We start from the raw sequence: 115,343 nt of genomic DNA, 5'->3' as shown, positions 1-115,343 counted from the left end.
GCCTGTGCAAACACCAGCACCAGTTCGTCCCGATCCTGGCTGAAACATTCCATGAATTTCAGGCCGGCGAGCTGGGGCTGGAGCGTTGGGGCTAGTTGGCGGAGAAAATAATAGTTGGTGTGCATCGTCTACAAAAGTATGGCTCCAAACAATTTTCCTCACTACCTGTTGAATTCTTATACCAAATAACTGACGTTATGGCACACAACAAAACCACGAACCAACCCGGTTCGAATGATAAACAGCCTGGTTCGGACAACAACCGGAACCACGATGCCCGCGATACGTCCGGGCAAAAGCCGAACATGGAGCAGACCCGTTCCAATCAGAACAAATCGAAACAGGGTCCGGAGGAAGACCACAGCCAGAAATCCAAAGCCGAACTGGTGGACGAACGGGGAGGACACGGCCGGAGCAGTCACAGCAGTTCACGAAGCGGCAGCGATTCGGGGAATTGATGGGCGGAAAAGTAGAAAGTGAGAAACAAGAAATAGCGAATGTTGACTAACGAAGGACGAATGTTGGGGAGATAATGAGAATTATTGACTTCATTGTTCGATATTCGTTATTCAATATTCGCTATTCCTTTTTTACACTTTCCTAAGCCGTTATGTTCGATCTGCGAACAACCCGACAAGAACTCAACCAGGAGTTAAAAGACATTCTGGCGTATTGGCAGAAATACGGCCCCGATCCGGTGGGGGGCGGTTATTACGGTCAGGTCAACTACGAGAATGTACCCAAAACCGATGCCGCCAAAGGCATTGTGGTCAATAGCCGCATCGTCTGGACGTTTGCGGCAGCCGCCCGGCACATGCAGCACGACGAGTACCTTCCTTACGCCGAGCGGGCTTATACGTACATTAACAAGTACTTCCGGGATAAAGAACACGGCGGAGTCTACTGGGCGGTCGATTACAAAGGCGAACCGCTGCAAACCTTCAAGCAGCAGTATGGGCAGGCGTTTGCGATCTACGGCCTGAGCGAGTATTACCGCGCCACCAAACACCAGCCCGCGCTGGATTTTGCCAAAGAAATTTACGGCCTGATGGTCAAACACGCCTACGATCCGAAGCGGGGCGGTTTTTACGAGTGCCTGACCCGCGACTGGTCCGGCATGGCGGATGAGTACGTCATCAGCAAGAAAGACAATCAGGAAAGTAAAACCATGAACACGCACCTCCATATTCTGGAGGCATTCACGAATTTATACCGCGCCTGGCCGGACAAAGGACTCAACGGGCAAATCCACGGGTTAATCACGATGTTCGAGAAGCACATTGTCGATCCGAAAACCTACCGGATGAACCTGTTCATGGACGACGACTGGAAGGTCCGAAAAACCGCCATTTCCTACGGCCACGACATCGAAGCCTCCTGGCTGCTGGTCGAATCGGCCGAAGCTCTGCACGACGAAGCGCTGGTGAAGCGAATCAAGGCGCTTTCCGTTAAGATGGCGCGGGCCGCTGCGACGGGTCTGGAGTCCGACGGGGGGATGAATTACGAGTACGACCCGAAAGAAAAACACGTCAACCGCGAACGCTCGTGGTGGGTGATGGCCGAAGCGATGGTCGGTTTTATGAACGCGTACCAGCTCACGAAGGAAAAACAGTTTCTGGATAAGTCGCTGAAAACCTGGGAATTTGTCAAGAGTTACATGCTGGATAAAAAGAACGGAGAATGGTACAGCGGCATTGACGAAAACCACAAAATTCTCGGAAATACCAAAATAAGCATGTGGAAATGCCCGTACCACAACGGCCGGGCCTGCATCGAAATGATTGACAGGATAGGATAGGAGGGAAAACGGGAGGAAAGGACGAGGCAGGAAGGTGAATGGCTTCACCTCCAACTTTTCCTTTCTTCCCCTTCTTCTTTTCTCTCCTTTTTTCCCTAGCTGTTAATTTTCAGGCCGTCGTAGCCGAGCCGGATGGCGGGCGGCAAGCGTTTCTCGACCTCGCGGTGCAGCCCGATTTTGTGGCTCATGTGAACGAAGTAGGTTTGCTCCGGCTGAATGCGTTCCACCAGCGCCACTGCCTGATCGAGCGTGAAGTGGGAGAGGTGCGGTTCGATTTGCAGCGCATCCAGCACCAGAATCTGGGTTCCGTAGACTTTCTCCAATTCCTCGTCGGAAATATAATTCAGGTCGGTCAGGTACGTGAAGTTAAAGATGCGGTACCCAAAAACCGGTAGCCGGTGGTGCAGTACATCAATGGGCGTAAATGGAATGCCCTCAATATCAAACGATTCGTTGCTGATCTCGTGGAGCCGGATGCGGGGAATCCCGGGGTATTTTTTGTCGGCGAAAATGTAGGCGTATTCCGTCTGAAGCTGACTCAGAACCCGTTTGTGGCCGTAAACCGGAACATCTTTCCCTTGGAGGAAATTGTACGCCCGGACTTCGTCGAGACCGGCCGTGTGATCTTTGTGTTCGTGGGTAAACAAAACCGCATCCAGCCGCTGGATGCCGGTGCGCAGCATCTGCTGCCGGAAGTCGGGTCCGGTATCGACCACGAAGCTTTTGCCGTCGATGTCGAGGTGGATCGAGGTTCGTAACCGCTTGTCCCGGAAGTCGATCGAGCGGCACACCTCGCACGCACAACCGATCAGCGGCACACCGGACGATGTTCCTGTTCCGAGTAGGGTAACAATCATAAGGAGGAACGTAGCAAGCAGAAAAGGAGGAAAGACGAAACTTTCTTGCTTTCCTCCTTCCTCCTTTTCTCCTTATTTATCCGTGAGTTGATTCACAACTTCCACCAGCCGGTCGAAGTTCAGCGGTTTAACCAGAACGTCGTTAAAACCCGCAGTTTTGAATTCTTCTTCTGTGTAGTTTTTGGCATTACCGGTAATCGCAACGACGGGCATGGCCGCTTTTTCTTTGTCGGGAAGTGCCCGCACCCGGCGTACACATTCCATGCCATCCATCACCGGCATATTGATATCCAGCAGAATGATGCTGAAATCTTCCTTTTCCAGAATTTGCAGAACCTGCTCTCCATTTTTGACGGAGGTAATGTCGTAATTCTGAAACTCAAGAATTTTGCGGGCTAGGTTCTGGATAACGGAGCTATCTTCGGCAATCAGGACTCGTTTGGTAGACATAAAGTCAATGGATTGTGGTGAACGGTATCTTCACAAAAAGTTTGGACAGGTGAAATTAACGACTATTCCAATAACACAAAAAAAATGTTCGTATACTGGCCCTACTAAATTCAATTTCTCAGACAGTAAGTGGATGAGGATGAATTATTTCTCCGGGCACGAAATTTTTTAAGCGGAAATTAATATAAAATCCAGTCGGTTTTGTATTTTTACTACATCATAATGGTAGAAGTTGATTGGCTATCGAATCAGGATGTTGACCATCAGTGTTTCCCGCTGCCTCAGTTTTCCCCTCATAGCTGCCTCGTGCTGAATTGCGCTGCGAACGTGTAAGAAATGATCCCCTGATCTGCCGAAAGCGGATCGATAGCTCCTCTAACCCATGAAATTAACTGGCCCCGATTCGTCATTCGAATTAGATATTCTGGACTATGAATACAGCGACTCGCAGTATTTCATGGATCGTAACTGGCTGCTGATCAGCCTGAAAACCCGCTACCAAAATAAAGAATACACCACCACGGCCCCTTTGCTGTCGACCTGGGAAATTGAGTTGCTGATCAAGTGGATGCGCTCGGTGGCTACCCAACGCCAGCTTTCGCCCCGGCTTTCCTTCGTGGAACCCTGCCTGGGCTTTAGCAATGCATCGACGGACGTGAGCAAATACGCCTTCGGCATCAAGCTGGATCAGGAAGCGGCCCCGGATTGGTATACCGACGGTACGAAGCCCTTCTGGCTGTCGGTGAGCCCGAATGATGACGAACTGCAACACGCCATCACGGATCTGGAAGGGCAGTTGGGGCGTTTTCCGGTGCGGGAGTGAAGTCTGCTTACTTCTTCATTAGTTTCTGTAACGTGTTCAGGCTGACTGTTTTATCGAAAATGGCCCAAACCGGAATCCGAAAACCGGGTACGGTCAGACTTTCCAGTGTGTCATCGGTATACAAAACCGCATGGTCCTCAAAACCGCTTTCCCGCTACGCTTCACCCAGCTCCGGCATCAGCTCTTTCAGGATTTTCTGGGCGGCAACCGAAATAACCGTGCCGGGTCCAAAAACGCCTTTCACCCCCGCTTCGTACAGAAATTGATAATCCTGCGCGGGAATAACGCCCCCGGCAATCACCAGAATGTCGTGACGGTCAATCTTTTTCAGTTCATCGATCAGCTGCGGTACCAGCGTTTTGTGACCGGCGGCCAGACTCGACACGCCCACAATGTGCACATCATTTTCGGCCGCCTGCCGGGCCACCTCCTCCGGCGTTTGAAACAACGGCCCCATGTCGACATCGAAACCCAGATCGGCAAAGCTGGTGGCGATGACCTTGGCGCCCCGGTCGTGGCCGTCCTGGCCCATTTTGGCGACCAGAATCCGGGGTCGGCGGCCTTCCCGTTCGGCAAATTGGTCGGTGAGGTGGCGGGCCAGCCGGAAGTTCTCGTCGTCGGAAACTTCCGCCGAGTAAACGCCCGAAACGGCGCGGATGGTGGCTTTATGGCGGCCAAATGCTTTTTCCATAGCGTACGAAATTTCTCCCAACGTGGCCCGCTGCCGGGCGGCTTCGATGGCAAGGACCAGGAGGTTGGAGGGGGCCAATGCGGTTTCGGATTGCAACTCGGAACGAACACTGGCAATGCCTGAACGGGCAGCTTCAGACAGCGCATCCAGCGCGGCTTCTACCGTTTCCGTATTCCTCTTTTCCTTGACTTCATTAAGCCTCCGGATCTGCGCTTCCCGCACGGCCTGGTTGTCAACTTCCAGCAATTCCAGTTCTTTTTCGGATTCCGGGCGGTATTTATTGACCCCCACAATCACGTCCTTTCCGGCATCGATCCGGGCCTGTTTGCGGGCGGCCGCTTCTTCAATGCGGAGTTTTGGCAAACCGGTTTCAATGGCTTTGGTCATTCCGCCCAGCGTTTCCACTTCCTGAATCAGCGCCCAGGCTTTCTGAATCAACTGATCGGTCAATGATTCGACATAATATGAACCGCCCCACGGATCGACAACGGCCGTCACATCGGTTTCGTGTTGCAGGTAAAGCTGCGTATTGCGGGCAATGCGGGCCGAAAAATCGGTGGGCAGGGCAATGGCCTCGTCGAGCGAGTTGGTGTGCAACGACTGGGTGTGGCCCAGCACAGCGGCCAGCGCTTCCACGCAGGTCCGGGCAACGTTGTTGAACGGGTCCTGCTCGGTCAGGCTGTAGCCGCTGGTCTGGCAGTGGGTTCGTAGCGCCAGCGATTTCGGGTTTTTGGGCGTAAAGGAGCTGACCAGCCGGGCCCACAACACCCGCCCCGCCCGCATCTTGGCAATTTCCATGAAATGGTTCATGCCGATTCCCCAGAAAAACGATAACCGGGGCGCAAAATCGTCAATGTTCATCCCGGCTTTCAGGCCCGTTCGGATGTACTCCAGGCCATCGGCCAGCGTATAGGCCAGTTCCAGATGCGCCGGAGCCCCCGCTTCGTGCATGTGGTAGCCGCTGATGCTGATGGAGTTGAATTTCGGCATGAAGCGGCTCGTGTAGGCAAAAATGTCGCCGATAATCCGCATCGACGGTTCGGGCGGATAGATATACGTATTCCGCACCATAAACTCTTTCAGAATGTCGTTCTGGATCGTTCCCGACAAGTGTTCCGGCCGAACGCCCTGTTCTTCGGCGGCTACAATGTAAAAGGCCAGAATTGGAATTACGGCCCCATTCATGGTCATCGAAACCGACATCTGATCGAGCGGAATCTGGTCGAACAGAATCTTCATATCCTCCACCGTGTCAATCGCAACCCCGGCTTTCCCCACGTCCCCAACCACCCGTGGATGATCGGAATCGTAGCCCCGGTGGGTTGCCAGATCGAACGCAACGGAAAGTCCTTTTTGCCCGGCGGCCAGATTCCGGCGGTAAAAGGCGTTGGATTCTTCGGCGGTCGAAAAACCGGCATACTGGCGGATGGTCCACGGCTGCGTTACGTACATGCTGCTGTAGGGCCCCCGCAGGAAGGGCGGAATACCGGCCACGGAGCCCAGGTGTTGGGCGTCGGCCAGATCGGCGGGTTCGTACTGCGGTTTTAGTTTGATGCCTTCGGCGGTGGGAAACGGACGTGCCGCCTGGTGCGCCGACGGTTGCTGGTCGGCGGTGGTTGATTCGGGCGGGGCAGTGAAGTTGGGGCGCATGAGGGTTTCGGGTGTGGCGTTATTCAAATTCTTCGGCCAGTCGCCGGTTTGGCAAAACCGGTAAAACCTGCAAGGTCTCAAAAGACCTTGCAGGTTTCGTAGCCGACTCGGCATCCGACCGAAATTTCGTTACGCCGACCAGAATCCGCCCGGTTTTTACCGCTTCGATTTTGGCCTGATACGCTTGCTCAATTGCGTCCTGGATGAAACCTTGTTCAAAGGCTTTTCGCAAACCGCCTTTCTCTTCCACGGTCAGAAACAGCGCCCAGGCCGATTCGGCCAGTTGCGCCGTCAGCGTTTCAAGGTAATACGATCCGGCGGCCGGATCGAGCGTTTTGTCCAGGTGCGCTTCTTCCCGAAGCAGCACCGAAACGTTGCGGGCAATCCGGCTGGAAAATTCGTCATTGGTGGCCCCCAAAACCGCATCGTACGGCCGAACGGTCAGGACATCGCAGCCTCCCAGCACGGCGGCCATCGCTTCCGTGGTAGCCCGGAGCAGGTTGGTGTAGGGCGACGTTCCGGCGTCGTAGAACGCGGACGTCTGGGCGTGGAGGTAGAGCGAATCGTGACGGTTGCCTATTGAGTAATATTGTAAAAGGCGCCCCCAGAGAATGCGAAGGGCGCGGAGTTTGGCAATTTCGGTACAATAACTCGTGCCAACGGAAACCGATAAGGCGGTTTTGGCAACGAGCTGCTCCATTGGCAGGCCGGTTTCCGTCAGGTGATCGTACAGCTCGACCAGGGTGTTGAGCGAAAACGCCAGTTCCTGCGTGGCCGTGGCGCCCGCGTTGTGAAAAACGTGACTGCTCACGGTGAGCGTCCGGAACTGGGGGGAGTCGGAGGTCAGGCGGGTGGCCTGCGCCAACTGCGTCAGCGCCGGGTCGGGATTGGTTCCGGACTGGAGGTAACGCGCAATCGGCTCATCGATAAGTCCGCCTTTCAGTTGATAGGGAAGCAGGGGCTTCAGGACCGTCATCAGGGCGTCCGACTGGTGGTCTACCCGGAACCAGAGCGGTGTTTCGCTGAGTTTCAGTCCTTTCAGAATCGGGCTCCATTCCAGCTTCGCGATGTCAAAACCGCTCAGGTCGAGCAGCATTCCGTCGGCTCCTTTCGCTAGTCCATCGCGCAAAACCGGGTTGGTCGCGCCTGCCGACTGGAAAGGCACGGCCGGCACGTTCAGCCAGCCCGGCGACCGCTGCTGGACGCGCTGGTTTTCGGCCAGTGGAAGGTTCGTCAGATCGTCAGGCGTGTAAAAAGGCTCCGTTACAAAACCGTCCGGCGTCGGTTGTTTCAGGGCTTCATACGGTTTTCCTTTCAGGTCGGCGATTACCTGCTGAATCCACGCGGCTTTCGAAACGGGCGGAAACCCGGCTGTCAGATCAAGGTCGGTCATAGCACTGAACGGGTGAATGGAATTGGATGGCTAAAATGGCTAAAAAGGACCGGATGGCCTACACGCCTGGGCTCATCAGCGCCCAGAATTTTAACCGGCCAACCTCCCCACCTTTGTAACCATTTTTCAAAGTTAGGTCTTTTCGGAGTAAAGCCACAGCGGGGAGCGTGCTTGTCGGTTGTCGCGTTGCATTATTTTTATAATCTGTTTTGCCGTATTGACCGACAAAAAAAATGCCCTTAATTTTATCCTCTCAGAGTTTGGCAATCCACCTTGTCGGCTCTGATTTTTTTTCTACTTTTGTCTCCCTTTTTTTCCACCCACCGGGCTGATTGTTGATTGACAATTGGCTTTTGAATTGGCAAAATGTAACAGTGAGTGTACCCGTGCCCGGCATACAGCGCGAAGCAGTGACGGTTTGGAACCGTTGCCTGCAGGTGATTCAGGAGAACGTCCCCGACCAGAGTTTTCGGACCTGGTTTGAGCCGATTGTTCCCCTGCGCCTGAATGGCAGCGAACTTACCATCCAGGTACCCAGTCAGTTCTTCTACGAATGGCTGGAGGAAAACTACATCCACCTGCTCCGGAAAGCGCTTGATTTTGCCATCGGTCACCACGGCCAGCTGCAGTATTCCATTATCATCGACAAAGGCGACGAAGGGAGTAAACCGTTGACGGTCAACGTTCCGACGACGAAATCACCGCAGAGCGCCAAACCCGATAACGTCGGCGCCGACATCCTGGATAGTCCTTTCAAAATGAAGGACCTGGATTCGCTGCAACTCGACTCCTACCTGAATCCGGCTTATACCTTCGACAATTTCATTGAGGGCGACTGCAACCGGCTAGGTCGCTCGGCGGGCTTTGCCATCGCCCAGAATCCGGGAACGACGGCCTTCAATCCGCTGATGATTTACGGCGGAGTCGGTTTGGGCAAGACGCACCTGGTGCAGGCCGTGGGCAATTACATCAAGAATAACAACCAGGATAAATTTGTTCTGTACGTTTCGTCCGAGAAGTTTACGAACCAGTTTATCAACGCCATCCGGACCGATTCGCTGCGGGATTTCATGAGTTTTTACATGCAGGTCGACGTGCTGATCATCGACGATGTGCAGTTCTGGGCCAATAAAGAAAAAACGCAGGAAACGTTCTTTCATATTTTCAATCACCTGCACGGCGCCAAGAAACAGATCATTATGACCTCCGACCGGGCTCCCCGTGATTTGCAGGGCATGCAGGACCGGCTTCAGTCGCGTTTCAAACAGGGCCTGACGGCCGATTTGCAACAGCCGGACCTGGAAACCCGGACGGCCATCATCCAGAAGAAACTGCTGGCCGACGGCATTTTTATTGAGAACAACGTCATTGAGTACCTGGCTCATAGCATCAATACGAATGTCCGGGAACTCGAAGGCGTCATTGTGTCGCTGATGGCGCAGGCATCGCTCAATCGCCGGGAAATTGACCTCGATCTGGCCCGCAATACGCTCCGCAACATCGTGATCGATTCGGAGAAGGAAGTCACCATTGATACGGTTCAGGATGTGGTGGCCGATCATTTCAAGGTGACGGTGGCCGATCTGAAGAGCAAAAGCCGGAAAAAAGAAGATGTTTTTCCGCGCCAGATTGCAATGTTTCTGGCGAAAGACCAGACGGAACTATCGCTAAAATCCATCGGCTATCACTTCGGCGGCCGCGACCACAGCACGGTAATTCACGCCATCCAGTTGATCAGCGATCAGATGAGCAATAACCCGCAAATCCGCGAAACCGTCGAAAAACTGAAAGCTGCGTTGAAGTAAAGTGTACGGTTTTTGGTATACGGTTTTCGGTGGGCCGTCGCTAGGGGGCGGTTTTCTGCCGGGACTGGCACCTTTTTTGTCAAATAGCGACTAGTGAACGCTGAGGGTGTCAGCAACCTTAGCGACGGCCCGGCACCGAAAACCGTATACCAAAAACCGTAAACCAATACGCCGTTGGTTCGCTATTTATCCCGACGCCAGATCGATACCAGTGCCTACGACCGCTGCCTTGCGCGTTCTCCGCAGCGGCTGCTTTACGCGTTTTCCTGGTATCTGGATGCGGTTTCGCCCGGTTGGGAGCTGCTGGTCGAGGGCGATTACGAGCGGGTTATGCCCCTGCCGGTGCGACGGCGCTACGGAGTCAAAGCCGTTGTTCAACCCCTTTTTTGCCACCAGCTGGGCGTATTTGCCGCCCATGAAACCCCCGATGCTGCGGTTTTAGGGCGGTTTCTGCAAGCGCTCCGGACCCGTTTCCACTACGTTCCGGCGTATCAGTTTCAGGCCGCTAACACCCCTGCTTTGATGGCCGACTCGGGGCACCTGCTGCCGATGACCAACCACGTTCTGAATTTGCAAAAACCGTATGAAGCGCTGGCTGCGGGCTATTCGAAAGACCGCAAAACGAACCTGAAACGGGGACTCCTGCAAAACTGGGAATTTGCCGAAACCGATGCCATCGGGCCGCTCATCGCGCTGTTCCGGGACCACAACACCACCGGCATCGGGCGGGTGGCTCCCGATGCCTACGACAAACTTCAGCGGCTGGTCCGGGTGTTGCAGGAGCGGCAGCAGGTCCGGATTCGGGTGGCCCGGCGCAACGACCGCATCGAAGCGGGTTGCTTGCTGATCACCGACGTAAACCGGATCATTCACCTGTTCTGTTCGGCCAGCCCGGAAGGCCGGACGGGAAACGCCCGGACGGTTATTCTGGACCAGTTCATCCGGGAGTACGCCGGTCAGCCGCTGCTGTTCGATTTTGAAAGTCCGGAAGTGGAAAATCTGGCGGCTTTCAACCGCAGTTTCGGGGCCGAATCAGAAGCGTACGTCCGGCTGGTGAGCAATCAGTTGCCGGGACCGGTGCGGTTTTTGCACCAGCTCAAGAAATGGCTGCACCAAACCGTTCTGCTCCGATGACCATTCGGTACCTCGACCGTCCCGATCTCGATCCGGCTCGCTGGGATGCTTGCGTTACGGCCTCAACGCAGCGATTACTCTACGCCTTTTCGTGGTACCTCGACGCCCTGACGACGGGCGCCGGCGCCCCCCGTTGGGGCGGAATTGTGGCCGAAAATGAGGGCCACTACGTGGCCGTGATGCCCGTCGTTTACAAAAAAAAAGGGGGAATCCGGTACGTTTATCAACCGGATTACTGCCAGCAGCTGGGGGTTTTTAGCCGGGAAGAAACGGATTTGAAAACCGTCTGGCCCGGTTTTTTAGCGGAGCTGACCCGGTTTTTTAAATGGGTGGTTGCGTACCGGTTTAACGAGAAAAACGAGCAGGAGCTCCAGTTTCCGACGGATTTTTCGGTGATCAGGCGCACCAACCACGTCTTGCCGCTGGAAAAACCGTACGGGGAGCTGTTCAGCCAGTACGCGACGGACCGGAAAATAAACCTGAACCGGGCGCGTAATTCAGGCTGGATTGTGGATGAAAAACCGGATGTCCGACCGTTGATTCACCTGCACCGGCAGCACAACGAGGAGAAAGCCGTGGGCGGAATCACGCTGGATTTGACGATTTACGACCGCTTCGCCAAAGCCGTCGATCAGGTGCAGCAGCGCGGATTGGCGCGGATCTGGCTGGCGCGGAAACCGGATGGCGAGGCCGAAGCAGGGGGGCTGTTTGTGATCGACAAAAACCGCATTATTTACCTCTTCAACGGGGCGTCGGTGCTGGGGCGGAAGCAGCAGGCCCGGCTCTGGATGATCAACCGGCTGATCGAAGAATTTGCCGGAAAACCGGTGGCGTTTGATTTCGAAAGCCCGGCGATTGGGGCTGAGTCGGTGAAGGCGTACTACCAGAGTTTCGGAGCCGAAAGCCGCCCGTACACGGAAATTTCGTACGACCGGCTGCCCGGGTGGATCCCGTACGCCCGGGCTTTAGTCCGCGGCATTTTATACGTTGTCAGATTGCCTGGTAGGCTACGGGCTAAACGGAGTGGTCCGTAGGGTTGATTACCGTTTGAAAAACCGCAGTTCATTGCGTAAACCGGAATGGTTTTTCAGGTCCATTTCCATCGAACCCACCCACAGTTCCACCTGTACTTTGACGGGAATTTTATTGGCGTCGTCCGACACCCAGATTTTGATCGCGTCTTCGCCTTTAAACAGCTTGTTTTCCGGCAAAACCGGGTTGAGTTTGATGGCGTTGATGTGGCCAAATTTGGTTTTCACCACCTCACGACCCCGGTACCGGACTCTCATGTTGTAGACCTGATCGTCGAAAAAAGCCGGAACTTCAATGGTTTGCCCACTATTAACGCGGCTGAAGTCGATGGTACGGAGGTAGTAATAACCGCTGATCACGTCGTGCACGTTGTCGGGGACTTTGAAGACGTCTTTTTCCGTTTTTTCTTCCGACCGAACCGTGTTCGTAAAGTGGTTGAAGGTGACATTTTCCTCCTTGCGGTGGTTGCCCTCTTCGATATGGATAAAGAATTTCTGGGGTAAGATCGCCGTCGTATCGATGTACGACCGCCAGGTGTTCCGGATCCGGGTGATGAGGTCGAAAGCGCCCACGGTGCGACCGTAAATATTGACCCGGTAACAAGGACGTTCGTTGACCTTGTAGACCGTCGGTGCTACATCGACCGTAGCTTCTGCCGCGTTGAAAATACCGTAATGAACTTTGTATTCAAGGTGTTCACCTGCTCCAAAACTGGTGTTGGCTACCCGTCGATAGGCATTATCCGGTTTTAGGGCCACCTGCGACAAGGCCGCGGTGGTGATGATGGACAGAATGAGAATGACTTTTTTCATAATCGCTTGACCCCTGGCCCCGCAAATTTCAGATTAGAGATAGGTATTTAAAAGCATAAACGGATGAACCGACAGAAAAGATGATTCAACCGGCTAGAATTATAGCGATGGGTACGTTTTTTTCAGATACGTCAGGTACTGGTTAAAGTTGCTGTTAAACTTTTCTTCAAATTCGCGCCGGAAGCGGTTTTGCTGCTGCCGGTAGGTTTTATAGGCTACGAAGTACGCGTTATTGGGTAAATTCTGTTTGTTAAACCGGCGTTTTTTCGGAACCGCTTGCCCCGCCGACGGGCTGATTTCCAGCGTATCGACGGTTTGGACAATCTGATCGATCAATCGCCACTTGGCTTCTTCTTTGACCCGTTCGGGTGTTTGAGGGTTGTAAGTAGCGTATAAACTGTCCAGCTTCCGGGTGCCGCGCAAAACGTGTTCGTCGTATTTTTCGCCGTACTGCTTCGCATCCAGATACGTGCGGGCCGCCGGTGAGTCCGCGCCGTATTTCTGGGTCAGAAACTTCAGCGCCCCGTATTCACCGACAAAATCGGCCAGGTTTTCGTTGTATTCCAGGTTATCTTTCACAAACAGCGTGCCGTGGGTCAGTTCGTGAATAATTAATTCCGCCAACTGGCCTTCCGACCGTTTCAGCATCGACGACAGAATTGGATCACGGAAAAATCCTAAGGTCGACCAGGCCGATACTTCGTTTAAACGGGTATCGAAGCCCTGTTGTTTCAAGGCATCCTGTTCCTGATTGGCCCGTTCTTTCTCAAAGAACCCTTTGTAGGCAAACGTGCCAATGACTGGAAACTGCCATTCCTTCGCTACAAGCCGGTAGCGTTCCGACGCGACGACCACCCACAAAATCGGCTGACCGTGCTGGTCGTAAAACGTCGTGTAGTTTTTGGATGGGTTAATGCCCAGTGAATCAACGGAGTAACGCTTGATTTCCTGAATAAGTTCAATTTTCCGTTTCAGCGAATCCGGAAACGCCCCATCCGCCAGAACTTCTTCCACCGGGCGTGTATTCCACAAAATCCGGAACTGCCCCTTTCCCTGCATCCAGCCGTAGCCAATCAGATCGCGGAACCAGATTCCCAGCACAATACATACGCCCAGCAGCGCCAGCAGGATTTTTTTGGTCATGGACAAAGGTAACAGACTTTAGTACGTGTACTGAATATAAACGCCTTCCGAATGCTCAAAATTACCCTCCCTGAGGTCGAAAAGTGGCTCAAACCGGACCAGCACCGCCAGGCCGCCGGCAATCGAAATGTCTTTGAGTAGACGCAGGATCAGCAGTTGTCGTTGCGGTTCCTGATAGGCGCTGTTGTAACGACGCGAATCACTCTGGTACAGATCACCGCCCATTTTGGCGCGATACCGGTTTCCCTGCCAGTAATTGACCAAAACCGTGACGGGTTTGAGATGAAGCGTCAGGTTGGGATAAAAAGCCCCGCCCGTCGAGGCTTTCTCTGCATTCTCGGAATAACCGAGCGCGTAGGTATCCAGCCGCGCCGACCGGAGAAAACCGGCTGAGACCGGCTGCCAGAGCAGGCTCAGGCTGGCGGTTGCGTTCAGCGCCGTTCGGACCGGCAACGGGCTGTTGATGTTCTGGCCGCCCGCGTGAAAAACCGTAAGCTGAACCGGAATCGATAACGACCAGCCTTTTGCTCTTCGCACCAGCTGCCTTTCCAACGAAAAACCGCCCCAGAAATGCTCCTGACGGGTGTAACCAGGCCGCGTATTCTGCAAATAGCTCACCCAGAAATCGAAAAAGGTGCGCTCGGACTGGTGGTTTATTTGCAGACCGTTCTCCAGGCGGTTTTGCAGCAGCCGCTCGAAATTGTACAGCGGTTCGATCAGGTGGTGACCGACAGCGCCTTCCAGCGTCCCAAAGAGGTAATTCCAGTTTTTGTGCCGGAATTTAACGGTAAACGTCGGTGCGATTTGGGCGATTCGTTCCTGTCCGAAGTCTGATTTGAAAAATACGCCGGCTTCCAGAACCAGATCTGGCGCAGGCTGGTACGAAAGGCGCGGGTGAAGCTGGTAGCCGAAAAGGGTGTAGCCGTCGGCGATGGGACCGAAGTACTCATTGTTTTTGACAAAGCCCAGGGTGCTCAAACGAAAACGCAGTTTTTGCGTACTGTCCAGCCGGAACCGCTGTTCCAGCTTTCGGTTGTCAGGCTGGGCGCGGGTTGTGTGCGAATTGAAATATAAATAACATATATATATCATAGTTTTGGTAGAAAACAAGCCAGCTTTTTTGGCAAACTGTTTTATATATGTTATCTTTGGGGTGAGCAAAAGGTGAAGGATACGCTTCATATATTATTGATTATTTTACAAGCTCTCCTTGCGAATCTGGCCGAAAAATGCTAATTTTATAAGGTTAAACATACTAAAAATCATTTTTTGCGTAAACACATCACATGGCACAAGCACCTGCTAGTACGGCTAATGACAGCAAACTGAAAGCCCTGCAAACCACCATCGAAAAACTAGATAAAGCCTACGGGAAAGGAACCGTTATGCGCCTGAGCGAAAGCAAAGTCGTTGACGTTCCGGTGATTTCGACCGGTTCGCTGGGGTTGGATCTGGCGTTGGGAATCGGGGGTGTTCCGCGGGGCCGGGTCGTTGAAATCTACGGACCGGAATCGTCGGGTAAAACTACGCTGACGATGCACTGCATCGCCGAAGCGCAGAAAAACGGCGGTCTGGCCGCCTTTATCGACGCTGAGCACGCTTTCGACCGCGTCTATGCCGAAAAACTGGGAATCGATACCAAAAACTTATTAATCTCACAACCCGATAACGGGGAGCAGGCCCTCGAAATCGCCGAACACCTGATCAGCTCGGGTGCCATCGACATTATCGTCATCGACTCCGTAGCCGCGCTGGTTCCGAAAGCCGAGCTGGAAGGCGACATGGGCGAAAGCAAAATGGGTCTTCAGGCTCGTTTGATGTCGCAGGCGCTGCGGAAACTGACGGGGGTAATCAACAAAACCGGTTGCTGCTGTATTTTCATCAACCAGTTGCGCGAAAAAATCGGGGTGATGTTCGGAAACCCCGAAACCACGACGGGGGGGAATGCCCTGAAATTCTATTCGTCGGTTCGGCTCGATATTCGCCGGATCGGTCAGATCAAGGAAGGTGACGATATTCTTGGAAACCGCACCAAAGTAAAAGTGGTCAAGAACAAACTGGCGGCTCCTTTCAAAGTGATCGAGTTCGATATCATGTATGGACAGGGAATCTCGAAAGTTGGTGAAATCCTGGACCTGGCGGTGGAACTGGAAATTGTGAAGAAATCGGGTTCCTGGTTCTCCTACGACGGAAACCGCCTTTCGCAGGGCCGTGACGCCGTGAAAAACCTGCTGCTCGATAATCCGGAACTGATGGCCGAACTGGAAGCCAAAATCCGGGCGCAGGTCAACAGCAACGAAGATGCGCTGGTCGATCCGACCGGTGGTTCGGAAGACGGTGAAGATGCGCTCAATTAAACCGGCGCGTATTTGAAGAAAATCGAGCGGAGTGTTTAATAATTGTTTGACAAATGAAGAGGTGGTTGGCTGTTGCTGACCACCTCTTTTTTGTTCCGGTACCCGGGTAAAACACAAAAACCGGCAGAGCCGGTTTTTGTGTTTACTCCTTCAAATCCATAAGCCGAAGAACAATTCAAAATCACACGGACTTGAAGCCGTAGGTACCTTAACGATCTCCAATTGCTTTGAACTCTCGCAGCGTGGCACCTGTATAAATCTGGCGCGGACGACCAATCGGCTCTTTCTGTTCGCGCATTTCCTTCCACTGGGCAATCCAGCCCGGCAAGCGGCCAATGGCAAACATCACCGTAAACATGTTGGTCGGGATGCCGAGTGCGCGGTAGATAATTCCCGAATAAAAATCGACGTTCGGGTACAGCTTCCGTGATACGAAATATTCGTCGTTCAGGGCGGCTTCTTCCAGTCCTTTGGCAATCTCCAGAACCGGGTCGTTTACCCCAAGTTTGCTCAGCACATCGTCGGCGGCTTTCTTGATAATCTTGGCGCGCGGGTCGAAATTCTTGTAAACTCGGTGGCCGAAACCAAACAGGCGGAAGCCGGTTGTCTTGGCGTTTTTCGCCATGTCGACGTATTTGGCGACATCGCCCCCGTTTGCTTTGATCTCTTCCAGCATCTCGATCACCTCCTGATTGGCCCCCCCGTGGAGCGGTCCCCAGAGGGCGTTGATACCGGCCGAAATCGACGAATAAATATTGGCCCGCGACGAACCCACCAGGCGCACCGTCGAGGTCGAGCAGTTTTGCTCGTGGTCGGCGTGCAGAATCAGGAGTTTGTTCAGCGCACTCGAAACCATCGGATCGACCTGGTATTCTTCCACCGGCAGGGCAAACATCATCTGCAGGAAGTTGGAGCAATAGTCGAGCTTGTTTTGCGGATAATTGACCGGATGCCCCTGCGATTTTTTGTACGACCAGGTGGCAATCGTCGGCAATTTGGCCAGCAACCGGACAATGTGCAGTTCGGTCTGATCCGGCGCTTTTTCGTCGTACGAATCCGGATAAAAAGCACTCAAAGCACTGACCAGCGACGACAGCACGCCCATCGGGTGCGCGTTGTTGGGGAATCCTTCAAAAATCTTACGCATGTCCTCGTTGACCATGGTATGACGCCGGATCCGATCTTCAAATTCGCCGTACTGCTGCTGCGTTGGCAGGTCGCCGTAAATCAGCAGGTAAGCCACCTCCAGAAAACTGGCTTTATCGGCAAGGTCTTCAATGGAGTAACCCCGGTACCGCAGAATGCCTTCTTCGCCATCCAAAAAGGTGATCGCGCTCTGGGTTGCACCGGTATTTTTGTATCCTTTATCTAACGTGACGTAGCCCGTCTGGTCGCGGAGGTTGGAAATGTCAATGGCTTTTTCCTGTTCGCTACCAACTACGGTTGGAAATTGGTAGGTTTTGCCATCGACAGACAGTTCGGCAGTGTTTGACATACGTATGGGGTAGAGTGAATCAATTAATAATGAACTGGGTTGGGGGTTATTGCATCCGGCCAATCACGGTAATGGGTGAGCCCACGTCCAGCGCAAAGTTACCGGGCGAAATTAGGCAAAAACCAGTAACGACAATGGTTTGCTACGGTAAAAACACAGTATTTATGCAAAATCTACTTGGTTAACCCCAAATGAATGGCTTTAGTTTGCCATTACTATTTTCTTAATGAACAGCGGGCGAGCCGTCACCATCGGGCTGTGCAGGCCGATTACCGGCGGTTTTTCGATTTTGCCGTCAAAACATCGTAGGACGTTTTTCCAAAAACAATCGCCAGGATAACGGGCAGCAGAATTGCCCCGGTTTTGAAGCCCGAGCCCGTGAACTGATAGGCGCCGGAGGAAAACCGGACGTAGGTCTGAAAAACCACGATCAGGCAGGCTACGAACAACGCCAGCGCCAGCAAAACCGCCAGCGGACCGCTCAGGGCGCGCCTGATCAGACCGCCGATCAACAGCGCCACCACCACGGTGATGGCCACCGTCGCCATCGCTTTGGGCAGGGTTTCCAGGTAATCATAATCGTACCAGAAAATGCTGATTTGTCCGATCAGATTCGGGTGGGCCAGCAGCCAGGCATCGACCACGGTCAGCACCAGCAGGACAAGGTAATAAAACAGGTTGTTACGCATTGGAAAAATAAAGTTGAATAAAAGGCAATCTTCGGCAGATTCTGGAAATAAAAAAAGCCTCAAAAGAGGCTTCCGGGCAAAATCGGCCCACAACCATGTCAGAATAACGTCAGCGCACACTCATTTTGTGTGCGGCTGGCTGCTTCCCGGGGCTCATTCGTCGTAAATCCGGCAGCGGGGTCCGGTAGGTGAAGCCGACTGGGCGATTCCGGCGCGTACTCATCCAGTGAAGCAGCGGTTTTTCCAGGCGGTGGTGGAGGTGCCAGCTCCCCCAGATCAGCCCGCCCAGCAGCACAAAATTAGCTGCCAGAATGTATTGGGATAGGTTTAACATCAGCAGGGCGTGCGTAACGACCATGATGGCGGGCATGTGGATAAGGTACAGAATAAACGACGCGTTGCCCAGTTTAAGCAGCCAGTCCGGGTACCGAAAACCGCCGATGAGTTCGGTCTTCACCAGAGCCAGCACAAAAACGGTAGCCGATAGACCAAAACCACCAATGCGCAGCCAGATTTCGGACGGATCAACGCATTCGCCTGTCAGCAGAAAAAGGACAAAAGCTAGTATGAGGACCGGCACCGGAACGCTGAAGGTATACCGGCGGACCAGAATGTAGGCGACAATACCAAAACAAAACTCCAGATTGAACGGATTGAACAAAAAGTCGCGGTACTGAAAATCAGGGAAATACGGTTGTCCCAGCCAGCTTGCCAGACCCGATAACAGGGTGGCCGCCAGAATGAAGAAGGGAATGATGAGCAAAAACCGGGACGCAATGACCAACCCGAATAAAACGTAAAAATAAACTTCGTGGCTGAGCGTCCAGGTAACGGGCAGGGTGCTCTGGTGGGTAGGAACCAGCGCTAAGGCTTTTATCATCTCAAGGGGTTTAAACGAATACGGAAGCCATTGCAGCGAAGGAGCAAACACCTGTAACCCGAGCAGAAAAGTGCCCGCCAGCAAAGCAACGGGCCAGTAAATGGCGTAAATCCGTCCAAGGCGCTTGCCTAGATACGGCAATACCTGATTCGGGCGGTTTATTTTCGACCAGTTCGTGTGGGTGATGATAAAACCACTGATGATGAAAAACAGATCGACACCGCCAAAACCGGCTTTAAAAAACCGCAATACGGGCGAATGGATGCCCACATTGTCCATTTTCATGAGCAGATGGAAAAGGGTGACGGAGAGCGCTGCCAGTGCGCGCAGGACTTGAATGGATTCGATGGTTCGGGGTAGACAGGGATCTGGACGAAGCAGCATGACTCGGATTGGTTTGCATACACGTTTTTGAAAACCACACCATTTCCAGTCATTGCTACGGGCAACCTGCGGAAATGGACCTGCCAGATACCGGAATGAGTGCCAGAGGATAAACGGTGTGGACAGAAATTGTAAGAATATTAATTGGTGTACAAGCAAATAATAAGCCAGCTTTTTCAGGCCGGGGATGAAAACCGGGGCCGGAAAATGGAAAAAAGTTCGTAGAAGTCAGGCGCTCACGGGTGATAATACCGCCGGGCGAAGGTCATAAAACCGGCGGCCAGGCCCTCCGGCAATCCCTGCATATGGACAAAACTAAAGGTGCGGGGCAGGCGGAAATCCTTGATCGAAACGACTTTCAACTCACCGCTCCGAACTTCTTTTTCGATGGCCCGCGACGACAGGATGGAAAGGCAGTTGGCGTGTTCCAGAAACGATTTGATGCTTTCGGAACTCCCCAGATGCATCACCACCGTTAAGCTGGAAGGTCGGATGCCCCGGGCCTGGAGGGCGGTTTCCAGCACTTCGAGGGTGCCCGAACCGCGTTCCCGCAACACCATCGGAATCGCACTGAGTTCGTCGAGCGTAATTTCTTTCAGGCGGCTGTAGCGGCTTTTGCTGTGCACCACCGCCACCAGTTCATCCTCCAGAAAATCGTGGTATTTCAAACCGGCATGGTGTTTTTTGCCCTCCACAATTCCCAGATCAATTTCTTTCGCCGAAACCGCCTGTTCAATCATCTCCGTGTTGCCGGTTTGCAGACTGAGCTGAATGGTCGGGTAGCGCTCGTAGTAGGAAGCCAGCAGGGGCGAAATCAGATACTGCGCAATGGTGGTGCTGGCACCCAGCCGCAAGCTCCCTTTCAACTGGCTTTTAAAGGAGTTGAGCTCAAACAACGCTTCCTGATAGAGGTTGAAAATCTGGCCGGCATACCGAAACAGCACCTCGCCGGGGGGCGTCAGCGTGATCGTATTGCCTTTCCGGTCGAACAGCCGCAGTCCGAGCAGGTCTTCCAGGGCTTTAATGTGTTTGGTGACGGCGGGCTGGGTAATAAACAATTCCGCCGACGCCTTCGTAAAACTGTGATGACGGGCCACACTGTAAAAAACCCGCAACCGAAAATCTTCCATTGGTAAAGCTATAGATAGAACCAAAGGTAATGGAGCGAATGACAAAATCACACAGCGTATTCCAAAAAGCCCAACGGGCGCAACGTGTATGTATAACCCCGGATTCAATCCGGGGCATGACATAGGCCTCCAGACTCACTCACCAGCCAGCCGCAGCTATCCCTATCCTGCACCACCCCGGATTGCATCCGGGGTGGTGCAGGTGACACCCAACGGGCTTTTTAGTGAAAATAACTTCAGGACTCTGCGTACCTTTACGGTTCTCCGCGGCACGCTGCGAAATAATGGACCCGATTATGCAACGAAACCACCATCTCGAACAAGCCGAAAATCAGGAATTTGATCTTTGCATCATTGGCGGAGGAGCCACCGGCGCCGGGTGTCTGCTCGATGCGCAAAGCCGGGGCTTGAAGGCCATTCTGATTGAAAAACACGACTTTGCGTCGGAAACCTCCAGCAAATCGACCAAACTGATCCACGGTGGCGTGCGGTATCTGGAACAGGCCGTCAAACAGGCCGATCTGAACCAGTACCACATGGTGAAAAAGGCCCTGCGCGAACGACTCACCCTCATTCGTAACGCCCCGCACCTGGCGCATCCGCTGGCCCTGCTGACGCCCTGCATGAGCTGGATGGAAGGCATTTATTACACCGCCGGGCTGAAAATGTACGATACGCTGTCCGGTGATCTGAGCATTGGCAAAAGCGAGTGGCTCAACAAGGAAGAAGCGCTGAAGCGAAATCCGGCGCTCACCCATAAAATTCACAGTGCGGTTTTGTACTACGACGGCCAGTTGAACGACGCGCGGTACAACATGTCGCTGGTCAAAACCGCCCTGCAATACGGCGCGGTGGCCCTGAACCACGCCGAAGCCCGCTCGTTCGAGCGAGATGCCAGCGGCCGGTTGGCGGTTTTGCACGTTCGGGATTCGCTGACCGGCAGCCTGCTGCGGATTCGGGCGCGCCGGTTTATCAACGCAACCGGCCCGTTTTCGGATCGCATCCGGCTGCTGGCAAATCCCAAAATGGGCCAGCGCATGCGGGTCAGCAAGGGCGTTCACATCATTGTGCCGGGCGAACTGATGCCCTCGGACACGGCCATTCTGGTGCCGAAAACCGACGACGGGCGCGTGGTGTTCATCATTCCCTACAACGGCAAACTGATGATCGGCACCACCGAAACCGAGTCGGAACTGGGCGAAACCGAACCGGTGGTGGAGCGGGCGGAAGTCGATTATCTGATCAATTACGTTAACCGGTATTTCGAAAAACCGATCACCGCCGATCAGGTGATAGCCGGTTTTGCCGGTTTGCGGCCCTTATTGCAGGCCGACCCGAACGCCGACACCAAACAGCTGGTGCGGGATCACGAGGTGGAGGTGGACCCGGTTTCGGGCCTGATCAGCATTCTGGGTGGCAAATGGACCACCTACCGGCTTATGGCCCAGGACACCATCGACACGTTCTATAAAGTAGAGCAACTGACCGAAAAAACCTGCATTACCGACCACATCAAGCTCGTTGGGGCCGAAGGCTATGCGGATGATTTCTGGAAGGTGCTGGTCAACAAATACGGCCTGCCGGAACCCGTTGCCAAACACCTGAACCGCCAGTACGGTACCGAAAGTCTGGAGATTGCCCAGCTCATGCGCGAACAACCGGACTGGAACGAGCGGCTCTACGATCAATTGCCCCACACGAAGGCCGAAGTGGTATTTGTGGTTCGGGCCGAGATGGCCCAAACGCTGAAAGATGTGCTGGCCCGGCGGTTTGGCCTCGAATTGACCGACTGGCAATCGACCGACCAGATGACCGAAACCGTGGCCGACCTGATGGGAGCCGAACTCGGCTGGACCGACGATGAACGCCGAAAAGCCGTGTTCGATTACCACGCCGAACTCGACTGGTTCCGCAAATCGGCCGGATTGATTGAAAATTGAATTGGAACACGGCTGGAACGGATTCGCACCGAGTATACTCCGCTCTGGTCCGTTTCATCCGCGTTCCGATCAAAAACGCTTACTTCCCCAACCGCATTATTCCTTTTACGATTTGCACCAGCACCACCGGCGCAAAACCGGCAACGCCAATCAGCCAAAGTTCGGTGCTCGGGATGGTGTCAATGTTGAGCACCTGCGCCAGAAACGGCACGTAATACGTCAGTACCAGAATCAGCAGGCAGAGCAGCAGGGCGTACCAGATATACCGGTTTCGCGTGATCTCGTTGACAAAAAACGAACGGCCCGACCGCAGGTTGAAAACGTGCAGCAACTGGGCAAATGCCAGGGCATAGAACGTCAGGTTGTTGCCTTCTTTTTGCGTTAAGCCCAATTTCTGGGTGCCCACCCAGTAGACACCCAGCACCGAAGCCGTCAGCGCCAGGGCGTAAAAAACCACCAGCCGCCAGTCGCGGCCGTCCATAATCGGCGTTTTCGGATCGCGGGGCGGCTGGTGCATCAGGCTCGAATTCTCGCGGCCCACGCCCAGCGCCAGCGCCGGAAACACGTCCGTTACGATGTTGATGAACAAAATCTGCAGGGGCAGCAGCGGATTGCCGACGTTTAGAAAACCGGCAAACGTCACCACAAAAATTTCGCTCAGGTTACACGACAGCAGAAAAAGCACAAACTTACGGATGTTTTCAAAAATCACCCGGCCCTGCGCAATGGCGGCCACGATGGACGTAAACGAATCATCCTTCAACACCATATCGGCGGTTTCGGCGGCCACCTGCGTTCCGCGCAAACCCATCGCAATGCCGATGTCCGACTTTTTCAGCGCGGGCGCATCGTTTACGCCGTCGCCGGTCATCCCGACAATATCGCCTTCCTGCTGGTACAAATCAATCATGTCCAGCTTCTGCGCCGGACTCACCCGCGCAAACACCCGGCAATCGAGCAGTTTCTTTTTATCCTCCGCCTGAAGGTCGTTCAGCGGTTTTAAGTCTTTGCCGGTCAGCACGATTCCTTCGCCCGCTTCGATCAGTTTTACTTTGGAGGCAATCGTCAGCGCCGTGGCCGGGTGGTCGCCCGTCACCATTATGACCTTGATGCCGGCTTCGCGGCAGGCTTGCAGCGCGGGCGTGACATCGGTGCGGGGCGGGTCCAGAAAACCGATCAGGCCCACGTACGTCAGGTCGCCGTCGGCAAAGTCGTCACCCGGTTTGGCGTCGGTTTCGCGGTAGGCAAAGGCCAGCGTTCGCAAGCCCTCCGTCGCCATTTTCTCCGAAAGGTCATAATACGCTTTCCGGTCTTTTTCATCCAGCGACTGGCACCGGTCCAGCACCTCCTCGGCGGCTCCTTTAACGGCCACCAGAAAACCGCCCTGGTGTTCGTGGAGGGTGCCCATGATCCGGGTGTCGGAACTAAACGCTTTTTCGGCTTTGCGCGGAAACTCCTGGTGAATCTGGTCGGGGTTCTGACCGGCGGCAATGGCGAATTTCAGCAGCGACACTTCCACCGGATCACCCACTTCCTTCGGTTTTCCGTCCACCAGGTCATAATCCGCGTTGTTGCACAGCACGCCAACCCGAATGAGTCGCTGGTAGGCTTCCGCTTCCGTGATGGCCTGGTCGCCGTTGATAACGTCCAGCTTTTGCGCTTCGGCATCCGCCCGGATTTCGGCCTGTTGCCCCGGCAGTTGCAGCGTGTTGACTTCGATCCGGTTTTGGGTCAGCGTACCGGTTTTGTCCGTAAAAATAACGTTGGTGCCGCCCAGCGTTTCGACCGCCGACAGGCGTTTGACAATCACTTTTTTCTCGGCCAGCCGCAGCATTCCGTAGGCCAGCGCAATGGTGGCCACCACCGACATGCCTTCCGGAATGGCCGCAATCGCCAGCGCCAGGGCGGTTTCGATCAGCCGCAGCGGTTCTTCCTTCCGAATTAAACCGACCGCCAGAAACAGGGTTGCCAGCCCGACCGTCACCCAGATCAGGATCTTCGCCAGCGAATCCAGCTTGGCTTCCAGGGGCGTTGCCGAGCGTTTGGCTTCTTCGACCATCGTGGCAATTTTGCCCAGTTCGGTTTGCTGCCCAATGCCCGTCACCACCGCCCGTCCGGTTCCGGCGGTGACGGGCGTTCCTTTCAAAAGCCGGTTGTGCTGGTCGCCCAGCGGGGATTCGTCCGGCGGCAGGTCCGTGTTTTTGTCCACCGGCAGCGATTCGCCGGTCAATGCCGATTCGTCGGCCTGCAATTGACTGACTTCGAACAGGTTGGCGTCGGCGGCTACCAGATCGCCCGCTTCCACCACTAGGATGTCGCCGATGGTGACTTCTTCCGACGAAATCTCCCGAACCCGGCCGTCGCGCAACACCCGCGCGGGCGTGGTATCCATTTTCCGCAGGGCATCCATCGACTGGCGGGCGTTCCATTCCAGAACAAAACCGGTGATGGCGTTGATGAGCAGCACGGCAATGATGGCGAATCCTTCGACGGTTTCGCCCAGAAAAAACGAAATTCCGGCGGCTGCCGCCAGAATGTAGACGATAACGCCGACGAACTGTCGCAGCAGAATCGTGAGGGCACTTTCGCGTTTGGCTTCCTGGAGGGCATTGGGGCCCAGATCGTCGTAGCGGTTTTGGGCTTCGCGGGCGCTCAGGCCGGTTTTGGGGTCGACGTTCAGATCACTCAGCAGTTGATCAATCGGAATCCGATGCGGTTTTTCAGGGGTTGAAACAGTTGGCATACCGTGGATAGGGAAGGAGGCTGAAGTAATAACTGACTTTCTGGCGAAACGGCCAAGCTCCGTTGGAGGAAAGAAGTAGAATTTTACGCAATCGCCTTCTATAAGTTGTTTCTCCGCTTAACCGCCGGGCGGCCCCGTCCGCGAAACACCTTATCCTGATCATCCCATGAAATCTCTAGTTCTGATCCTTTTAACGACCTGCGCCTTTGCCCAGCAAAAACCGTATTCGCAGCGCATGGCTGATTCGTTCATGGTCTGGCACAAAGATTCGATTCTGATCGGCAATCAGAAAACCGCCCGCTGGGATTACGAGCAGGGCCTGGTGTTAAAAGCGTTCGAGCGGGTCTGGTACCGCACCGGCGACGCCCGATATTTCAACTACATCCTGAACGATCTGAACCAGTTTGTAGGCGAAGACGGCAGCATCCGGACGTACAAACCGGCGGAATTTAACATCGACAACATCACGACCGGGCGGGTGCTGCTGACGCTGGCGCAACAGTCGCTGCCGGGCCGGGAGAAGTTTCAGAAGGCGGCTTTTGTACTGCGCAACCAACTGGCGAAGCAGCCGCGCACGAAAGAAGGCGGTTTCTGGCACAAAGGCCGCTACCCGAACCAGATGTGGCTCGACGGTCTGTTCATGGCCGAGCCGTTTTATGCCGAATTCAGCCGGGTGTTTCAGCAGCCGGAAAACTTCGACGACATTGCCAGCCAGTTTGCCCTGATTGAGAAAAACCTGATCGATGCCAAAACCGGCTTGTTGTACCACGGCTATGATGAAAGTCGGCAGCAGAAATGGGCGAATCCGAAAACCGGGCAGTCGCCCAACTTCTGGGGCCGCTCGATTGGCTGGTACGCAATGGCGCTGGTCGAGGTGCTCGATTATTTTCCGGCTGACCACCCGCAGCGCGCCAGTCTGGTGAAATACCTGCAACGGCTGGCCCCGCCCATCGTAAAATACCAGGATGTCAAAACCGGCTGCTGGTACCAGATGACCACGCAGGGCGCCCGGAAAGGCAATTACATCGAAGCCTCGGCCTCGTGCATGTTCGTGTACGCGCTGGCGAAAGGGGTTCGGATGGGCTACCTGGATAAAGCGTTCCTGGCATCGGCGCAAAAAGGCTATCAGGGCATTCTGAAAAACTTCATTGAAACCGACGCGAACGGGCAGACCCATCTTAACGGAACGGTGAGCGTGGGCGGTCTGGGCGGCACGCCCTACCGCGACGGCAGCTACGAATACTACCTGAGCGAACCCCTTCGGAAAAACGATTTGAAAGGCGTGGGGCCGTTCATCATGGCGAGTCTGGAACTGGAAATCGCGCCCGAACTGGCCATTGGAGCCGGAAAAACCGTGGGCATCGACTACCACTTCAACCACGAATTCCGGAAGGATCTGCTCGGCAAAACCGAACCGTTTCACTACACCCTGGAAGACCGCATGCACTCGGGCTTCTGGCACTGGGGAAACATCTTCCGCGAACTGGGGGCCAAAACCGTTGCCGTGCCGACCGCGCCAACCGCCGAATCGCTGAAAGGCATTGATGTGTACATCATTGTGGATCCCGATTCGCCGAAGGAAACCGCCCGACCGAATTACATTCAGGCGGCTGATATTCAAGCCCTTGGCGAGTGGGTAAAAGCCGGTGGGGTTCTGGTCATGATGGCGAATGACACGGCCAACTGCGAAACGAAGCATTTCAACGAACTGGCGCAAACGTTCGGCATTCGGTTTACCACCAAAAACCGCAACATGGTGAAAGGCAAAAACTGGGAACAGGGCAAAGTGACCATTCCGGCGGGCAACCCGGTTTTTAAAGAAACCAAAGCGGTTTACATCAAGGAACTGGCGACGCTTGATCTGCGGGCCCCGGCCCGGGCGCTGGTTTCGGAAGGGGGCGACGTAATCATGGCAATTGCAAACGTTGGAAAAGGGGCGGTTTTTGCCGTCGGCGACCCCTGGCTCTACAACGAATACACCGACGGGCGGATTATTCCGCTGGTTTACGAAAACTACAAAGCCGGTAAGGAATTAGGCGCCTGGCTGCTGAAACAGGCCCGCTAAAAGGTTGTTTCCCGCTCACCTCCGCGAAATAAATTTATTAAAAATAATTATTAAAAAGCTTTTTAATAAGCAGACTCCTCGTTTACCTTTGTTTCAATGAAACCGAAACACACCGAACAGAATACCGAAGGGAAGATTAAGGATGCCGCCAAGAAAGTATTTCTGGAACGCGGATTTGACGGGGCCAAGCTGCGGCACATTGCCGAAGAAGCCGGGACCACGATGGCGATGGTCAATTATTACTTCCGGAGTAAGGAGCAGCTTTTTCAAAGTATTTTCCTGGAAACGATGGGTTCGTTCTTCGGCAGGATCGTATCCATTCTGAATGAGGAAGTCCCGCTGGAAATTAAAATCTGGAAAGTAGTCGATAACTATACTGATTTTCTGTACGATAATCCGCACGTTCCGGTTTTTGTTCTGGCGGAACTACAGAAAAACAGCAGTGCCGTGTTCGAAAAACTGAACGTAAAACACGTCGTAGAAACCGCCTATTTTGTTAAACAGTTACAACTTGAAGGCGAGAAAGGGACGATTCGGAAAGTCAAACCGCTGCACATGATCGTCACCATGCTGGGCAGCCTGATCTTTCCTTTCATGGCCAAACCCATTGTGAGCTACATTGGCGGCATGGACGAAACCGCCTACCGGACTTTTCTGGAAGAGCGGAAAGTCATCGTTTTTGAAACCATCATGGCGTATCTGAAACCAACGTGATTTTTTTTATTACTTGATTAAAAGAATTTTTAGAAATACTGTTTAAAATAGATTTTTAGACTGATTCCTATGAAAGTGCTCTCCACTTTTTTTCTTGGGTTGCTCCTGGTGCCGCCGGCTCGGGCGCAGTCGGTGATGACGCTGGAACAATGCTATTCGGCCGTCATCGCCAACGACCCGCTGTCCCGGCAGCGGGAGCTGGTTCAGCAAACCGGCGCGTTGACCCTGGCCAGTCTGGACAAAAACCGGCGGCTGCCGCAGCTGGGCGTCAATGGGCAGGCGAGCTGGCAATCGGAGGTGACAAAACTGCCCATCGAACTGCCGGGTGTGCCGATTCCGCAATTGAGCAAAGACCAGTACAAGCTGACGGCGGATCTGAGTTATACGCTGTTCGATGGCAACCAGACGGCGCTCCAGAAACAGGTGCAGCGGGCCAGCACGGCAGTGAGCCTGCAACAGGTTGCGGTTGAGCAAAACCGCCTGAAGGACCAGGTGAATGCGTATTTTCTGAACATCCTGCTGACCGACGAAAATACCCGCCTGGCCCGCATCCGGCTCGACGAACTGCAAAACCGCCTGACCAAAGCCGAAGCCGGGGTAAAGTTCGGGACGGTCGCCACCGTGGGCGTGGACGTCTTACGCGCCGAAGTGCTGAATACGGAGCAGCAGCTGGGCCAGTTGGCAGTTACCCGCCGGGGCCTGCGCGACCAACTCGCCATTCTGACGGGGCTGACGGTCACCGACAGCACGCGGCTGGCCGTTGACGAAAGCCCGGCCGTTGTGGCGAACCTGCCGCTTAACCGCCCGGAGCAAAAGCTGTTTGAAACCCAGCGTACCCTGCTGGATGAGCAACTGAAGCTTACAAACAACCGCCTGCAACCCCGGCTGAGCGCGTTCGCGCAGGGGGGCGCGGGCCGACCGGCGCTCAACTTTCTGAACAACGACTTTCGCGGTTTTTTCATCGGCGGGCTTCGCCTGAGCTGGATCCTGTCGGCGGCTTACACCCTGCGCAACGATCGCACGATTCTGGCGCTCAACCGGGAGCAGGTGGTGGTTCAGCAGAAAGTGTTCGACCGGAATCTGTCGTTGCAGCTTCGGCAGCAGCAGACGGAAATCGATCGCATCAGCGCCCTGCTGGAAAAAGACCGGGAAATCAGCGGTTTACGTTCCAAAATCCGGCAAACCGCCGGTGTGCAGCTCGACAACGGCACCCTGGCCGCCCGCGATTACACCACCGAACTCAACGCCGAGAGCCAGGCGCTGCTGAACCAGAAAACCCACGAGCTGCAACTCCTGCTGGCGAAGGTCCAATACCGCACCCTGACCGGCAACTAACCAAGATCATCCATAGCCATGAAATACGTCCTGATTAGCAGTATTCTATCGTTCAGCCTGCTGGCTTGCCAAACCGAGCCGCAGTCGGATGCGTACGGCAATTTTGAAGCCGTGGAAACCATTGTGTCGGCCGAGGCAACCGGCGCGTTGCAAACGTTGGCCATTGAGGAAGGGCAGACGCTGAAAGCCGGGCAAACCGTCGGGCAAATTGATCCGCTGCAACTCCAGTTGCGCAAATTCCAGTTGCTGGCCAGCCAGCGGGCGGTTTCCAGCCGCTCGCCGAATGTGCAGGCGCAACTGTCGCCCTACGAGCAGCAGCTGGCGGTGCAGGAGCAGCAACTCAAAACGCTGCAACGCGAGAAAACCCGTACCCAGAACCTGATTGCCGCCGGGGCCGCGCCGACCAAGCAACTGGACGATTTGGTGGCCCAGATCGACGTGACCGAACGCCAGATGGCCCTGATTCGCCAGCAGCGGGCGGCCCAGCAATCGGCCCTGAGCACGCAGCGCAGCGGGACGCTGTCGGAAGAAGCCCCGTTGCAGGAGCAAATCCGGCAGATCGACGACCAGATCAAAAAGGCAACGATTGTCAACCCGGCCGCCGGAACCGTCACCATCAAGTTTGCCGAACCCGGCGAGGTGGTGAGCTACGGAAAACCGCTGTACAAAGTGGCCGATCTCGGTCAGATAACGCTCCGGGCGTACATCAGCGGGGATCAACTGGTGCGCGTCAAAACCGGGCAGCCCGTAAAAGTGCTGGTTGATGCGCCCAACGGTCAGTTCAGGGAATACGCCGGTACGGTGAGCTGGGTGTCGAGCAAAGCCGAGTTTACGCCCAAAGTTATCCAGACGAAAGATGAGCGGGTCAATCTGGTGTACGCGCTGAAAATCAAGGTGAAAAACGACGGAGGATTGAAGATCGGGATGCCGGGGGAAGTTCGATTATGAAGTCGGTTTTCGGTATCCGGTTTTCGGTGGCTGACGCAGGAAGTCCAACGCGTCAGCAAGAATGCGTCAGCCCACCGTAAACTGAAAACCGTAAACTGAAAACCGGATACCGAAAACCGTAAACCGTAAAAAAACATGGATGCGATCATCATTGAAAACGTCTCGAAGTCGTACGGCGGAGTTCCGGCGGTTTCGGACGTGTCGCTGTCGATTCGGCCCGGCGAGCTGTTTGGGCTGATCGGGCCGGACGGGGCCGGCAAAACCACGCTCTTCAAAATCCTGGTGACGCTGCTGCTGCCCGATCAGGGCCGGGCGACGGTGGCGGGGCGCGATGTGATCCGGGATTACCAGGCGCTGCGGCAGTTGGTGGGCTACATGCCCGGCCGATTTTCGCTGTATCCGGACCTCAGTGTGCAGGAAAATCTGGCGTTTTTTGCCACGGTTTTCGGAACCACGATCAAGGAGAATTATCACCTGATTCAGGAGATTTATGCGCAACTGGAACCCTTCAAAAACCGGCGGGCGGGGCAGCTTTCGGGCGGAATGAAGCAAAAACTGGCCCTGTGCTGCGCCCTGATTCACAAGCCCGAAGTCCTGTTTCTGGACGAACCAACCACGGGCGTCGATGCGGTTTCGCGCAAAGAATTCTGGGATATGCTCCGCCAGCTGAACGAGCGCGGACTGACAACGCTGGTTTCGACGCCCTACATGGATGAAGCGGGCCGCTGCGACCGGATCGCGTTCCTGCAAAAGGGCACCGTGCTGGCGGTCGATACGCCCGCAGCCATTACCAACCGGTTTCAGAAACCGCTGTTTGCCGTTCGGGCGGCCGATACCTACCGGTTGATTCAGGATCTGCGGCTGGCGCCGTTCACCGAATCCTGCTACGCCTTCGGGGAGTTTCTGCACCTGACCGTTCGTTCCGCCCAGGTGACTGACGAGCAGATCGGGCGGTTTTTGCTGGAGAATAACCACCGGACTATCGAAATCCAATCCATCCAGCCCGGCATCGAAGACACCTTCATGGCGTTGATGACGCGGTCGGAACTGACGGCCTGACCCCTATGGAAAAAGCAGTTGTTACCCAAAAGTTGACCAAAAAGTTCGGCGACTTTATTGCGACCGACGCCATCACGTTCGAGGTGGCGCAGGGCGAAATTTTCGGTTTTCTGGGGGCCAACGGCGCCGGAAAAACCACGGCCATGCGGATGTTGTGCGGTTTGTTGAAACCGAGCTCGGGTGAAGCCAGCGTGGCGGGATTTGATGTGTACCGCCAGTCCGAAAAAATCAAGCAGAACATCGGCTACATGAGCCAGCGGTTTTCGCTGTACGAAGACTTGACGGTGCGCGAAAACATCCGGTTTTACGGGGGCATCTACGGCCTGCGCCGGGCCGACATTCCGGCCAAAACCAGTCAGATTCTGGCCAAACTCGGCATTGAGTCCGTGGGCGATTCGCTGGTGGCGTCGCTGCCGCTGGGCTGGAAACAGAAACTGGCGTTTTCGGTGGCGCTGCTGCACGAACCCAAAATTGTGTTTCTGGACGAACCGACGGGCGGGGTGGACCCCATCACGCGCCGGCAATTCTGGGACCTGATTTACGAAGCCGCCCACCACGGCACGACGGTTTTTGTGACGACGCACTACATGGACGAAGCCGAATACTGCAACCGGGTCTCGATTATGGTGGACGGCAAAATGAAGGCGCTCGACACCCCGGCGGGTCTGAAAACCGCCTACGGCGTGGATTCGATGGATGCGGTTTTCCAGATTCTGGCGCGGGGCACCTCGACGAAATGAGAGTTTCGGTTTTCGGTATACGGTTTTCGCCGGGCCGTCGCTTTGGCATTCAACATTCGCTATTCAATATTCAATATTCGCCATTCAGGAATGCGGGCGTCAGCCCACCGTAAACTGAAAACCGTAAACTGAAAACCGTAAACCGTATACCGAAGAAACTATGAACCGCTTCGTCGCTTTTGTTAAAAAAGAATTCTTCCACATCCTGCGCGACCGCCGGACGTTGCTGATTCTGTTCGGATTACCGCTGGTGCAGGTGCTGTTGTTCGGCTTTGCGCTGACGAACGAGATCAAAAACGCCCGGATTGCCATTCTCGACAACGACAAAAGCCCGCATTCGCAGCAGATTACCAATAAGTTGCTGGCGTCCGGGTATTTCCAGTTGCGAGAAAACCTGCGCTCGAATGCCGGCATTGAACGGGCGTTTCGGCGGGGCGACATCAAACTGGCGGTGGTGTTTCCGGCCGGTTTTACAAACGACTTCGAACACGGCCGCAACGCCCGGATCCAGTTGCTGGCCGACGCCACCGAACAGAATACCGCCATCAGCCTGACCAATTATGCCTCGGCCATCATCCGCGAGTACACCGCCGAACTGAACCCGAACGCCCGTCCGCCGATGATTATCGACGTGCGGAGCCGCATGGTGTTCAATCCCGAACTCAAGGGCGCGTTTGTGTTCGTGCCGGGTGTGATGGCGATGGTGTTGCTGCTGGTGTCGGCCCTGATGACTTCCGTAACGATTGCCCGCGAACGCGAAACCGGCACGCTGGAAGTCCTGATGGTGTCACCGCTGAGTCAGGGCCAGATTCTGCTCGGAAAAGTGGTGCCGTACCTGCTGTTGTCGTTTGTGAACGGCTGCATCATCATCGCGCTCGGCGTTTACGTCCTGCACGTACCGCTGAACGGGAGTCTGGCGCTGCTGCTGGCCGAAACGCTGCTGTTTATTTTTCTGGCCCTGTCGATCGGTATTTTTATTTCGTCGCTCGTGGAAACCCAGCTCGTTGCCATGTTCGCGTCGCTGATGGCGATGCTGCTGCCGACCATTTTTCTGTCCGGTTTTATCTTCCCGATCGAGAGCATGCCCAAACCGCTGCAAATCGTGTCCAACCTCATTCCGGCGAAATACTTCATTGCCATCGTGAAAGGCATCATGATCAAGGGCGCGGGGCTGCGGTACCTCTGGCAGCCGACGCTGGTGCTGGTCGGGATGTCGCTGTTTTTCATGGGATTAAGCCTTCGTAATTTAAAACCCCGCTTATCATGAACCGGATTCGCTACATGGTGGAAAAGGAAGTCCGGCAACTTCGCCGAAACCCGGTTTTGCTCCGGATTATGGTTGCCGCCCCGATCATGCAGTTGATTCTGCTGTCGTACGCGGCCAATTACGAGGTGAAAAACCTGAACATCGCCGTGGTCGATGGCGACCACACGACCTATTCGCAGCGGCTGGTGAGCAAGTTTCGGCACCTGACCAATTTCAACCTGAGCGGTTATTTACCCAACGATAAACAGGCCCGGCAAACGCTGCTGGCGGGCGATGCTGACCTGGTGCTGGTGATTCCGCCCCATTTTGAACGCGATCTGGAAAAGGAGGGAAGCGCGGCTGTGCAGTTGCTGCTCAACGCCATCGACGGTTCCAAAGCCGGGATTGCCAACGGGTACGCCACGGCCATCATCCGGGATTTTAACGCCGATATGGTGGCCGAAACCCGGGCCGTCGCGCCGGGAACGATGCAAACGCTGGACGTTGAGAATCAGTACTGGTACAACCCCCGGCTGGAATACAAGACCTTCATGGTGCCGGGCGTTTTGTTCGAGCTGCTGTTGCTGGTGGGTGGGCTGGTGTCGGCGCTGAACATCGTGCGCGAAAAAGAAATCGGAACGATGGAGCAGCTGAACGTGACGCCCATCCGCAAGCACGAATTTATTCTGGGCAAATCGATTCCGTTCGTGCTTATCGGGCTGGGGCTGTTCACGGTCGGGCTGCTGCTGGGGCGGTTTTTGTTCCAGATCCGGATGGAGGGCAGCGTGGCGCTGATGTACGTGTTTGCGCTCCTGTTTCTGGTGCTGTGCGTCGGACTGGGCCTGCTGATTTCGACGCTGGCCGAAAACCAGCAACAGGCGTTGTTTGTCGCTTTCTTTCTGCTCGTTCTGTTTATTCTCCTGAGCGGTTTGTTTGCCTCCACCGAAAACATGCCGACCTGGGCGCAGTGGCTCAACGCCATCAACCCGCTGAAATACATCATCGAAGTGGGCCGGAACGTGATGCTGAAGGGCAGCACCTTCGCGGACGTGAGCCGGCAGTTTGCCGTGCTGGCGGGCATGGCCGTCGGGCTGTTGCTGCTGGCGTCGTGGCGGTACCGGAAGACGGTTTGAGAGCGGGAAAAAAAGCTGTTTCGCGGAGTTGCGCAGAGAAAAGGAGCGGTAAGCGGAGGAAATAAAATCGCTGCGTAACGCCCTTCTCCTCCGCTCGACTCCGCGAAACAACTTTTTAAACTAAGGTAGATAACTTCCACCCCCTGCTTTCTATAGCTGAATTCTCTATTTCTCCGTACTTATGAATAAAGCCATTGGAAGATACCGCTGGACGATTTGTGCTCTGGTGTTTTTTGCCACGACGATCAATTACCTCGACCGGGTGGTTATCAGTCTGCTGAAAGGCGATCTGGAAAAAGATTTTAACTGGACCGAAACCGACTACGCCAATCTGGTGGTGGTTTTTCAGTTGGCGTATGCGCTGGGGATGCTGGGCGTGGGGCAACTGGTCGATAAATTCGGGACAAAAATCGGGTACACCATTTCGCTGACGGCCTGGAGTATCGTCGGGATTCTGACGGCTTTTGCCAAAACCACCTTCGGGTTTGGACTGGCCCGGGCGGGGCTGGGACTGAGTGAAGCCGGGAACTTTCCGTCGGCCATCAAAACCATTGCCGAGTGGTTCCCGAAAAAAGAACGGGCGCTGGCGACTGGTATTTTTAACTCCGGCACCAACGTCGGGGCGATTCTGGCGCCCTTGACGGTGCCGTTCATCGCCGAATTCTGGGGCTGGCAGTGGGCGTTCATTCTGACCGGCGCCACCGGTTTTATCTGGCTGGTGTTGTGGCTGACGATGTACGACACGCCCGCCAATCACAAAAAAGTAACCAAAGAAGAACTGGCGTATATCAACAGCGATCAGGACGAACAAACGGAAGACCAGACGTCGACCGAAAAAGTGTCGTGGTTTAAACTGCTGACGTTTCGCCAAACCTGGGCGTTTGTGCTCGGCAAAATGCTGACCGACCCCATCTGGTGGTTTTACCTGTTCTGGCTCCCGGCCTTCCTGAAAGCACAATACGGTTTGACGGGCATGGATGCGGCTTTTCCGGTGGCGGTCGTTTACACCATTGCGAGCATCGGCAGTATTTTTGGAGGCTGGCTGCCGCTGAATTTCATCAAGAGCGGGATGCCGGTTTTTAAAGCCCGGAAAACGTCCATGCTGATTTACGCCGTCGGGGCGGTTCCGGTAATTTTTGCGCAGTACCTCGGCAGCATGGGCCTTTGGCTGGCGGTTTTGAGCATCGGGCTGGCTACTTCGGCCCACCAGGCCTGGAGCGCCAACATCTTCACGACGGTTTCCGACATGTTTCCGAAAAAAGCCGTGGGCTCCGTCACCGGCATCGGCGGTATGGCGGGCGGTTTGGGCGGTATGGCCATTTCGTCCCTGGCGGGCAAGCTCTTCGATCACTACAAGGCGCTGGGCCACATCGAAACGGGCTATTACATCATGTTCATGATCTGCGGTTTTGGGTATCTGCTGGCCTGGCTGGTGATGCACCTGCTGGTTCCGAAGTACAAACTGATTGAGCTTTCCAGCTCGAAAGAACCGGCTAAAGGCTCGCCGGTGGCATAAAACGGTTTACGGTATTCGGTTTTCGGTATACGGTTTTCAGTATCCGGTTTTCGGTGGCTGACGCCTTCAGCGTTCAACATTCGCTATTCATTATTCGCTATTCAGGAATGAATGCGCCAGCCCACCGTAAACTGAAAACCGAAAACCGTAAACTCTTCTCCATTTTCCGAATGAAACGAAGCGTTGTCGTTGGTTTTCTGTTGATCGCCAGTTTAGGGTCGGGCGCTATCGCGCAGGTTGTCCGGAAGCCGATTCCCGACAAACTCGTTGTGCTGACGTTCGACGATGCGCCGGTGACGCAGGCGACGGTGGTGGCGCCCATCCTGAAGAAATACGGTTTTGGGGCCACATTTTACGTCTGTGAATTTCCGCCCGATTTTGCCGACAAGAAGAAATACATGAGCTGGGAGCAAATCCGGGAACTGGACCGGATGGGCTTTGAAGTGGCGAATCACACGCTCACGCACAGCAACGTCGCCAAACTGTCGCCACCCCAGTTTACGGCCCAGCTGGATTCGCTCGAAGCCCGCTGCAAAACCTACGGCATCAACCGCCCGCTGACGACCTTTGCCTACCCCGGCTACGGCACCAATCCGGATGCCTTCGCGGTGCTGGAAAAAAAGAACTACCAGTTCGCGCGCGTGGGCGGAGCGCGGCCCTACAATCCGAAAACCGATCACCCGTACCTGATTCCGAGTTACAGCACGACCGAACCCAATAACCACGACAAGGAGCGGATTTTCAAGGCGTTTCAGGAAGCGAAAAACGGCAAAATTGTCGTCCTGACGCTGCACGGGGTGCCCGACTACGCGCACGATTGGGTGACGACGCCCCCGGCCATTTTCGAAGCGTACATGAAATACCTGCACGACAATCAATATACGGTCATTGCCCTGCGGGATCTGGAACAGTACGTCGATTACAAAGAAGCCCTGCGCACCATTCCGGCCCCGCTGCCGCCGGTTTCCATTCAGGTCGATCTGAACAAGCCAAAAGGCCGCATGGACCCGATCTGGGCGTGGTTTGGCTACGACGAACCGAATTACACCTACATGAAAGACGGCAAAAAGCTGCTGTCCGAACTAGCCGCGCTGAGTCCGGTGCCGGTGTACGTGCGGGCGCACAGCCTGCTGGTGACCGGCGACGGAAAACCGGCCCTCAAGTGGGGCTCGACCAACGTGTATACCGAAGATGCGAAAGGCAAACCGGTGTATAACTGGACGGTTGTTGACAAAATTTTCGATACCTACATCGAGCGGAAAATGAAGCCGCTGGCGCAGATCGGTTTTATGCCCGAAGCGCTGTCGTCCAAACCGCAACCCTACCGGCACGACTGGCAACCCGGCCAGCCCTACGACAAGATTTACACCGGCTGGCGGTATCCGCCCAAAGATTACGAAAAGTGGGCCGAACTGATTTTTCAGTGGGTCACGCATTCGGTGAAACGCTACGGCAAAAAGGAAGTGGAAAGCTGGTACTGGGAGCTGTGGAACGAACCGGACAGCCCGTACTGGGGCGGTACGGTCGACGAGTACAACAAGCTCTACGACTATTCGGTGGATGCCGTCCGGCGGGCCCTGCCGACGGCCAGAGTGGGCGGTCCGCACGTCACCGGGCCGCAGGGCAAACGGGGCGCCACCTTCCTGAAAGCGTTTCTGGATCATTGCCAGAAGGGCAAAAATTACGTCACCGGCCAAACCGGCACCCCGCTCGATTTCGTGGCTTTTCACGCCAAGGGAGCGCCCCGGCTGGTCGATGGGCACGTCCGGATGAATCTGGGGACCCAGCTCCGCGACATTTCGAGCGGTTTTCAGATCGTGGCCTCGTACCCCGAGTTCAGCAAATTACCGATCATCCTTGGCGAGTCGGACCCCGAAGGCTGCGCGGCCTGTGGCATGAAAACCAATCCCGAGAATGCCTACCGCAACGGGACGTTGTATTCTAGCTATACGGCGGCCGCTTTTGCCCGCAAGTACGAGCTGGCCGACCACCACCGGGTCAACTTGAAAGGGGCGGTTTCGTGGTCGTTCGAGTTCGAAGATCAGCCCTGGTTTTACGGTTTTCGCGACCTGGCGACCAACGGGGTCGATAAGCCGGTTTTGAACGTGTTTCGGATGTACGGCATGATGCGCGGAAACCGGGTTGAGGTAACGGGCAATATGGCCTACCCAACCACCGCCGTTCGCGATTCGAGCGTGCGCCGGGCGGCCCCGGACGTGAACGCGCTGGCGGCCCGGGACACGACTTCCAACACCGCCACCGTGATGGTCTGGAATTACCACGACGACAACGTTTCCGCCCCGGTTTCGCCCGTCGATCTGGCAATCAAAGGTTTGCCGACGAAGCAGGTGCTGGTGACCCAATACCGGATCGACGAGGAACACAGCAATTCGTACGCGCTCTGGCAGAAAATGGGTTCACCGCAACAGCCCACGGCCGCTCAGATCAAAGAACTCGAAGAAACCGGGCAACTGGCGCAGTATGGCTACCCGGTCCGGACGGACGTGGCGGCTAACGGGGAAGTGAAGCTAACGACGGTTTTGCCCCGGCAGGCGGTGGCGTTGTTTACCCTGACGTGGTAGTAAAAGTTGTATTGCGGAGTTAAGCAGAGGAAATCAGCGGTTAGCAGAGGCTCCGCTCAACTCCGCAATACACCCTCCTTTTCTAAGAAACGTATGAAGAAAATAATATTCCTTCTCATTCTCAGTCATTCACTGCTTGCCCAACCCCGCTGGCCGGCCATCACGCAGCAGACCAAACCGTGGACCCGCTGGTGGTGGATGGGCAGCGCCGTCAACCAGAAAGACCTGACGAGCCTGCTGGATCAGTACAAAAAAGCCGGGCTGGGGGGCGTCGAAATCACGCCGATCTATGGCGTCAAAGGGGAAGAACGCCAGTTCATTAGCTTCCTGTCACCGACCTGGATGACGATGCTCGACCACACGCTGAAAGAAGCCAGCCGGCTTGGCATGGGCGTCGATCTGGCGCAGGCGTCGGGCTGGCCGTTCGGCGGACCGTGGGTTAGCTCGGCGGATGCCTGCAAGTACGTCGTCTACAAAACCTACAGCCTGAAAACCGGGGAGAAAGTGGCGGAACCCATTTCCTACACCCAGCAACCCATCAACCGGACGGTGGGCGAGAAGATCGATCTCAAAAATCTGGTGGAGCCGATTGCCAAAAATCCGAACCTGCAACGGCATGCCTTCGATCAGGTGCGGTTCGAAAAACCGTTGCCGCTGCAAACCCTGATGGCCTATTCCGACAAAGGACAAACCGTTGACCTGACGGCGAAAGTGGACAGCAAGGGCGCGCTGAACTGGACGGCACCGGACGGCAAATGGACCTTGTACGCGGTTTTTCAGGGCTGGCACGGCAAGATGGTGGAGCGGGCGGGACCGGGGGGCGAGGGCGACGTGATCGACCATTTTTCCAAAACCGCCACGCAGAATTACCTCCGCAAATTTGATGCAGCGTTCAAGGGCCACGACCTGAAAACGCTGCGGGCGTTTTTCAACGATTCGTACGAAGTGGACGACGCGCAGGGCGAAAGCAACTGGACGCCGGCCCTGTTCGACGAATTCAGGAAACGCCACGGTTATGACCTGCGCGACCACCTGGCGGCTTTGTTTGGGAAAGATTCGGACGAAAAAAACCGGCGGGTTTTAAGTGATTATCGATCCACCATTTCGGAGCTGTTGCTGGAAAACTACACGAAAACCTGGAGCGAGTGGGCCAAAACGAAGGGCAAGATCATCCGCAATCAGGCGCACGGTTCGCCCGCCAACATCCTGGATTTGTACGCCATCACCGACATTCCGGAAATCGAGGGCACGGAAATTCTGCGGATTAAATTTGCGTCGTCGGCGGCCAACGTAACCGGCAAGAAGCTCACGTCCTCCGAGTCGGCGACCTGGGATAACGAGCATTTTCTGTCGAAGCTGAGCGACATCAAGAAAGACATGGACCGGTTTCTGCTCGGCGGAGTGAACCACACGTTTTACCACGGCACCAACTATTCCCCGCAGAATGCCGCCTGGCCGGGCTGGCTGTTTTATGCCGCCGTGCATTTCAATCCGAACAATACGTTCTGGAATGATTTTGGAAAACTGAACCAGTACGTAGCGCGCTGTCAGTCGTTTCTGCAGGCCGGAAAACCGAACAACGACGTGCTGGTGTACCTGCCGATTTACGATTCATTCACGCGGCCCGGCAAGGTGCTGCTGCAACATTACGACGGCATCGAACACGGTTTTAAAGGGTTGCCGGTGGAAGAACACGCCGAAACGCTCTGGAAAAAAGGCTACGGTTTTGACTTTATTTCGGACAAACAACTGCTGAACGTCACGACGGCCAACGGCAAATTGCAAACCGGTGGGGTAGCCTACCAGACGGTTTTGGTGCCCGAAGCGAACTACATGCCGGGCGGCACGTTCCAGCAACTGTTCAAACTCGCGCAGAACGGGGCCACGGTGGTGTTTGTCGACGACTTGCCCGAAGATGTTCCCGGTTTTGGAAATCTGGAAACCCGGCGGGCGGCTTTTAAAAAGCTGGTGAGCCAGCTCAAATTCACCGAAAGTAAGGGCATCCGGAAGGCGGCAGTGGGCAAGGGTGCGTTTCTGGTGGCGAAAAATGCCGATGCGCTGCTGGCGGCTGCGGGGGTTAAACGGGAGCGAATGGTGGACAGCGGTTTACAACTGGTGCGCCGGAGCCACGCCGGCGGAAACTATTATTTCATTGCCAACTGGGGTGAAAAAGCCGTAGAGGGCTGGTTTCCGCTGAGCAGGGCGGCCCAATCGGTGGCGCTCTACAATCCAATGACCGAGCAGCTGGGCATGGCCAACGTCCGGACCTCGGCCGGGGGCGGCAGTGAGGTATACCTGCAACTGGCACCCGGCGAATCCTGCATCCTGGAAACGTCGCATACGGTGGTCAGCGGGCCGGCGTATGCGTACTGGCAACCGGCGGGTCCGGCGCAGGCCATCAAAGGCAAATGGACGATCAACTTTGTATCGGGCGGTCCGCAGTTGCCAGCCCGCAACGAAACCGAAGACCTCGGGTCGTGGACCGATCTGGAGGGGGATTACGTCAAAAGCTTTTCGGGCATGGCTTCCTACACGATTTCCTTTCCAAAACCGGAAGGAACCGGCGCCGGCTGGCTGCTGAATCTGGGCAAGGTGGCCGAAAGTGCCCACGTGCGGCTGAACGGCAAAGAGATCGGTACGTTGATTGGCCCGACCTACCAGCTTTATATTCCCAATGCTCAACTGAAAGCCACGAACGAACTGACGGTTTTTGTTTCCAACAGCATGGCCAACCGGATTGCGGAACTGGACCGGGAGCACATCAACTGGAAGAAATTTTACAACATCAACATGTCGGCCCGGCTGCGTGAAAACCGGGGTGCGGACGGCAATTTTACCGCCGAAAAGTGGAAACCGCGCGAATCGGGCCTGATCGGGCCGGTGACGTTAATGCCTGTGAAAGGAGGAAAGGGGGAAGGGGAGTAAGGGAGAAAAGCCTGTCGTTTTCCTGCCCGTTACCCTTCTCCTTTCCTCCGTTTCTCCTTTAATTCTTCTCTCCTTCTTTTATGCAAGAACTCGCTTTTACGATGCAACTGAAACCCGGCGTGGAGGCTGAATACCAGCGCCGTCACGACGAAATCTGGCCGGAACTGTCGCAGGCCCTGACCGAAGCGGGCATCCGCGATTATTCCATCTTTCTCGACCGGGCCAGCGGGACCCTGTTTGCCGTCCAGAAGCGGGAAGAGAACCACACCGCCGACCAGTTGCCGGGCCTGCCGATCATGAAAAAATGGTGGGCGTACATGGCCGACTTAATGGAAACCAACCCGGATCATTCGCCGGTCGTAAAACCGCTGGAGCGGGTCTTTCACCGGGCGTAAGCGACCGACCAATTATCGTACAAACAGGCAAAAGACCGGTCGGAAGGCCGGTCTTTTTTTGTGGCTTCGTCAATGGCTTTGGCGTGCTTGAAAACCGGTTGAGGGTCAGGACTTAAAAATAAAATATTGCGCCTGGGATTTTAAAAAAATTAAAAAACTATTTATACATTACCATGATGTCACAATACAGTTACCCGTTCCTGTTTTAACGCTATTTAGAAGCACTTTTACGTAAACCCTTGTATGAAAAAACCTTTCCAATTTCACCATTCCGTGGTGGGCCTGGCGATCCTGTGCGCCATTCTGGGCGCGGTGTCTCCGAGTCTGGCCCAAACCATCCGGGTCAGCGGCAAAGTCCAGTCCGCCACCGAAAAATCCGATCTGGTCGGAATCTCCATCGTCGTCAAAGGCACCAACAACGGCACCACCACCAACGCCACCGGCGAGTATACCATCAATGCGCCCGCCACTGGTACGCTGGTTTTTTCGTTTATCGGTTTTGCCAAGCAGGAAATCCCGATTAACAACCGCAGCACCATCGACGTCACGCTTCAGGAAGACAACCAGCAACTGAACGAAGTGGTGGTAACGGCGCTCGGCGTAAAGCGGGAAAAGAAGCAGTTGGGCTACTCGGTTTCGGAAATTTCCGGCACCAAGATGGCGACCACCAACGAGTTGAGCCCCATCAGCGCCCTGCAGGGCCGGATTCCCGGGGTGCAGATCGACCAGGGCGCGGGCGGTTTGATGGGCAATACCAAAATCCTGATCCGGGGCAACTCCACGCTGTCGACGAACAACCAGCCGATCTTCGTGGTCGATGGCGTGATTCTGGACAACGACATTTACGACGAGAGCGGGCGGGATTTTGGCAACAGCCTCAAAAACCTGAACATGGAGGATTTTGAAAGTGTGTCGGTGCTCAAAGGCTCAGCCGCGGCTGCATTGTACGGCACCCGGGCCATTAACGGGGTGATTCTGATCACGACCAAAAAAGGCGTTGCGCGCAAGGGCATCGGCGTCAGCGTTTCGCATACCGTTAATGTGCAGCAAGCCTACCGCGGACCGGATTTTCAGAATGAATACGGCGGGGGAACCGTCGGCGCTTTTTTCACCGACACGCGGGAGCCGAACTACAAACCCGACGAAAGCTGGACGACCAAGGTTTTTCCGACCAACAGCGAAGGGAAACCGTACATCGACCGGCAGATTGGCCGGGAACTCGAGAACTGGGGACCCCGGTTTGCGGGGCAGCAGGTGGTGGATTACGACGGCAAAATGACGACCTACCAGGCGTATCCCAACAATTACCTGGACGCCTTCCAGACCGGGCTCGGCAACCTGTCGAACATAGCCATCGACGGCGGGGGTGAGCGTTCGACGTTCCGGTTTTCGTACAACCGCGTGAAAAGCCGGGGGATCAATTACAAAAATGAACTCGAAAAAAATGCGTTCAACCTGCGCGTTACCCAGAATCTAAATAAATTTCTGGTGGCGGATGTGACGGCCGATTACACCACCAGCACCGGCAGCAACCCACCCAGCCTGGCGCTGAACAACTACATCTGGACCTTCCCGCGGAACTACGACACCAAATACTGGATGAAGCGGGAAAACTACCTCGGCTACAACGGCGGGCTGCGCAACCCCAGCGACCCGAACGAGCCCAACAAAGTGCCCGGGGCCGATTACTGGTTCAACATTTTTGAGAACGATTACCTGCAAACCGAGCAGATGGTGCGCGGCCGGGTGGCGCTGACCGGCACCGTAACCGACTGGCTGAAACTTCAGATCGAGGGCAATTTCAACAACCTGTACACCAAGAACGAAACCAAGGAGCTGGGTCAGGGAGCCAACTTTACGGGGGGTAAGTACGGGTTGGGGCACTCGACCAAACAGGCCACGTTTATGAAGTGGATGGCGATTTTTAATAAACCGATCACGAAAGACCTGGATTTTAACGGCTACCTCGGCGGGGAAGCGCAGAATTATAACCTGTCGTATAACTACTCGGAAACCAACGGCGGGTTGACCTATCCGGGCAACTTTTTCCTGGCCAACTCCATATTGTCCCAGATTTCGCGGGGCGGTATCCGGACCCGGCGGGCCTACCGTTCGCTGTATGCCAGCGCCGATTTTGGCTACAAGGACCAGCTGTTTTTGCAGGCCACGTTCCGCAACGACTGGTCGTCGGCGCTGACCTACAAAGACGGCAGCGGTAACAATTCCTACAGCTATCCGTCGGTCAGCCTGTCGTGGGTGTTCTCGCAGGCGTTTCATTCGACCCTGCCGTCCTGGATCAGTTACGGAAAACTGCGCGGCAACCTGGCCGTGCTGGGGGGCGACATCGATCCGTTTGTGCTCAACCCGGGTTTTGCGTTCCGGAATTACACGAACACCGGCGGTTTTGGCGACCAGCCGATGTCTACCTACAGTTCGGCGACGACCTTGCAGCAGAACATTAAACCGCTGCGGAAAATTGCCAAGGAAATCGGCCTGGAGCTGAAAGTGCTCAACAACCGGCTTGGCATCGACGTGTCGGTGTACCGCGACAACTCCCGCAACCAGCCCCTGCCCATTTCGTCGGCCATCGAAACCGGGGTGAGCAGCATCCTGATCAACGCCGGGAACATCCAGAATACCGGGATTGAGATTGCCCTCGATGCGACACCACTCAAAATTGGCGCTTTTAGCTGGAACACGCTGGTGTCGTTCTCCCACAACCGCAACAAGATTGTGGAGCTGTACGGCGACCGGGAATACTACGCGCTGGCCGACGAATCGGGCGGCAGCAACGACCTGATTCCGTACGCGAAGGTGGGCGGAACCTACGGGGTCGTCCGGACGAAGATTGCCGCCAGCCGGTTTCAGGGGGCCGACGCCAACGATCCCCGCAACGGCCTGCCCATTCTGACCTGGCGCGGGGATGCCCGGGCGGCTTTTCCGGCGCGCAGCAACGAGTGGAAAGACGTGGGCGACATCAACGCCAAATTCCGGGGCGGCTGGGACAACACCTTTACCTTTAAAAAGCTCTCGCTGAACGTGTTGTTCGATGCCAAAATCGGTGGGGACATGATCATCACCTCGCTGCGCTACGGCACGCATACCGGCGTGTTTACCAGTTCGTTGCAGGGCCGCGATGCCGAACACGGCGGTATTGTCTGGACCAGCAAATACGACAACAAAACCTACGACGACGGCATCATTCCCGAGGGCGTTTTTGCCGCCGGACAAACCGTTACGCAGGCCGATGGCTCGGTGGCGAATGTGGGCGGCATGACGTTCAAGGAAGCCTACGACAAGGGCCTGGTGGAACCCACGCACCGGCCGCAGTACAACTACCGCTACGGCTCGTTCTCAACCGCCGTGGGTGACTACTGGATCACCGAAAACTCCTGGATCGCGCTGCGGCAGATTTCGCTGAGCTTCCAGATTCCGCAGAACATTGTGCAGAAAGTAAAACTGAACGGCCTGTCGATCAGCCTCGTTGGGCGGGATTTACTGTATCTGTACAACACGCTTCCGCTGAATTTTAACCCGGCGTCCAACTATTCCAACAGCACCGCCGTGCAGAAGGAAATCGGTTTTATCCCGCCCATGACGCGCATGCTGGGCGTTACGCTGCGGGGTAATTTCTAGTCGTCCAATCCTTTACCGAACGTCTTAACGATCTCATTCATGAAAAATATTATTCGATGGAGTTTTGCGGTCATCCTGGGTTCCGGCCTGTTCGTGACCACCTCCTGCAAAGAAGATTTTGGGAACATTAACACTGACCCCAGTATTGTTACCGTCCCGGACCCCAAATACCTGTTTACCTACTCGCTGGATAACCTGGCGTCGTACAAAGGCAACGAGTGGGTCTGGGAAAGTCTGGAGCAGACCCTGCGGTTTTCGCAGCACCTGACCACCGACCCCTACGAATTGTCGACCAACATCAACGCCCGGTATTCGGCTTTTTTCGCCAATATTCTCCCCAATCTGGTGGAAATTCGCAAGCAGATCGACGCGAAAACCGACAAAGACCGGTTTCAGAAAATGCGGGCGGCTACCTACGTGGTGGCAGTTTACCAGGGCTTGCAGGTGACCGACCTGAACGGGTCCATTCCGTACACGGAGGCCATTCAGGGGCGGGTGGAGCAAAACTTTCGGCCGGTCTACGATTCGCAGAAAACCCTGTTCGACACCTGGCTGACGGAGCTGACCGAATCCGCCAAAACGCTCTCGTCGAATCTGGCCGATCAGGAAAACTACGGCAATTCGGATATTTTCTACCACGGCGACTGGACGAAATGGGCCAAACTCGCCAACACGCTGAAGCTCCGGATTGCGGTGCGCTACGAGGGGCAGGATAAAACCCGGACCCAGCAGATTTTTAAGGAAGTGATGGAGGATGCGACGGGGCCGATTGTCGAGGACGCCGACCAGTTTGCCTACCTTGACCCGGATAGCGACCCCATTGGCGGCAGCATCGACTACCGCAGCACGCGCTTCGCCACCAATTCGATCATGACCTTTCTGAAGTCGACCAACGACCCGCGGCTGAAAATTTACTTTACGCCCAACGATCTGATCCCCAGTGCGCTGGATACCATCAAAAAGTATAACCTGACGCTGCCGTCGTTCATCAAAACCGGTGATCCGCTGATCCGGTATCAGGGCGGCCCCGCCGACTGGACCACCAACCAGGCCGTGGCGCAGTACTATAAAAATCCGTTCAACGCCGGCGTCAACAAGTACGTTCTGATGTCGGCCATCAACCGGCCGTTTTTTGCACCCCGCCGGAACGGCGCGACCGGCACCTTCCACGATTACATGGTGACGAGCGCGGAAACCTGTTTCTACATCGCCGAAATGATTACGAAAGGCTACGGAACGGGCGTCAACACGAAGGGCACGGCGGAATTCTGGTACAACAAGGGCATCAGCGCGTCGATGAAAACCATGAACGCCATTGCCATTGCCGCCCAATCGACCACCGGCCTGACCAGTGCCGCCGATCAGGAAATTGCCGCGTACATTGCCCAGCCGAAGGTAAAACTGGACGGTACCAACAACCTCGAACGGATTTACATTCAGCAGTATCTGAGTTTCATGCGGCAACCAACGGAAGCCTTCACGTTTGTCCGGCGCACCGGTTACCCCAAAAACAACTCGACGTATTACCCCCGCGATCCGTTCAACGAGCTGATTCCGCGCCGGTTCTGGGTGGACGAACCGCCCCTGGGCACCAACAACGAAAACTGGCTGAAAGCGCAGCAGGAGCAAGGATTTACGCCCAACGACCGCACCCCGCAGACCCTGAGTACCCAGCGACTCTGGTTTGATAAAAACAGCCCGGCTTTCGGGCAGGGGAACTAATGCTCGGCCAACTCAAACCAGTAAGGTCTCCAAGACCTTACTGGTTTGATCTTCATTAATTGATCAACGACTAGCGGCAACGCGCCTAGATGAAAATTCCGGCGGGCCGGAATGTTGAAACGGCGGTGATTTCCACAAACATGAGGTGCCGCTGGCACTTGACGGATGAACAGTGATAATCTTCTGATGTACAGTAAAATAAAGGCTTGGCTGGGCAGTTGGTTCCTCGTTGGGATGGCGGTAACGGTTTGGGCGCAAACGAAGCCGTCCATCACACCGGTTTCGGACGCGAAAATGCGGGCGGTTTTCGACGAAGTTAAAACACCGTACAAATACGGAATCGTGGTGCCGCAACCCGATTCGGGGCGGCTGGTGGATAGTCCGACGGTTTTTCGGAAAGCCGGGCGCTGGTACATGACTTACATCCTTTTCGACGGGAAAGGCTACGAAACCTGGCTGGCGAAAAGCGCCGATCTGCTCCACTGGACGACCCTGGGCAAGCTCCTGTCGTTTACCGAAACCGGCTGGGATGCTACCCAGAAAGCGGGCTATGTGGCGCTGGTCGATACCGAATGGGGTGGCTCCTACGACGTTGAGAGGGTGCAAAACCGCTACTGGCTGTCGTACCTGGGCGGCTCCGAAAAAGGCTACGAAGCCGGTCGGCTGGGCGTCGGAATGGCCTCCACCAGCGACCTGACCCAGCCCGTGGAAGCCCGGCGACGGGCGCAGCCGGTGTTGTCGGCCATTGACCGGGACGCCCGCTGGTACGACAACAAGACCATTTACAAAAGTCTGGTCATTCGGGATAAAGCCCAAAAAACCGGCTACCCGTTTTTGATGTATTACAACGCCAAAGGCGAAAAACCGGATGCGGACGGCCGCGGTTTTGAAAGCATCGCGATGGCGGTTTCCAACGATCTGACGCGCTGGAAACGCTACGGACAGGAACCGCTCATTACCCGGAAAACCGGAATTTGCGGGGATGCACAGATCACCAAAATGGGCGATCTGTACGTTATGTTTTACTTCGGCGCGTTCTGGAAACCCGGCGCGTTCGAGCGGTTTGCCTGTTCCTACGACCTAGTGAACTGGACCGACTGGACGGGCGAGGACTTGATTGCGCCCTCCGAGCCCTCCGACAAAACCTATGCCCACAAGCCCTGGGTCATCAAGTGGAACGGCGTGGTGTATCATTTCTACAACGCCGTCGGCGAGCAGGGCCGGGTGATCGCCGTAGCCACGTCCAAAGACCTGGGAACGAGTTCGCTGGGCCGGTAGCGGTTTTCGGGTTTCAGGTGGCGCGGGTGTAGAACGCCTTCAGATTATCGCGGTAACTCCGGCTCCATTTCAACTGCTGTCCCGTTCGGAGCCGGACCCGGTATTCGCCGTTGAAATGCGTTTCAATTTCGGTGACGTAATCCAGGTTGATGATGTGCGAACGGTGAATCCGGACGAACGTGGCGGGGTCGAGTCGGGTTTCCAGGTTCGTCAGGCTTTCGTAGATCAGGTGATTTTTCTCCTCGGTATGCAGCGTGATGTAGTTGCCGTCGGCGTCGAAATACAGAATAGCGTCCGTATCGACCAGACTCATTTTCCCGGTTTCCTTCACCAGAATCCGGCGGAGGTAGGCCCCATCGGCTTGGCCGGTTTCGTCGCGCAGAAGCTGCCCCATCAACGCTTCGACCTGGGGCTGCGACCGCTGGGCCAGGCGTTCCTGCGCCCGGTTCAGGGCCTGATAAAACCGGATTTCGTTGAACGGTTTCAGCAGGTAGTCGATGGCGTTGACCTCAAACGCCCGCAGCGCATACTGGTCGTAGGCGGTCGTAAACACCACCATCGGCTGGTGGTACGCCCAGATTTCCTTCATCACCTCAAAACCGTCGCGTTCGGGCATCTGAATGTCCAGAAAAATCAGGTCGGGGCGGTGTTGCAGGACTTTCAGAACGGCTTCGGTGCCGTTGGTGGCTTCGTCGACGATGTCAAAGGCCGGAACGGGTTGCAGCAGGGTCCGAATGGCCTGCCGGGCCAGCCGTTCATCGTCAATAATGAGCGAGCGGTAGGGCGTCATGGTAGTGGGGAGTTGGAGCCGTGAGGCAGGGCAGGGTCAGAGCAACGGTGGTGCCGTTGCCGGGCGGTTGCACAAACGTCAGCCGGGCCTGTTCGCCGTACGCCTGTTGCAGGCGGTATTTCGTGTTGCTGAGTCCGAGTCCGTTGCCGTTCGAGCGTTTCTTCCGCGACTGGTTGCCCAGGCCGTTGTCGAACACTTCGAGCAGCAGGCAGTCGTCCACCCGGCGGGCCGCAATCCGGATTCGGGCGCCGTCGGTCAGGTCGGCGATGCCGTGGGTGACGGCATTTTCGACCAGCGGTTGCAGAATCAACTGTGGCACCAGGCTGTTTTCGGCCCCGGGGGCGATGTCGTATTCGATCTGCAACCGGTCCTGAAACCGGATCTGCTGAATGGTGAGGTATTGCTGCGTCAGCTTCAGTTCTTCCCGCAGGGTCAGAAAATTGTCGTGCTGGTGGGCCAGTACCCCGCGCAGCAGATCGCTCAGGGCCGTCACCATGTCGATGGCCTTGCGGTTGTCGTGTTGCAGCATCAGGCTCACAATGGCGTGGTGGGTGTTGAACAGAAAATGCGGATTCAGTTGCATCTTCAGCGCCTGAAGCTGGGCGTCGGTCAGTTGGGCCTTGAGCTGCGAATTGGTCAGCTCGGTCGCCAGGTGCTGTTTTTCAAGCCGCTGGTAGCGATTGTCGTACAGAAACACATTGTACAATACCAGCACCAGCAGATAAAGGGTGGTGCCCCAGCTGTATTCGGCCGCAAACCACTTCAGAATGTTGTCCCAGGGCAGTTCCTTGGCGGTTTCCCATTGATACAGCGGTTTTATGGCTACGTATTCGACCGTCCGCACCGTCAGGGTCAGGAAGGAAAACGCGAGCAAATGAACGAAAAACCGGCCCGCCAACCGCCCTTTGGGACCCCGGATGTTCAGCGGAAACCGCCGGGCCAGGTAGAGGAGCAGGGGCGTGCTGAACATCCACAAAAGCCAGTGAAGGCCCCACTGGGCCCAGCCCGCATACAGCATTTTGTAGGGGCTGATCCACTTGGTGAGGGAAAATTCAATGAGGGTAATTCCGGCCTGAACCATCCAGAATAAAACGATGTATTTCCAGATTCGCCGGGTGGAGCAGGGCAAACCCGTTTCCTGATCAAATAGGTTAATGGTAAATTTCGTCATCGTGCAAACCGGTTCCTGTGGTCACACTAAAAATACCGCCCCGCCCGAAACCGGCCCAACTCTTTTCTTTGAATCGCCCCAAAATCCGGGTGAAGCGTCGTATTGGCGGTTTGGCTTCGGTTTTCCGCAGGCCACCACTTCCGGGCGCCGGCGGACCAATTCTGAAAACCGGCCGTTCGATCTTTCAAACGCCATCGTTTGCCGGTTGAATAATCCGGCTGTCGGTTCGCATAATCGCGCTGTCGTTTCAGCGGTTCCGGTGGTAGTTTTGAAGCAGTCAAACAACAGCTAATGAATCTGAACGCATTTTTTCTCACGGCGGTACTGAGCGTCGTGCTGACGGCCTGCGGCAAGAGCGGCCGCGACAACGCCCCGGAACCGCAGCGGGGCTACGTGACCGGCACCGTATCCGACACCCGGGGCGAGCCCATCGAAGGGGCGCTGGTGTATATCGACAATACCGGACCGCTCATGTCCGGCGCTTCGGGACACACCGATTCGAAGGGAAAATACCGGATCAAAATGGCCGCAGGAACCTACCGGGTGTATGCGGTTTTTGAAAAGAAATACGCCGGAAAAACCTACACCATCCAGTTGAAGCCGAGCAACCCGGACAGCTTCTCGGACGACGACAGCCCGGTGGTCGATTTTCGCTGGGTGTTGTCGGGTCAGGAACCGCCCCCGCTGGTGGGGTATTTCGGCGGCTACATTGGCCTGTACCAGGGCGAAACCAACATCCCGAAAAACGAAGTGGAGTTTACGTTTTCGCCCCTCGAGCTGATCGACGGCAGCGCCGGAAAGCCCGTGGTCCGGAAGGCTACCCAAGTCAGTACGCAGTACCTGGAAGACATTCCGCTGGGCAAATACCGGGTGGGCGCGGTGCACAAACCGGCGGGCGGAGGGGCCGCCCGGGCGATCCGGCTGAAAAACCGGGATACCAAAGAAACCAGTGCCGAAACCGGTACCATCAGCCTGGAATTTGAACCCGAATCGGCCGGATCGTATCGGGGCAACATCGAGTACTACGAACCGTAACAACAAACCAGATGGCTTACACGAACAAAACCATTACGAACACCAAAACCGGGCAGACCATCCGGTTTCTCCGAACGGCCGACGACACCTTCGGCGAACTGCTGGAAATGGAGGCCACCTTTGCCCCCCAGACGGCCGAGCCCGTGGCCCATTTTCATCCCCACCAGGTGGAAGATTTCCGGATTGTTTCGGGAAAATTAGCCGTTCGCATCGACGGACAGGTGAAGTTTTTCCGGGCGGGCGACCGGTTTCACATTCCGAAAAATACCGTGCATTCGATGTGGAATGTGAACGATCAGCCCACCGTGGTCAACTGGCAGGTGAGTCCGGCGCTGGAAACCGAATATTTCCTGGAAACCACCACCGGACTGGCCAACGACGGTAAAACCAACGCCAGCGGAGTGCCGTCGATATTGCAGCTTTCGTTGCTGCTGGGGCGGTTTTCCAGCGTGTTCCGGCTGACCAAACCCGGCCCGGCGGTGCAGAAACTGGTGGTGGTGCTGCTGGGTCCGGTAGCCTGCCTGCTGGGCTATAAATCGATGTACCCCAAATACCTGAATTAGCAAAACCGCCGACCCAGAAGCGTTTTGCCGGAACGGTCTGAACCTGTCCCATCACACCATAACCAACAAAGACGAATGAACACGCTGTTTCCAAAAACCGCCTATACCCGTGCGCTGGGTGTTGCGCTGGCGGTCCTGCTGCTGGGTGCCGGTTGCTCCAGCTCGGACGATGAACCCCAGGCGGACGGGCAAACCGCAGGCTACCTGTCGGGCCGGGTGACCGATTCGCAGGGAAAACCGCTGCCGGGAGTCACCGTTCTGGCCGATAATACGCTGCTGTACAACAGCCACCTGGAAACCAGCAGCGATGCGGGCGGCAACTACCGCATCAAAACGCCGAACGGTAGCTTTCGGGCCATTGCCCAGATTCGGAAGACCTACAACGGCAAGTCGTATACGCTGTACCTGAAACCGGACAACCCGGCGGCTTTTGCCGGGGACGAAGGGGCCGTCCGCAATTTTCAATGGCAGCTATCGGGCGAACACCCCGATCAGTCGGGCTTGTTTTACGGGGGCGACGTCTCGCTGAACAAAGACCTCATGAGCGACCTGTACGACATCGAGAACGTTGCGTTTACGTTCACGCCGGTGGGGCCGCTCATCGACGGATCGGAGGGAAAACCGCTGCGACTGAAGAGCGGAGAACCGAACACCGAATTCTACGGTCGTTTGCCGGACGTTCCGATCGGGCGCTACAGGATCACGGCGGTGCACCAGCCCAGCGGAGCCGTCGTGATGGTGAAAAACCGCAACGGCACCTACTTGGCGGACGGGTCTGTGACGCTGGATTTTTACGGCGAAACCGGTCCCTGGGCCTGCAACAACTGCATGGTGATCGACTACAAAGAACGTTGACCAACGGCATTACACTTCGTCAATTCATAAAAAGTGCGCCGGGTGCGGATGGTAAACCCCAAAAGGTTTGCGGTCCGTACCCGGTTTTTGCGTTTACTGAACCGAAATAATGATATTTTGCGGCCGGTTACCAGAAGGTCCAGTTTTTTCGGAAACTGACCAGAAGAGTCACTTAGCCTTACTAGTCAATGCAGATGAAAATTCTCTTTTCGGTTCTTCTTCTAAGTTTCGTGAGCGCGGTCAGCGCGCAGACCCCCCCAAGGCCGTCGACCCAGTATGCCGGCTCCCGGGCGCCGTTGCACCAGAATCCGTATCAGGAACTGCCGCTCGGGGCCATCAAACCGCAGGGCTGGCTGCGCGAAATGCTGGTTCGGCAGAAAAACGGCGCCACCGGCAAACTCGATCAGTTGTATCCGTTGGTTATGAACAACCGCAACGGCTGGCTGGGCGGTGACGGCGACCAGTGGGAGCGCGGACCTTACTGGATCGACGGACTGCTGCCGCTGGCGTATATTCTGGAGGACAAGGAGCTGATTGCCAAAGCGAGACCCTGGGTGGAATGGGCCCTCAACAGCCAGCAGGCCGATGGGTATTTTGGCCCGTCGAAAGACTACGGACCGGAACCGGGCATTCAGCGCGACAACAGCCGCGACTGGTGGCCGAAGATGGTGATGCTCAAAATTCTAAAGCAGTATTACTCCGCAACGGGCGACCCGCGGGTAATTAAGCTGATGACCCATTACTTCAGGTACCAACTGAACGAGTTGCCGCAAAAACCGCTCGACCACTGGACGTTCTGGGCGCGCTACCGCGGGGGCGACAACCTGATGGTGGTCTACTGGCTCTACAACATCACCGGCGATAAATTTCTGCTGGACCTGGGTGATCTGATTCACAAACAGACGTTTGACTACACGAACGGTTTTCTAAACACCGATATGCTTTCCAAAGCCGGCAGCATTCACTGCGTCAACCTGGCGCAGGGCATCAAGGCCCCGGTGATTTACTACCAGCACCACCCGGAGCAGAAATACCTCGACGCGGTTGAGAAAGGCTTCGCCGACCTCCGGAAATACAACGGCATGGCGCACGGGCTGTACGGGGGCGACGAAGCCCTGCACGGCAACAACCCGACGCAGGGATCGGAGCTTTGCTCGGCGGTGGAAATGCTGTTTTCGCTCGAAAGTATGCTTGAAATAACCGGAAAAGTGAGTTTTGCCGATCACATCGAAAAGATTGCGTTCAACGCCCTGCCGACCCAGGTGTCGGACGATTACATGACGCGCCAGTATTTTCAGCAGGCCAACCAGGTGATGGCGACCCGGCGCACCCGCAACTTCGACGTGAACCACCACGGCACCGACCTGTGTTTCGGGCTGCTTTCCGGGTACCCCTGCTGTACGTCGAACATGCACCAGGGCTGGCCAAAATTTGCCCAGAATTTGTGGTACACCACGGCAAACAAAGGCGTTGCGGCCCTGATCTACGCGCCCAGTGAAGTAAAGGCCGTGGTGGCGGGGAGCACGGAAGTGTCGTTCCGGGAAGAAACAAATTATCCGTTTGAAGAAACCGTCAAATTTACCTTGAATACGCCCAAAACCGTCAAATTTCCGTTCCAGCTGCGCGTGCCGGAATGGTGCCGGAAAGCGTCCATCAAGATCAACGGGAAAGGCTGGCAGGAAGTGGACGGCAACCGGATTGTCACCATTGAGCGGGAGTGGAAATCGGGCGATGTGGTGGAACTGGAACTGCCGATGCACCTTAAAAAAGACCTTTGGTACGAAAATTCCATGTCGGTGGAGCGCGGGCCGCTTGTTTACGCCCTGAAAATGGGGGAGGAAACCAAACTCGTTCAGAACGAGAAAGATCCGATTGAGTACGGTTCTTCGTACACCGAAATCCGCCCGACCACGCCCTGGAATTACGGCCTGATTCAGGTGCCCGATAACAAGCTGGAGGAGAATTACAAGGTTGAAAAGAAAGGGGCGGTTTCCAACTTCCCGTGGAATCCCGAAAGTGCCCCGATTACCATCAAAACGAAGGCCAAACGCATTCCGTCCTGGGAACTTTACAACGAGATGACCGGCCCCATTCCGTACAGCATCACCTACCAGCTCGAAACGGGTCCGGAAGAAGAAATTACGCTGATTCCCTACGGCTGCACCAACCTTCGGATTTCGCAGTTTCCGGTGGTGCGGAGGAAGTGATAAACGGCATTTTTTCCGATTATTCGTGGGTGACTAAAACGTAATCCACGGACCGTCTTTGGGCTAAATGCCGCGATCAACACCTATGCTGTATTGACGACCCGATCCGAAAAGAGTCACCTTTTTCTGGATGAAAAACCCCTGGCAATCGGGCCCGTACTTGTAACCAGAACGTAAAATTTTGTTGCCGCTTGCAAGCGGTGAGAGCACCATTCAACCGCTGAATGGTGCTTTTTTGTTTCCGTCAAAAAAAAACCGCCCGCAGCCGCAGGTTTTTCCCATCTTTCGCACCTAATCCCATGTGTTCACCTTTAACGATACCGTCCGTTTGCAGGAATCCGAATTAATTGCTGCGCTGAAAGCGGGCCGGGAGTCGGCGTTCCGGATGCTCGTCGAAAGGCATCAGGACAAGGTCTACAACACGGCCCTGGCGATCGTGCAGCAGCCCGAAGAAGCCGAGGATATTGCGCAGGAGGTGTTCGTGGAGGTTTACCAGACCGTCGGGCAGTTTCGGGAAGAAGCCCGGCTGACCACCTGGCTCTACCGCATCACCACCTCGAAAGCCCTGGCCCACCTGCGGAAGCGGAAAGCCCAGAAGCGGTTTTCGCGGCTGACGAGTCTCTTCGGACTCCACAACGAAGTGCTGTATCATCCGCCCGACTTCCACCATCCCGGTGTTTCGCTGGAACGGCAGGAGGAACTGAACACGCTTTTTAAGGCTGTGGAGCAACTGGCTGACAACCAGAAAGTAGTCTTCGTTCTGCACTATGTGGAAGACCAAAGCCACCGCGACATTGCGGAGGTGATGCAGCTAACGGTGTCGGCGGTGGAATCGCTGCTGCACCGGGCCAAACAGAATTTACGCAAACACTTGACCCCGTTTTATCGGGATAGAAAGAACCCGTGACACCATGAACCAGGACAGAGAAGATCAACAATGGGAAGACCGGTTTCGGCAATTGGGCAAGCTGGCGCCCGCCCAGCCCCGGCCTTTTTTCTATACGCGACTGGAGGCCCGGCTGAACACCCGGATCGGGCCGTCAGAAGCCGCGGCCGTGTTGCCGTGGTGGTTGCAAAAACCGGCCTACGCGCTCGGAACGCTCGGTATGCTGGTGGCCCTGAACGTCGCCGTGGCGGCTTGGCAAAACCGGCCCGCCGTTCCGGAAACCGATCCCGGCACCTACGAGGCTTTTGTGCAGGATTATCAGTTGAACCACCAAACCGCTTTTGTCGATGAATGATCGAAAACGCTACCGGTTGCTGGTCGGAATCATCGTTGCGCTGGTGCTGCTGAATGCCGGACTAATGGGCTGGATGTGGTTCGGACCCCGGAGTCACCGGGAAGGACGCGGGGACGGGCGGTCCTATCTGTCCAGAACCCTGGGCTTTTCGGAGGAACAGCGGACCGAATACCGGGCCATGCGACAACGGCATTTTCAGACGATCAAGCCCTTGCTGGACTCCCTGCGGCAGGAACGCAGGCGGTTTTTTGAGCAGGTGAGCGATTCGGCCCAAACCGATGCGCAACTGATGCAGCAGGCCCGGCAACTCGAAGAAAAAAACGCCCGGCTGGACGTGCTGAACCTGCGGCATTTTCAGCAGGTGAGCGCTTTGTGTACGCCCGAACAACGGCAGAAACTCAAACAGGTGCTGGCCGAGCGACCCGGTTTTGGTCCGTTTGGCGGCCCCGGCCGGCCGGGAAAACGCGGCTCCGACCCGACTCGGCGGGACCGTTCGGAAAAATAACGATTTATTTTCGCCGGACTCCGCAGGGTTTCCGGCGACTTCACACCTAAGGAAGACAACTAAACAGCTTACCAACATGAAAAAAGTACTGGTTATTGCCCTGCTGCTGGCCGGGATGACGGTTTTTGAAAGCAACGCCCAGAACGGACCCGGCGGGGGCGGGGGCCGGATGATGGAAGGAATGACGCAGGTGGAAGAAAGCGCGCTGCCCGCGCCGGTGATGGCCTACGTGAAAGATAAATACCCGGGAATGACCGTTCGGCGCATCATGAAAGACAAGGAAGATAACTATTCGGTGGTGGTGGTGGCCGATACCACCCGGAAAGTTGTGGTTTTTGACGCCAAAGGCACATTCAAAGAAGAAAGAGCGATGCGGGGCCGCCGTCCGCAAAACAAATAAGCCCGACAAACGGTATTGGTTGTAATCCTTGTGTCAGGATTGCACTTCATCAACTTTCCGGTTCCGGGTTTCAGCCATCGCAGCGACAGGTTGCGGTGGCTGAAACCGTACTAATCCGCCCGTTTTACGCTTGAACGAATGAATACTAAACCGCTCCTGTTATTTTTTTCCACTCATCCGGGACGGTTTTCGGGCCGTCTGTATTGGCTTTTATGGCTGTTGATGAGTTCGGGAACCACCCTGCTGGCCCAGACCAACCAGCTCACCGGAAAGTTTGTCGATGCCAGCAATGGCGTGTTGATCGGGGTGCCGGTAATTCTGACGATGCAGCAGGATACCACCCAGAAGCAGTACACGGTGACGGATACCAGTGGCGTTTTTTCGTTTCAGAATCTGAGTCCGCAGGCGTATCGGATCAAGGCGACCTACCTCGGTTTTTCGGATTACGACAAGGTCATCACGATCAGTCAGGAGGTTCAGGATCTGGGAGCCATCACGCTCAGCGAAGATTCCAAAACGCTGAAGGAAGTAGTGATCAAGGGTCAGATACCGCCCGCCCAGCAGAAAGGCGACACGCTCCAGTTGAACGCCGAAGCCTTTAAAGTGACCCGCGATGCCACCACGGAAGATCTGATCAAAAAAATGCCGGGGATTACCGTCGAAAACGGCACCGTGAAAGCCCAGGGTGAAGACGTGCAGCAGGTGCTGGTGGACGGCAAAATCTTTTTCGGCGATGACCCCAGCATTGCGCTACGGAATCTGCCGGCGGAGGTGGTCGATAAAATTGAAATTTTTGATCGGATGAGCGACCAGTCGCAGTTTACCGGTTTTAACGACGGGCAAACCTCCAAAACCATCAACATCGTGACGCGCGGTGACCGGCAAAACGGTGTTTTTGGCCGCGTTTACGCGGGCTACGGAACCGATGATACCTATTCGGCGGGCGGCAACGTCAACTTCTTCAACGGCGCCCGGCGGTTTTCCATCGTCGGCCTGAGCAACAACATCAACCAGCAGAACTTCTCCTCCCAGGATCTCACCGGCGTCGCCAGCGGGGGCGGGGGCGGAGGGGGCGGTTTTGGCGGTGGGGGTCGCGGGGGCGGTAACCGGGGTGGCGGTGGTGGCCGCGGAGGGGGTGGTGGCGGAGGGGGCGGAAGCGACAACTTTCTGGTGGGGCAGCAGAGCGGCATCAACAAAACCAACTCGATTGGCCTCAACTTCTCCGACGACTGGGGCAAACACCTGACGTTTCGGGGCAGCTATTTCTTCAACAACAGCAACAACAACAACGCGCAGACGGTTTTCCGGCGGTATACGCTCGCCGAAAATGCCAGCCAGAACTACTTTGAAAACAGCATCTCCCGGACCGAGAACTACAACCACCGGCTCGATTTCCGGCTCGAATACACCATTAATTCCAACAACTCGCTGCTGATTACGCCCCGGTTGCGCTGGCAGAACAACAATTCGTCGAGCCGGGTGGAGGGCATTACCTACCTGGCTCCCGACAGCGCGTCCGACAATCCGTCGCTGGGCAACAACTTCAACCCGCTGATTCCGGCCGACAGTTTGCTGCTGAACCGGAGCAATACCGACAATTCGGCCCACACCCGCGCATTCAATTTCAGCAATAACATCCTGTTTCGGCACCGGTTTGCCAAACGCGGGCGTTCGCTGTCACTGAATTTCGGAACCCAGATCAGTACGCAGGATCGGGAAAGCACGCAGTTGTCGCTGAACGAATATTTTACGGGCAAAACGCCGGATCAGCGCATCGACCAGCGAACCACCAACTACACGCCGAGTTACCAATACTCGCTGAATGCGGCTTTTACGGAACCGCTGAGTAAATTAAGTCAACTCCAGCTTAATTACACGACGACCTACCGCTACAGCGATGCGACCAAACGGACCAACCGCTACAACGCCCTGACGCAGCGGTATGACCAGCTGGATTCGCTCTTGTCGAACACGTTTCAGAACGACTACCTGACCAATTCGGCCGGGGTTGGTTACAACTACCGTTCGCCAAAAATGGGGCTGAATGTCAACATGAACTTTCAGCGGGCCGACCTGATCAGTGATCAGATCTTTCCGCTGAACAACGATGTCCGGGCGAATTTCAACAACCTGCTGCCTTCGGCCATGCTCGACCTCAAGTTATCGACCGACAGCCGCATCCGGTTATTTTACCGCACCAACACCCAGGCGCCGGGCGTCACGCAGCTCCAGAATGTGCTCGACAATTCCAACCCGCTGTTTCTGACCGCCGGAAATCCGGACCTGAAACAATCGTACAGTCACAACGTTTCGGCCCGCTACCAGCTGACCAAACCGGTCAAAGGCCGCAGCCTGTTCGTGTTTGTCAATGTCGGCTCGACCAACAACTACATCGCCACCTCAACGCTGATCAGCAACGGAACCGCCACGCTCCCCGACGGCACCACGCTCGGGCAGGGCGTGCAATTCACCCGGCCCGTCAACCTGAGCGGTTTCTGGAACCTGCGCACGTTTGTGACCTACAACACGCCCCTCAAATTCATCAAGAGCAACATCAGCCTCAATGCGGGCAATGGCTACAGCAGTTCGCCGAGTTTGATTAACGGACAAATTAACAACGCCAATACCACCACCTGGTCGCAGGGCGTCAACCTGAGCAGTAACATCAGCCAGAAGCTGGACTTTTCGTTCTCGTACTCGGGGAACTTCAACGACGTGAAATATTCCCTTCAGGCCGCCAACAACAACCGGTATTATTTTCAGGTGCTGAGTGGCCGGGTCAACTGGATTTTTGGTCCGGGGCTGGTGGTGCAGTCCGATATTTCGAATCAGAAATACACCGGTTTTAACGGCAGCGTCAACCAGCAGTACACGCTCTGGAATGCGGCCGTGGGCAAGAAATTCCTGAAAGACCAGCGGGGCGAGCTGAAGGTGTCGGTTTTTGATTTGCTGAAACAGAATAACAGCCTGAGCGTCACGCAGTCCGATACCTACGTGGAAAACAGCCGCGCGCAGGTGTTGCAGCGGTATTTTCTGCTGACATTTACGTACAACCTGCGCCAGTTTAAAGCTTCGCCGACCCGCGGCAATACCGACGGTCAGAACCGGCCCGATCGCCCGAACTGGCGCGAGGGGGGCGGAGGGGGCCGGTTTCCCGGCGGGGGTCGCCCGCCCGGCGGACCGGACAACAACTGACGGGTATTGCAGGTGGAGAAAAAAGAAAGCCAGACGACGTGAAGTCACCTGGCTTTTTTTATCGCCCAATAAACGGTTACTTTGAAAAATAGATACTTTTCACGGTATCCCCGGTTATCAGCGACGTACTGATGGGAAAACTCGCCCGGGAAGATTTTGTTTTCAAAAACCGTATTTTTTTCAACCTGTACCCGACTGTCCATGCGTGAAATGGTTTTGCTGGGGCTGACCCTGCTGCTGGGGATGGCGTTGCTGGCTACCCTGGCCCAGCGTCTGCGCATTCCAACCCCTATTTTTCTGGTTCTGGGCGGTTTGCTGGTAAGCCTGATTCCGGGCGTGCCGCTGCTGACGATCGAACCGGATCTGATCTTTCTGGTTTTTCTGCCCCCCCTTCTCTACGAAGCCGCCTGGTCGATGTCCTGGCGCGAGCTCTGGCGCTGGCGACGCATTGTGCTGGTGCTGGCCTTCGGGCTGGTGGTGCTCACGGCGACGGCCGTGGCCTACGCTTCGTACGCTTTTATCCCCGGTTTTACGCTGGCCCTCGGTTTTTTGCTGGGCGGGATTGTGTCACCACCGGATGCCGTAGCGGCTACTTCGGTGCTCAAGGGCATTGATGTTCCCAAAAGTACGACCAGTATTCTGGAAGGCGAAAGTCTGATCAATGACGCATCCAGCCTGATTGTCTTCCGATTTGCCTTATCCACCCTGACGCTGGGGGTGTTCGACTGGCAGGAAATAGCGGTTGATTTTGTGCTGGTGACGGTTGTGGGCGGATTGATCGGCCTGGCAATCGCCGGAATTTTCTACGTCATTCACCGCTGGATTCCCATGCAGCCGCGCATCAGCATTCTGCTGACGTTTCTGGCCCCGTACATCATGTACATGACGGCGGAGCAATTTCACTATTCGGGCGTTATTGCCGTTGTCGCCGGCGGTTTGTTTCTGTCCAACCACAGCCACCAGATTCTCAACCACACCGAACGGGTGCAGGGAACGTCGATGTGGGGCACGGTTATTTTCATCATCAACGGCGTGGTGTTTGTGCTGATCGGGCTGGAACTGTCCGTGGTGGTGCAGGGGCTGGACGGATATTCGCTGTCCGACGCCATCCTGTACGGTTTGTTGATCTCGGCGGTGCTCATCGTGGTGCGGGTGGTCTTTGCGCTGATGGCGGCTGGCTGGACCCGGATTGCGGGGCGGTTTATCCGGGTGGCGGTTCGCAATGCGGGCTGGCGCGGGCCGCTGGTGCTGGGCTGGGCCGGAATGCGGGGCGTGGTTTCGCTGGCGGCTGCCTTGTCGGTGCCGCTGGCGGTGAACGGCCAGCCGTTTCCGCACCGCTCGCTGATCCTGTTCATTACGTTCGTCGTGATTCTGGTGACGCTGGTGTTTCAGGGCCTGACGCTCCCGTATGTCATTCGCTGGCTGCATCCGAAAGACCTCTTTCCGCGCACGCCCGAAGAACAGCAGTCGGCGGCCATCAGTCGGCAGTTGCACGAATCCGCCCTGCAGGAGCTGGAGAAACACTACGGTCGGCAGTTACACGACAATGATTTGCTGGTCAACCTGAAAAACCGCCTTGAAAGCGGTTTGCGGCTGAATCAGATTATTGCCTCGGATCGGGATGGGCCGCTGCTGGCGCAGTATAAGGAGGCCCTCACCCGCCTGCATCTGGTCAAACGCCAGAAACTGGACCGACTCCGGCATCAGGACGAATTTGATGATGATGTCATTCGCCGGATCGAAACCCAGCTGGATCTGGAGCAGGAGAAAACCGAGCAGACCATTCAGTAAATAAAGAGTGATTAACTCGTATCGGCATGAATTTTACGATTCGCAACGACCGGCCCGACGATTTTCTGGCGATTGTCCGGGAGGTCGGTCAGTGGCTCACCGAGTCGGGGCAGGAAATGTGGGAGCTGGACACGCTGACCCCCGAAAACCTGTTTGATGACTACACCCGCGAAAACGCCTACGTCCTGTACGTTCGCCGGGATGGCGGGCTGATTCCGGCCGCCACGTTTATTTTGCAGTGGAACGATCCGTTGTACTACGAAGACGTTCCCGCTAATACCGCCGGTTTTATTCACAAGCTGGCGATTCGGCGGGCGTTTGCCGGGCAAAATCTGTTTGCCCCCATCCTCGACTTTTGCCGCCAGACGTGCCGGCAACGGGGCATTCACGAAATTCAGCTCGAAACCGATGCCACCCGCCCCGCCCTGATGCGGTTTTACGAACGCAACGGGTTTGAACCCACGTACCAAAAGTCGATTCACGAGTTCGGACAAACGTTTTTGTGTCAGTACTACGTGATGCGGTTTTAGGCTTACAAAACCGTTGATACGGTTGAAAGGGTGAAATTTTCTTTGTTCCGACCCACGGCTAAAAGAGGAGCGACTAAAGGACTTCCTATTTCTGAAAAATCAGGACGTGCTGCTGCGGCAGTTTCTTATACACGGTTTTCAGCCTCAGACCCACGGCTTTCATTTCCCTGGTGGCCTGGGCAACGCTCATTTTATGGTGCGGTTTGATGGGCACGTTCGGGTCTTCGGCGCGGTATTCGACCAGCACCACGCGCCCCCCCGGTTTCAGCGCCCGGACAATGCTGGTCATCATTTCGTGCGGGTGCGAAAACTCGTGGTAGGCATCCACCAGCAACGCCATGTCGATGCTGCTGGCGGCCAGTTTGGGATCGGTGATTGTTCCCAAAACCGGCTCGACGTTGACTACCCCGGTTTTCTTTCTGGTTTGGTTCAGGTCGTTGATCATTTCCTGTTCAATATCAATTGCCAGCACCCGGCCTTTCGGCACGTTGGGCGCGATTCGAAACGAGAAATAACCGGTTCCGGCCCCAATGTCGGCTACCACGTCGGTCGGTTTCAGACTCAGGGCCGCCAGCAGCAGGTCGGTTCGTTCTTCCTGTTCACGCTCCGGGCGTTCGAGCCAGGCGGCTCCCAGATGCCCCATCACCTGCGAAATTTCCCGGCCCAGGTAAACTTTTCCCGTTCCGTCGTAAGCCGGTTTCCGGTATTGATAAACGCCCTTCGGCGCATCCGTGGCCAAACCGGGTGACTGACCGAACGCCCGTCCGCAGCAGGCAATTAGCAGAAAAATAAAGAAACCAAGGGGCCGGATTAGCGTTTTCATCGTAGGCAGGAAAATCTTCTACGGATTGAACAAGCGGCAAAAGAAAGTGTTTAGAGATTATTTTCCACCTTTTCTACAGACGCATGAACCTTCTTTTGCACCTTTTGCTCGATGCCGCCGTCATCTTCGGTCTGGCCTACCTGATGCCCCAGGTCGACGTGAAAAGTTTCGGAACCGCCCTGCTGATTGCGGTTATTCTGGCGGCCCTCAATTTTCTGGTTGGCTGGCTGATTCGCTTTCCGCTGAACCTGGTGACGTTCTTTCTGCTCACCGGAATTGTCCGGATTGTGGTTACGGCGATCCTGCTCAAACTCATTGACAAAATGATGGGCAGTTTCACGATTGTCGGGTTCTGGCCGGCGCTGGTAATTGCCATTGCCGTAGCGGTCGCCGGTGCGATTGTCGACGGCGCGCTGGCTCCCTCCCCGGAAGTGATCGAATTGCGTGAACAGGAAGCCATGCGGCTGGTGCCGGAGCAGCTTGCACTCCGTTTTCGGGTGTGATAAGTTACCCGTCATTTCAAAAGTAAAATAATGAATGCCACAGGTAAAAGTAGGCTGGCGCGCTAAACACTTTTACCTGTGGCATTCATCCTTTTACATTGCCTTTACCACCGGGTTTACTCCACCACTTTCAGCTCCACGTCGATGTTGCCGCGCGTGGCGTTGGAATACGGGCAAACCTGGTGTGCTTTCTCGACGATGGCCTGTGCCTTGGCCCGATCCACACCCGGAATCTGCACCTCCAGCACGACGGCTAATATAAAACCGCCGGTTTCAGTTTTGCCGATGCTGACCTGTGCGGTGGTGCTGGTCGTACCGGCCTGAATTTTTTGGGTCCGGATAATCAGACTCAGGGCGCTGTCGAAACAGGCTGCGTAGCCGGCTGCGAACAGGGTTTCCGGATTGGCGTACATGCCGCCGGGCCCGCCCATTTCTTTCGGAACGCGCACATCCATCTCCAGCGCGCCGTCGTGTGATTTTACGTGGCCGTTGCGGCCGCCGGTTGCGGTGGCTTTCGCCGTATACAGTTTTTCCATGCTAAAAAAAGAAGCAACAGCCGGGTTGGGCTGTTGCCAGATTGTTTTCAGGATAACGGCTGAGGGTTCGGAAAGGTTGCGCCGGGCGGTTTATTTCGCCTTGCGGATGTAAATATTACCGTGCATATTTTTCATCATCACTTCGCGGCCCCCGCCGTTGACCTTGCCCTGCACCCAGTCGTCGATGGATACTTTATACATCCCATCCTGGTTGGACCGCGTGGCTTTGGCCTGACTTTTATCGACATCCACGTCGAAATCGCTGAAAATGTCGCCCTGATCGGACTTGAGTTTGACGTTGAATTTGGCATTGGCCGGAAACGTCACATCGATCGTGCCGTTGAGCGTCGAGAACGCCATGGGCGCGTCAGCGTTGACATTCCGGAACGTCGCTTTCACCAGGCCGTTGATGCTGTTGGCAACCGCCGAACCGCTCACGTTGTTGAGCTGAACCGGCCCGTTGACGTTTTTGACCTCCAGTTCGCCGTTTACATTCTCGATCACCACGTCACCGTTGTTGACGGTACTGACTTTAAGGGAAAACTGCTGCGGAACTTTGATCGCCAGGTTGGTCGTCCGGTTGATGGAGGAAGTACTGAGGTGGATGGAATTGTTGTTCTCCTTGGCCGTCAGGTCCAGCCCACCGCGCGGAGAAAGCTTTTTCATGCCGGCTGACAGCTCTTCGGATCTGCCTTCGTTGGCCCGGCGCCCGTGCGGCCGGGCGTCTTGGCCCGAAGGCTCGGCTCCGTTCGAGGCATCGATCACCACCTCTTTTCCGTTGTAGCCGGTGACCCGGATGGAGCCGTTGATCAGGTGAACCTGGAGCGAGCCCGGTTTGCCCGGATCGCTCAGCGGAACCACCAGTTGTTCTTTGATTTCTGTCTGGGCCAGCAGCGGTTGCAGGTCGGCAAGCGTAATCAGCAGGAGAGCAGCAACGAATATGCGGTTTGTTTTCATGGTTTTCAGATTGTTAATAAAGACGAAAGGAGATTGACCGGCGCAAAAAGACGGAGAAAGTACGGAGGGTACGCCCGGTTTTCTGCCAGACCGGTTGAAACGATTGGATGAATCAGGATTGTTTTTTGATGTATACATTGCCATTGAACGTCTCGAACTGGAGCGTTTGGCCGCCTTTTCCGATCCGGATGGCCGTGTCCTTGTTGAGTTTGTAAACCGTACCGTCGCCCTTTTTTTCCTGCGTTTTGGTGACTGTGGGTGCTAACAGTTCGGCATTCGGAAAATCGGTGTAGAAATCGCCCTGGAAGGTTTTGAAGCTCAGATCGGCGGACAAACTGGCCGGGTAGCTGATTTTGATGTCGCCGTTAAGCGTGTAATACTTCGATTTTTCGGGCGGGCTGGTCACGTAGTTGGCCTCCACATTGCCATTGATGGTGTGGGCGTTTGTAGCCCCTTTGATGTTGGTCAGAAAAATGGCCCCGTTGATGTTGTGAGCGCTGATGGCGCCGTTGACATCCTTAACCGTTACATCACCGGAGTTGATGGTCGAAACGTGAATATTCATGCCAAACGGCACTTTAACCGTATAATCGAGGTCGAATTTGTATTCCACTTTGCGGTTGTGGCGGTTCTGCCAGCCGCGGTTCGGGCGGGTATCGTGCGGTTCGGCGATGTAGGCAATCACGCTGTCGGCGTTCTGATCGAACACCAGCTTAAATTCCTGCTTGCCCTGTTCCAGCACTTCGCTGGTCTTGGCCGAGAGCGTTTGGTCCACCTCCAGCACCACTTTATTGCCCGAATACCCTTCGACCTTGATAAAACCACTGATGTTGTAGATGGCCAGCACGCTGCTACCGGCGTCCTTCGAAAGCGTAAACTCCTTGCTGATGTGGTTTTTGGATTCCAGCGTTTGGGCCGTTGCGGAAAGGCAAACCAGTACCAGTCCCGCCAGAAAGAGGGGCATAAACAGTCTCATAGTTGTTGTTTTGTTAGAGCGTAAAAGAGTATGGGTGGCAGGAGACGCAGGACAGGCGGTACAAAGGCAAAAAACCGGCTGGTCGGATGTCTTTCTTCGCTTGTTTATCGTTCCTGTCTAGGTTAAATCCTTGATTGATTGTTCAATTTTCACCTTAACGAAGTCGTTGAGGTTTTCCTGCCGAAGCAGTTGCCGGAGCGGTTTCACCGAGCGTTTTTCCTGCAATTTTACCATCACGTCGGCCAGGGCCGCCTGCACCAGGGGCGAATCCTGTTTGACGATGGACTGCACCAGCCCTTCCCGTACGGCCGGGTCGGCCGCGAGCGTCACCAGCGCTTCCAGCGTCACCAGCCGGACGTTCTCGTTGGAGTCGTTGTTGAGCGTACTCAGCAGCGCTTCCACCACTTTTTCGTCGGCGTGTTCAATGTCTTTGGTGTATTCCACCGCCCGGAGTCGCTCGGTGGCCGACTGGTTTTCGAGCAGCGACAACAAAACCGTCTGCCGCATTTCTTTCACCTGCGTGTCCAGCTCGGTGATCTGCTGCTCGTAGGCCGGTTTGGTCCGGTCGTTGAGCCAGAAACCGCCTGCTAATCCCATCAGCACCAGCGCCAGGCTGTAGGCCACGCGCACAGCCAGTTGCGGGGTCAAAAACCGCCGGAGCCGGCGCAGAATGCTTTTCCAGGACCGCTGGCGTTTTTTGGTTTCGGCGTGCTGGTACGTTTCGAGCATGGCATAAAACCGGGTCCGGACTTTCTCGCCGGGTTCGGGCACCGGCACGGTGCCCAGGGCCCGCCAGAGTTGCCGGGTCCCTTCCAGTTCGGCCTGGCAGTCCGGGCAGTTGGCCAGATGCGCTTCCAGGATCGTCCGTTCCGGTGTCGGAATCTGGATCGGGTTGCTTAACAAATCAATGAGTTTCTCCCGGGCGCTTTCACAGTTCATAAGTGTATCGTTTCGGTTTATACCGCATTCAGAATCAAGGCAAAACGGGGCCGTCCAGGGGCCTCAGGTACGGGTTAAAAAGACCCGCCGGAGTTCGTTCATCGCCCGGTGCACCCGCACCTTGACGGCTCCTTCGGTGGTGTCCAGAATCCGGGCAATTTCGTCGTACTTCAATTCCTGAAACCGGCTCAGAATCAGAATTTCGCGGTAATCCGGATTCAGCTTTCGCAGGGCATCGTGCAGGGATGCCAGCTCCTGTTCCTTCTGCATCTGTTCATCGGCGGAAGTCCCCCCGCCAATTTTTTCGACAAAATCCGCCACGTCGTAATGCTGCGCCGACGGCTTGTTTTTCCGGACGTGATCGGCCAGCACGTTGCGGGCCAGGTGGTACATCCACGTCCGGAATTCGCCCTCGCCGGTGAACGTATGCCGGTATTTCAACATCCGGTAAAAGACGTTCTGCACCAGGTCCTCGCTCGTGTCGGTCTGCCCCGTCATGTGGTACAGAAAACCGAACAGGGCGCGGTGGTAGCGCTCGAAGAGCAGACCCATCTTTTCCAGATTGCCGTCCTTCACCTGAAGCATGAGCGCGTTGTCCGTCAGCGATTTCAACCGGGTAGGTTTGCGAGTTTGTCGAATCTGGTGGTGGAAACTTTCGGAAGTTGGGAAGGTTACAGCAAGAGACGAAATTTTTTCGGGCTCTTTTTTGTAATTTGCTTACCATGATTTTCGATAACCACAACCGCCCCATCACTTACCTCCGGCTGGCCGTCACCGATCGCTGCAATTTGCGGTGTTTCTACTGCATGCCGGAAGAGGGCATCCGCTACCTGCCCAAACACCAGTTGCTGACCTACGAGGAAATGGAGCGGCTGGTGCGCGTGCTGGCCCGGCTGGGCGTGTCGAAAATCCGGATCACGGGCGGAGAACCCTTCGTTCGCAATGGTCTGATGGATTTTTTGTGGCGGCTGAAAGCCACCGAAGGCGTTGAGGAATTGAACATTACAACCAACGGCGTGCTGACCGAGCCGCTCGTGCCCGAACTGGTTCGCATGGGCATCGGCTCCGTCAACCTCAGCATCGACACGCTCGACCGCGAGCGGTTCCGGCACATTACCCGGCGCGACGAACTGCCCGCCGTTCGGGGTACGCTCGATGCCTTGCTGGCGCAGGGGGTGCCGGTCAAGCTGAACGCCGTTGTGATGGAAGGCAAAAATATTGAGGACATTCCGCTGCTGGCCGAACTCACCCGCGATCACCCCGTCGAGGTGCGGTTTATCGAAGAGATGCCCTTCAACGGCGAAGGAAGTCACTACCCGGTTTTGAACTGGACCCACCGGCGTATTTTGCAGGAGTTGCAGGGGTTGTATCCGGGTCTGAAACGACAGTCGGATTCGCCGTTTTCGACGGCCACCACCTACCGGATTCCCGGTTATCAGGGCAGCATCGGCATCATTGCGGCCTTTACGCGCACCTTCTGCGGCACCTGCAACCGCATCCGGCTGACGGCGCAGGGCACGCTCAAAACCTGTCTGTACGACAACGGGGTGCTCGATGTGCGGCAGCTGATGCGGTCCGGGGCCACGGATTCCGAACTGACGGCGGCTTTTCTCAAAGCCTTTGCCCATCGTCCCAAAACCGGTTTTGAAGCCGAACACGAACGCGGTCCGGTCACCGAATCCATGTCCACGATTGGGGGGTAACGGGGCTTGATCCTTTGATCAAACCAGGCCGGTTTTGAAAACCGGCCTGGTTTGATAGCCAACGCCCAGTTTATTCCACTTTCAGACTCTTTACCGGATCGGCCAGGGCGGCTTTAATGCTCTGGAAACTGACGGTCAGCAGGGCAATGCCGACGGTGAGCAAACCGGCCAGCGCAAACATCCACCCGCTCATGTCAATCTTGTAGACAAAGTTTTCGAGCCACCGATTCATGGCGTACCAGGCCACCGGTGACGCAATGACAAACGCCAGGGCAATCAGCAGGATAAATTCCCGGGAGAACAGGTACACGATGCTGCCCGGGCTGGCGCCGAGCACTTTCCGAATACCGGCTTCCTTGGTCCGCTGAACCGCCATGAAGGAGGCCAGCCCGTACAGCCCGAGGCAACTCAGGAAAATGGACAGCCCCGCAAACCATTCGTAAAGCCGGGCCAGTTGCTGCTCCTGTTTGTAAAAATTGGCAATTTTTTCGTCCAGAAACTCGTACTCAAAAACCGCATCCGGAAACAACGTCCCCCAGATCGTGGCAACGGATTCGATCGTGGCCGACAGATTGGCCGGATTGACCTTGATCCCGGCACTGCTGTAATTCCGTTTGAAATTTCCCATGAAAACCGGGTGAATGGCATCTTTCAGCGAAGCCGCGTGGAAGTCTTTCACCACCCCGACAATCGGGCCTTTGGCGTAGTCGTTCCACAAATTGATTTCCTGGTTCAGCACGTCCGCCGGTTTGGCAAAACCCAGTTTTTTAACGACGGTTTCGTTGACGATGAACTCCCGAATCGAATCGTTGGCGGTGATGTTTCGTCCGGCTACCAGGGGCAACGCGTAGGTCTTCAGGTAGTTAGCGTCGACCCATTTCAGGATGCTGGGAAAGCCGGTTTCCTGGTCTGCGTTGGCAAACCGGAATGTAGTCCAGTCATTGTCCTCGTGGGCGGGGGCCTTGCTGTTGAAACTGACCTGTTGCACACCGGGTGTTGATAGCAGGCGGTCCCGCAAATAAGCGAGCTGGCTGATGCTGGCGCTGTCGTTCCGGAAGGGGACATTCACGATGGCGTCTTTCGCAAATCCCATGGAGCTCGTATCGAGGTAGTGCATCTGTTTCACAATCACCAGCGTGCCGGTAATCAGGATTTGGGCCACCACAAACTGCCCGACGACCAGCACCTTGCGCAGCGAAATGCCCCGGCTGGTGGTCGCCCGCAGCCGGCTCCTCAACGCAACCACGGGATTGAAGCCCGACAGAATAACCGCCGGGTAAAAACCGGCCAGCAGGGTAACGGCCAGCGTCAGGCCGAGCAGGCTGGCGACCGTCACGGCCGGATTCAATTGCCGGAAGGAGAGCGGCATATCCAGCAACCTGCTCAGGTAGGGCGTTGCAAAAGCCAGCAGACCAAGGGCCAGCAAAACCGAGGTGCTGACCAGCAGCAACGTTTCGAGCAGAAACTGCGTTCGGAGTTGGGTCTTATTGGTTCCCAGCACTTTGCGGACGCCCACTTCTTTCGAGCGGTTGAGGGCCTGCGCCGTGGAGAGGTTGATGAAATTGACACAGGCGATGATCAGAATGAAAGCCGCAATCAGCCAGAGCGTCTGAATGCGTTCCGGCGACGTGGTTTTGCCGCTGTAATTGGTGATGCCGCTGTACTTAATGCCCTCATCGTAATGCACCCGGTTTAGGGGTTGCAGCACATGCGTCATTTTGTCTTCCGCCGGGCGGTATTTTTGGGAAAAACCGCTCAGCAGCGTATTAAAGGTCGAAACGTTGCCGTTGGGGGGCAGCAGAACGTAACACTGGTGCACACTGCTGATGCTGTTCCAATCGCCCGAGGTGGCATAATCCAGCACGCGATAGGGTACCATGATCTTGACCTGAAAATCCGTATTGGCCGGTGGATTCGCCAGAATACCGGTAATGTTCATGACGTGCTGGTAATCCAGCCTGATGGTTTTTCCGAGGGCCGCGCGCCAGTCGCCAAAATACAGTTCAGCGGTTTCCTGGGTCAGCACCGCCGAGTTGGGTTCGGCCAGGGAAGAAACCGGGCTGCCCGCCAGCCACGTAAAATCAAACAAGTCGAAGAACGACGGTTCGACGAAAAACACCCCGGTTTTAAACTTTTTGGCGGGCTGATCGTCCGAAGCCGGCACCGCGATCGGCATTTTATTTTGCAAAAAGATTCCGGCGGTTTTCTCAAACTGGGGAATATCCCGCCGGAGGACCGAAGGCAGCGGGGGCGGAACCCCGGTGGCGTGTGTCGCAAAATCGATGGATTTCCCGTAAACCGTCAAGACCCGGTAGATCCGGTCTTTTTTGGCGTGAAAATCGTCGAAGCTGGTTTCATAGCGAATGATCAACGCGATGATCAGGCAAACGGCCAGGCCCACCGTCAGTCCGGCGATGTTAATGAACGTGTAGGTTCGGTTACGGACCAGGCCCCGAAAGGCGGTTTTGAAACAATTGCGCAGCATACCGGGATGGAAGGAGGAGGGGTGAAGATTGTCGGTTTTTTTAGCCCGTCGGCGCACGAATGGCGGCAGGGCCGAAACGACATTCAGCAGATACCGAATGGTCGCCCGGGTTTTCCCGGATCGCTGGTGCCAGTGGCAGTAAAGCTCTTCGAGATCGCCCTGAACCTCTTCCAAAGTATTCGACGGATGCAGCCAAGTCAGCAACCACCCGGCCCAGCGGGGTGGACGGGGCGGTTTGGGTTCGGGTGATTTCATGCGGTTTTTCGGATGTCGGGATTTGTCTCTATTTTATCGTACAAATCCTCTGCCAAACCCCTGAAATGCTCTACAGCACTTCAGAAGGACGATTTTTGCTGGTGTACTGTCCGTAAATGGACAATCGTTGTCCGCTCGGGGACAGCCCGTTAGCGCGTTTTGGCGCAATGCAGGGCTGGTTGGCAAGTGCCCAACCGTTCATCGAGTCATAGCGCCATTGATGTATTATGCATTACATAGTACCTGTTATAGCCTAAAATTTGTTTGTATTTCTGTCGAACTCTATTTGTACGATTGCTTATGTTGCGGAATTACTTTAAAATCGCTTGGCGGAATCTGCTGCGGAACCGGGCTTTTTCGGCCATCAACATTGTCGGGCTGGCCATTGGGCTGGCGACCTGCCTGCTGATCAGTTTGTTCGTTCTTGATGAACTGAGCTACGACCGGTTTCACGAAAAAGCCGACCGGATTGTCCGCGTGGTTTTCCAGGGTACGGTTCAGGGGGGCAAAATGAACGAAGCGCACGTGATGCCGCCCGTGGCACGGACGCTCCGGGCCGACTACCCCGAGGTTGAGGAGGCCACCCGGCTGCGCGTCGGCGGAAGGCCCCAGTTCAGGATCGGCGACAAAGTGTTCAACGACGAAAGAATGGCGTTTGCCGATTCCAATTTCTTTCAGGTGTTCAGTTTCCCGCTGGTGCAGGGCGATCCGAAAACCGCCTTGACGCAGCCGAACACGGTGGTGCTGACCAAGCCGACGGCCCTGAAGCTATTCGGACAGGAAAACGTGCTGGGCAAAACGCTCCAGGTCAAAGGGAGCGATATGCCCCTGACGATCACCGGGGTCATGGCCGAAATTCCGACGAATTCGCACTTTCATTTCGACCTTTTTACGTCGATGGCCAGCCTGCCGGAAGGTCACTCGACTTCCTGGATGACGTCCGAATTCTTTACGTACCTGGTGTTGTCGGAAGGCTATGACTACAAACAACTGGAAGCCAAACTACCGCAGGTGACCGAAAAATACATGGGGCCGCAAATTGAAAAAGCCTTTGGGATGCCCTACGCGCAATTTCGGCAGAAGGGCAACGACCTCGGCCTGTTTCTGCAACCGCTGACGGCGATCCACCTGCATTCCGATTCGGCGTATCAGATGGAGCCGTCCGGGAACATCCAGTATGTGTACCTGTTCGGAGCGGTGGCGGTTTTCGTCCTGCTGATTGCCAGCATCAACTTCATGAATCTTTCAACCGCCGGAGCCTCCAAACGGGCCAAAGAAGTGGGCATCCGCAAAGTGATGGGGTCCGTCCGGCTGGAACTGGCGTTTCAATTCCTGATCGAATCCATTCTGCTGACGTCCATTTCCCTGGCGGTGGCGCTGGGACTGGTGTACCTGACGTTACCCTTTTTCAATAGTTTGTCGGGGAAAGAGCTGACATTCAGTTTTGTCGCGGCTCCCTGGTTGTTCCCGGGTCTGCTAGTGTTTGGGTTACTCGTGGGTGTTCTGGCGGGCAGTTATCCGGCTTTTTTCCTGGCTTCGTTCAAACCGGTGACGGTTTTGAAAGGGCGGTTCAGCTCCGGGAAAAGCAGCATCAGTTTGCGCAGCGGCCTGGTGGTTTTCCAGTTTTTCATTGCGATTCTGCTGATGGTCGGCACCACCGTCGTGTACCGGCAACTCGATTACATTCAGCACAAAAAACTGGGTTACGACAAGGATCAGGTGCTGGTGCTGTCGAACACCTGGGCACTGGGGGCCAAAGAAACCGTGTTCCGCGACCTGCTGTTGCAGGACCCGCGCGTGGTCAACGTCAGCCATTCGGGCTACATTCCCGCCGGTGAGAGCTTCAATAACAATTTTCTGGTCTACGGTGACAACAATGCCACCCAGATTGTCAAGACGTTACGCTACGATGTCGATTACAATTACATTCCGACGCTGGGAATGAAGGTGGTTGCCGGGCGGAACTTCTCCCAATCGTTCGGAACCGATTCAACGGGAATCATTCTCAACGAAACAGCGGCCAAACTGTTCGGGTGGAACGAAAAAGCGCTGGGTCACCAGATAACGAATTTGAATAATGACGGCAAAGGGGCAACCTACCGCGTGGTCGGCATTGTGAAGGATTTTCACTTCCGGTCGCTGCACGAAAAAATTACGCCCCTGGTGATGGTGCTCGCCAAAACCAATGGAACGATGATCGTGAAGGTAAAAACGCGCGATGTTTCCGATCTGCTGGCTACCGTCAAAAACCAGTGGACCGCCTTCAAACCCGATCAGCCGTTCTCGTACTCGTTTCTGGATGAGCGGTTTATGCAGACCTACGAAGCCGAACAGAAAATCGGCCGGATTCTGGGCATTTTCTCGGGCCTGACCATTTTCGTGGCTTGTCTCGGGTTGCTGGGCCTGGCTACGTTTACGGCCGAACAACGAACGAAGGAAATTGGCGTTCGCAAAGTCTTGGGCGCGTCGGTGGGCAGCATCGTCGGTCTGCTCTCCCGCGACTTCATCAAGCTGATTGTGATTGCCATTTTGCTGGCGTCGCCCCTGGCCTGGTATGCGATGACCCAATGGCTGCAGGCTTTCGAATACCGGATTGCGGTTGAGTGGTGGATGGTTGCGGGAGTCGGTTTGCTGGCAATTACCGTCGCCCTGCTGACTATCAGCTTCCAGTCGCTCAAAGCCGCGCTGGTGAATCCGGTGAAAAGCCTGCGGGCGGAGTAGAAAAAGAATGTAAAATATAAACCGGCGACCCGGTTTACAGGGATGATTCCCAACAGTTTTAGAGAAGAATAAGCGAGACAGGGGAATTTTTTGCTCCCTTGTCTCATTTTTGATCTATTTACTTTGTATTACAAAGTTCTTTTTTACTTTTGTTTTCAAACTGTTTCTGCGAGAACCTTTAGGCATCTTTCACCCTGCATACACTGATAAACATCTATGGAAACTAACCGGGAAATTCGCGACGGAGCTGACACGCTTCGCTTTTCAAGTGGCGTTAAAGGACTATTGATCAGCTTGTTAATGCTGGCCGGAATGGCGCCGGGATACGCTCAGCCGCTGGATAAAGCGAAACTGGACCAATTTCTGGATCGGCTCGCCGAAAAAGACAAGGCGATGGGAAGTCTGGTCATTGCCCGGGATGGCAAAGTGCTGTACCAGCGAGCCATCGGCTACGGCCAGATCAACGGCGCTGAGAAAAAACCGCTGACCGCAGCGAGCCGGTTCCGGATCGGGTCGATCACCAAAATGTTCACGGCTGCGCTGATCCTGCAACTCGTCGAGGAAGGGAAATTGAAGCTGACCGATACCCTCGACAACTTCTTTCCGCAGGTTCCAAATGCCACGAAAATTACGATCGCGCAAATCCTCTGGCATCGCAGCGGCATCCCAAACGTCAGGCGCGATCAGAATGCTCAGAGAAATGTCAACACAGTTCCGGTAACGAAAGATGAAATGCTCGCTCTCATCGTTAAGGCCACGCCCGATTTCGAACCCGACACCCGACATGCCTACAGCAACTCGGGCTATCAGCTGCTCGGTCTTATTCTCGAAAAGATCACCGGCAAACCGTACGGCGAAGTCCTTAGGGAACGGATTACCTCAAAAAGCGGGCTGGCGAACACCTACCTGGCGACCGGACCGATTGATGCGGGCAAAAATGAAGCGCTGACGTACGGCCGCTTCGGGGGTGACTGGCAATCGGTCGCCGAAACCCACCCCAGCATTCTCTACAGCGCGGGCGCAATTGTCTCGACGCCGAACGACCTGGTCACCTTCATCCAGGCGCTGTTCGCCGGAACAATCGTGTCAGCGAAAAGTCTCGATCAGATGAAAACGATCCGGGACGGCGAGGGATCGGGAATGGAGCCCTTTACGTTCGCCGGCAAGACCTTTTACGGGCATACGGGCGGTGCTGACAACTACGGTGCCTGGCTGGCGTACCAGCCGGAAGATAAGCTGACGGTCGCTTACACAACCAACGCGAAGGTTTACCCGGTCGGCAACATTGTGCGTGGCGTTGTCGACATTTATTACCAGAGACCGTTCCAGATTCCTGCTTTGGAATCCATCGCCGTCAGTCCGGAGGTGCTGGATACGTACGTTGGCGTTTATTCGAGCCCCGGCGCGCCCGTGAAATTTACCATTACCCGGGACGGTTCGACGCTTTTCTTTCGACCGCCGGGCGAGCAGTCTGCGGCCCCTCTCGAAGCAACGGCCGAGACTACATTCCAGATCGAGGGTGCGGTCGTCATCGAGTTCGACGTCGCCAAAAACCAGATGACCATTAAACGGCGCGGTGGAGAGCGGGTTTTTACAAAGGAAAAATAACCAGAAGCGGATGGAAAAGAGAAAAAGAAAACCGCTGGCGTGGGTGGCCGTCCTCGCGCTCATTCCCGCCCTATTACTGCTGCTGGCCAGCTGGCACTGGAAACCGGCTGCGTTCGTTCTGACCTTTGCCCTGCTGTTTGGCGGGGCCGCACTGGGAATGGAACTGGCAACGAAAAAGAAACTGGGCAACCGGGCCTACCGATTCGCCGTCGGGCTGACCATAGCGACGGTTTTCGTTCTGGTCTGGATGAATGTGGCCGTGGGAGGCATTCTGGGCGATAATCCCGCCAACATGATGTATTTCGGGGTGCTGCTGGTCGGGTTAACCGGGGCCAACATCGCCCACCTGGAGCCACCGGGCATGTTCCGCGCGTTGTTGGCCATGGCGTTTGCCATGATGCTGGTTCCGGTGATTGCCTGGTTCATCGGGACGCCCGCTTTTGCCAACGGCTTGGGAGCCGTAGTGGGTCTGCACGCCATTTTCGCCCTGTTGTTTGTCGGGTCGGCCCTGTTGTTCCGGCGCGCGGCCCAAAACTAGGCGCCAGCAGGCTTGCATCCGCAAAACCGCAAAAAAACCCGGTCAGGGTGTACCGACCGGGCTTTTTTACGAATCTTTTGTTGATTTTACGCGTGTTGGCCCTGGTGGGTGCCCTCGCGAATTTCCTCAATCAGTTTCTTGTTGAAAGCCGGAATATCGTCCGGTTTCCGGCTGGTGACCAGCCCCTGATCGGTGACAACTTCCTGATCAACCCAGTTCGCACCGGCGTTGCGGAGGTCGGTCTGAATCGACGGGTAGGAGGTCAGCTTCCGCCCTTTTACCACATCGGCTTCGATTAGCAGAATCGGCGCGTGACAAATGGCCGCTACGGGTTTGTGTTCTTCAAAAAAATGCCGGATAAATTCAACGGCTTTCTTTTCCATGCGCAGATGATCGGGGTTCATCACCCCGCCCGGCAGCAGCAGCGCGTCGTAGCTGTAGGCGTCGGCATCGTCCAGAATCACGTCAACCGGGAACGATTGGCCCCAGTCTTTCGTATCCCAGCCCCGTACCGTATCGTTGGGCGCAATCAGGTGCGTTTCGGCACCGGCTTCCTGCAAAGCTTTCCGGGGTTCGGTCATTTCGACCTGCTCAAAGCCGTCGGTCAGCAGAATCGCCACTTTCTTTCCCTTCAATTTTTGCTGATTTTCCATGGTTTCGTTGAGTTTGATTCCTGAAAGAGTAACGACAAAAAACCGGGAAGGTTATCAGAATCGAGCCAGCGGGAAACCGCAGCGGTCCGTAACAAGCGTTCGATCAGCGCGTAAACGGAGCGCAAAAACCGTTATTCTTTTTTGAAATTCATGCCGCTGAAAACCAGCGTATCGGCTTTTCCGGCGTTGGTAAGCGTAAACCGGGCTAGCGCATTTCCGTACCAGGCTTTCTGATACGGCCCGTAAAACGTATCGTAGTGCCAGTGCGTCAGTGTTGCGTTCAGGGCGTTGTCATTGATGTTGAAAATCAGGTGGTTATTCATCACCGTTACCTCGGCTTTTCCGTACAGCGGACTGGTGTAGGTTCCGGCATACGCCAGCAGCGGCAGCGAGGGCGCGGTGTTGGCAACCCGGTTTTTCTGAAAGGTTTCGGTGGCCTTCTTGCCGGTTTCTTTAATCCCCGCATACAAGGTTTTGATCTCGGTGTTCCAGTCGCGGTTGCCGCCCAGCGCAAAGAAATCGAAGGTTTTGTACAAGATTACGTGCCGGACCTCGGCGTAGTTGTAATTGCCGTACACGTATACGCCCAGCTTTTCGTCGGGAAGCTGTCCGGTAATGGCCGTCAGCCCCGTTAAACTGCCCGTGTGAAAGTTGACCTTGTGCCCCCGGTAATCGTGCTGGTACCAGCCCAGACCGTAGGTCAGCCAGTTGGGCTTCAAAAGCTGCATGGTGGCGTATTCGTCTTCCGGAACCAGCACCTGCGGTTTGAAAATTTCGGCCCAGGTGGCCGGTTTCAGCAACCGCCCGCCGTTGTATTTACCGCTATCGAGCATGCACATTACCCACTTGCTCATGTCATCGACGCACGACCAGACCGCCCCCGCCGAACCGATTTCGCTGTCGGCGCCGTAGCCGATCGCCCGGATCGTGTCGTTGACGGCCACGTGCGGTTTAGTCATGTTGGAACTCTTGCTCAGGCCGCGTTTGGGGGCGGTTTGGGTCATGCCGAGCGGGTCAAAAATCCGTTCCTGCATCACCGTCGACCACGGTTTTCCGTACAGCCGTTCGATGATGCGGCCGGCGGCCGAATACATGATGTTCTGGTAAATAAAACCGGCCCGCAGCGGGTAACTCGGTTTGACGTACACCATCCGCCGGAACATTTCGTTGGCCGGAATGGTCATGGCGCCGGTAAAAAAATCGGTGCCGCCCACGCCCGTGTTGTGCGTCAGCAGGTCGCGCACCCGAATGTCGCGGGAAGCCGCCGGGTCCTGGAGTTGCAGTTCGGGCAGGTATTGGTACACCGGATCATCCCACGCCAGTTTGCCTTCATCGACCAGCATCCCCACCAGCGCAACCGTCATGGCTTTGGTGGTTGACGCGCAGGCAAACTGCGTCTGCGTATCGACCGGATCGTTCTTGCCTATTTCCCTGAGCCCGTAGCCTTTCTTGAAAATCACCTGGTTGTCTTTCACCACCGTGATCGCCAGTCCCGGAACCCCCCATTCTTTCCGGACTTTTTCAACGTACGCATCAAATTCCTGCACCTGTTTGGTGGTCGGTTTTTTCTGCGCGAATACCGGGAAAAGACTCAGACTAAGAAGGATACCAAGCAGGTGTTTCATCGGATTAAGTCGATTTGTGGCATGGCCGTACGTCCCCGATGGCTTCCGAATGTATCGATAGGGCAACCCCACGGGCTTTCCACCTGTGGTGAGCGGTTTTCGCTGGTCGGGATTGGCAATTTGCTTTTTTATTTGGCAGGATGCAACTGCGGCCTTCAAATCCCGATCGGCCCCGTCAACCCACGGAATTTTCGTGTTTACGGAGCAGGGCTTCGTACCGGCGGGCCGCGTCCGGTTGCCGGGCCTGCTGACAGGCTTCCACCAGGATCTGCAACACGTACCGGTCGGCGTTGGGATTTCCAAACCGTCCCCGGCCCAGGCGGGCGTACGTCAGGTTCTGGTCCGCACGCAGGGCCATGGTCTCGGCAATACCGAGCGCTTTTTTCGCGGACCCCACGTTGAAATACAGGCGCACGTAGTTGGCCGAAAGGGGGTCGTAGGGAATCACCTGATCCGGAATAATTTTCAGCGAATCGTCCAGCACCCGCTGCGCTTTCCGGGTTTGCCCTTCCAGCACCAGCTGGTCGGCCAGGCGGAGAAACGCCAGCCGGGCCGTCACGACCGGCGACGATTTGTACGTTTCGTCGTAGTACGTAGCCGGGTTGTTCAGCGCCCGCCAGGCTGATTTTTCCATCAGATTGCTGTACATGATCTCCGAATTGACATAACCGTCCGCAGCGCCGGGTACGGCCACCGGCATCAACCGGTACACCATCCCCTCAACCTGCATGTAATTTTTCAGGTTCAGGTAACTTTCGTTGCCGAGCGTGCTGGAGAAATAAATCGGACGTTTCCAGTTGTTGGAAGCAATGATGTCGAGCACAATCAGGTCGTTTTTCAACAAATCGCGCGGGCCAATCGACCACTGTAGCGTATCTTTCAGCAGCGGTTTGAGCGCCGTCGGCACAAAACCGGCTTGTTCGACGGCGGCCCGGTCGATGGGTAAAAACAGGTTCGCGGAGGGCAGAATGTTCGTGGTGCTGCCGTTGGTAAGTGGCACCTGCACCGCCGGATTGCCGGTTTTAATCAGGTGAATGTACTGCTTGAGATCAATCCCGGTTTTCACCACCGGAATCTCGTAAAAGGGCACCATGTCGTTTTTTCCTTTGTTGAACTGTTCCCAGTCGAGCGAAATCGGCAGGGCTTCTGATTCATACGTCCGGCGTTTCATCTGCTGGATGTACCATTCGGTTCCCAGCAGACTGAGGTTGCAGATCCGGACGTCGCGCCGGAACCCTTCCACGTCCTGCGCGTACCAGAGCGTGTAGGTATCAATGTCGGCACCTGTAAACAGAATGGCATTGGGCGCACAGGCATTGAGCAGGTTTTTCGCAAAGTCCACCGAATAAAACCGGTTATTGCGGTCGTGGTTATCCCAGCTTTTGACGCCCATCAGGCCCGGCACCAGCAGGCAGACGCCCACCACCAGCGCCGTTCGGAGCGGGGCGGTTTTCAGAACGGTCCGCAAGCCCTCGGCCAGCGCCATCGCCCCCAGACCGAGCCAGATCGCAAAGAAATAATAGGAGCCGACGTAAATGTAATCCCGTTCGCGGGGTTCGGAGGGGGGCGAGTTGAGGTAGATTTGCAGGAAAATACCGGTAAACAGAAACAGCAAACCGACCACCACCCAGTCGCGCCGACGGCGGAAATACTGGAAAACCGTACCCAGCAATCCCAGCAGAAAGGGCAGCAGGTAGAAGTTGTCGCGGGCTTTGTTGCTTTTGAGCAGATCCGGCAGGTGCTCGTCCGACGACCAGGGCAGCAGGTAGCCCGCCCCTTCTTCGTCGCTCTCCCGCCCGGCAAAATTCCACATCAGATACCGCCACCACATGTGTCCCAGCTGGTGCTGGAACAAAAACCGGAGGTTATCGCCCATGGTCGGTTTTTGGCCTTCGGCCAGCCCCAGCAGGTGCCGGTAGAGCTGCGGATGGTCGCGGTCGGTGCTGTACAGGCGCGGAAACAGCATTTCGTCGCCGGGCGCGTACACGTACACGGGCTGGTAATCATAGATGACGTAGTGTTTGCCCTGCTTTTTCCACAGGGGCGCGCCCCGTTTCTGATCGATGGGCCGGGCCGTAAAAACCGGGCCGTAGAGCAGCGACCGGCTGGCGTATTGTTCCCGGCGCAGGTACGACAGCATACTCAGCGCGTCGTCGGGGTTGTTGATGTTCACCGGCGGGTTGAAATTGGCCCGCACCAGCACCTGCAAATAGGACGCATAGCCGATCAGCACGAAGGCCAGCGCGAGCAGGGCGGTGTTGAGGCCCGCCCGCTGCCGCCGTGCCGACCAGAAAATTCCGTAGGCCAGCAAACCGATGAGCAGGGCGAAAAAGACGATAATCCCCGAATTGAACGACAAACCGAGGCTGTTGACACAAAACCGCTCGACGGCAAACGCCAGGGCGGGCAGGCCCTGAATCAGGCCCGCGTTGATGAACGCCAACACGCCCAGACCAAGACCAAAAGCCGCAAAACCGCCTTTGTAGGTCGGGTTGGGGTATTTTTTAAAGTAATAAACCAGCGCCAGCGCGGGCAAAACCACCAGATTCAGCAAGTGAACGCCGATCGACAGACCCATCAGGTAGGCAATCAGCAAAAGCCAGCGATTGGCGGCTGCTTCATCTTCCATGCGCTCCCATCGAAAAGCCGCCCACACGACGATGGCCGTAAAAAACGACGACAAACCGTACACCTCGGCTTCGACGGCGGAAAACCAGAATGTATCCGAAAACGTGTACGCCAGCGCCCCGACGGCCCCCGTTCCCAGCACCAGCACGGCATCCGTGACGCTGGAGCGGTTTTCGGCGGAATCGACCGGAGGCAGGAGCTTTTGCGCCAGCAGGGTGAGGGTCCAGAAAAGAAACAACACCGTAAAGGCGCTGGCTACCACCGACACCATGTTGACCCAGTAGGCTACCTCCGTGGGATTGTTCCGCGCCAGCAGGGAGAAAAGCCGCCCCAGCAGGAGAAAAAACGGTGCGCCGGGCGCGTGCGGAACCTGCAATTTGAAGGCGCTGGCAATGAACTCGCCACAATCCCAGAAGCTGGCCGTGCGTTCGACGGTGAGCGTGTACGTGAGCAGCGCAATTGCGAAAACCAGCCAGCCCGTCAGGGTGTTCAGGCGTTTGAAGGAAGGCATGAGTTGGGTCGAATGGGGTGAAACAAATCCGTGGTGAACGGATCAAAACTAGCCCACAAAGCCACGCCCGCCATGCCGACGGCTTGTTAAAGTATGTTAACCGCGGACCCCAAATAGCCCCAGAGTGGGCAAAACGATAGGCTGGATTTTGGAATTAAGGTGTTATCTATCTGCGGGTTAATCCGGTTTTGCTCCGTCTGAAACGCAGTGGAATCGAAGCGGTTTTGGCGCCGGGCCGCCGGGGAAAGGCTGCGGGGATTAAGAATTTTTAACAGGAAGAGTCTGGGTTGACAGCCTCCGGTTGAAGCCGGGGAACGCCTGATTCATTATTTAAACAACCCGGTTTTCAGCGCCTTGACAACGGCTTCGGATTTGGAGTTGACGTGCAGCTTTTCGTAGATGTTGACAATGTGGGTCCGGACGGTGCCCATGCTCATGTGGCAGTGGTCGGCAATGAGTTTGTAGGAATCGCCCGCAACGAGCCGCTGGAGCACTTCTTTTTCTTTCTCCGTCAGGGCGTAGGTGTTGGGCTTCGGCTGCCGAAACGCTTCCATCACTTTGAGCGCAATGGAAGGCGTCATGGCTGCGCCCCCGGCCATCACATCCCGAATCGACTCGATGAGTTTGCTGGATGGGGTTTTTTTGAGCAGATAGCCGACCGCACCCGCCTGAATGGCCGCAAAGATGCGTTCGGTGTCCTCAAAAACCGTCAGCATCAGGATCTTGGGCGTAAACTGGTGGTGCCGGATCAATTGAACGGCTTCGATGCCGGTACGGCCCGGCATGTCGATGTCCATCAGCACCACGTCCGGCTGGTCGCGTTGCACGGCGGCCACGGCATCGAGGGCGTTGGGGTAATTTCCGATAACGATCAGGTCGTCGGTGGCGTCGAAAACCAGTTGGAGGGTTTCGCGCAGGGAGTGGTTGTCGTCGAAAATAGCAACGCGGATCATGAGGAAGGCCGTTAACGCACCGGACAAAAATAAGCCCCCCGGTCGTGGCATGAAATCAGATAAATATATGAGTTAGCCGTTCACCACCAGCCGGATTCGGGTGCCATCGGCGGGCGTCGACTGCACGGTCAGTTTGCCGCCCACGGCTTCGGCCCGCTGTTGCATGCTCGTCTGGCCCGTCCGTCGGCTGGCTTGTAAGGCATCAAAACCGCGTCCGTTGTCTTCGATCAGGACCTGAAGCTGCTGCTCCTTCCGCTCAAAACGCACGGTGGCCTGCGTCGCTTCCGAGTACTTGACCATATTGTTAATGGCTTCTTTCCCAATGAGATACAGGCTCCGGCGCACTTCCATCGAAATCGGCGTGTCTTCCAGCGTCGGGTCAATCTGAAACGAAAACCGAATCTGCTTGGATTCCATCAGGGGCTGGGCGTATTCCTGCAAACGCAGCGCAATCCGCGTCAGCGAGTCATTGCCGGGGTTGATCGTCCAGATGATTTCGTCAATGGATTCCAGGATCTGGCGGGCGTCGACGTAGATTTTCTGCACCATTTTCTGGGCGGTTTCCGGACGGTTCTGGCTCAGCAGTTCGTCGGTGTGGCCGCTCAGCAGGGATATACTGCTCAGGGTGCTGCCCACTTCGTCGTGCAGGTCGTGGGCAATATGTTTGCGGAGTTTGAGCGAGTCCTCCAGTCGCCGGAGCCGGGCGCGGTTCAGCAACCAGGCGGCAATGGCGCCCCCCAGCAACAGCAGCAGCGTTCCGCCAATCAGCAGGGCATTCCGCTGAAACCGCTGCTTTTCCAGCTCGTCGGTGCGCAACTGGGCCTGTTGACGAAGAATTTTAATCTGGGCTTCCTTCTTCTCGTTTTCATAACCGGCCACCAGCCGCTGCACCTCGGCGCTGGTCCGAACGGCGGTCGTGGAGTCGGTTTGCTGGTTTTTCGCCAGTTGAAAACGATACGCTTCCTGAAAGTTCTTCATGCCGCCGTAGAGATCGGCCAGCGCCTGCGTGTAGTCGGTAACTTTGTCCGGATGACCGGTTTCTCTGGCGAGCGCGAGGGCTTTTTTCAGGTTTTCCTCCGCCGGTTTGTACTGTTTGAGGTCTTCGTAAATCCGGCCCAGGTTGAAATACGCCGTCGCCATACTGCTCTTGTTGCCCTGCCGACGGCCAATCGCCAGCGACCGCTCCACGAACGGAATGGCTTCCTGCGAACGTTTGGCCAGATTCAGCGCCAGCCCGATGTTCACCAGAATGTCGGCCTGCAGCAGTTCAAACTGCGTTTCCTCCGCGTGTTTCAGCGCCAGTTTGTAGTATTTCAGCGACTGATCATACCGTTCCAGGTAGTCGTAGCAGATGCCCATGTTGTTTTCAATAATGGACAAACCCCGGCTGTTTTTCTCCGCACGCAGCAGGCGCAGCGCCTGTTGGTAATACGGCAGGGCCTGTTGCGGTTTGCGCAGGTTCCGGAAGGCGTTGCCGATGCCGCCGTAGGTCGCGGCAATGCGGGGCTGAACGTTGTAGCGTTCCTGCAGTTTCAGGGAGCGGAGTTCCATCGCTACCACCCGGTCGTATTGCTGGAGTTTCCCGTACGCCAGGGCCACGTTCGAGATGGCTCCGCAGATAAACCGGGGCGTAAGTTGCTGACTTTCGGCGGTTTTCAGGGCTTTCAGGAAATACGCCAGTGCTTGTTGCGGCCGGTCGGTCAGGTAATAAATAGAGGCCCGGTTGGTGTAGGCTTTCGCCAGTCCCAGGCCGTATTGCAGCGTTGTCGCCAGTTGTTCCGCCACCTTCAGCACCGAATCGGCCCGTTCGTATTCGGGATTGGCCCCCGAATGCAGTTCCCGCCCCAGCACGTTCAGGGCGCGGACGTAATTCGTATCCTGAACCGTGTGCGTTTTGAGGTACACCCGCACCGAATCGAGCGAGTTGGGTACCTGCGCCCGCGCCACCCATCCTTTCAGGCTGAGCAACGTGCCAAGCAACGCAATCAGAATGTAGCGATCGTTCATAGCCCCTGATTTATGCTATAAATATCACGGAATTACTGATTAGTTGTTCGTCCTTTTAGGATACGGTTTTTCAAAAACCGGAACTCCATTTCCGGGAAGCAGGGCGGTTTTTCAGAACAGCGGTTTTTTCTCGCGTAGTTTTTTTGCCCGCAGCAGCGCTTCCAGGTAATAGTAATCGGCGTAAACAAGCGGCACATCGCGCTCGAACGTTTTAGCGCCGGTGCTGTGCAAGAGCAGAAACCCCCGGTTTTTTCCGACCGGCGAAGCATAGGTTTTCGCCAGACTGGCCATTACCTGATCGGCCTGGGCGCGGTACCTGGCGTTTGCCGGACCGTAGGTGCTCAGTTCATACAGCGCCGACGCCATCACGGTGGCCGCCGACACGTCCCGCAGTTCGTCCGGAATGTTCGGAGCGTCGTAATCGTAATAGGGCACCCGATCGGCGGGCATCCGGGGGTGATCGAGCATGAAGCGGGCAATGGCTTCGGCCTGCTTCAGAAACGCCGGATCCCTGGTTTCGCGGTAACAAACCGTGTAGCCGTACAACCCCCAGGCCTGCCCCCGCGACCAGGCCGACTCGTCACTGAAACCCTGGTGCGTGTTTTTCTGCCGAACCTGACCCGTCAGCGTATCGTAATCGACGACGTGGTAGGAGCTGAAATCGGGCCGGAAATGATTTTTCAGCGTCGTCCGGGCGTGCGAAACCGCGATTTTGTGAAAACTGGAATCGCCGGTCAGGCGGGTGGCCGCAAACAGCAGTTCCAGGTTCATCATGTTGTCGATGATCACCGGGCACTGCCAGACTTCCTGGTGGTGATCCCACGACCGGATGATGCCGGCCCTGGGTTTAAACCGTTTGCTTAATGTTTTCGCGCTCTGAATAAGGACGTCGCGGTACGCCGGATCGCGCGTCAGGCGAAACCCGTTGCCGTAGCTGCAATACAGCTTGAACCCCATGTCGTGGGTACCCGCGTTCATTTTCTCGGTTTCCAGATTCGCCGTGAACCCCTGGGCCTGTTTTTTCCATTCCGGTTTTCCGGTGTACTCGTAGAGATACCACAGCTCGCCGGGGAAAAAACCGCTGGTCCAGTCGCGGGCGGGCACCAGTTGAAGCGCGCCGGTTTCGGTCAGCGTCCGGGGCGAAACCACTGCCGGTTTTTTAGGCGTGGGCGTTTTGTCGGCGGCCGCTACCTCGCTCAGCATCAGCCGCATCTGCTGCTCGGCCTGATCGAATGCGTTCTTGATTGGGTTGTTCGGAAAAAAACCGCTTAGCAGCATCAGGCCCAGAACGACCGGAATTCGTTTTGATGTTTTCATAGTGCCGTACCCACGAACAGTAGCCCGTGAAATTCTTACCATTCCAAAAAAAATTTTTAATCAGGTTCTCACGGACTAAACGGGGGCCATCAGAGCCAGATCACCGGATTGCGGATCGGAAGGTTGCGCAACACTTCCTCCACCCGCGGATCGTGATCCAGTTTCTGCCAGGTGCTCAGCCAGTCCGCCTGCTGGAAAGCCACCGCCCCGAACACCAGAAAAGGCTGGGCAACCGGCCAGTCGTTCCAGTACATCACATCCGGTTTCAGGGGCCAGCCGGCTTTGTTCTGCACAAACGGATGCAAATACGAATGGCCTTTTTGAATACCGCGTCCGTCGGGGGTCCGGTACGTCCAGAGGTTGTCGGCGGGCGTCGACAAGATTTGGCAGATCATCGTCATGGCGTCGAGGTTGAAAAGCGAATACCCGTAGGGTTTGGTCCGGCGCAATTCCAGCGGAAAGCTGCCATCGGCGGTTATCTGGTCGGGCAGCAACACGGTTTTGTAGCGGTTTCGGCAGAAGGCCAGCAGCGAGTCGTTTTTGGTGAGTCGGGCAAACGAAGCCACCTGCATCACCCAGCAGGTGCCGTGGTTGTTTTTGGCGTTCATCTCGTCGTTGCCGTACGGATGGGTCGTCAGCCAGTTCAGGTAATCGGCAAACCACCGGCGGATGGCGGCCACGGAAGGCGGTTTGCTGCTTTTGGATTTTTCCAGGATGATTACAGCCTGCGCTACGTCCATCAGGTGAATCGTGTCGATGATGCCGATGCCCCGGCCCGTGGCCCGGCCTTTGATGGCCTGCGCGTATAACAGGGACGGATTCATGCGCGTGGCCGGATCGACAAACCAGGCGTTGAGGTGCCGGAACGCGTGCCGGGCGTAGGTTTCGTCGCCCGTAATGGCATAGGCCGAAGCCAGCGCGCCAACGATGCGGCTGAAGCGGATCATGGCCTGCCGGTGGGCCACAAAATTGTCGGGGTTGGTCATCCCGTCGCGCTGAATGTAGGGCCCCTGCGGCTGGGTGGAATCGGGCCACCAGTAGTCCCCCTCCGAAAAGAAATCGTGGATGCCGCCCGCGCTCCGGGGCGAGGTCTGCGCCGTTACCGTCACGGGAAGCTGTTGCAGGGCCCAGCGGGCTTCGGCCTGAATATGCGGTTTCAGGATCGATACGACCGCTGCCTTCGACGGACGGACGCCGGATTGGCCGTTTGCCAAACCGCACAGCGTCAGGCTCAGGAGAGCCAGAACCGAAAACCGCAGGGTTCCCAACCGGCAAAACCGGACTGGAGGAAGTAAGGAATTTTTCGCGTGAAAGTTCATAGAACGATCGAAAGCAGATACAGCAAAAAAGAGACGAGCAACGTAAGGGACCCGACCTCGGCAACGGTAACCATCAATCTGTTTTTTCTCACATGGAACAAGCGGTGTGTTGAAAGTGCAAGTTTAGCAACGTACAACTTTTTCTTGATACGATCCAGTGATCAAAAGGGTGGACAAATCGTTCACCGATGCAAAAAAGCGTTCAAAGAGGTGGACAAACCGTTCGATTTAGATTATTCCGGCATTTTTTAGTGACATAGCAGCTAATATTGCTTCGCTGACAGGCTTCCAATTGTGCGGGCTCTCCGGTTTTCGGCGGAGGCCGGAGCGACGTAAACCGATGGTATTTCTTATTCTACCTATCTAAATCCTATGAAAAAAAAAGGTAATCTGGCCGGCCGGTGGTTGTGGCTCGTGCTGGTCTGTTTTCAAGTGCCAATGCTGCTGATGGCGCAGCAAACCGCCCCGGTTTCGGGCAAAGTAAGCGGGGCCGCCGGGGAGGCCATCCCCGGTGCGAACGTGGTGGTGAAAGGAACCACCACCGGAACCTCGACGGACGCTCAGGGAAGTTTTAGTTTGAATGCACCCGCCAACGGCGTGCTGGTCATTTCGTCGCTGGGCTTCACGTCGCAGGAGGTAAACATCGGTGGCCGGAGCCAACTGACGGTGACGCTGGCCGAAGACCAGAAGGCCCTGGAGGAAGTGGTGGTGGTGGGCTACGGTACACAGCGGAAAAGCGACGTAACGGGGTCGCTGTCGTCGGTAACGGCCAAAGAAATTAAATCCGTGCCGGTAACGGGCGTCGGGCAGGCCTTGCAGGGTCGGGCGGCCGGGGTGCAGGTTACGCAGGCATCCAACGCGCCGGGCGGGGGCGTCACGATCCGCATCCGGGGTGGCAACTCCATCAACGCCGGCAACGAGCCGCTGTACGTCATTGACGGTTTTCCGGTTTATAACGAAAGCGGAGCCAACCTGAACCCGAACGACATTGAGTCGATGGAAATCCTGAAAGATGCGTCGGCAACGGCCATTTACGGTTCCCGGGGCGCCAACGGCGTGGTGCTGATTACGACCAAACGGGGAAAGTCCGGGCAAAACCGCATCGAATTTGAGACGTATTACGGGGTGCAGCAGGTGCGGAAACAACTGCCCATGCTGAACGCAACGCAGTATGCAACGCTGGTCAACGAAGCCAATGCCAACGCGGGCCGGGCGCCGGTTTTTACGCAGGAGCAGATTGCCGGTTTTGGCGTCGGCACCAACTGGCAGGATGAAATATTCCGGCAGGCACCCATTCAGAATTACCAGTTGACGGCGTCGGGCGGGAACGACAAAACGCGCTATGCGGTTTCGGCGAACTTCCTGGAACAGCAGGGCATCATCATCAACTCGAAGTACGACCGCGCGTCGTTCCGCTTCAATTTCGACCACAAGATCAACGACCGGTTCAACATCGGAACGAGCCTGAACGTGATCCGGAGCCGCAACAACGCCGTGCCGACCGACGCCGATGGCGGAACGAGCGGAACGGTGGTCTACAGCGCCCTGAATTTCTCGCCGACGCAGCCGGTGTACAACCCGGACGGCTCGCTGGTGGTGTTCAACACGCCGGGCCGGATTCAGATTGGGAGTCCGGTGGGGCAGGCCCTGGGAACGTTCAACAAAACCGTCGGCACGCGGATGATTGGGAGTGTGTTTGCCGACTACAAAATCCTGCCCGGGCTGACGTTCCGGACCAGTTTCGGGGCCGATGTCAACTACTCGAAGCGGAGTCTGTACCTGTCGCGGAACACCGCCACCGGCACGCAACTGAGCGGTCAGGCGTCGATTGTCAACACCCAATCCTCAACCTGGCTGAACGAAAATACGCTGACGTACATCAAGACGTTTGGCGAAGTTCACAACCTGACGTTCCTGGCGGGTTACACCATGCAGGGCAACCGCTGGGAGAGCGTCGAAGCCCGGTCGCAGGGTTTTGCCAACGACATTCTGACCTACGAAAACCTGGGGTCGGCGTCCATCGCCCTGGTGCCGGCGTCCTCGGCCAGCAACTGGCAGCTGAACTCGTACATCGGTCGGGCCAATTATGATTATGCCGGGAAATACCTGCTGACGGCCACGGTGCGGGCCGACGGTTCGTCGCGGTTCGGAGCCAGCAACAAATGGGCGGTTTTCCCCTCGGCTTCGGTGGCCTGGCGGTTGTCGGAAGAAAGCTTCCTGAAAGGAAATGCCGTGATCAACGACCTGAAACTGCGGTTTAGCTACGGCCTGAGCGGTAACCAGGAAATTCCGCAGTACCAATCGCTGGCGACGCTCGGCACGCAGAATGCCAACTTCAACAACACGGTGGTGATCGGCGTTGGGCCGTCGCGGGTGGCAAACCCGGATCTGCGCTGGGAAACCACCGCGCAGGCTGACATCGGAATCGACGTGGGCGTTTTGAATAACCGCATCACGCTGACGGCGGATTATTACAACAAGAAAACCACCGACCTGCTGCTGTCGGTGCCGCTGCCCTTCGTTTCGGGCTACGCGTCGGCGCTGCAAAACCTGGGCAGCATCCGGAATCAGGGCTTCGAGCTGGGCATCAATTCGACGAACCTGGGCGGTGCGTTCAAGTGGACCACGGCGTTTAACATCGCGGCCAACCGCAACAAGGTGCTGAGTCTGGGCGATCAAACCGAGTTTGCTGCGGGCGAAGCCAGCGGACACCTGCAACTGCCGAACTCCGGTCTGGTGCGGGTCGGCGAGCAGATCGGGTTGTTCTACGGTTATCAGACGGACGGTATTTTCCAGAATCAGGCCGAAGTAGACGGCTCGGCGCAGAAATCCGCCAAACCCGGCGACCGGCGTTACGTTGACCAGAACGGCGACGGCGTGATCAACGCCAGCGACCGGGCGATTCTGGGATACGCCCAGCCCAAACTGTACGGCGGGATTACCAACACGTTCTCGTACAAAGGGGTCGAACTAAGCATATTCATGCAGGGAACGTCGGGCAACAGCATTTTCAACATCAACCGCTTCGAGCAGGAATCCCTGACGGGCGTGAGCAACCAGTCGACCGTCACGCTCGACCGCTGGACGCCCACCAACCCGAGCAACGAGATTCCGCGCGCCAACGCCGTCGGGAATGCCTACGTGATTTCGAGCCGCCAGATCGAAGACGGTTCGTACCTGCGGGTGAAAAACATCAACCTCTCGTATACGCTGCCGGCAGAACTGGTTAAGAAAGCAAAACTGTACAACGTGAAGGTGTACGTCAGCGCCCAGAACTGGATTACGTTCACTAAATACAGCGGTTTTGATCCCGAAGTAAACCGCTTTGGACAAAATACGCTGAGCCAGGGTACCGACTACGGCAGCTACCCCGGCAATAAAATGATTCTGGCCGGCCTGAATATTGGTCTCTAATCTGCCTATTCTTACTGATTTATGAAAACGAATCGAATCCTGTTACTGGCCGCACTGGCGCTTGGACTGGGAGCCTGCTCCCTGGAAGAAACGCCCCCGTCGTCGCTGGCTCCGGTCAACTTTTATACCAATGCTGCCGATGCCACGGCGGCCGTCAATGCCGTCTACGACATCGCCAACCAGGTGGGCGATCAAAGCCGGAATTTCATCATCATGGGCGATCTGCCGGGCGACGACATGGACCCGCTGGCCAACAACGCCGACCGGGTCCAGATCTGGAGTTTCCAGACCATTGCGACGAACAGCGTCGTGAGCCAGACCTGGCAGATTATTTACCAGGGCGTCAACCGGGCCAATGCCGCCATCGACCGCATTCCGGGGGTTTCGATGGACGAAAACCTGAAAAAACGCCTGATCGGTGAAGCGAAATTCCTGCGGGCCTACTACTATTTCTACCTCGTCCGCTGGTACGGCGGGGTGCCACTGATGCTGACCGAAACGCAGTCGCTGAGCGCCGGAAAAGACGTGGCCCGTGCCAGTGCGGACGAAGTGTATTCGCAGATTATCAAGGATTTAACGGATGCTGAGACCTCGCTGCCGGACAAATTTACCGGGGCGGATCTGGGGCGTGTAACCGCCGGAGCCGCCAAGGCGATGCTGGCGCGGGTGTTTCTGACGCGCAAGGATTTTCCGAACGCCCGCACCAAGGCCAAGGAAGTGATCGATAACGCCGGAAAATACGGATACGGTTTATTCGACCGGTACATCGACGTGTTTGCCATCGCGAATAAAAACGGGAAAGAGTCGGTTTTTGAGATTCAGTTTGTCGGGGGCGGAACCGGCCAGGGCAGCGGGATGGTGACGTACTTTGCCCCGGAAAACTCGCCGGTGACCGGACGCGGTTTTGGATCGTTTTTCCCGACGATGGACTTGTACAACAGCTTCAAAACCGGGGACAAACGCCAGGAACTGTACATCAATTCATACGTCGATGGGGCCGGAAAAACCGTCAATACGTTCCAGCACTTCAACAAATACGTCGATCCGTCGGCGCGGACGTTCGGCGATGCCAACAACAACCTCCCGATCATCCGGTATGCCGATGTGTTGCTGATGTACGCCGAAGCCGAAAACGAAATCAGCGGCCCGACGGCGGCTGCGCTGACGGCCATCAACCCGATCCGGCGCCGGGCGTTCGGCTTTCCGCTGGCGGCAGCTTCCACCGCCGATTTCCCGGCTACGCTGACCAAAGAAGCCTTACGCCAGGCCATCTGGGACGAACGGCGCTGGGAGTTCTACGCCGAAGGTCACCGCTGGTTTGACCTGGTGCGGACGGATCGGCTGGTGCCGGTTTTGAAAGCCAAGGGCAAAACCAACATCTCCGATACGCACAAGCTGTTCCCGATTCCGCAGCGTGAGCGGGATCTGAATCCGAACCTGACCCAAAATCCGGGGTACTAAGCGGGATTGGTAATGATGAATGTTGAATGTAAAAGTGCCGGATTGCAAAACACTTTTACATTCAGCATTCATCATTTTCCATTTGAAATTAGTTCGTCACGACTCAAAACGAATAACTCACCCCTTTTGGCAGGGCTTCCACGGCCAGTTTCATCCACTGCCCATTGATCTTGATGACCACCATGTTGTGGTCTTTGTCGTAAAAGATCGTTCCGTTTTCGCTGTTTTTCAATTCCTGGTAATTGACGTGTTTCGCGTCCTCGCTGTAATTGGGTTCGGCATCGGCGGTCGGTTTTTCCGGCAGCAGGTCGTCGCGTCCGATATTCCCCAGCGTAAACGCATTGGTCATCTTGAGCGAACCGTAAAAAATGGCTTTGTCGCGGCTGAACAAAAACGAATGCTGCCGCACATCCGAACCGATCCGAAACCAGTTGTAAGCGGGTTCCGAATGCGTGTAAACCGTGCTGTAATAATACAGTTCGGCGACCGGTTTTTCTTCTTCGATGTGCTTGTTAACCAACATGGTAATCCGGGATTTGTCATCTTTGGCGTAGCCTTCAAAAACGTGATAGCCCCAGCGCTTGCGGTTTCGTTCGTTTTCATTGCCGCGCACCTGAATCATAAACGGCGTACTCAGAATCCCGTTGATGGTGGTGTACATCGGCGTCAGTTGGGGGTTGAAGCCAAAATGATACCCGCGCTCTTTCCAGCGGCTCCAGGTGGTATCGATGTCGGAGAAAAGCTCCAGCCGGTTGAACCCGGACCGGGCCGAACCCGGAATGACGTTCAAGTATGGCGCGCTGGTGATTAGCGTCGGTTTTTGGGCATGAACCGAAATACTGAACAGGAACAGGCCGGAATGAAGCAGCAGTTTTTTCATGGTGAAATTCAATTTACTCGGGGAGGTTGTGGTTCTACGGGCCGAAGGTACCAGCGAAACGCATCAATTGATGTTGATCCCGACCGTTAAACCCAGCCACGGTTTCTGGCGGTGAATCCACAGGCGGTTATTTGAGTCGGCCAGGTTTTCAAAACCCAGCGCCAGCCCCGCCGTGACGCGCTTGTAACCGAAGATGGCGGCCAGCCCGTAGTTGACGCCCAGCGCGTCGTACTCGTACGGCACCCGGCCCAGCGTGTTGTAGGCATTGATCAGCACCGGATCGATGCTCACGAGCGTTCCGATCCCAAAACTGAACGATTGAATGTCGGACCGCCGTTCACGCCGGTAGTAGATATTCCGGTAGCGGCCCAGATCGTAGCGAATCCCGAAATAAGCGCCGAAATTGGCACCGGCGGCCAGTTGGCCCGGTCGACCGGCCGTGGAAAACCGGTATTTGAAGGGCATCGTGAACAGGTCGATGTCGAAACTGGTCAGCTGGTAATAAAACCAGGGACTTTTTTCTTCGATGTAATCGAGCCGCCGGTTGTAGTGCAGAAACAGCAACGCCAGCGAGTCGGACTGGTCGATGGTTTTGGGGTTGCTGTCGGAGAGCGGGAGCGACGCGGGCACAAATTCCGCATACAGGGTGTCTTCCCGCTGGTAGAGCGCGGCATTCGCCGGCCGTTTCAGCAATTTGGCGGTAATCTGTCCGCGCGCATTCTTGGCAAAAAATGTCTGATTGGCCCGGATGCGGTACACCCGGTTCAGGTCCGTAATCTCGGAGCGTTTGGCGACGTTGGCGCAGCCGGACAGAAAAACCGTCAGAATCAGGAGAAAGAAAGCTGAACGCATTCGCATCGAAGTAAAGTGCACTGCCAGAAAAACCGTCAGAGTGCCAACCGGTTAACCGCCGGATTGTTTGTTGACATCAGAATACCCATCCCAATTCGGTGGTGAGGAAACGGATTTTAAAACCGGGTGAATGGCATTCTTTTAAAACCCTTTCGGGACTTTTGCCAGTCGGCGGTATCCTGCTGATTTTCTGCGTGATGCTTTCGTTATTGATTGCCAATTCGCCGGTGGAAGCCCCCTTTGAGGACCTGCTGGCGACACCCTTCGGCAGCGGTATTCTGGGCGGCCGTGGCTTTACGATGTCGATCTTCATTGCCCTGCTTCGTTTCCCGATCCGTCCGCCCTGGCTGCCAGGGCGAAATTTGCCGTTCTGACCGGGTCCGTCGCTGCGGCTCTGCTGGGCTATGCGGTTTTGAAAACGATCCGCCGAAAACCGGTGTTGGCAGCTTAAGCCACGGCCACTTCCTTGCGTTCGCCGATTTGTTGCCGCCACATGGCGTAATACAGGCCCTTCTGCGCCAGCAGGTCAGAGTGGTGCCCCTGCTCGGCCACGTGCCCTTTTTCCAGCACAAAAATCCGGTCGGCGTGCAGGATGGTGCTCAGGCGGTGGGCAATCAGAATGGTAATGTGCTGCCGCGAGCCCGAAAGCTGGCGGACGGTTTTGCCAATTTCTTCTTCCGTCAGCGAATCGAGGGCCGAGGTGGCCTCATCGAAGACCAGCAGGGTCGGTCGGCGCAGCAGGGCGCGGGCAATGCTCAACCGCTGTTTTTCACCGCCGGACACCTTCACCCCGCCTTCGCCAATCACCGTGTCGAGGCCCTGTGGAGCGCGGTCGAGCAGCGAATCCGCAGCCGCCTGCCGGAGGGCCGTGAGGCAGTCGGCATCGGTGGCGTTGGGGGCCACAAAGCGCAGGTTTTCGCGGATGGTTCCGGCAAAAAGCTGCGTGTCCTGCGTTACAAAACCGATTTGTTCGCGCAGTTCTTCCAGATCGACTTCCGTGCTGGGAATGCCGTTGTAGAGAATCCGGCCCGCCAGCGGAGGATACAGCCCGACGAGCAATTTCACGAGGGTGGTTTTGCCCGAACCGGACGGCCCCACAAAGGCGATGGTTTCGCCCAGTTTGACATCGAACGAAATGCCGTCGAGAGCCGGTTTGTCGGCCGACAGGTGTTTGAACCGAACGTCGTCGAAGGCCAGCGTCTGGATTTTTCTGACCGCTTGCGGGTGCGCCGGTCGGACGTCGCGGGGAGTGTCCAGAATTTGCTGGAAGTTAGCCAGCGACGCTTCGGTTTCCCGGTAAATGTTGATGATGTTGCCCAGTTCCTGCAACGGCCCGAAAATGGCGAAGGAATAGATGAAGAGCGAGAAAAACTCGCCGACCGTAATGCGTTGCTGCACCACCAGAAACAGCATCAGCAGCATGATGGCATTGCGCAGCAGATTCACGAACGTGCCCTGCACAAACGACAGCGAGCGGACGTAGCGCACCTTCTTGAGTTCCAGCCGCAGAATTTTGTCGGTCGTTGTGTTCAGCCGCTCGGTTTCCTGCTGGGCCAGCCCCAGACTTTTGACGAGTTCGATGTTGCGCAGGCTTTCGGTGGTCGAACCGGCCAGCGCCGTGGTTTCGGCCACGATGTTTTTCTGCACCACCTTGATTTTTTTGCTCAGCAGCGAACTGACAAAACCGAGCAGCGGAATGGTCAGAAAATAAGCGGGGGCAATGGGCCAGTACACCGTGCTGGCGTACCACATCACGAACACAATCCCGACGACGGACGTAAACAGCACGTTTACAAACGCCTGGATGAGTTTCTCAACGTCCGTCCGGACCTTCTGAAGCTTGCCCAGGGTTTCGCCCGAGCGCTGATCTTCAAACACCTGATAGGGCAGATCCAGCGAGTGACGCAGGCCGTCCGAGTAAAGCCGAGCGCCCAGCCGCTGCGTGATGACGTTGACGTAATAATCCTGAAAGTTTTTGGCAATCCGGCTGATCATCGCCACGCCCAGCGCCTGCAAAATAAGCAAACCGGCCCCGTCGCTGAGGAAGCTCCCAAAATCCAGTTTCTGGATGGCCGAACCCGGTTTGACGACGTACTGATCGATGATTTTCCGGAAGATGTACGGATCGAGCAGCGAGAAAATCTGATTGATGGCGGCCAGCAGCAGGGCCAGAATCAGCAGCGGCCAGTACTGGCGTAAGTAACTGTACAGTAATTTCATAGGCTAAAATGAGGTTGGTGCCGGTCCCTACTGGACGTTCCGCAGGCGGTTTTCGCGCTGAAACTCTTTGATGAGTCGGGTGTTTCCGGCCAGCCAGATAACATCGCCGGTGAGGAAAAAGGTCGTGGAATCCGGATTTAATATGCGGGTTCCTTTGCGTTCGATGCCCACGATGAGGCCCTGCATTTTTTCGCGAATTCCGGAGTCCCGGATGCTCAGTCCGACAAACGGGAAGAAGTCGTCCACGGCGATTTTCTGGAGCGAAATTTCCTGGGGTGGGGTGGCCTTTGCTTTTTCTTTTTTCGCCGGTTCGATCAAAACGACAAACTGTTCAAGCTGCTGATCGGTGCCAATCACCGCGATTTTATCGCCCGGAAACAGCCGCTCGTTGCGCCCCGGCACCAGCATGGTTACGCTGCCGCGCGCAATGGAAATGACGTTGACGCCGTATTTTTCCCGCAGGGCCAGTTCGTAGAGCGTGAAACCGGCCCCCGGCGATTCGGCGCTGACTTCGAAATAGGAAAGGTGGGCATCCCAGGGCAGCAGGTTCCGCCCCATGCGGTTTTCCTGGTAAATCTGGCGGGCGTTCAGGTTGAGCAAAAACCGGTTTTCGATCAGGTCATAAATAAACGGAAGCCGGTTGCCGAGGATGAACCAGACCACCGCCCCGACCACCAGCACGAAAAGCAGAATGTTGACGGAGAAAAAGAATTGCAGCAGCAGCAGAATGAGCCCGATCGCCACCACCGCCCGCGTCACGGCCAGCGTCACCAGCGGCCCCCGGTACGACCGGCGCTCGGTCCAGAGTCGGGTGTAAACCGGCTGGTTGATGCGTTTCAGCGCGAGCGCCCACAGGAACGGCGCGATCAGAATCAGGGACAGAAAACCGGTCAGGATGTCGGCCCAGGCGTCTCCGATCCATTCTTCCGAGATCATGGGTTGCAGCCAGCGCGACGCCAGCAGAATGATGCCCAGAATGACGGCGGTATTGACGATGATGATCTGAATGTGTTCGCGCAGCAGTTGGTACCAGTCACTGACGCTGCCGATGGTTTGCGCCCCGGAGCTGTAACTGCTCAAAAAGAGCTTGGTTCGGGGGCTCAGTCTGCGGTCCAGCCAGGTATACAGCGGCCCCGATGCCCGGATCATGTAGGGCGTCGTGAAGGCCGTCAGGGCGGAAACCGCCACGGCGATGGGGTAAAGAAAACCGCTGGTTACTTTGAGATTCAGGCCCAGGGTAGCGATGATGAACGAAAATTCGCCGATCTGCGCCAGACTCATTCCGGTCTGGAGGGATTGCTTCAGCGGCTGCCCCACCACCAGCGCCCCGAGCGTTACGTTCACGGCTTTTCCGATGATCACGACCCCGGTGATCAGGGCAATCGGACCGGCGTACTCCACGAGCATCGCCGGATTGATGAGCATCCCGACGGATACGAAAAAAACCGCACCGAACAGGTCCTTAATGGAGGTCAGCAGGTGTTCGATGCGCTCGGCGTAAACGGTTCCGGCCAGAATCGATCCCATGATGAATGCGCCCAGGGCGGGCGAAAAACCGACGCTTGTGGCCACCACGACCATCACCAGACACAGGGCCAGGGAGATAATGAGCAGGGTTTCGTCGGTGATGAATTTCTGGCTGCTGCGCAGCAGCGAAGGCACCAGAAAAATGCCGCCCAGAAACCAGATGACCAGGAAAAACGCCAGTTTCATGATGGCCACCACCATTTCGGCGCTGAAAAACTGCTTGCTGACGGCGAGCGTCGAAAGCAGCACGAGCAGCAAAACCGCCACGATGTCTTCAATAACCAGGATTCCGAAGACAATGCCGGCAAACTGCTGGGTTTTGACGCCCAGCTCCTCGAAGGCGCGAATGATGATGGTGGTAGACGAAATGGCGACAATACCGCCCAGAAAAATGCTGTCCATCGTCGACCAGCCCAGGCACATCCCGGTCAGGTAGCCCAGCAGAATCATGGCCGCGATTTCGTAAACACCCGTCATGGAAGCTGTGCCGCCCACTTTGACGAGTTTTTTGATGTTGAATTCCAGCCCGAGGCTGAACAACAGGACGATCACGCCAATGTCGGCCCAGATCTTGATGGTGTCCGGATCGGAAATGGTCGGGAAAAGCGAAAACTTGGGACCCACCAGCACCCCGGCCAGGATGTAGCCCAGCACGAGGGGTTGTTTGAGCCATTTGAAAAGAAGCGTGGTAATGGCTGCGGCCCCCAAAATGATGGCGAGATCGACGATCAGGTTTGGTAAATGAGCCATAATTGGGAAAAAGGGTATTTTTATCGACTTCCTGCCGAAACAGGGGTATGGATAACCGAATTTTTGGTATTCTTACAATATTACGACCTTTTTAGCCCTAATCTGATGGATGAAACGCACAACCGTCGAAAATTTCTTGGTCTGGCGACGGCCGCCAGCGTCGGTATCAGTCTTCCTTTTTCCTCATTTTCAGTCACTAAGCCCGCTTTTGTTGCGGAAGGAAAACGAGTCGGAATAATTGGGCTGGATACGTCGCACAGCACGGCCTTTGTCAAAGAACTGAACAACCCGGCGGCTGGGCCCGAACTGGACGGATACCGCGTCGTGGCGGCTTATCCGAAAGGAAGCACCGACATTGAGTCGAGTGTGAGCCGGATTGCGGGGTATACCGAGGAAGTCAAAAAAGCCGGGGTCGAGATTGTGGATTCCATCGAAGAGCTGCTGGGGAAGGTTGACGTAGTGCTGCTCGAAACCAACGACGGCCGACTGCACCGCGAACAGGCACTGAAGGTGTTTAAAACCGGGAAACGGGTTTTTATCGACAAACCGATTGCGGCTTCGCTGGCCGACGTGAAAGCCATTTTCGAAGCCGCCAAAAAGGCGAATGTGCCGACGTTCTCGGCCTCGTCGCTGCGCTACATGACCAGCGCGCAGGCGATTGCGCAGGGAAAAACCGTGGGAAAAGTGCTGGGCGCCGATGCGTTCAGTCCGGCGCCGATCGAGAAAACGCATCCCGATTTGTTCTGGTACGGGATTCACGGCGTTGAAACGCTTTTCACGGTCATGGGGCCGGGTTGCCGGCAGGTCAGCCGGACGCATACGAAAGACTCGGACGTTGTGGTGGGCGTCTGGAACGACGAGCGGGTTGGCACGTTTCGCGGGATTCGTTCCGGAAAAACCGGCTACGGCGGCACGGCCTACGGCGAAAAAGGCATTGCCCCCATCGGCCCCTACGAGGGCTATAAAGCGTTGCTGGTGCAAATCGTGGAATTCTTCAAAACCGGAAAACCGCCGGTCAGCCCCGAAGAAACGCTGGAGATTTTCGCCTTTATGGAAGCCGCCGACGAAAGCAAACGCAAAGGGGGCGCCCCGGTAACGCTCGAAAGTGTGTTGCGAAAAGCGTAAAGGCGGTTTTTTCGCTCCAGCGAGTGGCCGGTGCCCAGAAAAAAGATTTTTCCCTAAACAAGCGTGCTGACCGGCACAGCGTTTACGAACTGACTACTAACCCTTCAACTTATGAAATCATCGAATGCGTCCCGGCGGGAATTTATCAAAAAAACCGTAGCCGGTTCCACGGCGCTGTCACTGGGCGGTATTCTGCCCGGTTTTAGTCCCAAAAGTTACGCGCAGATTCTGGGCGCCAACGAGCGCGTCAAAGTCGGCGTGATGGGCGTCAATTCGCGGGGACTGGCGCTGGCGAGCAATTTTGCCCTCCAGAAAAACTGTGAGATACTCTACATCTCCGATGTCGACAGCCGGGCGGCTGACAAGTGCATCGGAACCGTGGAGGAGTTGCAGAAAAGCCGCCCGAAAGCCGCCCCCGATTTCCGGAAAGCCCTCGAAGACAAGGATCTGGAAGCGCTGGTGGTGGCCGCGCCCGACCACTGGCATGCTCCGGCGGCCATGCTGGCCTGTCAGGCCGGGAAGCACGTCTACGTCGAAAAACCGTGTAGCCACAATCCGCACGAAGGCGAATTGCTGATGGCGGTCACCGAAAAATACAAGCGGGTGGTGCAGATGGGCAACCAGCGCCGGTCGTGGCCGAATGTGGCCAAAGCCATTAAGGAGGTGAAAGAAGGCATCATTGGCCGCCCGTATTTTGCCAAAGGCTGGTACACCAACAACCGGGCGTCCATCGGCATTGGCAAGGAAACCGCCGTGCCGTCGTGGCTGAACTACGATCTGTGGCAGGGTCCGGCCCCGCGCCGGCCGTTCAAAGACAACCTGCTGCACTACAACTGGCACTGGTTCTGGCACTGGGGCACGGGCGAAGCACTCAACAACGGAACCCACATGGTCGATCTGATGCGCTGGGGGCTGGGCGTCGAATACCCGAACCGGGTTTCGTCGGCGGGCGGGCGGTATCGCTACAAGGACGATTGGGAAACGCCCGATACGCAGGTGATTACGCTGGAGTTTGACAACAACACCAGCATGGTCTGGGAAGGGCGCAGTTGCAACGGCCGCACCGTGGAAGACAACAGCGTGGGCGTGGTATTTTACGGCGATACAGGTTCGGTGACCATCGAAAGCGGCAACACCTACAAAGTCCACGATTTGCAGAATAAACTGGTGAAGGAAGCCAAAAACGATTTTGTGATCGACCCCCGCGACCGCATGAATCCGTCGCAGGCGCTGGACGCCATTCACATTCAGAACTTTTTCGACGCCATCCGGAAAGGCACCGCCCTGACCGCCGACATCAAAGGCGGGCACCAGAGCACGCTCCTGTGTCAGTTGGGCAACATTGCCCTCCGGACCGGCGAAACCTTGAACATCGACCCCCGCAACGGGCACATTAAAAACAAGGGCGTCATGAAAAAATACTGGAAACGCGACTACCAACCCGGCTGGGAACCCAGAGTTTAACCGTGGCTTTAATCACTTATTCACTCCTTGAACTAAATGAAAACACCGGTTGCGGCCATTGAGGTGAGCGCCCTGAGCAAGCGGGACACGCTTATTTCCATCCTGATTATTGGCCTGTTGTTCTTTATTTTCGGGTTCGTCACCTGGGTCAACGCCATTCTGATTCCGTATTTCAAAATCGCCTGCGAGCTCACCAATTTTCAGTCGTACCTGGTCACGTTTGCGTTTTACATTTCGTATTTCGTCATGTCGGTGCCCTCGTCCTATCTGCTGAAGCGGACCGGTTTTAAAAAAGGTATGATGGTTGGTTTCTGGGCGATGGCGGTGGGCGCGTTTATTTTCGTACCAGCCGCCCTGACCCGAACCTACGAAATCTTTCTGCTGGGGCTGTTCATGATCGGCGTTGGTCTGGCGGTTTTGCAGACGGCGGCCAATCCGTTCATCACCATTCTGGGGCCGCAGGAACGGGCCGCCCAGCGGATCAGCATCATGGGCATTTGCAACAAAGGCGCCGGGGTGCTGGCACCGATCATTTTTGCCGCCGTGATTCTGCGGGCGACCGACACCGATCTGTTTGCGCAACTGCCGAGCATGTCGGCGGGGGAGCGCAGTGCGGCTCTGGATGCGCTGATCCGGCGGGTCATTACGCCGTATTCGCTGATGGGCGTGGTGCTGATCGGGCTGGGCCTGATGGTGCGGTTTTCGCCCCTGCCCGAAATCGATACCGAACAGGAAACCGCCGAAGTGGCCGCTGCCAACTCCGGCAAAACCACCATTTTTCAGTTCCCGCACCTGATTCTGGGCGCGGTCGCCATTTTTCTGCACGTTGGCAGTCAGGTGATTGCCGTCGATACGGTGATTGGCTACGCCAACTCGATGGGCATCAGTCTGCTGGAAGCCAAGACGTTTCCGGCCTATACGCTGTCGGCCACCATCTGCGGCTATATTCTGGGCATTATCCTCATTCCGAAAACCATCAGCCAGGTGACGGCGCTCCGGTTCTGTACGGTTTTGGGGGCGGTTTTGACTTTGCTGATCATCTACACCAGCGGCCCGGTGACGCTTCTGGGGCATTCCGCCGACCGCTCGATCTGGTTTGTTGTTCTGTTGGGCTTAGCCAATTCGCTGGTCTGGGCGGGCATCTGGCCGCTGGCGCTCGACGGTCTGGGGCGGTTTACGAAACTGGGCGCGGCCATCCTGATCATGGGACTCTGCGGCAACGCCATCCTGCCGCTTTTTTACGGTTATTTCGCGGATTCTTACGGCGTAAAAACCGCCTACTGGGTGCTGCTGCCGTGTTACCTGTACCTGATGTTTTACGCATTCTGGGGGCATAAGGTAAGGCGGTGGGAATTTTAAGTAAATTGATGAGAAAACAGGCTACGAAGGCGATCAGGGTTGGATAGACGTTTCGTAGTGATCAGGCCGGGAAATCGTTATGAAACAGCCGAGACGCAACCGACGAGACTTTATGAAAATGCAACTGCTGGGTGGAATGGGTGCGCTGGCGGCTGCGGGACTGCCACAAGCCGCTGATGGCCAGCCAGCTTCGGCACGGGCCGATGCACTACTGAACCACTACCAAACCTGCCTGGGCGGACCGTTTCCGGCGCCCGTTCCGTTGGAACCGCAGCTGCGGGAAACCCTGCGGAAGGAGGGCTACCGCATCGAATCGGTAACGTACGCCGTCGGGCCGGATGACCGGGTTCCGGCCCTGCTGCTGATTCCGGATGCGGCAACGGCTCAGCGTCCGGCCCCGGCCATTGCGGTCTGGCATCAGCACAACGGCGAATACCACCTGGGCAAGTCCGAACCGGCGGGTCTGGCGGGTAACCCCATGCACCATACCGCCGTGGCGCTGGTGCGCGAAGGCTACGTGGTGCTGTGCCCCGATGCGCTTTGCTTTGAGGAGCGGCAGGACCCGACGGGTAAGCTGAAAAATGGCGACTACGAGCGCTTCGAATTTCTGCGCGAGGTGGTGCGCGGGCGGAGTTTAGCCTGGAAAAACATTCTTGAAATGCGCCGGGCCGTCGATTTTCTTTGTTCCCGGCCCGAGGTACTTGCCGCCCGGATTGGCTGCTACGGCCATTCGATGGGCTCGACGCACACCTGGCTGGTGGGCCCGCTGGAACCCCGGCTGAAGTGCCTCGTTGGCAATTGTTGCCTGCCAACCTACGCGGCCATTGAAGAAACCCACATTTTGCACTGCTTTCCGAATTTTGTGCCCGGCTGGTTGCAATTTGGTGATACCCCCGACATTGCCGCCCTGATTGCGCCCCGCCCGCTGCACCTCAATTTTGGCGAACTCGACAGCGGTTCACCAATTGAATTCGTTCGCCAGGGCGTAATTCGGATTGCCCAGGCTTACGAAAAAGCCGACGCGGTCGGCAATTTTACGTCCTTTATTGAAGCGGGACAGGGCCATGTATTAACCGACGCCATGTGGCAGCGGGTCAAGGCGGTTTTTGCCCGCCATCTTCAGGCGGCTTAGTCGTCCGCCGAATGGGCAAAACCGCCAGGCGTATGGTTGTCTACTTTGCATAATGCGTTAACTTGTGGGCATGAAACACATTCTATTGGGGCTTGCGGTCTGGCTTTCCATCCTAAGCGGGGGCAGCGCCCAGTCGATCAATTCCGCCGGCGGCAAAGGCTTACCCCGCATCGCCATCGCCGGTTTGGGCATCGAATCCAGCACGTTTTCGCCGGCCGTGACGCACGAGCCCGCTTTTCACGCCCGCTACAGCGGTGAGGTGTTCAACGCTTATCCGTTTATGATGGCGGTTTCGCCCCTGCGCAAACAGGCGGTTTGGCTGCCGGCCATCGTCGGTAAATCGCTGCCGGGTGGGGCCGTCACCCGCGAAGCCTACGAATCGCTGGTTAACCAAACGCTGGATACGCTTAAAAAATACGCTCCCTACGATGGCCTGTATTTCGACATCCACGGTGCCATGAGCGTCCACGGACTCGATGATCCGGAGGGCGATTTCATCACCCGGATTCGGAAGGGGATCGGTTATAAAACGCTTATTTCCACCTCGATGGATTTGCACGGCAACGTGTCTCAGCGGTTGGCGCAGAATACCGACCTGATGACGTGTTACCGCCTGGCTCCGCACGAAGATGCCATGCAGACCAAGGAACGGGCGGTGGTCAACCTGCTCGAACGAATTAAAAGCGGGAAAGGAAAACCGGCTTATAAAGCCTGGATTCCCATTCCGATTCTGTTGCCGGGCGAAAAAACCAGCACCCGCATTGAGCCGGGTAAAAGTCTGTATCAGCAGGTGGCGCCCCTTGCTGACGGTCAGGAGGGGATCGTCGATGCCGGAATCTGGATTGGCTATGCCTGGGCCGACGAACCGCGCAACCACGCCGTAGTCATGGTGGTGGGCGATGACAAAGCGAAAGTGACCCGGTCGGCCGAAAAGCTGGCCCGCGCGTTCTGGAACGTCCGTAACCAATTTGATTTCGTTGCCCCGACCGGAACGCTGGAGCAGGCCCTGACCAAAGCATTAGACAGCCAAAAGCATCCGTTTTTCATCAGCGATACGGGCGACAACCCGACCGCCGGGGGCGCGGGTGACGTAACCTGGACCCTCACGCAGATTCTGGCGCGCCCGGAATTTCAGCGGGCCGATGGCCCTTCGCTGATCTATGCGTCCATTCCCGATCCTGAACTGGTGAAAAAGGCCCTGGCGGCTGGCGTCGGCGGGTCGGTAGAGGGCGCAGCCGGAGCGATTGTTGACGCCCGGTTTTCACCGCCGGTTCCGCTTAAAGGCACCGTCGAATCAATCGTCAAAGGCGACAAAAATGCGGAGGTCGAAGTGGTTGTCAAAGTGGGGAGCGTCCGCGTCATTGTTACCCAGAAACGAAAACCGTATCACAAAGAAGTCGATTTTACGCAGTTGGGCCTGAATCCCCGCAAATCCGATGTGGTCGTTGTCAAAATCGGCTACCTGGAACCGGAGCTTTACGCCATGCAGGCCGACTGGATCATGGCGCTGACGCCGGGGGGCGTCGATCAGGATTTGTTTCGCTTGCCGTACAAACGCATCAAGCGGCCCATGTTTCCACTCGATGCCGGAATGAAAACCCCCAACTTATCGGCCCAACTCATCCCCTTATCCGGGCAGTGAAAGGGCTCTGGTGGCCTTAATTTCCGCCGACAAGGGCTTTTCGCACCCTTCCTGATCGGGATGCGGTTTTCCCGGGAAAACCGCATCACTGCTTTTCCAGCTTCTTCAACTCCTGCTGAATGTAGGCTTTCGACAGCCAGTTGGTTCCGATCATCACGCCCTCGATGTTTTGGGTCTGGCTGATGTCTTTCAGCGGGTTGCCGCTCAGCAACACCAGATCCGAGACGTTGCCGGTTTTGATCGTGCCCCAATCCGGTTTGTTGAAGTATTTCGCCACGTTGACCGTGCCCGTCCGCAGCGTTTCGTAGGGCGTCAGGCCCGCGCCGACGAGGTAGCGCATTTCGTGGTGAATCGAAAAACCGGGTACGTTGAACACCTGGGGCGCATCAGAACCCAGCAAGATATCGACGCCATTTTTCTGGCATTCATACAGGATTTTCCGGCGCATCTGGATGTATTTCTCGGCTTTTTCCTTCGAAAAATTCGGGTTGTTGTTGTAATTGTTTTTGGTGTTTGTCCAGTTCTGCACGTCCTGCGCTTTCATGTATTTCATCTCGGGCGCTTTCGAAAATTCGTCCGCCGGAAGGGGCGACAGCCAGCGTTCCGCCAGCGCTTCGGTCGGCACCACCCGGATGTTTTTTTCACGCAGGCCGTTCACCAGCTTCGGAATGCGCGCCGGATCCGCCCGGTAGCCAATCCAGGAGCCAAACAAACCGGTTTCCTGCTCCACGAGCGTGTCCGAACCCGGCGTAATGGCTTCCATGAAACTGTCCAGGTGGTCGATGGACGAGTAACCGGCATCAATCGCCATCCAGGTCCCGACATTGAACGAAACGTGTCCGACAAACGGAATACCGACTTCCCTGGCGGTTTTGGCGATGGCCGGGAAGGTTTCTTTGGTCAATCCGGGATGAAGTTTCAGAAAATCATAGCCAGCGGCTTTCTGCTCCCGCACCATTTTGGCCCCCTGCTCGGCCGACTTGACGGTTTGCCCGCTGAACGACGGGCCAGTCGCGTAAAAATGCGGCCCCAGAATTTCCCCGCTGTTGATTTTACTGCGCAGTTCGAGGTGCTTGGGGTGGCCGAGCATCCCGCGTATGGTCGTAATGCCGTTCGCCAGATACAGAATCAATACTTCTTTCATCGGCTCTATGTCGTCGATGGGCGGTACGTGGGCGTGAATTTCGGCCCAGCCGGGCGTCAGGTATTTGCCTTTCGCGTCGATCACCTGCGCATCGCGGGCGTACTTCACGTTTCCCTCGGGGCCGAGGGCGGTAATCTTTCCATTTTTTACGACAACGGTCTGGTTTTCAAGCACCCGCTCCTGATCCATCGGAATGACATTCACCGATTTGAACACGATTTCCCGCTGGCGGTTGCTGACCAGGTCCTGGGCAAAAACCGCCTGTGCCAGCAGCATAATGGCAAGAGTGAATAAACTGCGCATAGTCTTTAGGGATTAGGGTGATTCGGGATCGGGAACCGGTGCACCGAAGGTGCGATGATCTCATCCGCTTTCTGCCGCAAGGTCTTTTAAAAAAACAAAAAAAGGAAGTTTTCTTCCGACGGTTTTCGTGGGCTGGTGGCCGGCTTTTGTGGCAGCAGCGAAAACCAATCTGGTCGGCGGCAACTCCCGGTCAGCCGGAAGCATGGGTTAAAAACCGTAAACGGTAGCCGTTCCGCAAACAGAAACCGCCCTTTGTCTGGCAAAGGGCGGTTTTGGGGTTTGTTCCGAAATGCGGTGCTCGGCGAGCTTAAACTTGCAGGGTCTAGGCGACCCCGTCTTGAAGACCTTGCAGGTCTGATCTTCAATTAATTTAGCCAAGCATTGGCCGCTTTGTTTAATGAGCTGGTTCAAAGGCCGTCGAAACGGTGACTTCTTTCCAGGTTTCCAGGTCGTTCTGAACGGCTTCGATTTTTGCGTAGGCGAGGTCGTACGCATCCTGGCCCAGAAACAGATGCAGGGGCGGATTGGCTTCCGACGCCACCCGAATCAGCGCGGCTACGGCCTTTTCGGGATCGCCCGGCTGGTTGCCGTTGATCTGGTGCTGGTGCGCCTGCTGCGACTCCCGCACCGATTGGTAGGCGTCAATTGGGTTTTTCGGCAGGCCCAGCGAACCGGACGTGAGAAAATCCGTGCGAAAATAACCGGGTTCCACAATGGTGACGTTGATGCCGAACGCTTTCACTTCCGTAGCCAGCGATTCCGAGAAGCCTTCGACGGCGAACTTGGTGGCGCAATAGATGCCGAAACCGGGGAAGTGGCCCGTAAAACCGCCGATCGAGGAAAGGTTGAAAATCTGACCGGATTGCCGGGCGCGCAAATGCGGCAGCGCTTGCCGGATGACGTTCAGCGAGCCGAATACGTTCACCTCAAAATTGACGCGCGCTTCCGCGTCGCTCAACTCCTCAACGCTGCCCAGCAAACCGTATCCGGCGTTGTTGACCACCACATCAATTTGCCCGAAATGACCGACGGTTTGCTCAATCGCGTCGGCAACGCTGGCTTCGGTGGTCAGATCCACCGCCAGGGGCAGAAAATCGTCGGTCGTGATGCCAACCGCCTGACGCAGCTCATCGGCATTCCGGGAGGTTGCCGCCACCCGGTAGCCACCCTGCAACAATTGTTTCACCAGCGAAAGTCCCAGGCCCTTCGAGGCTCCGGTGACAAACCATACTTTTTGCGTGTCCATACTTTTGTCTGTTTTCATGGAAGCAAAAGTAGGGGAGCCGGGCGAGCCCGCTCTTGCGGTTTTCAAACCGATGCTTGCAAAATTCAAACAGCGCGGTAAGCAGAGGGTGTCTGGTGCGTCTGTTTCTTGAAAAAATTATTGAAATGGGCCGGTTCTTCAAAACCGAGGGTGTAGCTGATTTCGGCAATGTTCCAGTTGGTGTGTTTGAGCAACGCCTTGGCTTCGCTGGCCATCCGTTCGGCAATGTGTTCGGTGGTGGTTTTGCCGGTGGTTTCCCGAATCGAGCGGTTCAAATGGTTGACGTGCACCGAAAGCTGGTCGGCAAAATCCCGCGCCGACCGCATTTTAAACCGCTGCGCGGGCGATTCAATCGGAAACTGCCGCTCCAGCAGCTCCGTGAAAACGGCCGTAATCCGGGACTTAGCGTCCGTGTGCTGGTAGAGCGTTTCCGTGGGCTGGGTTTTCAGCGCAAAATGAATCAGCTCCGTGACGTAATTCCGCAGCAGGTCATATTTATACGGATAATCGGAGCCGATTTCAGCCAGCATTTTTTGGAACAACTGGCTCACCTGTTCATCCTGCGCGTCGGTCAGCACGTAAGCGGGCTTACCACCGACCACAAACATCGGCAGTTCGCCTAAACCGCCCCGAATCTTTTCGGTGAAGAAGGCATCCTTGAAAATGCAGAAAAAACCGGCCTGATCGCCGGACAACGGCTCCCAGTTGTAGGGTACCTGCGGGTTGAAGAAAATAAGCGCCGTGCCGTTGACTTCCAGACTTTTATCGGCGTAATGGTAGAGGTTCCGGCCCCGGATCAGCGTGATTTTGTAATAATCCCGGCGGCTGTATTTGATCGGTTCCTTGCCCTGGCCGATGCAGTCTTCCAGCCGGAATACGTTGAAATGCCCAATGTCCTGTTGCAGATTATCGGGCTGCCAGTTGAATTTGATCTGGTAAAGATCTTCGAGTGTTTCGGTCTTTGACATCAGGCAAACTTACAAAATTCAAAGCTTAGGTCTTTCGCTTTAATGCCTTTTATGCCATCGGTTTTGATGAGTTTTCTTTTCAGTAAGGAAAACCGCCCGGTTTACCAATGCGCACCGGACCGAATCGGAACCGAAATCCCGATCAGCGGGAGAGTAGAAATCGGTAAAATGGTTTTTCTTTCACCAACAACCCATTCCTGCTCCCATGCGACTGCTCCGAATCACGCTGTTAACGGTTTTTCTGACTACCGGTTTCCTTCTGCGCGCCCAATCCACCTGGACCGAAACCGCCCCTGGCGTCTGGAAGCTGGCGGTGGGCAAACCGGAAGCCTATAACCTGCTGACGGCCGCCGGGGTTCAACCCAATGTGAGCGCGCTGGCGAAATTGGGGAAAACCGCCTTTCCGCTGCCTAAGGAGGACATTTCCGTGAAGGTGGTGGATGGAAAGACCTACCTGCGGTTTCCGCTCGAACGCGGGGAGCAGCTTTACGGTTTTGGCCTGAATTTTCAGACCGTGCACCAGCGCGGCAAAATTCTGAACCTGCACATGGATCATTACGGCAACCGCGACAATGGCCGCACCCACGCGCCGACGCCGTTTTACGTTTCGTCCAGCGGCTACGGGGTCTTTATCAATTCGGCCCGGTACCTTACCGTATATGCCGGGTCGGCGGCCCGGTTGGAAAGCAAAAATCCGCCCGTCGCGCAGGATCGGAATACCGACAAAACCTGGTCGGCAAGCCCGTATTCCGACGCGGTGGAGGTGCTGGTTCCGGCGGAAGGCGTTGAAATTTACGTGTTTGGCGGCCCAAAACCGATGGAAGCCGTCCGGCGCTTTAACCTGTTCAACGGCGGAGGGTGTTTGCCCCCGCGCTGGGGCCTTGGTTTTACGCAGCGGGTCCACCGGCTCTACACGGCGGACAGCGTCCGCAAAGAAGCCGCCGAGTTCGAAGCCCGCAACTACCCGCTGGATTTCATTGGCCTGGAACCCGGCTGGCAGTCCAAATCCTATCCCTGCACGTTCGAGTGGGACAAAACCCGGTTTCCCGATCCGGCCGGTTTTGTGAACGATATGCGCACCAAAAACATCCGCATCAACCTCTGGACCAATCCGTACGTTTCGCCCGATGCCTCGATTTACGCCCAGATCAAACCTTTCGCGGGCTCGCACACGGTTTGGGTGGGTGCGGTGCCGGACCTGACCATTCCGCAGGCGCGGGACATTTACTGGCGGCAATTTGACAAAGACCACGTCGGCATTGGCGTCAGCGGTTACAAAATTGACGAGGTTGATGGCTATGATTCGTGGCTGTGGCCCGATGTGGCGACGTTTCCGTCGGGCACCAGCGCCGAGCAGATGCGGCAGACGTACGGTTTGCTGGTGCAGAAGCAAAGCACGGAGCTGTACCACCAGCGCAACTCGCGGACCTACGGTTTGGTGCGGGCGTCGAACGCGGGTGGTTCATCGTTTCCGTACGTGATCTACAACGACAATTACAGCCACCAGGATTTTATTACGGGATTGATTAACAGCGGTTTTGCCGGAGTTTTGTGGACACCGGAAGTGCGGGCGTCAAAAACCGGGGAGGAATGGCTGCGCCGGTTTCAGTCGGTTTGTTTTTCGCCGATGGCAATGATCAACGCCTGGGCCGACGGCACCAAACCGTGGTCGTTTCCCGACGTGGCCGAACCGGTGAAAGCCGTGGCCCAGCTTCGGATGCAGATGATGCCGTACTGGTACACCGCGTTTGCCAACTACCATTTTGACGGCACCCCCCCGTTCCGGGCGCTGAATCTGGAAGACGGTTTTGTGGAGAGGGTGGAAAAGCAAACCGCCGTGACGAACCTGGGCGAGAATCCGTACCTGGAAGCCATCACGAAAGAAATCAAGGATCAGTACATGGCGGGCGATCAGTTGCTCGTCGCGCCAATGTTTACCGGTCAATCGTCGCGGCAAGTCATTCTGCCGAAAGGCAAGTGGTATGATTTTTACACGGGGCGGTTTGTCGGTGAGGGTGAGGTGATTACGGTAAGGCCGGGGCTGGACCGGATTCCGGTTTTTGTAAAAGATGGCGGCATTATTCCGCTGATGCCTCCGCTTTTGCACGCGCCTAAACCGGGCCAGAAAGTTGATCTGGAAATCCGGCATTACGGGGAGAAACCGGCCCAGTACCGGCTTTACGACGACGATGGCGAAACCTTCGATTACGAAAAAGGCGAGTTTAGCTGGCGGCTGATTCAGGTTGAAAAGCAAAAAAACGGTCGCCTGAAAGGCCGGATTTCGGCGGCTGAAAAAGGCAAACCGGACACAGTCGGGAAGGTGACGTGGCGGTTTATGACGGACTGAGGCAGAAGGACCGTTGGCTGGTCTTTCTACAGCTTAAGGGTGGAGTCGATCTTTATTTCGTCAATAAAATAAGGGTCGTGCGAAATCACCAGCACTGAACCGGCAAAATCTCTCACGGCATTCGTCAGCACTTCCTGACTTTGAAGATCCAGATTATTGGTCGGTTCATCCAGAATCAACAAATCGGGGGCGTTCGTACCAATCGCCAGACAGCAAAGCGTCAATTTCATCTTTTCTCCTCCGCTCAGACTGGCGCTTTTCCGGTCCCAGAGCTCGCGGGGAAATTGATAATAATGCAGCAGCATCTTCAGTTCGTGTTCCAGCAGTTGGCGCGTGTTGAACTTCTGAACCTGCTCAAAAACAGAAAGCTGGCCGTCCAGGATCGTGTATTCCTGATCGATGTATACCGCGCGGAAGTCGGCGCTGAAAATACGCCCCGCCGATGGCTGTAACCGCCCGGTCAGGAGGCCAAGCAGGGTTGTTTTGCCGGAGCCATTGTTCCCCTGGACCCGGATGCGGTCGCCGGAACGGACCTGAAAACTCAGCGGAACCGGCCAGAGGGCGTGGTCGCCATACGTGAAATTGATCGCCTGAGCCTCCAACAGAATCTTTCCGGTGTGAATACCGGATTTTTGCAGGTCTATTTTCAAAACCTGATAGGCCTGGAGCTGGGTTCTGATGTGTTTCAGCGTATCGGCCAGCTCATGAATCTTCTCACTCTGAACGTCCTTCTGTTTCGCGGTGCTTAGCTCGGCCTGGTTTTTTCGACCACCGGCGATGATCCGGGGCAGCGCCTGCTTCTGACCCTGGGCCTTTCCCCGAACTTCCTTTTTCTGGCGCTGTTCCACCAGCTCCCGGGCTTTTTGCTGGGCCTGTTTCAGGCTTTTTTCGCGCTCGTCGGCCTGCGATTGCAGCGCATTCCGCTTTTCTTCTTTCTGCTCTTTGTAAAAATCATAGTTGCCGCCAAACAGCTCCGCACCGGTTTTGGTCAGTTCCAGCGTGGTGTCCAGCAGGTTTAACAGGGACCGGTCGTGGCTGACCATCAAAACCGTTCCTTTATTTTTTCTGATAAAACCGGCCAGCCGTTCCCGGCTTTCCGCATCCAGATGGTTAGACGGTTCGTCCAGCAGAATGATGCCGGGCGAATGGATGAGGATGCCGGCCAGAAAAACCTTGGTTTTCTCCCCACCGCTCAACAATTGCAGGGGCTGCGCCAGATCGACCGGCTGCAAATGCCAATAGGCAAGAGCTGCCTGAACGCGCTCCTCAATCTCCCAGTCTTCATTCAGGTTGGTGAAATGAGCCGCAGCCGCATCGCCCTCCAGAATGGCGTGCAAAGCCTTGATTTTCTGTTCAATGCCCAATACCTGAGCAACGGAGCGGGCATCGTATTGACCCAGATGCTGAGGAACGTAATACGGTTTTTCGGGCAGGATAATTTCGCCGGTTGTGGGGGCCAGCCGACCGGCAATGATCTGCAATAGGGTGGATTTTCCGGTGCCGTTATGACCGACCAGGGCGGCCTTTTCGCCCGTAGCGATCGAAAACGTTAGATTTTGAAACAGGGTTTCCCGATCCGGATGCCGGTAGGAAAGGGAGTTTACAACAATACTCATATTGGAATGGCTGGAAGGTGTAACAAACAGAAGGGACGCGACTTGTTGAACAAGCCTGCGCAGGTGGAACCGCATACCGGTGGTGGTCACGGCACAGTGGGAGCAAGGGCTGCCCGTTTCGGAAAGTAAGATTACATGATGGCGACGTACTGATCAAGACATCGGAAGGTGATGCACTTGGTGAGTTGACAAGGATACTGTCAGAATGGTCCGTTGGGCCGGAACGCGCGATGGCGGGCAACCATCGTTTTACTTAGCTCTCACATGGAGTATAGGGGGCGGTTTTAACGGCATAAAGATAACGGGATTCGTTGAGAATTTCCCAAAACCGGTTCAAAAACCTCAATCGGCCAACTACAAAGGCATTAAAAAGGTCTGTGAAAACACAGACCCGGTTTTTGTAAGTGCCTACGAATCAATACATTTCCATCTCCGGCTGCACATCGCGCGCCCAGCTGTTGATGCCCCCCTGCAGGTTCATGAGGTTGGTGAGCCCAAATTCTTTCTGGAGGTAATCGACTACGTACTGGCTGCGAATGCCGTGGTGACAGTAGACCACCACGGGCCGGTCGGTCGGGATGCGTTTGACATTGTTGGCGATGATGTTGACCGGAATCAAAACCGCATTGTCGAGGTGGCAGATGTTGTATTCGGGCCGTTCGCGGACGTCAAGCAGGAACACATCCTCGTCGTTCGCCAGTCGCCCGGCCAGCTCCTGGGCCGTAATGCTCTGGCGAATGTCGGTTTTGACCGGCACCCGCTGGCCTTCTTCCCAGCCGTTCTGGGCGGCTGTTTCGGCATCGAGCCGCCGACGCACCCGGATTTTCTGAAACGACATCGCCAGCAAATCGATCATCAGCAATTCTTCGTTGAGCGGCTGCCCGATCCCGGTAATCAATTTGATGACTTCGGTGGCCTGGTAGGTGCCAATAACGCCCGGTAGAACGCCGATGACGCCGGTTTCGGCGCAGTTCGGAATCTCCATCTGGTTCGGAAACTCCGGGAACAGACAGCGGTAGGTCGGTCCGCGCCGGATTTCTTCGGGCTGGAGTTCGGAAGCTGCCAGCCGGGCGTTCAACACGGCCACCTGACCTTCAAACCGGTGGATGGCTCCGTAGACGAACGGTTTTTCCTGCATGACGCAAACGTCGTTGACCAGGTACCGGACCGTGAAATTATCGGTGCAATCGACCACCAGATCATACTCCTCGATCAGCGTGCGTGCGTTCGACCGGTCAAGGGCGTAGGCGTAAGAATTGAAACTGATTTCCGGGTTGATTTTTTTGAGTGAATTTACGGCTATCGTGGCCTTCGGTTTTCCGACCTGTTCCGTAGTATAAAGTACCTGCCGTTGCAGATTACTCACATCGACGGTATCCGGATCAATTACCCCAATTGTGCCGACGCCGGCTGCGGTCAGGTACAGCAAAACCGGGCAGCCCAATCCCCCTGCGCCCACCACCAGGACACGCGCCTGTTTCAGTTTCAGTTGGCCTTCAACGCCGATTTCCGGCAGGTTCAGGTGTTTTTCGTAGCGGGCGTATTCGGCGGGTCGGAGCATAACGGGCTTTGTTGTTGAAATACTGCACTACATTTTAAACGAAAAAGCGATCCAAAATACATTTCCGCAGCGATTTTTATTTTACGTCCGGCACTGAGTAGAAATCCAGGGACCGAACTTGGAAACCTGCTCTGCTATTTTAACTTTGGTACTCAAATCATTAGCTTTTCGTCATGAAACAAAAATTCGGATTTACGATTCTAACGCTCCTGCTTGGGATCGCCATCAGCAGTTTCTCAACCCGGCTGGCCACCATCAGCCAGATGACAACAGAATGGCAGCGCGCCAAAGAGTACACGAAAGAATACCTGGATGCCATGCCGGAGGACGGGGTCAATTACAAGCCGACGCCCGAAATCCGGAGTTTTGCCGAACAGATGCTGCACCTGGCCAATGCCAACTACAATTTTGCTGCGGGTGCCACCGGCAAAGCCAACCCGATGCAGGGCAAAAAAATGGAGACGATGGAGGAAT

General features: G+C 55.9%; 88 protein-coding genes and 1 pseudogene (2 of these 89 cut by a window edge). 51 read left to right on the top strand and 38 right to left on the bottom strand.

The features are described 5' to 3' along the window. Positions 1-125: the 5' end (the start) of an NFACT RNA binding domain-containing protein gene (locus tag ACYVHX_RS02470; protein ID WP_460670005.1), read on the bottom strand. It extends 1,477 nt beyond the left edge of the window; 125 of the gene's 1,602 nt are visible here — the first part of the coding sequence; it begins with the start codon at positions 123-125; the stop codon falls past the left edge of the window. A 72-nt stretch (positions 126-197) separates the two neighbouring features. On the opposite strand from ACYVHX_RS02470, the gene ACYVHX_RS02465 reads away from it, so the two are divergent. Continuing rightward, a complete protein-coding gene (locus ACYVHX_RS02465; RefSeq protein ID WP_460670004.1) occupies positions 198-458 on the top strand; it encodes a hypothetical protein in 261 nt (86 codons plus the stop codon). 152 nt (positions 459-610) lie between these two features. Then, positions 611-1,798 (top strand): AGE family epimerase/isomerase, encoded by a 1,188-nt coding sequence (locus tag ACYVHX_RS02460; protein ID WP_460670003.1) that lies wholly within the window; start codon positions 611-613, stop codon positions 1,796-1,798. Between the two features lie 95 nt (positions 1,799-1,893). Here the strand turns inward: ACYVHX_RS02460 and ACYVHX_RS02455 are convergent, their stop codons facing one another. Further along, entirely contained in the window at positions 1,894-2,655 is a 762-nt protein-coding gene (locus tag ACYVHX_RS02455) for an MBL fold metallo-hydrolase (RefSeq protein WP_460670002.1), read from the bottom strand. Positions 2,656-2,727: 72 nt separating this feature from the next. Next, entirely contained in the window at positions 2,728-3,105 is a 378-nt protein-coding gene (locus ACYVHX_RS02450) for a response regulator (RefSeq protein ID WP_460670001.1), read from the bottom strand. Between the two features lie 382 nt (positions 3,106-3,487). Between ACYVHX_RS02450 and ACYVHX_RS02445 the strand changes: the two genes are divergently transcribed. Then, positions 3,488-3,928: a WapI family immunity protein gene (locus ACYVHX_RS02445; RefSeq protein WP_460670000.1), complete on the top strand. Its 441-nt coding sequence runs from the start codon at positions 3,488-3,490 to the stop codon at positions 3,926-3,928. Positions 3,929-4,082: 154 nt separating this feature from the next. Here the strand turns inward: ACYVHX_RS02445 and scpA are convergent, their stop codons facing one another. Both scpA and ACYVHX_RS02435 read right to left on the bottom strand, forming a co-directional pair. Beyond that, entirely contained in the window at positions 4,083-6,269 is a 2,187-nt protein-coding gene (gene scpA / locus ACYVHX_RS02440) for a methylmalonyl-CoA mutase (RefSeq protein ID WP_460669999.1), read from the bottom strand. Between the two features lie 19 nt (positions 6,270-6,288). After that, positions 6,289-7,662: a methylmalonyl-CoA mutase family protein gene (locus tag ACYVHX_RS02435; RefSeq protein ID WP_460669998.1), complete on the bottom strand. Its 1,374-nt coding sequence runs from the start codon at positions 7,660-7,662 to the stop codon at positions 6,289-6,291. A gap of 395 nt (positions 7,663-8,057) precedes the next feature. Between ACYVHX_RS02435 and dnaA the strand changes: the two genes are divergently transcribed. The 3 genes from dnaA (at position 8,058) to ACYVHX_RS02420 (ending at position 11,635) form a co-directional block, all read left to right on the top strand. Continuing rightward, positions 8,058-9,467 (top strand): chromosomal replication initiator protein DnaA, encoded by a 1,410-nt coding sequence (dnaA, locus tag ACYVHX_RS02430; RefSeq protein ID WP_460670413.1) that lies wholly within the window; start codon positions 8,058-8,060, stop codon positions 9,465-9,467. Between the two features lie 174 nt (positions 9,468-9,641). Further along, positions 9,642-10,601 (top strand): GNAT family N-acetyltransferase, encoded by a 960-nt coding sequence (locus tag ACYVHX_RS02425; protein WP_460669997.1) that lies wholly within the window; start codon positions 9,642-9,644, stop codon positions 10,599-10,601. Next, positions 10,598-11,635, top strand: coding sequence for a hypothetical protein (locus ACYVHX_RS02420; protein ID WP_460669996.1), 1,038 nt, complete (start codon positions 10,598-10,600; stop codon positions 11,633-11,635). The genes ACYVHX_RS02425 and ACYVHX_RS02420 overlap by 4 nt, the downstream gene beginning before the upstream one ends. Before the next feature lie 6 nt (positions 11,636-11,641). Here the strand turns inward: ACYVHX_RS02420 and ACYVHX_RS02415 are convergent, their stop codons facing one another. The 3 genes from ACYVHX_RS02415 to ACYVHX_RS02405 form a co-directional block, all read right to left on the bottom strand. After that, positions 11,642-12,445 (bottom strand): DUF3108 domain-containing protein, encoded by an 804-nt coding sequence (locus tag ACYVHX_RS02415; RefSeq protein ID WP_460669995.1) that lies wholly within the window; start codon positions 12,443-12,445, stop codon positions 11,642-11,644. 99 nt (positions 12,446-12,544) lie between these two features. Further along, positions 12,545-13,588 (bottom strand): aminopeptidase, encoded by a 1,044-nt coding sequence (locus ACYVHX_RS02410; protein ID WP_460669994.1) that lies wholly within the window; start codon positions 13,586-13,588, stop codon positions 12,545-12,547. A gap of 18 nt (positions 13,589-13,606) precedes the next feature. Beyond that, on the bottom strand, positions 13,607-14,680 hold the full coding sequence (locus ACYVHX_RS02405) for a hypothetical protein (RefSeq protein WP_460669993.1): 1,074 nt from the start codon (positions 14,678-14,680) through the stop codon (positions 13,607-13,609). A 194-nt stretch (positions 14,681-14,874) separates the two neighbouring features. Here ACYVHX_RS02405 and recA point away from each other — a divergent pair, with 194 nt between their 5' ends. Beyond that, positions 14,875-15,945, top strand: coding sequence for a recombinase RecA (recA, locus tag ACYVHX_RS02400; RefSeq protein WP_460669992.1), 1,071 nt, complete (start codon positions 14,875-14,877; stop codon positions 15,943-15,945). Between the two features lie 208 nt (positions 15,946-16,153). Here recA and ACYVHX_RS02395 read toward each other — a convergent pair whose 3' ends face one another. The 4 genes from ACYVHX_RS02395 to ACYVHX_RS02380 form a co-directional block, all read right to left on the bottom strand. Further along, a complete protein-coding gene (locus ACYVHX_RS02395; RefSeq protein ID WP_460669991.1) occupies positions 16,154-17,440 on the bottom strand; it encodes a citrate synthase in 1,287 nt (428 codons plus the stop codon). 269 nt (positions 17,441-17,709) lie between these two features. Continuing rightward, a complete protein-coding gene (locus tag ACYVHX_RS02390) occupies positions 17,710-18,129 on the bottom strand; it encodes a hypothetical protein (protein WP_460669990.1) in 420 nt (139 codons plus the stop codon). Between the two features lie 109 nt (positions 18,130-18,238). Next, the gene (locus ACYVHX_RS02385) at positions 18,239-19,393 is read right to left on the bottom strand and encodes an acyltransferase family protein (RefSeq protein ID WP_460669989.1); all 1,155 of its coding nucleotides are present in this window, start codon (positions 19,391-19,393) and stop codon (positions 18,239-18,241) included. A 236-nt stretch (positions 19,394-19,629) separates the two neighbouring features. Continuing rightward, positions 19,630-20,523: a LysR substrate-binding domain-containing protein gene (locus ACYVHX_RS02380; RefSeq protein WP_460669988.1), complete on the bottom strand. Its 894-nt coding sequence runs from the start codon at positions 20,521-20,523 to the stop codon at positions 19,630-19,632. A gap of 296 nt (positions 20,524-20,819) precedes the next feature. On the opposite strand from ACYVHX_RS02380, the gene ACYVHX_RS02375 reads away from it, so the two are divergent. Further along, entirely contained in the window at positions 20,820-22,463 is a 1,644-nt protein-coding gene (locus ACYVHX_RS02375) for a glycerol-3-phosphate dehydrogenase/oxidase (protein ID WP_460669987.1), read from the top strand. Positions 22,464-22,542: 79 nt separating this feature from the next. Here ACYVHX_RS02375 and ACYVHX_RS02370 read toward each other — a convergent pair whose 3' ends face one another. Continuing rightward, positions 22,543-25,206 carry a cation-translocating P-type ATPase gene (locus ACYVHX_RS02370; protein ID WP_460669986.1) on the bottom strand — a complete coding sequence of 888 codons (2,664 nt, stop codon included), beginning with the start codon at positions 25,204-25,206 and terminating at the stop codon, positions 22,543-22,545. Between the two features lie 166 nt (positions 25,207-25,372). On the opposite strand from ACYVHX_RS02370, the gene ACYVHX_RS02365 reads away from it, so the two are divergent. The 16 genes and pseudogenes from ACYVHX_RS02365 (at position 25,373) to ACYVHX_RS02290 (ending at position 48,500) form a co-directional block, all read left to right on the top strand. Beyond that, the gene (locus tag ACYVHX_RS02365) at positions 25,373-27,271 is read left to right on the top strand and encodes a glycoside hydrolase family 88 protein (RefSeq protein WP_460669985.1); all 1,899 of its coding nucleotides are present in this window, start codon (positions 25,373-25,375) and stop codon (positions 27,269-27,271) included. A gap of 96 nt (positions 27,272-27,367) precedes the next feature. Further along, positions 27,368-27,985: a TetR/AcrR family transcriptional regulator gene (locus ACYVHX_RS02360; RefSeq protein WP_460669984.1), complete on the top strand. Its 618-nt coding sequence runs from the start codon at positions 27,368-27,370 to the stop codon at positions 27,983-27,985. A gap of 69 nt (positions 27,986-28,054) precedes the next feature. Continuing rightward, complete coding sequence (locus tag ACYVHX_RS02355) at positions 28,055-29,320, top strand: TolC family protein (protein ID WP_460669983.1); 1,266 nt, start codon at positions 28,055-28,057, stop codon at positions 29,318-29,320. Positions 29,321-29,338: 18 nt separating this feature from the next. After that, positions 29,339-30,268, top strand: coding sequence for an HlyD family secretion protein (locus ACYVHX_RS02350; RefSeq protein WP_460669982.1), 930 nt, complete (start codon positions 29,339-29,341; stop codon positions 30,266-30,268). A 135-nt stretch (positions 30,269-30,403) separates the two neighbouring features. After that, a complete protein-coding gene (locus ACYVHX_RS02345; RefSeq protein WP_460669981.1) occupies positions 30,404-31,327 on the top strand; it encodes an ABC transporter ATP-binding protein in 924 nt (307 codons plus the stop codon). A gap of 5 nt (positions 31,328-31,332) precedes the next feature. Continuing rightward, positions 31,333-32,067: an ABC transporter ATP-binding protein gene (locus ACYVHX_RS02340; RefSeq protein WP_460669980.1), complete on the top strand. Its 735-nt coding sequence runs from the start codon at positions 31,333-31,335 to the stop codon at positions 32,065-32,067. Between the two features lie 160 nt (positions 32,068-32,227). Further along, positions 32,228-33,334 (top strand): ABC transporter permease, encoded by a 1,107-nt coding sequence (locus ACYVHX_RS02335; protein ID WP_460669979.1) that lies wholly within the window; start codon positions 32,228-32,230, stop codon positions 33,332-33,334. Further along, on the top strand, positions 33,331-34,446 hold the full coding sequence (locus ACYVHX_RS02330; protein WP_460669978.1) for an ABC transporter permease: 1,116 nt from the start codon (positions 33,331-33,333) through the stop codon (positions 34,444-34,446). Before ACYVHX_RS02335 ends, ACYVHX_RS02330 begins: the two co-directional genes overlap by 4 nt. Positions 34,447-34,627: 181 nt before the next feature. After that, positions 34,628-35,962 (top strand): MFS transporter, encoded by a 1,335-nt coding sequence (locus tag ACYVHX_RS02325; protein WP_460669977.1) that lies wholly within the window; start codon positions 34,628-34,630, stop codon positions 35,960-35,962. Between the two features lie 107 nt (positions 35,963-36,069). Continuing rightward, positions 36,070-36,585: pseudogene (locus ACYVHX_RS02320) on the top strand (polysaccharide deacetylase family protein); the annotation flags it as partial. 231 nt (positions 36,586-36,816) lie between these two features. After that, positions 36,817-38,544: a GH39 family glycosyl hydrolase gene (locus ACYVHX_RS02315; protein WP_460670412.1), complete on the top strand. Its 1,728-nt coding sequence runs from the start codon at positions 36,817-36,819 to the stop codon at positions 38,542-38,544. Positions 38,545-38,637: 93 nt separating this feature from the next. Continuing rightward, the gene (locus ACYVHX_RS02310) at positions 38,638-41,469 is read left to right on the top strand and encodes a glycosyl hydrolase (RefSeq protein ID WP_460669976.1); all 2,832 of its coding nucleotides are present in this window, start codon (positions 38,638-38,640) and stop codon (positions 41,467-41,469) included. 80 nt (positions 41,470-41,549) lie between these two features. Next, positions 41,550-41,864: an L-rhamnose mutarotase gene (gene rhaM / locus ACYVHX_RS02305; protein ID WP_460669975.1), complete on the top strand. Its 315-nt coding sequence runs from the start codon at positions 41,550-41,552 to the stop codon at positions 41,862-41,864. A 243-nt stretch (positions 41,865-42,107) separates the two neighbouring features. Then, complete coding sequence (locus tag ACYVHX_RS02300) at positions 42,108-45,500, top strand: SusC/RagA family TonB-linked outer membrane protein (RefSeq protein ID WP_460669974.1); 3,393 nt, start codon at positions 42,108-42,110, stop codon at positions 45,498-45,500. Between the two features lie 39 nt (positions 45,501-45,539). Continuing rightward, positions 45,540-47,222 carry a SusD/RagB family nutrient-binding outer membrane lipoprotein gene (locus ACYVHX_RS02295; RefSeq protein ID WP_460669973.1) on the top strand — a complete coding sequence of 561 codons (1,683 nt, stop codon included), beginning with the start codon at positions 45,540-45,542 and terminating at the stop codon, positions 47,220-47,222. Positions 47,223-47,408: 186 nt separating this feature from the next. Continuing rightward, positions 47,409-48,500 (top strand): glycoside hydrolase family protein, encoded by a 1,092-nt coding sequence (locus ACYVHX_RS02290; RefSeq protein WP_460669972.1) that lies wholly within the window; start codon positions 47,409-47,411, stop codon positions 48,498-48,500. Positions 48,501-48,513: 13 nt separating this feature from the next. Here the strand turns inward: ACYVHX_RS02290 and ACYVHX_RS02285 are convergent, their stop codons facing one another. Both ACYVHX_RS02285 and ACYVHX_RS02280 read right to left on the bottom strand, forming a co-directional pair. Further along, on the bottom strand, positions 48,514-49,290 hold the full coding sequence (locus ACYVHX_RS02285; RefSeq protein WP_460669971.1) for a LytR/AlgR family response regulator transcription factor: 777 nt from the start codon (positions 49,288-49,290) through the stop codon (positions 48,514-48,516). Continuing rightward, the gene (locus ACYVHX_RS02280) at positions 49,262-50,461 is read right to left on the bottom strand and encodes a sensor histidine kinase (protein ID WP_460669970.1); all 1,200 of its coding nucleotides are present in this window, start codon (positions 50,459-50,461) and stop codon (positions 49,262-49,264) included. The genes ACYVHX_RS02285 and ACYVHX_RS02280 overlap by 29 nt, the downstream gene beginning before the upstream one ends. Between ACYVHX_RS02280 and ACYVHX_RS02275 the strand changes: the two genes are divergently transcribed. The 12 genes from ACYVHX_RS02275 to ACYVHX_RS02220 all read left to right on the top strand — a co-directional run bounded on the left by ACYVHX_RS02275 (position 50,445) and on the right by ACYVHX_RS02220 (position 62,783). Continuing rightward, complete coding sequence (locus ACYVHX_RS02275; RefSeq protein WP_460669969.1) at positions 50,445-50,753, top strand: hypothetical protein; 309 nt, start codon at positions 50,445-50,447, stop codon at positions 50,751-50,753. The two genes, ACYVHX_RS02280 and ACYVHX_RS02275, sit on opposite strands and share 17 nt — an antisense overlap. After that, positions 50,753-51,496, top strand: a complete 744-nt coding sequence (locus tag ACYVHX_RS02270; protein ID WP_460669968.1) for a carboxypeptidase-like regulatory domain-containing protein — start codon at positions 50,753-50,755, stop codon at positions 51,494-51,496. The genes ACYVHX_RS02275 and ACYVHX_RS02270 overlap by 1 nt, the downstream gene beginning before the upstream one ends. A gap of 11 nt (positions 51,497-51,507) precedes the next feature. Next, positions 51,508-52,059 (top strand): cupin domain-containing protein, encoded by a 552-nt coding sequence (locus ACYVHX_RS02265; protein ID WP_460669967.1) that lies wholly within the window; start codon positions 51,508-51,510, stop codon positions 52,057-52,059. A 75-nt stretch (positions 52,060-52,134) separates the two neighbouring features. Further along, positions 52,135-52,914, top strand: coding sequence for a carboxypeptidase-like regulatory domain-containing protein (locus ACYVHX_RS02260; protein WP_460669966.1), 780 nt, complete (start codon positions 52,135-52,137; stop codon positions 52,912-52,914). A gap of 194 nt (positions 52,915-53,108) precedes the next feature. Continuing rightward, positions 53,109-55,121 carry a beta-L-arabinofuranosidase domain-containing protein gene (locus ACYVHX_RS02255; protein ID WP_460669965.1) on the top strand — a complete coding sequence of 671 codons (2,013 nt, stop codon included), beginning with the start codon at positions 53,109-53,111 and terminating at the stop codon, positions 55,119-55,121. Positions 55,122-55,422: 301 nt separating this feature from the next. Beyond that, positions 55,423-56,028 carry an RNA polymerase sigma factor gene (locus tag ACYVHX_RS02250; RefSeq protein ID WP_460669964.1) on the top strand — a complete coding sequence of 202 codons (606 nt, stop codon included), beginning with the start codon at positions 55,423-55,425 and terminating at the stop codon, positions 56,026-56,028. Between the two features lie 4 nt (positions 56,029-56,032). Beyond that, entirely contained in the window at positions 56,033-56,362 is a 330-nt protein-coding gene (locus ACYVHX_RS02245) for a hypothetical protein (protein WP_460669963.1), read from the top strand. After that, positions 56,355-56,867, top strand: coding sequence for a Spy/CpxP family protein refolding chaperone (locus tag ACYVHX_RS02240; RefSeq protein WP_460669962.1), 513 nt, complete (start codon positions 56,355-56,357; stop codon positions 56,865-56,867). Before ACYVHX_RS02245 ends, ACYVHX_RS02240 begins: the two co-directional genes overlap by 8 nt. A 76-nt stretch (positions 56,868-56,943) precedes the next feature. Then, entirely contained in the window at positions 56,944-57,267 is a 324-nt protein-coding gene (locus ACYVHX_RS02235; RefSeq protein ID WP_460669961.1) for a hypothetical protein, read from the top strand. A 138-nt stretch (positions 57,268-57,405) separates the two neighbouring features. Then, on the top strand, positions 57,406-60,462 hold the full coding sequence (locus ACYVHX_RS02230; protein ID WP_460669960.1) for an outer membrane beta-barrel protein: 3,057 nt from the start codon (positions 57,406-57,408) through the stop codon (positions 60,460-60,462). A gap of 201 nt (positions 60,463-60,663) precedes the next feature. Then, positions 60,664-62,253: a Na+/H+ antiporter gene (locus ACYVHX_RS02225; protein WP_460669959.1), complete on the top strand. Its 1,590-nt coding sequence runs from the start codon at positions 60,664-60,666 to the stop codon at positions 62,251-62,253. A 26-nt stretch (positions 62,254-62,279) separates the two neighbouring features. Next, a complete protein-coding gene (locus ACYVHX_RS02220; protein WP_460669958.1) occupies positions 62,280-62,783 on the top strand; it encodes a GNAT family N-acetyltransferase in 504 nt (167 codons plus the stop codon). Between the two features lie 85 nt (positions 62,784-62,868). Here the strand turns inward: ACYVHX_RS02220 and ACYVHX_RS02215 are convergent, their stop codons facing one another. Beyond that, complete coding sequence (locus ACYVHX_RS02215; protein WP_460669957.1) at positions 62,869-63,606, bottom strand: class I SAM-dependent methyltransferase; 738 nt, start codon at positions 63,604-63,606, stop codon at positions 62,869-62,871. Positions 63,607-63,689: 83 nt separating this feature from the next. Between ACYVHX_RS02215 and ACYVHX_RS02210 the strand changes: the two genes are divergently transcribed. Beyond that, entirely contained in the window at positions 63,690-64,109 is a 420-nt protein-coding gene (locus tag ACYVHX_RS02210; RefSeq protein WP_460669956.1) for a phage holin family protein, read from the top strand. 116 nt (positions 64,110-64,225) lie between these two features. Here ACYVHX_RS02210 and ACYVHX_RS02205 read toward each other — a convergent pair whose 3' ends face one another. From ACYVHX_RS02205 to ACYVHX_RS02185, 5 genes are all read right to left on the bottom strand, one after another. Next, entirely contained in the window at positions 64,226-64,645 is a 420-nt protein-coding gene (locus ACYVHX_RS02205; protein ID WP_460669955.1) for an organic hydroperoxide resistance protein, read from the bottom strand. Positions 64,646-64,735: 90 nt separating this feature from the next. After that, complete coding sequence (locus ACYVHX_RS02200; protein ID WP_460669954.1) at positions 64,736-65,602, bottom strand: DUF4097 family beta strand repeat-containing protein; 867 nt, start codon at positions 65,600-65,602, stop codon at positions 64,736-64,738. Between the two features lie 112 nt (positions 65,603-65,714). Continuing rightward, positions 65,715-66,578 carry a DUF4097 family beta strand repeat-containing protein gene (locus tag ACYVHX_RS02195; protein ID WP_460669953.1) on the bottom strand — a complete coding sequence of 288 codons (864 nt, stop codon included), beginning with the start codon at positions 66,576-66,578 and terminating at the stop codon, positions 65,715-65,717. A gap of 117 nt (positions 66,579-66,695) precedes the next feature. Further along, positions 66,696-67,517: a HEAT repeat domain-containing protein gene (locus tag ACYVHX_RS02190; protein WP_460669952.1), complete on the bottom strand. Its 822-nt coding sequence runs from the start codon at positions 67,515-67,517 to the stop codon at positions 66,696-66,698. Between the two features lie 63 nt (positions 67,518-67,580). Beyond that, on the bottom strand, positions 67,581-68,102 hold the full coding sequence (locus tag ACYVHX_RS02185) for an RNA polymerase sigma factor (protein WP_460670411.1): 522 nt from the start codon (positions 68,100-68,102) through the stop codon (positions 67,581-67,583). A 137-nt stretch (positions 68,103-68,239) separates the two neighbouring features. Here ACYVHX_RS02185 and moaA point away from each other — a divergent pair, with 137 nt between their 5' ends. Next, positions 68,240-69,220: a GTP 3',8-cyclase MoaA gene (gene moaA / locus ACYVHX_RS02180; RefSeq protein ID WP_460669951.1), complete on the top strand. Its 981-nt coding sequence runs from the start codon at positions 68,240-68,242 to the stop codon at positions 69,218-69,220. A 70-nt stretch (positions 69,221-69,290) separates the two neighbouring features. Here the strand turns inward: moaA and ACYVHX_RS02175 are convergent, their stop codons facing one another. Continuing rightward, the gene (locus ACYVHX_RS02175; RefSeq protein ID WP_460669950.1) at positions 69,291-71,960 is read right to left on the bottom strand and encodes an ABC transporter permease; all 2,670 of its coding nucleotides are present in this window, start codon (positions 71,958-71,960) and stop codon (positions 69,291-69,293) included. A 300-nt stretch (positions 71,961-72,260) separates the two neighbouring features. Between ACYVHX_RS02175 and ACYVHX_RS02170 the strand changes: the two genes are divergently transcribed. The 3 genes from ACYVHX_RS02170 to ACYVHX_RS02160 all read left to right on the top strand — a co-directional run bounded on the left by ACYVHX_RS02170 (position 72,261) and on the right by ACYVHX_RS02160 (position 76,827). Continuing rightward, positions 72,261-74,681: an ABC transporter permease gene (locus ACYVHX_RS02170; protein WP_460669949.1), complete on the top strand. Its 2,421-nt coding sequence runs from the start codon at positions 72,261-72,263 to the stop codon at positions 74,679-74,681. 216 nt (positions 74,682-74,897) lie between these two features. Further along, positions 74,898-76,289 carry a serine hydrolase domain-containing protein gene (locus tag ACYVHX_RS02165; RefSeq protein WP_460669948.1) on the top strand — a complete coding sequence of 464 codons (1,392 nt, stop codon included), beginning with the start codon at positions 74,898-74,900 and terminating at the stop codon, positions 76,287-76,289. A 10-nt stretch (positions 76,290-76,299) separates the two neighbouring features. Beyond that, positions 76,300-76,827 carry a hypothetical protein gene (locus ACYVHX_RS02160; RefSeq protein ID WP_460669947.1) on the top strand — a complete coding sequence of 176 codons (528 nt, stop codon included), beginning with the start codon at positions 76,300-76,302 and terminating at the stop codon, positions 76,825-76,827. An 86-nt stretch (positions 76,828-76,913) separates the two neighbouring features. On the opposite strand, the gene ACYVHX_RS02155 is transcribed toward ACYVHX_RS02160, so the two are convergent. The 7 genes from ACYVHX_RS02155 to ACYVHX_RS02125 all read right to left on the bottom strand — a co-directional run bounded on the left by ACYVHX_RS02155 (position 76,914) and on the right by ACYVHX_RS02125 (position 87,840). Continuing rightward, positions 76,914-77,480, bottom strand: coding sequence for a type 1 glutamine amidotransferase domain-containing protein (locus ACYVHX_RS02155; protein ID WP_460669946.1), 567 nt, complete (start codon positions 77,478-77,480; stop codon positions 76,914-76,916). 131 nt (positions 77,481-77,611) lie between these two features. Next, positions 77,612-79,105, bottom strand: coding sequence for a serine hydrolase (locus ACYVHX_RS02150; protein WP_460669945.1), 1,494 nt, complete (start codon positions 79,103-79,105; stop codon positions 77,612-77,614). Positions 79,106-79,280: 175 nt separating this feature from the next. Then, on the bottom strand, positions 79,281-82,244 hold the full coding sequence (locus ACYVHX_RS02145; RefSeq protein ID WP_460669944.1) for a protein O-mannosyl-transferase family: 2,964 nt from the start codon (positions 82,242-82,244) through the stop codon (positions 79,281-79,283). A 326-nt stretch (positions 82,245-82,570) separates the two neighbouring features. Next, positions 82,571-83,197 carry a response regulator gene (locus ACYVHX_RS02140; protein ID WP_460669943.1) on the bottom strand — a complete coding sequence of 209 codons (627 nt, stop codon included), beginning with the start codon at positions 83,195-83,197 and terminating at the stop codon, positions 82,571-82,573. Between the two features lie 72 nt (positions 83,198-83,269). Next, positions 83,270-85,204 carry a tetratricopeptide repeat-containing sensor histidine kinase gene (locus ACYVHX_RS02135; protein ID WP_460669942.1) on the bottom strand — a complete coding sequence of 645 codons (1,935 nt, stop codon included), beginning with the start codon at positions 85,202-85,204 and terminating at the stop codon, positions 83,270-83,272. A 111-nt stretch (positions 85,205-85,315) separates the two neighbouring features. Further along, the gene (locus ACYVHX_RS02130; protein ID WP_460669941.1) at positions 85,316-86,521 is read right to left on the bottom strand and encodes a glycoside hydrolase family 88 protein; all 1,206 of its coding nucleotides are present in this window, start codon (positions 86,519-86,521) and stop codon (positions 85,316-85,318) included. An 89-nt stretch (positions 86,522-86,610) separates the two neighbouring features. Continuing rightward, a complete protein-coding gene (locus ACYVHX_RS02125) occupies positions 86,611-87,840 on the bottom strand; it encodes an alginate lyase family protein (RefSeq protein ID WP_460669940.1) in 1,230 nt (409 codons plus the stop codon). Between the two features lie 372 nt (positions 87,841-88,212). Here ACYVHX_RS02125 and ACYVHX_RS02120 point away from each other — a divergent pair, with 372 nt between their 5' ends. Next, entirely contained in the window at positions 88,213-91,254 is a 3,042-nt protein-coding gene (locus ACYVHX_RS02120; RefSeq protein ID WP_460669939.1) for a SusC/RagA family TonB-linked outer membrane protein, read from the top strand. 21 nt (positions 91,255-91,275) lie between these two features. Then, complete coding sequence (locus ACYVHX_RS02115; protein ID WP_460669938.1) at positions 91,276-92,715, top strand: RagB/SusD family nutrient uptake outer membrane protein; 1,440 nt, start codon at positions 91,276-91,278, stop codon at positions 92,713-92,715. 103 nt (positions 92,716-92,818) lie between these two features. On the opposite strand, the gene ACYVHX_RS02110 is transcribed toward ACYVHX_RS02115, so the two are convergent. Both ACYVHX_RS02110 and ACYVHX_RS02105 read right to left on the bottom strand, forming a co-directional pair. Next, positions 92,819-93,595 carry a hypothetical protein gene (locus tag ACYVHX_RS02110; RefSeq protein WP_460669937.1) on the bottom strand — a complete coding sequence of 259 codons (777 nt, stop codon included), beginning with the start codon at positions 93,593-93,595 and terminating at the stop codon, positions 92,819-92,821. Positions 93,596-93,658: 63 nt separating this feature from the next. Beyond that, positions 93,659-94,447, bottom strand: coding sequence for a hypothetical protein (locus ACYVHX_RS02105; RefSeq protein WP_460669936.1), 789 nt, complete (start codon positions 94,445-94,447; stop codon positions 93,659-93,661). Positions 94,448-94,644: 197 nt separating this feature from the next. Between ACYVHX_RS02105 and ACYVHX_RS02100 the strand changes: the two genes are divergently transcribed. Continuing rightward, complete coding sequence (locus tag ACYVHX_RS02100; protein ID WP_460669935.1) at positions 94,645-94,821, top strand: hypothetical protein; 177 nt, start codon at positions 94,645-94,647, stop codon at positions 94,819-94,821. A 73-nt stretch (positions 94,822-94,894) separates the two neighbouring features. Here the strand turns inward: ACYVHX_RS02100 and ACYVHX_RS02095 are convergent, their stop codons facing one another. After that, on the bottom strand, positions 94,895-96,667 hold the full coding sequence (locus tag ACYVHX_RS02095; protein ID WP_460669934.1) for an ABC transporter ATP-binding protein: 1,773 nt from the start codon (positions 96,665-96,667) through the stop codon (positions 94,895-94,897). Between the two features lie 27 nt (positions 96,668-96,694). After that, positions 96,695-98,944, bottom strand: coding sequence for a cation:proton antiporter domain-containing protein (locus ACYVHX_RS02090; protein WP_460669933.1), 2,250 nt, complete (start codon positions 98,942-98,944; stop codon positions 96,695-96,697). 105 nt (positions 98,945-99,049) lie between these two features. On the opposite strand from ACYVHX_RS02090, the gene ACYVHX_RS02085 reads away from it, so the two are divergent. From ACYVHX_RS02085 to ACYVHX_RS02065, 5 genes are all read left to right on the top strand, one after another. Beyond that, positions 99,050-100,069, top strand: a complete 1,020-nt coding sequence (locus ACYVHX_RS02085; protein WP_460669932.1) for a Gfo/Idh/MocA family protein — start codon at positions 99,050-99,052, stop codon at positions 100,067-100,069. Between the two features lie 111 nt (positions 100,070-100,180). Next, a complete protein-coding gene (locus ACYVHX_RS02080; protein WP_460669931.1) occupies positions 100,181-101,533 on the top strand; it encodes a Gfo/Idh/MocA family protein in 1,353 nt (450 codons plus the stop codon). 36 nt (positions 101,534-101,569) lie between these two features. Then, positions 101,570-102,892 (top strand): sugar MFS transporter, encoded by a 1,323-nt coding sequence (locus ACYVHX_RS02075; protein WP_460669930.1) that lies wholly within the window; start codon positions 101,570-101,572, stop codon positions 102,890-102,892. Positions 102,893-103,004: 112 nt separating this feature from the next. Beyond that, positions 103,005-104,024 carry a dienelactone hydrolase family protein gene (locus ACYVHX_RS02070; RefSeq protein WP_460669929.1) on the top strand — a complete coding sequence of 340 codons (1,020 nt, stop codon included), beginning with the start codon at positions 103,005-103,007 and terminating at the stop codon, positions 104,022-104,024. 70 nt (positions 104,025-104,094) lie between these two features. Next, complete coding sequence (locus ACYVHX_RS02065) at positions 104,095-105,666, top strand: M81 family metallopeptidase (protein ID WP_460669928.1); 1,572 nt, start codon at positions 104,095-104,097, stop codon at positions 105,664-105,666. 85 nt (positions 105,667-105,751) lie between these two features. Here the strand turns inward: ACYVHX_RS02065 and ACYVHX_RS02060 are convergent, their stop codons facing one another. From ACYVHX_RS02060 to ACYVHX_RS02050, 3 genes are all read right to left on the bottom strand, one after another. Then, positions 105,752-107,113 (bottom strand): amidohydrolase family protein, encoded by a 1,362-nt coding sequence (locus tag ACYVHX_RS02060; RefSeq protein WP_460669927.1) that lies wholly within the window; start codon positions 107,111-107,113, stop codon positions 105,752-105,754. Between the two features lie 394 nt (positions 107,114-107,507). Beyond that, complete coding sequence (locus ACYVHX_RS02055; protein WP_460670410.1) at positions 107,508-108,359, bottom strand: oxidoreductase; 852 nt, start codon at positions 108,357-108,359, stop codon at positions 107,508-107,510. Positions 108,360-108,442: 83 nt separating this feature from the next. Continuing rightward, positions 108,443-109,345, bottom strand: a complete 903-nt coding sequence (locus ACYVHX_RS02050) for a helix-turn-helix domain-containing protein (protein WP_460669926.1) — start codon at positions 109,343-109,345, stop codon at positions 108,443-108,445. A gap of 205 nt (positions 109,346-109,550) precedes the next feature. Between ACYVHX_RS02050 and ACYVHX_RS02045 the strand changes: the two genes are divergently transcribed. Then, entirely contained in the window at positions 109,551-111,692 is a 2,142-nt protein-coding gene (locus tag ACYVHX_RS02045) for a glycoside hydrolase family 31 protein (protein ID WP_460669925.1), read from the top strand. A gap of 26 nt (positions 111,693-111,718) precedes the next feature. On the opposite strand, the gene ACYVHX_RS02040 is transcribed toward ACYVHX_RS02045, so the two are convergent. Beyond that, positions 111,719-113,308, bottom strand: coding sequence for an ABC-F family ATP-binding cassette domain-containing protein (locus tag ACYVHX_RS02040; RefSeq protein ID WP_460669924.1), 1,590 nt, complete (start codon positions 113,306-113,308; stop codon positions 111,719-111,721). Positions 113,309-113,723: 415 nt separating this feature from the next. Then, positions 113,724-114,869 carry a molybdopterin-synthase adenylyltransferase MoeB gene (gene moeB / locus ACYVHX_RS02035; protein ID WP_460669923.1) on the bottom strand — a complete coding sequence of 382 codons (1,146 nt, stop codon included), beginning with the start codon at positions 114,867-114,869 and terminating at the stop codon, positions 113,724-113,726. A gap of 173 nt (positions 114,870-115,042) precedes the next feature. On the opposite strand from moeB, the gene ACYVHX_RS02030 reads away from it, so the two are divergent. Next, positions 115,043-115,343 carry the 5' portion of a DinB family protein gene (locus tag ACYVHX_RS02030; RefSeq protein ID WP_460669922.1) on the top strand. It continues 236 nt past the right edge of the window, so 301 of the gene's 537 nt are visible here — the first part of the coding sequence; its start codon is at positions 115,043-115,045; its stop codon lies beyond the right edge, outside the window.

The organism is Larkinella ripae (assembly GCF_054780775.1).
The sequence above is the reverse complement of the archived record's forward strand: the minus strand, read 5'-3'. Positions and strand labels throughout refer to the sequence as shown.

Coding starts and splice junctions, on each gene's coding strand:
- ACYVHX_RS02465 (WP_460670004.1), top strand. CDS start 198: ATGGCACACAACAAAACCACGAACCAACCCGGTTCGAATGATAAACAG.
- ACYVHX_RS02460 (WP_460670003.1), top strand. CDS start 611: ATGTTCGATCTGCGAACAACCCGACAAGAACTCAACCAGGAGTTAAAA.
- ACYVHX_RS02455 (WP_460670002.1), bottom strand. CDS start 2,655: ATGATTGTTACCCTACTCGGAACAGGAACATCGTCCGGTGTGCCGCTG.
- ACYVHX_RS02450 (WP_460670001.1), bottom strand. CDS start 3,105: ATGTCTACCAAACGAGTCCTGATTGCCGAAGATAGCTCCGTTATCCAG.
- ACYVHX_RS02445 (WP_460670000.1), top strand. CDS start 3,488: ATGAAATTAACTGGCCCCGATTCGTCATTCGAATTAGATATTCTGGAC.
- scpA (WP_460669999.1), bottom strand. CDS start 6,269: ATGCGCCCCAACTTCACTGCCCCGCCCGAATCAACCACCGCCGACCAG.
- ACYVHX_RS02435 (WP_460669998.1), bottom strand. CDS start 7,662: ATGACCGACCTTGATCTGACAGCCGGGTTTCCGCCCGTTTCGAAAGCC.
- ACYVHX_RS02420 (WP_460669996.1), top strand. CDS start 10,598: ATGACCATTCGGTACCTCGACCGTCCCGATCTCGATCCGGCTCGCTGG.
- ACYVHX_RS02415 (WP_460669995.1), bottom strand. CDS start 12,445: ATGAAAAAAGTCATTCTCATTCTGTCCATCATCACCACCGCGGCCTTG.
- ACYVHX_RS02410 (WP_460669994.1), bottom strand. CDS start 13,588: ATGACCAAAAAAATCCTGCTGGCGCTGCTGGGCGTATGTATTGTGCTG.
- ACYVHX_RS02405 (WP_460669993.1), bottom strand. CDS start 14,680: ATGATATATATATGTTATTTATATTTCAATTCGCACACAACCCGCGCC.
- recA (WP_460669992.1), top strand. CDS start 14,875: ATGGCACAAGCACCTGCTAGTACGGCTAATGACAGCAAACTGAAAGCC.
- ACYVHX_RS02395 (WP_460669991.1), bottom strand. CDS start 17,440: ATGTCAAACACTGCCGAACTGTCTGTCGATGGCAAAACCTACCAATTT.
- ACYVHX_RS02390 (WP_460669990.1), bottom strand. CDS start 18,129: ATGCGTAACAACCTGTTTTATTACCTTGTCCTGCTGGTGCTGACCGTG.
- ACYVHX_RS02385 (WP_460669989.1), bottom strand. CDS start 19,393: ATGCTGCTTCGTCCAGATCCCTGTCTACCCCGAACCATCGAATCCATT.
- ACYVHX_RS02380 (WP_460669988.1), bottom strand. CDS start 20,523: ATGGAAGATTTTCGGTTGCGGGTTTTTTACAGTGTGGCCCGTCATCAC.
- ACYVHX_RS02375 (WP_460669987.1), top strand. CDS start 20,820: ATGCAACGAAACCACCATCTCGAACAAGCCGAAAATCAGGAATTTGAT.
- ACYVHX_RS02370 (WP_460669986.1), bottom strand. CDS start 25,206: ATGCCAACTGTTTCAACCCCTGAAAAACCGCATCGGATTCCGATTGAT.
- ACYVHX_RS02365 (WP_460669985.1), top strand. CDS start 25,373: ATGAAATCTCTAGTTCTGATCCTTTTAACGACCTGCGCCTTTGCCCAG.
- ACYVHX_RS02360 (WP_460669984.1), top strand. CDS start 27,368: ATGAAACCGAAACACACCGAACAGAATACCGAAGGGAAGATTAAGGAT.
- ACYVHX_RS02355 (WP_460669983.1), top strand. CDS start 28,055: ATGAAAGTGCTCTCCACTTTTTTTCTTGGGTTGCTCCTGGTGCCGCCG.
- ACYVHX_RS02350 (WP_460669982.1), top strand. CDS start 29,339: ATGAAATACGTCCTGATTAGCAGTATTCTATCGTTCAGCCTGCTGGCT.
- ACYVHX_RS02345 (WP_460669981.1), top strand. CDS start 30,404: ATGGATGCGATCATCATTGAAAACGTCTCGAAGTCGTACGGCGGAGTT.
- ACYVHX_RS02340 (WP_460669980.1), top strand. CDS start 31,333: ATGGAAAAAGCAGTTGTTACCCAAAAGTTGACCAAAAAGTTCGGCGAC.
- ACYVHX_RS02335 (WP_460669979.1), top strand. CDS start 32,228: ATGAACCGCTTCGTCGCTTTTGTTAAAAAAGAATTCTTCCACATCCTG.
- ACYVHX_RS02330 (WP_460669978.1), top strand. CDS start 33,331: ATGAACCGGATTCGCTACATGGTGGAAAAGGAAGTCCGGCAACTTCGC.
- ACYVHX_RS02325 (WP_460669977.1), top strand. CDS start 34,628: ATGAATAAAGCCATTGGAAGATACCGCTGGACGATTTGTGCTCTGGTG.
- ACYVHX_RS02315 (WP_460670412.1), top strand. CDS start 36,817: ATGAAATACCTGCACGACAATCAATATACGGTCATTGCCCTGCGGGAT.
- ACYVHX_RS02310 (WP_460669976.1), top strand. CDS start 38,638: ATGAAGAAAATAATATTCCTTCTCATTCTCAGTCATTCACTGCTTGCC.
- rhaM (WP_460669975.1), top strand. CDS start 41,550: ATGCAAGAACTCGCTTTTACGATGCAACTGAAACCCGGCGTGGAGGCT.
- ACYVHX_RS02300 (WP_460669974.1), top strand. CDS start 42,108: ATGAAAAAACCTTTCCAATTTCACCATTCCGTGGTGGGCCTGGCGATC.
- ACYVHX_RS02295 (WP_460669973.1), top strand. CDS start 45,540: ATGAAAAATATTATTCGATGGAGTTTTGCGGTCATCCTGGGTTCCGGC.
- ACYVHX_RS02290 (WP_460669972.1), top strand. CDS start 47,409: ATGTACAGTAAAATAAAGGCTTGGCTGGGCAGTTGGTTCCTCGTTGGG.
- ACYVHX_RS02285 (WP_460669971.1), bottom strand. CDS start 49,290: ATGACGCCCTACCGCTCGCTCATTATTGACGATGAACGGCTGGCCCGG.
- ACYVHX_RS02275 (WP_460669969.1), top strand. CDS start 50,445: ATGGTAAATTTCGTCATCGTGCAAACCGGTTCCTGTGGTCACACTAAA.
- ACYVHX_RS02280 (WP_460669970.1), bottom strand. CDS start 50,461: ATGACGAAATTTACCATTAACCTATTTGATCAGGAAACGGGTTTGCCC.
- ACYVHX_RS02270 (WP_460669968.1), top strand. CDS start 50,753: ATGAATCTGAACGCATTTTTTCTCACGGCGGTACTGAGCGTCGTGCTG.
- ACYVHX_RS02265 (WP_460669967.1), top strand. CDS start 51,508: ATGGCTTACACGAACAAAACCATTACGAACACCAAAACCGGGCAGACC.
- ACYVHX_RS02260 (WP_460669966.1), top strand. CDS start 52,135: ATGAACACGCTGTTTCCAAAAACCGCCTATACCCGTGCGCTGGGTGTT.
- ACYVHX_RS02255 (WP_460669965.1), top strand. CDS start 53,109: ATGAAAATTCTCTTTTCGGTTCTTCTTCTAAGTTTCGTGAGCGCGGTC.
- ACYVHX_RS02245 (WP_460669963.1), top strand. CDS start 56,033: ATGAACCAGGACAGAGAAGATCAACAATGGGAAGACCGGTTTCGGCAA.
- ACYVHX_RS02240 (WP_460669962.1), top strand. CDS start 56,355: ATGAATGATCGAAAACGCTACCGGTTGCTGGTCGGAATCATCGTTGCG.
- ACYVHX_RS02235 (WP_460669961.1), top strand. CDS start 56,944: ATGAAAAAAGTACTGGTTATTGCCCTGCTGCTGGCCGGGATGACGGTT.
- ACYVHX_RS02230 (WP_460669960.1), top strand. CDS start 57,406: ATGAATACTAAACCGCTCCTGTTATTTTTTTCCACTCATCCGGGACGG.
- ACYVHX_RS02225 (WP_460669959.1), top strand. CDS start 60,664: ATGCGTGAAATGGTTTTGCTGGGGCTGACCCTGCTGCTGGGGATGGCG.
- ACYVHX_RS02220 (WP_460669958.1), top strand. CDS start 62,280: ATGAATTTTACGATTCGCAACGACCGGCCCGACGATTTTCTGGCGATT.
- ACYVHX_RS02215 (WP_460669957.1), bottom strand. CDS start 63,606: ATGAAAACGCTAATCCGGCCCCTTGGTTTCTTTATTTTTCTGCTAATT.
- ACYVHX_RS02210 (WP_460669956.1), top strand. CDS start 63,690: ATGAACCTTCTTTTGCACCTTTTGCTCGATGCCGCCGTCATCTTCGGT.
- ACYVHX_RS02205 (WP_460669955.1), bottom strand. CDS start 64,645: ATGGAAAAACTGTATACGGCGAAAGCCACCGCAACCGGCGGCCGCAAC.
- ACYVHX_RS02200 (WP_460669954.1), bottom strand. CDS start 65,602: ATGAAAACAAACCGCATATTCGTTGCTGCTCTCCTGCTGATTACGCTT.
- ACYVHX_RS02195 (WP_460669953.1), bottom strand. CDS start 66,578: ATGAGACTGTTTATGCCCCTCTTTCTGGCGGGACTGGTACTGGTTTGC.
- ACYVHX_RS02190 (WP_460669952.1), bottom strand. CDS start 67,517: ATGAACTGTGAAAGCGCCCGGGAGAAACTCATTGATTTGTTAAGCAAC.
- ACYVHX_RS02185 (WP_460670411.1), bottom strand. CDS start 68,102: ATGCTTCAGGTGAAGGACGGCAATCTGGAAAAGATGGGTCTGCTCTTC.
- moaA (WP_460669951.1), top strand. CDS start 68,240: ATGATTTTCGATAACCACAACCGCCCCATCACTTACCTCCGGCTGGCC.
- ACYVHX_RS02175 (WP_460669950.1), bottom strand. CDS start 71,960: ATGAAATCACCCGAACCCAAACCGCCCCGTCCACCCCGCTGGGCCGGG.
- ACYVHX_RS02170 (WP_460669949.1), top strand. CDS start 72,261: ATGTTGCGGAATTACTTTAAAATCGCTTGGCGGAATCTGCTGCGGAAC.
- ACYVHX_RS02165 (WP_460669948.1), top strand. CDS start 74,898: ATGGAAACTAACCGGGAAATTCGCGACGGAGCTGACACGCTTCGCTTT.
- ACYVHX_RS02160 (WP_460669947.1), top strand. CDS start 76,300: ATGGAAAAGAGAAAAAGAAAACCGCTGGCGTGGGTGGCCGTCCTCGCG.
- ACYVHX_RS02155 (WP_460669946.1), bottom strand. CDS start 77,480: ATGGAAAATCAGCAAAAATTGAAGGGAAAGAAAGTGGCGATTCTGCTG.
- ACYVHX_RS02150 (WP_460669945.1), bottom strand. CDS start 79,105: ATGAAACACCTGCTTGGTATCCTTCTTAGTCTGAGTCTTTTCCCGGTA.
- ACYVHX_RS02145 (WP_460669944.1), bottom strand. CDS start 82,244: ATGCCTTCCTTCAAACGCCTGAACACCCTGACGGGCTGGCTGGTTTTC.
- ACYVHX_RS02140 (WP_460669943.1), bottom strand. CDS start 83,197: ATGATCCGCGTTGCTATTTTCGACGACAACCACTCCCTGCGCGAAACC.
- ACYVHX_RS02135 (WP_460669942.1), bottom strand. CDS start 85,204: ATGAACGATCGCTACATTCTGATTGCGTTGCTTGGCACGTTGCTCAGC.
- ACYVHX_RS02130 (WP_460669941.1), bottom strand. CDS start 86,521: ATGAAAACATCAAAACGAATTCCGGTCGTTCTGGGCCTGATGCTGCTA.
- ACYVHX_RS02125 (WP_460669940.1), bottom strand. CDS start 87,840: ATGAACTTTCACGCGAAAAATTCCTTACTTCCTCCAGTCCGGTTTTGC.
- ACYVHX_RS02120 (WP_460669939.1), top strand. CDS start 88,213: ATGAAAAAAAAAGGTAATCTGGCCGGCCGGTGGTTGTGGCTCGTGCTG.
- ACYVHX_RS02115 (WP_460669938.1), top strand. CDS start 91,276: ATGAAAACGAATCGAATCCTGTTACTGGCCGCACTGGCGCTTGGACTG.
- ACYVHX_RS02110 (WP_460669937.1), bottom strand. CDS start 93,595: ATGAAAAAACTGCTGCTTCATTCCGGCCTGTTCCTGTTCAGTATTTCG.
- ACYVHX_RS02105 (WP_460669936.1), bottom strand. CDS start 94,447: ATGCGTTCAGCTTTCTTTCTCCTGATTCTGACGGTTTTTCTGTCCGGC.
- ACYVHX_RS02100 (WP_460669935.1), top strand. CDS start 94,645: ATGCTTTCGTTATTGATTGCCAATTCGCCGGTGGAAGCCCCCTTTGAG.
- ACYVHX_RS02095 (WP_460669934.1), bottom strand. CDS start 96,667: ATGAAATTACTGTACAGTTACTTACGCCAGTACTGGCCGCTGCTGATT.
- ACYVHX_RS02090 (WP_460669933.1), bottom strand. CDS start 98,944: ATGGCTCATTTACCAAACCTGATCGTCGATCTCGCCATCATTTTGGGG.
- ACYVHX_RS02085 (WP_460669932.1), top strand. CDS start 99,050: ATGGATGAAACGCACAACCGTCGAAAATTTCTTGGTCTGGCGACGGCC.
- ACYVHX_RS02080 (WP_460669931.1), top strand. CDS start 100,181: ATGAAATCATCGAATGCGTCCCGGCGGGAATTTATCAAAAAAACCGTA.
- ACYVHX_RS02075 (WP_460669930.1), top strand. CDS start 101,570: ATGAAAACACCGGTTGCGGCCATTGAGGTGAGCGCCCTGAGCAAGCGG.
- ACYVHX_RS02070 (WP_460669929.1), top strand. CDS start 103,005: ATGAAAATGCAACTGCTGGGTGGAATGGGTGCGCTGGCGGCTGCGGGA.
- ACYVHX_RS02065 (WP_460669928.1), top strand. CDS start 104,095: ATGAAACACATTCTATTGGGGCTTGCGGTCTGGCTTTCCATCCTAAGC.
- ACYVHX_RS02060 (WP_460669927.1), bottom strand. CDS start 107,113: ATGCGCAGTTTATTCACTCTTGCCATTATGCTGCTGGCACAGGCGGTT.
- ACYVHX_RS02055 (WP_460670410.1), bottom strand. CDS start 108,359: ATGGACACGCAAAAAGTATGGTTTGTCACCGGAGCCTCGAAGGGCCTG.
- ACYVHX_RS02050 (WP_460669926.1), bottom strand. CDS start 109,345: ATGTCAAAGACCGAAACACTCGAAGATCTTTACCAGATCAAATTCAAC.
- ACYVHX_RS02045 (WP_460669925.1), top strand. CDS start 109,551: ATGCGACTGCTCCGAATCACGCTGTTAACGGTTTTTCTGACTACCGGT.
- ACYVHX_RS02040 (WP_460669924.1), bottom strand. CDS start 113,308: ATGAGTATTGTTGTAAACTCCCTTTCCTACCGGCATCCGGATCGGGAA.
- moeB (WP_460669923.1), bottom strand. CDS start 114,869: ATGCTCCGACCCGCCGAATACGCCCGCTACGAAAAACACCTGAACCTG.